Here is a 110037-nt window from a genome sequence, read left to right as displayed (position 1 = left end):
CTCGAGGCGGGCACGGCCGCGCTGTGGCAGTCGTTCAGCGATCAGGGCGTGTCGTGGGTGGCGCGCTGCCCCGGCGGCCTGCGCGTATCCCAGGACGAATGCCCCACCAACCTGAACGCGGTCGGCAAGAGCGTGGGTTACCTGCCGGTGGGCCAGCCGGGCGACATGCCGGGCCTGCGCCTGGTGCGCGACGGCAAGACCGTGCCGTTGGCGCTGTGGGCGTCCGGTACCGAAGTCGTGCTGCCGGCCAAGGGGCAGGGCGCCAGCGTGCGCCTGGTCTGCGCGCGCCTGATCGACACGGTCAGCGGCGAGGTGGCGGGCCAGTTGTTCGGCGCCACGAATCTGCCCGCGTCGCAGGCCGACGCCGCCACGATTGCGCGCTGGCTGGTCCTTCAGGACGAGGCCAAGGCGGCCTTCCGCTACATGGCCAACGCCTGGCAGGCGTTGCCGGCGGTCGATGGCGCCCATACGCTGGCGCGCCAGTCGCTGATGGCGGGGCAGCTCGGCGCGGCGTGCTGGCAGCTCGCCCATTCCCCGGCCGCGGAGGTCGTGCGCGGCCCGTTGTCGGGCATCGTCGGCGTCGGATCCGAGCGCAAGCTGTCGGGCAAGATGCTGCCGGTGGCGCTGCTCAAGATGTTCGCGCTGCTGGAGATGACGGGCGGGGCGTAACCGACCCGGCGCCCGCGCGCCATCGGGAAAAAAAAGCGGCGTGCCATGCACGCCGCTTTTTTTATCAGGACAGGAAGGCGTCAGCCCGCCACGATGGGCTTGCGCCCCGGCGCGCTGCGGGCGCCGCGGCCCTGGGCGTCATAGGTCGACGCGCTGCCGACGCCGACGTTGCGCAGGGCGTCCAGCGACTGCTGGGTATAGCGCAGGTGCACGTCGATGAGCGCGCCATTGCGCAGGTTGATTTCGCTGGCCGAGGCCGATTTGGTCAACAGGGCCTGCCACACGCCGGAAAGCTGCGGATACTGCACCGCCGCCTGTTCGGTGCCGGCATGGCCGGCGGGCAGGCCGATCTCGCTGAGCAGGTTGTCGCGCGTCTGGCTCAGGTCGACCAGTTGCTGGGCGACGCCGCGCTTGCGCTCCGTGATGAGGTTCAGCGCCTCGACGCTGCCCTGTCCGACCAGGACCTCGGTTTCTTCCTCGAGGATCGAGGAAAATTCGGTGATCAGGGCGTCTTCCTGCTTCATGCAGGATTGCAGGGCATCGACAAGGCTCATGACGGGCTGCTCAATACAGAAGGTGAAAGAATTACTTCAGCAGGTCGCGGGCGCTGGCGATCAGGCTGTCGGCGATGCGGCCGGTGTCGATCTTGAGCTGCCCGGACGCGATGGCGGCACGGATGGCCGCGACGCGTTCGACGTTGATGTCGTTCGAGCCGTCTTGCAGGGCCAGCATCTTGCGCGATGCCGAGCTCAGCGCCACTTGCGAGCTGCTCGAGCCCGTGGCGCTGCTGGCGCCATAGGCCTGGCTAACCGCGGTCTCGGCGCGGGCACCGACGGCGTCGGCCGACAGGGGCCGGTTAGTGGTCGAATTGATTTTCAAGGTTTTCTCCGCAGGGCGTCCTGGGTCGGTTTGCGACGGATCCGCCTACTTATGTCTCTGTAACGACAAGGGCCGAAGGAACTTTAGGGTATACGCACACCCGTCGCAAACGCGATTTGTAACATTATCTATAGCTGTACTTCCACCAGGGTGGCGTTGCGGACGATGCCGCTGACCACTTGACCGCCTGCGGTGCGCACCTGGACGACGGCGCCGGGCGCCGCATTGTCCAGGGCCTCGCCTTCGCTGCTGACCATGAAACCGTTGCCTCGCGCGTTGATGCGCACGTTGGTGCCGCGCATTACCGACTGGGCGTTGCGCAACGATGAACTGCGGATGGGCTGGCCGGCGTTGATCCGGAACGCGGCCGTCATCCCGGCGACCGCCTGCGGGTCGGTGATGGCGCCGGGGGGCAGGGTGATCAGGTCGCCTTCGCGCGCGTCCAGGTCCGCGGGCGTCAGGGCCTGGCCCTTGGCGATCAGCCGCGAGGCCACGTAGTAGTGGCCGGACACGCTGACCGTCGCCTGCACATAGGCGGTCCAGGGCTTGGGCGCGTTGCAGCGCACGCCCACGGTCATCCGGGAGCGCAGCCGCATGCCCGACGGAAGAAATGGGGACAAGGTCTCGCAGGGCGTCAGGCGGTCGGTGCGCGGCGGGTCGATGGCGATGGCCGCTTCGCCGGGCAGGGAGGCCAGCTGTTCCTGCAGATAGGTCTGCGCCGCAATGACGACTGCTTCGGGCGCCTGGGCGGCCGACGCGTCCTGCGCCTGGGCGGCGGCCGCCGTGGCCAGCAGCAGGGCGGCAAGGCAGGCGCGCGCGTGTAGGAGTCTTGCGGAGATTTTCATGATGGATGAATTGTAGAAGTGGGCGGCGTTCGGCAATACGTGAATTGGATGAGAAATGACGGGTTATTTGGCTGATTGTGTTCAGGGTCCGGCCCCTATCATGCCGTCATCCAATGGGATAACGGTGTGCTGGACAGGCCCCGTGCGGACCCAAAGCAACGTATTGAAGGCGTCACGATGCTCGACAGGCTCAACGAAGATTTCCGGTTCTACCAGACTGCACTGGGACTGCGCGCCCAGCGCCAGGAGGTGCTGTCCTCAAACATCGCCAACGCCGATACGCCGCATTACAAGGCGCGCGACATCGACTTCAAGGCGGCGATGCAGAACGCCCTTGAAGGGTCCAAGCGCCTGCCCGATACGTCGCTCACGCTGACGTCCGCGCGCCACATTCCGGCCAAGGCCGTGTCGCAGGGGCCGACGGACCTGCTGTACCGCCTACCGTACCAGCCCAGCATGGACGGCAACACGGTGGACATGGACATCGAGCGCGTGCAGTTCGCCGACAACACCCTGCATTACCAGAGCACGATGCAACTGATCTCCAGCCGCATCCGGGGCCTGCAGACGGCCATCCAGGATTGATCTTTAACAGGAGCGACAGGCAATGTCCTTGTTGAGCATTTTCGATATCGCCGGTTCGGCGCTGAGCGCGCAGTCGCAGCGCATGAACGTGGCGGCCAGCAACATGGCCAACGCCGACAGCGTGGTGGGGCCGGACGGCCAGCCGTATCGCGCCCGTCAGGTCATATTCCAGGTCAACCCCGCCGCGGGCCAGGCGCTCGGGCAGGAAATCGGCGGCGTGCGCGTGGCCGGCGTGGTCCAGGACCAGTCGCCGCTCAAGCAGGTCTACGACCCCAAGCATCCCATGGCCGACGCCCAGGGCTACGTCAGCATGCCCAACGTCGACCCCGTGGCCGAAACGGTCAACATGATCGCGGCATCGCGGTCCTACCAGGCCAACGTCGAGGTGTTGAACACCGCCAAGGCGTTGATGCAGAAAACCCTGACCATCGGTCAATCCTAATTTCCAGCCAGAGCGTATCCATGACCACCGTCGATCAATCCACGAGCACCACGGCCATGGGCCTGGCGCAAACCGGCGCCGCCAGCACCAGCACCGCGCAGGGCCTGCAGGACCAGTTCCTGAAGCTGCTGGTCACGCAGCTCCAGAACCAGGATCCGTTGAACCCGATGCAGAACGCGGAACTGACGTCGCAGCTGGCGCAGATCTCCACGGTGGAAGGCATCACCAATCTCAAGAACACCATGCTGGCCATCAGCGGGCAGATCGACGTATCCCAGTCGATGAATGCCGTGTCGATGATCGGCAAGGGCGTCCTGATCCCGGGCACCAAGGTCAAGGTCGGCGTCGACAGCGCCAATCCGGCGGACCGCGTGGTCACGCCATACGGCCTGGACCTGCAGGGCGACGCCACCAAGGTGCAGGTTCGCATCTCGGATTCGAATGGCGCCGTCGTGCGCACCATCGAGCTGGGCGAGCAGAAGACCGGCGTGTACACGCTGGAATGGGACGGCAAGAACGACGCCGGCGTGGCGCTGGAGGCGGGCGCGTACAACGTGTCCGTGCTGGCGACCGACGCCGAGGGCACGAAGGTCAATTCGGAAGTGTTGAGCTACGGCATGGTCAAGAGCGTGGCGTACTCCACCAACGGCCTGCGTCTGGACCTGGGCCTGGACGGCCAGACCAGCATGCTGGACGTGCGCAAGGTGGTCGGCGCCTGAATCAGGCGGATATGAATCGGTGCCGGCGCACGGGCGGCGGCTTTTCCACTAAAGAATTAGCGATTAGCGAGAGTAAACATGGGCTTCGGACAAGGATTGAGCGGCTTGAACGCCGCTGCGCAGAACCTGGACGTCATCGGCAACAACATTGCCAACTCCGGCACCGTCGGCTTCAAGTCGGCGACCGCTTCGTTCGCTGACGTCTACGCCAGCTCGCGCGTGGGCCTGGGCGTCAAGGTCTCGGCGATCAACCAGCGCTTCACGGTCGGCTCCGTGACGGGCGGCGGCGGCGAATACGACATCGCCATCGACGGCGCCAAGGGCATGTTCCGCGTGACGGACCAGGCCGGCGCGGTCATGTATACGCGCAACGGCGAGTTCCTCGTCGACAAGAACAACTTCATCGTCAACGCCCAAGGCTACCGCCTGACCGGCTACCCGCCCGGCGCCGTCGGCGCGAACCCGGTGGAACTGCAGCTGCCCACGGCCAACGTGGCGCCCCTGGCCACCACCAGCGCCACGACCGTGGCCAACCTGGACGCGAACGCCAAGGTCATCTACCTGACGGATACGGTGACCTCGCCTGCCGTCAACGGTTCCGTGACGATGACCGGCACGACGCCGCCGCTGCCCGCCGACACCTATGAGTTCACGCGCGACGCCGTGGGCAATATCGTGTGGGTCAACGCGCCGCCCGCCGGCGACTACGGCACGGCGCCCAATGTCATCTCGGTTGACGGAACTGGCGCCGTGACGGCGGGCGACCTTACCCAGGTTGCCGGCTACGTCGACTACACCGCCGCCGTCACCGAACTCGGCCGGCCCTTCGACCCCAAGCTCTCCGACACCTACACGAACGCCTCGCCCATGACGGTGTTCGACTCCCTGGGCAATTCGCACCAGGTCATGCAGTACTTCGTCAAGCGTCCGGCCGTCGGCGGCACCAGCGTTTACGACGTGTACTACACGATGGACGGCCAGGCCATGGCGCCCACGACCGAGGCGGGCGGCGTCTGGGGCAACCCCCAGCAGTTCACGTTCAACAACGCCGGCACGCTGACCAGCGCACCGGTGGTCAACCTGACCTTCGCCCAGCCCGGCGGCACCGCCACCCCGGCCGATCCGCTGAACGTCGCGATCAACTACACCGGCACGACCCAGTACGGCAGCAACTACAAGCTGGTTGCCAAGCCCGACGGCTACACCTCCGGCGAATTCAGCGGCATCAACATCAGCAGCGACGGCAGCCTGGTCGCCAGCTACACCAACGGTGAAACCCAGGTCGTCGGCACGCTCGTGCTGGCCGACTTCTCCAACCTGCAGGGCCTGCAGCCCGTGGGCAACAACGCCTGGAAGGAAACGGCGGCTTCCGGCCAGCCGATCCTGGGCCAGCCCGGCACCAACAGCATGTCGACGGTGGTCGGCCAGGCGACCGAAGCGTCCAACGTGGACATGAGCAAGGAGCTGGTCAACATGATCATCGCCCAGCGCACCTACCAGGCCAACTCGCAGACCATCAAGACCCAGGACGAAATCATGCAAGTCCTGATGAACCTGAAGTAATGCCCGCTGGGCTTGTGACGACACCGACGACACCGACGGAATAGGCAATGGATCGAATCATCTACACCGCCATGAATGGCGCAGCGCGGATCACGGAGCACCAGGCCGCGCTCTCCAACAATATGGCCAACGTGAACACGGCGGGCTTTCGCGAGCAGATCGCGTTGTACCGCTCGGTTCCCGTGACGGACGGGGTGAGCCTGCCTACGCGTGTGTCGACGGTGGCGTCCACGCCCGGCCACAGCTTTCAGATGGGCACCATGCAGACCACGGGCCGCGACCTGGACGTGGCGCTGGCCAGCGAAAATGGCTGGATCGCCGTGCAGACCCCGCAGGGCGAAGCCTACACGCGCGCCGGCAGCCTGCAGGTCGGCATCAACGGCCTCCTGCAGACCTCGCTGGGCCAGCCCGTCATGTCGGACCAGGGCGGCCCCATCGACGTGCCCGACCAGGCTTCGCTGACGATCACGTCGGATGGCACCATCACGGCCATCGGCGCGGGCGACCCGCCGAACAACATCCTGAACCTGGGCCGGCTCAAGCTCGTCAATCCCGACAACGCCCAGCTCGTGCACGGCGATGACGGCGTCTTCCGCATGGCGCCGGTCAACGGCCAGCCCGCGCCGCCGCTGCCGGCCGACCCCGGCCTGCGCCTGCTGTCGGGCGTGCTGGAAGGCAGCAACACCAATCCCATGGCGTCGATGGTGGGCATGATCGAAAACGCCCGCCGCTTCGAGCAACAGATGCAGGTGATCCAGCAGTCGGACCGCAACGCGGAACGCGCCAACGGCATCCTGTCGGTAAGCGCCTGATTTAAATAACATTTCGCTCGCGGCCGAGCCGCGGCACCGGAGTACTTCATCATGATGCGTTCGCTGTGGATCGCCAAGACGGGCCTGGAAGGTCAGCAGACCTCCATGGACGTGATTTCCAATAACCTGGCCAACGTCTCCACCAACGGCTTCAAGCGCGGCCGCGCGGTGTTCCAGGACCTGATGTACCAGACCCTGCGCCAGCCGGGCGCCCAGGTGGGCGACGCCACCCAGCTGCCGTCCGGCCTGCAACTGGGCACCGGCGCGCGCGTGGCCGCCACCGAGCGCATCCACACGACCGGCAACCTGAACAACACCGGCAGCGAAATGGACGTCGCCATCAACGGCCGCGGCTTCCTGCAGGTCGAACTGCCCGACGGCACGCAGGCCTACACGCGCGACGGCGCGCTGCAGCGCGACCAGAACGGCCAGCTCGTCACGGTCAGCGGCTACGTCATCCAGCCGCCGATCAACGTGCCGGACAACGCCCTGTCCATCACCATCGGCAGCGACGGCATGGTGTCGGTGACCCAGCCGGGCGCCGCCGGCGTGAACGTGCAGATCGGCCAGTTGCAGATCGCCACGTTCATCAACCCGACCGGCCTGCAGAGCGTCGGCGAAAACCTGTACCTGGAAACCGACTCGTCGGGTCCGGCCAACCTGCTGCAGCCGGGTGTGGACGGCGCGGGCTCGATCATGCAGAACTACGTCGAGACGTCCAACGTCAACGTGGCCGAAGAACTGGTCAACATGATCACCACGCAGCGCGCCTACGAAATGAACAGCAAGGCCGTCAAGACGTCGGATGAAATGCTGGCCCGCCTGACCCAACTGTGATGCTCATGTCTGTCCTGCGCCTGGTATTTGCGTCCGCGCTGGCCCTGCTGGCGGCTGGTTGCGCCATGATTCCGCCCGAGCCCATCGTGACCGGGCCGACGACGGCGGCGCCGCCGCCGCCGCCCATGCCGCTGGCGCAGCCCACGGGCTCCATCTACCAGCCCACGACTTACGGCAATTACCCCCTGTTCGAAGACCGCCGGCCGCGCAACGTCGGCGACATCGTCACCATCGTCCTGAACGAGCGCACCAATGCGTCCAAGAACGTGGCGACGAACACCAACCGCAGCGGCTCGGCCAGCCTGGGCATTGCCGCGGCGCCTTCGTTCATGGACAGCTGGGCCAACGCCAACCTGAACACCGAAGCCGCGGGCGCCAACGTGTTGCAGGGCAGGGGCGACAGCACGGCCAACAACGCCTTTACCGGCACCATCACCACCACGGTGGTCGGCGTGATGTCCAACGGCAACCTGCAGATCGCCGGCGAAAAGCAGATCGCCATCAACCGCGGCAGCGAATACGTGCGCTTTGCCGGGGTGGTGGACCCGCGCTCCATCACGGGCACGAATACTGTCTCGTCCACCCAGGTGGCCGACGCCCGCATCGAGTACCGCAGCAAGGGCGTCATGGACGAAGTCCAGACCATGGGCTGGCTGCAACGCTTCTTCCTGATCGCTTCGCCGTTCTAAATCATGAAACAACCGACTCCGATATCCGCATTGCTGTCCCTGTTGGCGCGGGTGTGCGTCGCCGTCGGGCTGGCCGCGGGCGCCGGCGCGGCGCACGCCGATCGGCTCAAGGATCTGGCCAGCATCCAGGGCGTCCGGGGCAACCAGCTCATCGGCTACGGTCTGGTCGTGGGCCTGGACGGCAGCGGCGACCAGGTGCGCCAGACACCCTTCACCCAGCAGAGTCTGACCAACATGCTGTCGCAGCTGGGCATCACCGTGCCCGCCGGCAGCAACATGCAGCTGAAGAACGTGGCGGCCGTCATGGTCACGACGACCCTGCCGGCGTTCGCGCGGCCGGGCCAGACGCTGGACGTGGTGGTGTCCTCCATGGGCAACGCCAAGAGCCTGCGCGGCGGCACGCTGCTGATGACGCCGCTCAAGGGCGCGGACAGCCAGGTCTACGCCATCGCGCAGGGCAATATCCTGGTGGGCGGCGCGGGCGCGTCGTCCGGCGGCTCCAGCGTGCAGATCAACCAGTTGAACGGCGGCCGCATCAGCGCGGGCGCCATCGTCGAACGCGGCGTGCCCACCACGTTCTCGCGCGACGGCTACATTCACGTCGAACTGAACAACACCGATTTCGGCACGGCGCAGAACGTGGCCACGGCCTTGAACCGCCGCTTCGGGCAGGGCACGGCCACGGCGTTGGATGGCCGCGTCATCCAGGTCCGCACGCCCATGGAGCAGGCTTCGCAGGCCCGCTTCCTGTCGCAGGTCGAGGACCTGCAGGTCACCCGCGCGCCCACCGTCGCCAAGGTCATCATCAATGCGCGCACGGGCTCGGTCGTCATGAACCGCACGGTCATGATCGAAGAGGCCGCGGTGGCGCACGGCAACCTGTCCGTCATCATCAACCGCCAGAACGAGGTCGTCCAACCGGACACGCCGTTCACGCAAGGGCAGACGGTGGTGGTGCCCAACACCCAGATCGAGGTGCGCCAGGACAACGGCTCGCTGCAGCGCGTCAGCACCAGCGCCAACCTGGCTGACGTGGTCAAGGGCCTGAACGCCCTGGGCGCCACGCCGCAGGACCTGCTGGCCATCCTGCAGGCGATGAAGAGCGCGGGCGCCCTGCGCGCCGAACTGGAAATCATCTGACGGCCATGGCATATACCCACGATGCGGCCAGCGGCAGCGCCCGGCAGGATTCGGTCTTCGACATGGGCCGCCTGTCGGACCTGAAGCGGGACGTCAAGCAGGACCCCGCCGGGACCGAGCAGCAGAAGCAGGTGGCCAAGCAGTTTGAGGCCCTGTTCCTGCAGATGATGCTCAAGCGCATGCGCGAGGCCACGCCCAAGGAAGGCCTGTTCGATTCCCAGCAGACCCAGATGCTGCAGTCCATGGCGGACGAGCAGCTTGCGCTGCACCTCGCCTCGCCGGGGATCGGGCTGTCGCAGGCAATCCTGGCGCAGATGCAGCAGGGCAAGCCCGGCGAGATGTCGGACGAGGCCATCAAGAGCATCGGCCAGGGCGGCGACCTGGATTTCCGCACGGGCGGTTCGCGCGAGGTGTCGGCGCTGCTGAACGTGATGCGCAACAACCGTCCCGCCGACCGTGCGTTGGCCGCGGCGGAAGGGGCGCCCGATCATGTGGTGGACTTCGTGTCCCGGATGTCGCGCGCGGCCAATCTGGCGTCGCAGCAAAGCGGCGTGCCGGCCCGTCTCATCATGGGCCAGGCGGCCCTGGAATCCGGCTGGGGCAAGCGCGAAATCAAGCACGAGGACGGCAGCACCAGCTTCAACCTCTTCGGGATCAAGGCCGGCGCAAGCTGGAAGGGCAAGGTCGTCAACGTGCTGACCACGGAATACGAGGATGGCGTCGCCAAGAAGGTGACCCACCCGTTCCGTGCGTACTCCTCCTACGAGGAATCGTTCGCCGATTACGCCCGCCTGATCGGCAACAGTCCGCGCTACGAAAGCGTGACGACGGCCCGCAACGAGATCGAGGCGGCCCGGCGGATCCAGGATGCCGGCTACGCGACGGACCCGCGCTACGCCCAGAAGCTGATCGGCATCATGGGGCAGCTCCGGGGCGCCGCATCCAGCGTGGAAAATTCACGGCGGATGCTGGAAGGACTCTAAATTTGGCTGAGCTCCTGCCGTAAATGGAGTATCCAGAGATAACAGCTGCGGTTACATACGGGGCATTGTCAGCATGAATTTGTACAAAACGGCGTTGGGCGGGTTGAACGTGGCGCAGGCGGGCCTGGCCACGACCGGTCATAACATCAACAATGCCACCACGGTCGGCTACAACCGCCAGCGCGTGATGACCTCCACCGCGGGCGCCCAGGCGACGACCAACGGCTACATTGGCCGCGGCGTCCAGGTCGATACCGTCGAACGCAGCTACGACAGCTTCCTGTACAAGCAGCTCGTCGGCGCGCAGGGCAGCGGCGCCCAGCTCCAGGCCCAGCTCGACCAGGTCTCGCAGATCAACAACCTGTTCTCGGACCGCACCGTGGGCATCGCCCCGGGCCTGACCAATTTCTTCACCAGCATGAACACGGTGGCCAGCAAGCCCGCGGATCCCGCGGCGCGCGCCGACCTGATCGGCCAGGCCAACAGCCTGACGACCCAGATCCGCTCGGCCTACCAGGAGATGCAGAACCAGCGCGAAGGCCTGAATTCCCAGATCTCCACGACGGTGGACCAGGTCAACAGCTACCTGACCCGCATCGACGACCTGAACCAGCAGATTTCGCTGGCGTCCGGCAAGGCCGGCGGCAGCCCCCCGAACGACCTGCTCGACCAGCGCGACCAGGCCGTCATGGAACTGAACCAGCTCATCGGCGTCACGACCTACGAGCAGGGCGACAAGATCAGCATTTCGCTTACCAAGGGCGGCCAGTCGCTGCTCTCGGGCAACTCCATCTATCCGCTGCAGGCCGTGCCGTCGTCGTCCGACGCGGGCCGCACCGTCCTGGCCTACACGCTGCCGGCGGGCACGGGCAAGACCGTCGCGGTCGAGATGAAGGACGCCGACGTTACCGGCGGCAAGCTGGGCGGCCTGCTGCAGTTCCGCGCGTCGTCCCTGGACGTCATGCAGAACCAGCTCGGCCAGATGGCCGTCGGCCTGGCGCTGTCGTTCAACGAACAGCACAACCAGGGCCTGGACCAGAGCGGCAATCCGGGCACGGATTTCTTCAGCATCGGCTCGCCCCAGGGCGTGCCGAACACGCAGAACAAGAGCAACGCGCAGATCTCCGGTGAATTCACCAACCTGGCGAACATCAACGCCAAGGACTACGAGATCTCGTTCGACGGCGCCAATTACCAGGTCGTGCGCTTGCCGGAAGGCGCGCAGGTCTACAACGGCCCGGCCACGGGCACGCCGCCCACCGCCACGCTGAACCTCGAAAACGAGATGGGCGTGACGCTGACGATCAACGCGCCGCCCCAGGCCGGCGACAAGTGGTCGCTGTCGCCCACGCGCGACGCCGCCCGCGACATCGAAGTCGTGATCACGGATCCGGACAAGGTCGCCGCGGCCGACGCGGAGGGCGGCGACGCCAACGGCAAGAACGCGCTGAAGCTGGCCCAACTGCAGAACACCAAGCTGCTGGGACACGGCACCATGAGCATCAACGACATGTTCGCGCAAGTCGTGAACACGGTCGGCGTGCAGACGCAGCAGATCAAGACCGCCGCCACCGCGCAGGTCAACCTGATCAAGCAGACCACGGCGGCGCAGCAGGCGGTGTCGGGCGTCAACCTGAACGAAGAGTACGTGAGCCTGTCGCTCTACCAGGAGCAATACCAGGCCAGCGCCCGCATCATCGATGTGGCGAGCACCATTTTTGACACGCTGTTGGGCCTGCGCGGCTGATCAGAACGTTGATTGTGAATACTAGAAAGCATTTCGGAGCTGCACCATGCGTCTGAGCACCACGATGATGTACACGAACGGCCTGAGCGGCGTGCTCGCCCAGGAATCCGACATGAATCGCCTGGTTGAGCAGGTCGGCAGCGGCCGCAAGTTCCTGAGCCCGGCGGACGATCCGCTGTCGGCGTCGCTGTCGATCGGCGTCGCGCAGACGCAGAGCATGAACTCGACGTATGGACTGAACCGCAACACGGCCAAGACCAACCTCGGGCAGGAAGCCAACGTCCTGGACTCGATCACGACCGCATTGCAGGATGTGCGTACGCGCGTCGTGCAGGCCGGCAACGGCACCTTCGCCGACAGCGACCGCCAGGCGTTGTCGACGGCGCTCAAGAGCGCCCGCGACGCGCTGCTTGGCCTGGCCAACAGCACGGACGGCAACGGCCAATACCTGTTCTCGGGTTACGAGGGCAGCGTCGTGCCGTACGCCCAGGACGCCACCGGCAAGATCGTCTATAGCGGCGCCACCGGCGAACGCACGGTGCAGGTCGACCAGTCGCGCCAGCTCTCCACCAGCGACCTGGGCAGCGACATCTTCAATCGCGCCAACCCGGGTTCGCAGGCGTATGTCGCCACCGCATCGCCGGCCAACGCCGGCACCGCCGAGTTCGGCACCGTGTCGGTCACGCCGAACAGCGCCAACATCGGCAAGAATTTCAGCCTGCAGTTCGAATCCGATCCCGCGACGGGCAACATGGGTTACCGCGTCATCACGACGGAACCGAATGCGACCCCGCCCGTCCCGCCGGTGATCAGCCCCGCGCCGCCGGCCGGTCCGACGGCGTACACGCCGGGCACCAGCATCGACTTCGGCGGCGTCGCCGTGGTGGTCAAGGGCACGCCGCAGAATGGCGACGTGATCGACGTCGAAAACATCCAGTCGGCCGACCTGGACATGTTCGCCACGCTGGACAGCCTGATCAAGGTGCTCGACTCGCCCATCGCGGGCGACGAGAAGGCGCTGGCTCGCCTGAACAATGAACTGGCCACCGCCAACAAGAAGCTGGCCTCGAACTACGACAACGTCCTGACGGTCGGCGCCTCGGTGGGCGCGCGCCTGAACGAACTGGAGGCGCTGGACGCCACGGGCACGCAGAAGGGCCTGTCGTACTCGAAGTCGCTGTCGGACCTGGAAGACCTGGACTACTACGCCGGCGCCAGCCAGCTCGCGCTGCGGCAGGTGGCCTTGCAGGCGGCCTCGGCCGCGTTCATGACGATCCAGGGGTCCAGCCTGTTCAGCCGCAAGTGATGCGATAAGTTTCGGCGCCGCGCCGGTTCATGGCGCTGCGCGTGGCGCACCTTTCGGACGCTGCCGGCCAAAGACCGGGGCGTCCGTGGTGCGTATTGGGTAGGTAGTGTCGTTTTTCGTTGCTCAACGCTCGGATATTTCATGCTTGGTAATTTGAAAGTTCGCACCTGTATCATCCTGGTGCTGTTGCTCTTCTCGGGCGCCATGTTCATTTCGAACGGCGTGGCGTGGATGGGATTGAATTCCAGCAATGACAAGCTGGGACAGATCAACGCCGCCTATTCCGACCAGGCGACGCAGCTCCAGCGCGCCTACAGCATCTTCCTGCGCGGCCGTCTGCTGCTTGCAACGTCGCTGATGGACATGCAGCAGGGCAAGACCGAGCAGTCCACCTCGCAGGCGCAACGCGCCGATGCGCTGATGGCCGAAGGCGTGAAGACGCTGAATGAATTCCGCAATGCCCCGCGCATGGCCGGCTCGGAAGACCTGGTGCAGAAGCTCGACGCGGCCTACAAGCAGTTCGACGACATCTACCAGCGCCAGTCCTCCGCCCTGAAGAATCTTGCCATCCAGCAATACCTGGACCTGAACGACGCCGGCAGCGCCGCGAACACCGCGTTCCGCGAAGCCGTCAACAACGTGCTGCAGTTCATCGACACCCGCACCAACGAATTGGCCGCGCAGGCGCAGGTCGATCACGACATCTCGCGCATCGTCACCATCGTGATGCTGGCCATCGCGCTGGTGCTGGCCGTCGGCTGCTGGATCTTCATCAACCGCACCGTGCTGCGTCCGCTGCACGAAGCCGGCGACCATTTCGAGAAGATCTCGGCGGGCGATTTCACCGGCCGCATCGAAGTCCGCAGCACCAACGAAATCGGCCACCTGTTCGGCGCCATCAAGCGCATGCAGGAAAGCCTGACCCGCACCGTGTCGACGGTGCGCCGCGGCGTGGACGAGATCAACCTGGGCGCGCGTGAAATCTCGGCCGGCAACACGGACCTGTCCAGCCGCACCGAGCAGCAGGCCGCCTCGCTGGAAGAGACCGCTGCCTCGATGGAAGAGCTGGCCTCGACCGTCAAGCAGAACGCCGACAACGCGCGCCAGGCCAATCAACTGGCCGCCAGCGCGTCGGACGTGGCCGAGCGCGGCGGTTCGGCGGTATCGGAAGTGGTCAGCACCATGCAGGCCATCTCGGCCAGCTCGCGCAAGATCTCGGAAATCGTGTCGGTCATCGACGGCATCGCGTTCCAGACCAACATCCTGGCGCTGAACGCGGCGGTGGAAGCGGCGCGTGCGGGCGAGCAGGGCAAGGGCTTTGCGGTGGTGGCGGGCGAAGTGCGCTCGCTGGCGCAGCGCAGCGCGCAAGCGGCCAAGGAAATCAAGGGCCTGATCGAGGATTCGGTGTCCAAGGTGGGCGCGGGTTCGCAGCAGGTCGAACGCGCGGGCTCCACCATGCAGGAAATCGTGGCGTCGGTGAAGCGCGTGACGGACATCATGGGCGAGATCTCGGCGGCGTCCGAGGAACAGTCCAGCGGCATCGACCAGGTGAACCGCGCGGTGTCGCAGATGGACGAAGTGACGCAGCAGAACGCGGCGCTGGTGGAAGAGGCCGCGGCCGCCGCCGGCTCGCTGCAGGAACAGGCGCAGCGCCTGGCCGAAGCCGTGTCGGTGTTCAAGATCAATGCGGGCGAAGTGATCGACGTGCCGGCGCGCCGGTTGGCGCAGCAGCACCGTCCGGCCGCCCGCGTGGCGGCGCCGCAGGCGGCGCCGGAGCAGGCGCCCGCCCAGCCGGCGGAGCAGCCCGAACCGGCGCCCAAGGCCGCGCCTCGTCTGACGCAGGTTGCCCGGCCCAAGCCGGCGGGCGCGACCGCCGCGCGCCCCGTGCGCCGGCCGGCCCCGCGCGCCACCGATGCGGCGGACGTTGCCGCGGCGGCCCCCAAGGCGCCCGCCGCGCGCCGTGCGCCGCCCTCGGATGACGATTGGGAGTCTTTCTGACGGATCGTTCCGCCAGTGCAGTGAACAGGAAGTAGAGAACATCCCCTTTACGGCCCGGCGGCGCGGGGAGCGCCGCCAGGACGACTACCGGAACTACGGAAATGTTTAGCAATCTGAAGGTGCGCACAGGCTTGATGCTTGCCCAATTGGCAGTTGCTCTGGCCGCGCTCGTTGCCATCGTCCTCGGTTGGAACAGCATGCAGTCCAACACGCGGGCGATCAACGCTTTGGATTCTCTGAGCGTCCAGCAGAGCAATCTGATCAAGGATTCCTATACGCAGATGCTGCGCGCGACCATTCGTGCCGACATCGCCGCCGCGCAGCGCGCCGCAGGCGATGCGAACGGCGCCGCCGAGAACTCGCGCATCGTCCAGCAGCTCATCGCCGACGCCAAGACGAAGATGGAGGCGTTCAAGGCCACGCCGAAGCAGACCGACCTGGGCAAGCGTTCGGAAGGCGAACTGCTGGCTGCGTTTAATGGCTTCGCCGATTCCCTGCAAAGCATGATGGCCGCGCTCGACAAGGGCGACTCGGCGACCTACCTGACGTTGAAGAACACCAAGACGGGCGCCGCAAGCGGGCTCTTTTCCAAGCAGCTTGGCGAATTCGCGGACAACATCAACAAGTACAGCCAGGAATTGGTGGCCTCGGCCCGCACCCAGGCCTCGGTGATGGCCTATGTCTACATCGCGTTGGCCGTGCTGATCCTGGCGGTCTCGCTGGGCGCTTTCCTCTTCATGAACCGCGTCGTGCTGCGTCCGCTGCGCGCCGTGGGCGAGAGCTTCGACAAGATCGCCGCCGGCGACCTGACCGTGCGCGTGGACGTCAATTCCACCAACGAAATCGGCGCGCTGATGGCCGCCGTCAAGCGCATGCAGGAAAGCCTGGCGCGCACCGTGAGCGCGGTGCGCCGGGGCGTGGACGAGATCAACGTCGGATCGCGTGAGATCTCGGCCGGCAACACTGACCTGTCCAGCCGCACCGAAGAGCAGGCTGCTTCGCTGGAAGAAACCGCCGCTTCGATGGAGCAACTGGCCTCGACCGTAAAGCAGAACGCCGACAACGCGCGCCAGGCCAATCAATTGGCCGCCAGCGCGTCGGACGTGGCCGAGCGCGGCGGTTCGGCGGTGTCGGAAGTGGTCACCACCATGGAAGGCATTTCGGCCAGCTCGCGCAAGATCTCGGAAATCGTGTCGGTCATCGACGGCATCGCGTTCCAGACCAACATCCTGGCGCTGAACGCCGCGGTGGAAGCGGCGCGCGCGGGCGAGCAGGGCAAGGGCTTTGCGGTGGTGGCGGGCGAAGTGCGCTCGCTGGCGCAGCGTAGCGCGCAAGCGGCCAAGGAGATCAAGGGCCTGATCGAGGATTCGGTGTCCAAGGTGGGCGCGGGTTCGCAACAGGTGGAACGCGCGGGCGCGACGATGCAGGAAATCGTGGCCTCGGTGAAGCGCGTGACGGACATCATGGGCGAGATCTCGGCGGCGTCCGAGGAGCAGTCCAGCGGCATCGACCAGGTGAACCGCGCGGTGTCGCAGATGGACGAAGTGACGCAGCAGAACGCGGCGCTGGTGGAAGAGGCCGCGGCCGCCGCCGGCTCGCTGCAGGAACAGGCGCAGCGCCTGGCCGAAGCCGTGTCGGTGTTCAAGATCAATGCGGGCGAAGTGATCGAAGTGCCGGCGCGCCAGTTGGCGCAGCAGCACCGTCCCGCCGCCCGCGTGGCCGCGCCGGCGCCCGAGGCCGAGGCCGAGCTGCAGCCCGCTGCGCCCGCCGCGAAGCCGGCGGCCGTGCGCCTGACGCACTCGGCCCGCGCCAAGCCGGAACCCGCCGCAGGCGCCACGGCTGCGCGTCCGCCGCGCCGGCCCGCGACGCGTCCGGGGCCCGCGGCCAAGCCCGATCCGAAGCCTGCTTCCGCACCGGCCTCCAGCCGGCGCCAGGCGCCTTCGGACGACGATTGGGAATCTTTCTGACGCCGGCATTGCCGGCATATAGGCAGGGGTATGCGAGGTTATCTACATCTTCTGGCGGCGGCCGCGTTTGCGGCCTTTCTCGCTGGCTGCGCGGCGACGGGTCACAACTTCGATCCGAGCAAGCTGTCGACCCTGACGCCGGGGCAGACCACGCTGGAAGAAGCGGCGCGCGCGCTGACCGCGCCGCCTGCCCAACAATTCAAACAGAGCGACGGCACCTTGCTGGCGCTCTGGTCCTTCAAGATAAGTTTTGTCAACGATGGCCTCTACAGCCGCAAGGATGCGCTGCTGCAGTTCGGCCCGGATGGCCGCCTGATGCGGCTCGTCGACAGCACCAACATTCTGCTGGAACCTTGGGAACGCCAGAAATTGCTGGGACCGGCCCCCGCGCCTGAGATGACTCAGGACTGGGCTCGGCCGGCGACAGAGCCCGAGGTGCAAACGATCTACATTCCGGGTCCGGGCGAACCGGCCGGTCTGGCGCCTCAGGGCAAATAGCCCTGCAGTTCGGCAGAAGACATCGGGCCTCAGGCCCGATGGTCGTCGCCCTGAGTGCATACCCTGTGTAACAGGGCATGTCCACAGGGTGGTTTTTCATTTGGTCAGAGCAGTTCCTGAGGGATGGGGAAATAAATGGAAGCGAGTCTCGAATCCGGTGCAAAGCCCGGCAAGGCCGGCAAGAAAAAAGCCGCGCGCGCACCCAAGGTCAAGCGCAAACTGAGGCTGCGCGACGCCCGCGTCGGCACGATGCTGCTGTGGGTGATGGCGTTCTTCGCACTGCTGATCGCGGCGGTGGGCGGCCTGGCGGCCTACTTCCTGCAAAGCAACTATCAATCGATCCGCGAGGTCAATTCGCTGACCGAGCGCGCCAAGCAGGTCGAGATCATCAACAGCGACATGCTGCGCGCCCGCGTGAGCTTGATGGTGGCGGCGCGCCACCTGCAGGAGTCCGGCTGGGGCAGCGGCGAGAATTCGGCGCGCGACGCGGCCGCGGCGCTCAAGGGCGCGACGGATCTGCTGACCGGCGTGCGCAGCCGCTTCTCCGATTTCCAGAAGAACATGCTCGAGGACGACACTGGCCGCCAGTTGTCGATGAACCTCGTGCGCCGCTACCGCTCGTACATCGATGACGGCGTGGACACGATGGTGGAAGCCCTGCGCAGCGAAGACTATTCGACGTTCTACATGGTGAACAACGAATACGGCACGCCGCGCAGCGCCGCCTTCATCGAGGCGATCGCCCAGTTCGACAAGTACATCAACGACCAGCAGCGCGCCACGATCGACCAGGCCGAAGCGAACTTCAACCTGGCCATGGTGGCGGTCGGCATTGCCGTCGGGCTGGCGCTGCTGCTGATGATTCTTGCCCGCATCCTGTTCGGCCGCCTGGTGGTGCGCCCCTTGGTCGAAGCCGGCCAGCATTTCGACAAGATCGCCGCGGGCGACCTGACGGGCCGCGTGGAAGTGCGGTCGCATAACGAAATCGGCCAGCTCTTTGCGGCGCTCAAGCGCATGCAGGAAAGCCTGACCCGCACCGTGTCGACGGTGCGTCGCGGCGTGGATGAAATCACGGTAGGCTCGCGCGAAATCTCCGCCGGCAACACCGACCTGTCCAGCCGCACCGAAGAGCAGGCCGCTTCGCTGGAAGAGACCGCTGCCTCCATGGAGGAACTGGCCTCGACCGTGAAGCAGAACGCGGACAATGCGCGCCAGGCCAATCAACTGGCCGCCAGCGCATCGGACGTGGCCGAGCGCGGCGGTTCGGCGGTGTCGGAAGTGGTGCACACCATGGAAGGCATTTCGGCCAGCTCGCGCAAGATCTCGGAAATCGTGTCGGTCATTGACGGCATCGCGTTCCAGACCAACATCCTGGCGCTGAACGCCGCGGTGGAAGCGGCGCGCGCGGGCGAGCAGGGCAAGGGCTTTGCGGTGGTGGCGGGCGAAGTGCGCTCGCTGGCGCAGCGCAGCGCGCAAGCGGCCAAGGAAATCAAGGGCCTGATCGAGGATTCGGTGTCCAAGGTGGGCGCGGGTTCGCAGCAGGTGGAACGCGCCGGCGCGACGATGCAGGAAATCGTGGCCTCGGTGAAGCGCGTGACGGACATCATGGGCGAGATCTCGGCGGCGTCCGAGGAACAATCCAGCGGCATCGACCAGGTCAACCGCGCGGTGTCGCAGATGGACGAAGTGACGCAGCAGAACGCGGCGCTGGTGGAAGAGGCCGCGGCCGCCGCCGGCTCGCTGCAGGAACAGGCGCAGCGCCTGGCCGAAGCGGTCGCGGTGTTCAAGATCAATGCCGGTGAAGTGATCGAAGTGCCGGCGCATCAGCTTGGCGGGTACTCCGCGCCGTCGCTGAACTGATCCCCGCGTCATCCCGGGCCGCGCCCGATCCCGCGTTTGCGGGGTCGGCGCGGCTTTTTGCGTCTGGCGCCCGGGTCCGGATTTTTATATGCCCATCAGTTATAAAAACCGCGGATTAAAACAGTGACAAAGTAATAAGCACGTTAAGTTTTCATTCAGATGACCGTAAACGTATGAGTGCCTGACCGTTCAGGCCAAGAACACAGTGTTCGATGGCAGCCCGGGATTCGGGAGCCAGACGAAGCGTGCAGCAGCGGATCGATGCGGGGCGTCGTGTCCGGACCCGGTTGAACGCCGTCAGAAGCTACTGTCGTATATGTTGTAACCGGAGACAAAGTCGTGCGCGTCAACTTACCCGTCACCAATGCAGAAACCAAGCTGCGCGAGGATCAGTACCTGATCTCGCGCACGGATACCAAGGGACGCATCGTCTACGCCAACCCCGCGTTCGTCGAAGTCAGCGGCTTCACGCGGGAGGAGCTCATCGGCAAGCCCCACAACGTCGTGCGCCATCCCGACATGCCGCCGGAAGCCTACGCGGACCTGTGGGAGACGCTCGAGGCCGGCGAGTCCTGGCTGGGCGTGGTCAAGAATCGCCGCAAGGACGGGGGGTACTACTGGGTGCTGGCCAACGCCACGCCCATCGTCGAGAACGGCGAGGTGGTGGCCTATTCCTCGGTCCGGGTGCGCCCTTCGGACGAACAGATCGAAATGGCCGAGGCGCTCTATGCCCGCATGCGCGAGGGCACGGCCACGGGCGTGCGCATCCTGCGCGGCCGGCCGGTGCGCGCCGGTTGGCGCCGCGGCCTGGATGTGCTGGCCTTTCCGTTCCGCAACAGCGTGCGCAGCCGTATGCTGCGCCATGCCACGCTGTCGTCGGCCATCGTCGCGGCCGCCGGCGCGTATGGACTGCACGCCAACTGGGCCAGCCTGAGCCCGTGGGGCGCGGCGCTGGGTTGCGGCGCCATGGCCCTGGGCATCGTGGCCATCTTCGCGATGGGCTGGAGCCTGTCGCGTTCGCTATTGGAGCCGATGCTCGATGCCGCCAACATGGCGCGTCAGGTGGCCGCCGGCAACCTTACGACGCAGATCGTGCCGGAATCGGACGATGAAGTGGGCAGCCTCAAGTTCTCGCTGGAAGTCATGCGCAAGAGCCTGATCGGCATTGCGCAGGACGTCTATCGCGGCATCGAGGGCACGACGCATGCCGCCGTGCACATCGCGCGCGGCAACCAGGAGCTGGCCGGGCGCACGGAAGGGCAGGCCGCCTCGCTGCAGCAGACCGCCGCCAGCATGCAGCAGCTGACGTCCACGGTGCGCCAGAACGCCGACAACGCGCGGCAGGCCAACGAGCTGGCGGCCAGCAGCATGGACGTGGCGCGGCGCGGCGGCGTGGCCGTCGGGCAGGTGGTGAACACCATGCATGGCATCTCGGACAGCTCGCGCAAGATCGCCGACATCGTCACCATCATCGAAGGCATTGCCTTCCAGACCAACATCCTGGCGCTCAATGCCGCGGTCGAGGCCGCGCGCGCGGGCGAGTCCGGCAAGGGCTTCGCGGTGGTCGCCGGCGAAGTGCGCAGCCTGGCGCAAAAGAGCGCCCAGGCCGCCAAGGAGGTCAAGGCGCTGATCGAGGATTCGGTCGACCGGGTCACGGAAGGCTCCGCGCAGGCCGAGCAGGCCGGCGCCACGATGCAGGAGATCGTGGCGGCGGTGCACCGCGTCACCGACATCATCGGCGAGATCTCGCGCGCCTCGCAGGAGCAGTCCACCGGTATCGAGCAGGTGGACACCGCCGTCTCGCAGATGGATGTGATGACCGTGCAGAACACGGCGCTGGTGCAGGAACTGGGCGGCGCGGTGACGCAACTGGGTAACCAGTCGGGCGCGCTGCGCGAGACCATCCGGGTGTTCCGGGTGGTGGGCCAGCACTAGCCGGCTGTCCCATGGATAGGCCGGCACGGCGAAACGTGCCGGTTGGGTTCAGGGGCCGGCAAGCTAGCCAGGCGCAAACGATGACGGCCGCGAAAAGCGGCCGTTGTTTCGTGTGCCGGCAGGCGTGCGCTGCATGGGGGGCTTGGGGCCTGCTACCTTCCCGCCAGCGCGTCCACGACGCGGCTCATGGCCGTCAGCCCCGATTCGAACAGCGATTCCAGGAACGGGCCGGCATGCGGCAGCACGATGGTCAGCACGGTCACGCCAATGATGAGGGTGACGGGAAAGCCCACCGAAAACACGGAAAGCTGCTGGGCGGCGCGGTTCAGGATGCCCATCGCCAGGTTGATGGTCAACAGGGCGCAGATCAGCGGCAGCGCCAGCAGCAGGCCGGAGACGAACACGGTCTTGCCCCATTCCACCACGGTGCCCCAGCCATTCTGGTGCAGCTGGATCATGGCGATGGGCAGCGTGTCGAAGGACCGCACCAGCGCCGCCAGCACCAGCAGGTGCCCGTCCAGCGCCAGAAAGGTCAGCATCGCGACGATGTTGAACAGGCGCGACAGCACGGCGGTGTTCGCGCCCGAGCTGGGATCGAAGAAGGATGCGAACGACAGGCCCATCTGCAGGCCGACGAATTCTCCCGCCGTCTGCACGGCGGCGAACACCAGCCGCATGGTAAAGCCCATGGCGATGCCGATCAGCACCTGCTGCATCACCATCCAGAGGCCGGCATAGGAGCCGGGCGCCACGGGCGGCATGGGGTCCAGCGCGGGGCTGATCGCCACGGCCAGGACGAAGGACAGTCCCACCTTTACCTTGACGGGAATCAGCGACTCGGAAAACAGCGGTGCGGTGCCCACGAGCGCCAGGATACGCACGAACGGCCAGAGGAACTGGCCGATCCAGCCGTTGAGCTGCTCAAGCGTGAAGGCGATCATGGCGGAACGGCCAGGGTCCGGCGGCGGGCGCCGCTCAGGACACCAGCATGGGGATCTGGCCGATGAGCTGCCGGATGTAGTCGACCATCACGCCGATCAGCCAGGGGCCAAGCAGCACCAGCACGCCGCACATCGCAAGCAGCTTCGGGATGAACGACAGCGTCATTTCATTGATCTGCGTGGCCGCCTGGAAAATGCTGATGACCAGGCCCACCACCAGCGTGACGAGCAGGAGGGGACCTGCCATCGCCAGGACGATCTTCATCGCCTGGTAGGTCATGGTCATGACGGTTTCGGCGGTCATGGCGATCTCCTTGCGGCGTTACTGGTAGAAGCTCTGGGCCAGCGAGCCCATGAGCAGGTTCCAGCCGTCGGCCAGCACGAACAGCATCAGCTTGAAGGGCAGCGCCACGGTGACGGGCGGCACCATCATCATGCCCAGCGCCATCAGCACGCTGGCGACCACCAGGTCGATGATGAGGAACGGAATGAAGATGGTGAAGCCGATCTGGAACGCGGTCTTCAGTTCGCTGGTGATGAAGGCGGGCACCAGGATGCGCATGGGCACCTGCGAGGGGTCTTCCAGCGCGGGCTGTTTGGCCAGATTGGCAAAAAGCGAAAGGTCGTTCTCGCGCGTCTGGTGCAGCATGAAGGTGCGCAACGGGGCCGCGGCGCGTTCGACCGCGGCTTCGAACTGGATCGACCCTTCCGACAGCGGCTTGTAGGCGTCGGTGTAGATCTTGTCGAACACCGGGGACATCGTATAGAAGGTCAGGAACAGCGACAGGCCGATCAGGACGTGGTTGGGCGGCGACATGGCCGTGCCCATGGCGCTGCGCAAGAGGCCCAGCACGATGATGATGCGCGTGAAGCCCGTCATCATCAGCAGCGCCGCCGGCAGGAACGACAGCGACGTCATCAGCAGCATGGTCTGCATGCTGAGCGAATACGTCTGCGAACCGTCCGCGCCCGGCGTGGCCGTCAGCGCGGGCAGGGTGGCTTGCGCCACCACCCCGGCCGGGAAGAAGGCCAGCCCCAGGACCGCGGCGGCGGCCAGCATGGGCAGCGCGCGATGGCCGGCGCGGGAGCAAGTCGTGCGGGTGGGCAAACTCATGGGTATCGCTTGAATCGCGCCGGGGCGTGTGGCCCTAGCGGCGCTTGAGGGCCTGGCCCAGCTTGGCCGCAAAGGCGGCCGCGGGCAGAGGCGAACCCTCCGGCAACTGGCCGGCGGGCAGGGTATGCAGGGTGGTGAGCTGGTTCGGGCCGACGCCCACCACCAGCCAGGTGTCTTCGATCTCGACGACGACGACGCTTTGGCGCGGACCGACCGGCAGGCTGGCGACGTGCCGCAGCAGGTTGCCCCCGCCGCGCTGCACCAGTCCGGCGCGTTTCGCCAGCCACGCCGCCACCAGGATGGCGGCCACCACCAGCACGAGGCCGATGATGACGCGCAGCAGGGCAGATTCGGTCATGGCGCCGGACGTCAACGACGGTTGTTCAAGCGGTTGATCCGCTCGGACGGGGTGATGATGTCGGTCAGGCGGATGCCGTACTTTTCTTCGACGACCACGACTTCTCCCTGGGCGATCAGGTAGCCGTTGACGAAGATGTCCATCGGCTCGCCGGCCAGGCCGTCGAGTTCGACCACGGAGCCCTGGCCCAACTGGAGCAGATTCTTGATGGTCAGGCGGGTGCGGCCCAGTTCGACCGTCAACTGGACGGGCACGTCCATGATCAGGTCGATATCGGTGCCCTGGCCGGGCGCGGTGCCGGCCAGCGGCTTGAACACGGATTGCGACGCCGATTGCGCGGCGGCCGATGCCGCGGCGGCCGGGGCCGGGGCCGGGGCAGCGGGCGCAGCGGGTGCGGCAGCCTGTTCGGCCATGGCGGCCGCCCAGTCGTCCTGCGGCTTCAGACCGTCGGCTTGCGTGGGCGGGTTGGCGCGGGATTGTTCGGCGAGCGCGTCGGCCCAGTCGTCGGCCGGGGACGAGCCAGTGCCGGGCTCGTTCTTGTCAGTCATGGTCAGAGGCCTCGTTGGGTTCTGTATCGTGGGTAAACAGGTTCTGTACGCGCAGGGCGTATTGGCCGTTGAAAACGCCGTAGCCGCATTCCATCAGCGGCACGCCGTCGACGTGGGCGATGACGGTTTCGGGCACGTCGACCGGAAGGACGTCGCCGACCTTCAGGCTCATCAGTTCGCGGATCGACGAGGGGATGCGGGCGAATTCCGCGACCACGTCGATGTCGGCGCTGCGCACCTGGCGCGAAAGCTGCTGCGACCAGCGCTGATCGACCTCTTCGAGCGTGGTCTCCTGCAGCGGGCGCGTCAGCAGATCGCGCACCGGCTCGATCATGGAGTAGGGCAGGCAGATGTTCAGGTCGCCGCCGGTCGCGCCGAATTCGATATGGAACGAGGAGACGACCACCACTTCGTTGTTGCCGGTGATGCTGGCGAACTTGGTGTGCATCTCCGAGCGGACGTATTCGAACTCGATCGGATAGACGGGGTCCCAGGACTTGCCGTAGCTTTCCAGGGTCAGGTTGAGCAGGCGCCGGATGATGCGCTGTTCGGTGGTGGTGAAGTCCCGGCCCTCGACGCGCGTGTGGTAGCGGCCATCGCCGCCGAACAGGCTGTCGATGACCAGGAACACCAGGTTCGGGTCATACGTGAAGAGCGCCGTGCCGCGCAGCGGCTTCATCTGAATCATGTTCAGATTGCTGGGAACCGGCAGGTTGCGCTCGAAGTCCGCGTACTTCTGGATCTTGATCGAGCCGACGGTGATGTCGGCGCTGCGGCGCATGAAGTTCAGCAACACGTTGCGCATGTTGCGCGCAAACCGTTCGTTGATGAGCTCCAGCGTCTGCATGCGGCGCCGGACGACGCGCTCGGGCGAGCTCAGGTCGTAGGCGCGCGCGCCGGCGTTCTGGCCCTCGGATTCCTTCTTGCTATCGCTCTCGCCGGTGACGCCGGCCAGCAGCGCATCGACTTCGTCCTGCGAAAGAAACGCCTCGTAGGCCATGCTTATTGCACCACGAACGCCGTGAACAGCACGTCGGTGACGTACTGGCCGTCAGGCAGGGGCGAGAAGGGGCGGTTCACGGCCTGCTTGATGGCCGCGACCATGTCGTTCTTGCCCTGTTGCGTCTGCACGGCGGTGGGCGACTGCGACGACAGCACCATCAGGATGCGGCTGCGCACTTCGGGCATGTACTTTTCCAGGCGCGTGCGGGTCTGTTCGTCGCTCACGCGCAGGGTCAGGCCGACGTGCATGATGCGCTCGGTCTCCGCGTTCTGCAGCGTGACCGTGAAGGCTTCGATCGGCACGAAGATCGGGGCGGGCACGGCGATGGGGGTGGCGGACGGCGCGACGAAGGTCGTCGGCGTGGCCTGGGGGCCTTGTCCGGCTTGGCCGGCCTGGCCCGGCTGCCCGGGTTGGCCGGCGGGCGCCTGGCCCACGCCGAGCTGCACCGGCGCGCCGCCTTGCGGCTGCTGCATGCGCTGGGTGATGAACCAGGTCGCGCCCGCGCTGGCCGCGGCAACGAGCAGCAGCACCAGGATCGCCAGCAGCGGGCGAAGGATGCGGCCGATGCCGCCGGAGGTCGTCGCGCCGCGCGCCGGCGCGGGAATGGGTTTGATTGTCGCCATCTGGATTTCGATGCGTGTTTGCCGCTGGTGAAAACGGATTCTTAGTGGATGAAAGCATTCTGCCCGAAATCCCGCCTCGGCTTGGAGGCGAAAAACAGGGCGAAAGCCGCGTATCTCAAGCTATTGCTGCACTGCCCGCAGCCGTTGCCGGCAGCGGGCCGCTGAATCACTACGCGAACGTGTCGACCAGCGCGTTGGCGTTGCGCGCCACCGTCACCGCAGGCTGCGCGGCATCGGCCGCGCCGTCCGCCACGGCGGCACCGCCGCCTTGCTGACGCTGCGATCCGTTGCCGTTCTGCTGCGCGAATTCCTGCTGCGCGGCCTGTTCGCCGACGCTCGTCTGGCCCAAGGAGATGCCGGCCTGCGCAAGCGCCTGCTGCAACTGCGGAATCGCGACTTCGATGGCCTGGCGCACCGAAGCATGCGCGGACACGAACGAGGCGCTGGCCACGCCATCGGCCAGGTTCAGGCTGACGCGCAGCGGGCCGAGGTCGGGCGGATCCAGCCGCAATTCGGCGGTCTGCATGCCTTGACGCGCGTTGGTGCTCATCATGACCATCTGTTGGCCCAGTTCGGTGCCCCAGTGGGTGGCGCCGACCGGAGTGGCCACCTGCAGCACGACCGGCACGACAGGCTGCGAGACCGCGGCCGGGTTGACGATGGGCGCGGCCTGGCGCTGCGTGGCGGCGGCCAGGGCGTGGGCAAGCGCATCCTGCGGGCTGGCGCCATGCTGGGGCGCCTGGAACTGCGGCGTGGAGGCGGCCAGCAGCGCCGGCTGATCTTCGTCGGCCACGTGGGCGGGCAAGGCGGTTGCCGTTTCGGCCGTGTCGGAACGCGCCTCGCGCGCCACGCGCGGCAGCGGCAGGTCCGGCGTGGCGGGCTTCGCGTCGAGCTTGGCCGTGGCCTTGGGATCGACGGGCGCCTGCGCGACCGGGGCGGAACCCGGCTTGACGGCGGCGGTGACGACCGGCAGCGCGGCTTCGGCATCGCGGGCGAGCTGCGCGGCGGCGGCCTGCGCCTGGCCGGCCGTCGCGGCGACGGGCGCCTGGGACGCTTGCGCGGTCTGCGGCACCAGGGTGTCGGCGGCGTTGAGCGCGGCCTTCAGCACGGCGGCGCCCTGGCTCATGGCGGTGGCCGCGGCCGCGGCGTTGCCGCGGGCGAGCTGCACCTGCTCGGCGGCCTGCGTGGCGATTTCCAATGCCTGCTGCGGCAGGTCTGCCGGCGCGATGGGTTGCTGCGCGGCGACGGCGAGGGCGCCGGCTTCAGCCTGCGCGGCCGTCTGCACCGCGGCGTCGATGGCGCCCGCTGCGGCGCTTTCCGCCGTGCTGGCCGGATCGCCGGCGTTCGGATCCTTGGATGGCGTCTTGCCGTCTGTCTTGGCGGGACGGGCGTCGGCGGCCTGGTTCGGCCGCTGCTGCGCGGGACGTTGCTGGGCCAGCACGTCCGAGAAGGAAGGGCCTTTCTTGTCCGGCGGCGCGGATTTGGCGCCAAGCGCATCGGCGACCGACGACGGCGCGGCCGGCGTGATCGAAGGCAAGGGCAGGGGAGCGGTCATCTTGGGCTTCCTGTGAGGTATTGCTTAATGCATGCCGCCGGCCTGGCGCTGGACCAGGCGGGCGGAGTATTCGTCGCTGGCGCGCTGTTCGCGGCGCGACTCCACGACGGCCTGGGCGCGCTGTTCGCGCTGCGCCAGGGCGTCATAGGAGTTGAGCTTGCGCTTTTCCTGCTGCCAGTAGAGCCGTCCCTTGGACAGGTTCTCGTCCGCCTGGCGCAGCACGCCTTGCTGCTGGCCGATCGCGTCGTCCAGGGTGCCGATGAAGCGCTGGTAGTTGTGGCAATCGCTCGCCGCCATGCCGCTGGTCATTGCCTGCTGCAGGCGCTCCAGATAGTCCTGGCGGTAGTCGTGGAGCATGACCAGCTGGCGCTCCGCATTGCTGCGTTCGGCGGTCAGCCGGCCCAGCAGGCGCGCGGCTTCGTCCGTGCTCTCCTTGGCCAGGTTGATCAGCATGTCCAGGGGCAATTGGCTAGGCATAGGTGTCCCGTATTTCGAAACTGGCTCGCAACTGGTTGACGGCGTCTTCATAGCCGACGTTCTCGCCGATATCCTGCTGCAGGAAGGCTTCCAGACGGGGATAGCGCGCGATGGCGTCATCCAGTTGCGGGTCGTTGCCGGCGGCGTACGCGCCCACGGCGATGAGGTCCCGGTTGCGCTGGTAGCGCGACAGGGTCTGCTTGAAGCGGCGCACGATCGAAAACTGCTGCGGCGTGATGAGCGAGGTCATCGCCCGCGAGATCGAGGCTTCGATGTCGATGGCGGGGTAATGGCCCGATTCGGCCAGGTGGCGCGACAACACCACGTGGCCGTCCAGGATCGCGCGCGCCGAATCGGCGATGGGGTCCTGCTGGTCGTCGCCTTCAGCCAGCACGGTGTAGAACGCCGTGATGGAGCCGGCCTTGCCGGACGGGCCGGGCGCGCCCATGCCCGCGCGTTCCACCAGGGTGGGCAGCTTGGCGAAGACCGACGGCGGATAGCCCTTGGTCGCGGGCGGTTCGCCGATGGCGAGCGCGATCTCCCGTTGCGCCATGGCGTAGCGGGTCAGCGAATCCATGATGAGCAGCACGTCCAGGCCCTGGTCGCGGAAGTGCTCGGCGAGGCGCGTGGCGTAGGCGGCGCCCTGCAGGCGCAGCAGCGCCGAGACGTCGGCGGGCGCGGCCACGACCACGGAGCGCGCAAGGCCCTCGGGGCCCAGGTTGTGCTCGATGAATTCCTTGACTTCGCGGCCCCGCTCGCCGATCAGGCCCACGACGATCACGTCGGCCTTGGTGTAGCGGGCCATCATCCCCAGCAGCACGGATTTACCGACGCCGGAACCTGCGAACAGGCCCATGCGCTGGCCGCGCCCGACCGTCAAGAGGCCGTTGATGGCGCGCACGCCGGTGTCCAGCACCGTGTCGATGGGCGCGCGCGACAGCGGGTTGATGGGTTGGGCGGACAGGGGCGCGAGTTCGGCGCCCGTCAGCGGGCCCAGTCCGTCCAGCGGGCGGCCGGCGCCGTCGAGCACGCGGCCCAGCAGCGCGTTGCCGACAGGCAGGTGGCGGCCCAGCTGGGGCTTGGCATTGCCGTTGAGTTCGGCCTTGCGCGGCAGCGGAATCTGGCGTTGCACGGGCGGTTCGCCCGGCACCACGCGCGCGCCCGGCGGCAGGCCGGAAATGTCGGCCTGCGGCATCAGGTACAGGGTGTGGCCGTCAAAGCCCACGACTTCGGCGTCGGCCCAGTGGTCATGGCCGCGCGCGATTTCGATGCGGGCGGCGGCGCCCACGGGCAGGCGCAGTCCGGTCGCGTGCAGCACCAGGCCGGTGGCCCGCGTGATCTTGCCGCTGACCAGCCAGGGATCGGTGGACGCAGCGCGGATCGAGCCGATCTGAAGCTGCGTCTGCCAGCGGTCCAGGACCGGCGCGGCAGCAACTGGGGCCGGGGCGCCCGCCAGGGGCGCGCCGGCCTGGCCAGGCTGCGCGGAGACCGGATTGGCGCTCACACCGGTTCCTCCCAGGATGCGTTGCGGCCCAGCGACGCGGCCACGCGGCGCCAGCGCGTCTGCAGGGTGGCGTCGATGTCGCCGAAGGGCGTCTCGGCGCGGCAGCCGCCGCGCGAGATGGATTCATCGGCCAGCACGCGCCAATGGCCTTCCTTGAGCTCGTCGGCCAGGTGCAGGCGGATCAGTTCGATGTCGTCGGGATTGGCCCACAGCCGCATCTGGCCGCCGGCGGTGGGATTGATGTGCAGCACGTCGCGCACGGCGCTCACGACCGTTTCGGGCTGTTCGGCCAGGGTGGTGCGCACCACCTGCTGCGCGATATCCAGCGCCAGCGTCAGCAGGCTCTGGCCCATCTTTTCTTCCAGCGCGCCGATCGACTCGGCGCAGGCCTGCACCAAGGCGTGCAGGCGCTGGGCTTCGGCGGCGGCCTGTTCGCGGCCCTGGGCCAGGCCTTCCGCATAGCCCGCCTCGCGGCCGGCGGCCAGGCCCGCCTCGTAGCCGGCCTGCTGGCCCGCTTCGTGGCCCGCGGCATGACCGCGCGCCAGGCCTTCTTCGTGTCCTTCCGCGATGGCCTGGGCGCGAAGCTGCGCCATCACCACGGCGGGATCGGGCCCCGGATCGGGTTCCGGTTCGGGCTCGACTTCGACGGGCGCCGGCTCGTCGAACGACAGCATCTGCCAGCGCCGCCAGGCGGCGCTGCGCGAGATGAGCGTCGTCGCGCCGTTGTCCGCTTCAGACATACGCGTCGTCTCCGGAATTGCCCAGCACGATCTGGCCGCTTTCGGCCAGGCGGCGGGCGATCTGGAGGATCTTCTTCTGTTCGGTCTCGACCTTCGACATGCGGATCGGGCCCTGGGCTTCCAGGTCCTCGCGCAGCATTTCGGCGGCGCGGCTGGACATGTTGCGCAGGAACTTGGCGCGCAGCTCTTCCGGCGCGCCCTTGAGCGCGACCATGAGCGTGTCGTTGTCGATTTCCTTGAGGATGAGCTGGATGGCGCGGTCCTCGACGTCGAGCAGGTTGTCGAAGACGAACATCTCGTCGATGATCTTCTGCGCCAGGTCGTTGTCGCGTTCGCGCAGGCTGGCGACCACGGTCTCTTCCTGCGTCGAATTCATCATGTTCAGGATCTCGGCCGCGGTGCGCACGCCGCCCATCTTGCTGCGCTTGGCGCCCTGGCCGGCCAGCACGGAATTGAGCACTTCGGTCAGTTCCGACAGCGCCGCGGGCTGCACGCCGCCGAAGGTGGCGATGCGCAGCATCACGTCGTTGCGCAGGCGGTCCGTCAGCAGGGCCAGCACGCCGGCCGCGCGGTCGCGCTCCAGGTGGACCAGGATGGTCGCGATGATCTGCGGGTGTTCGTCGCCGATCAGCTCGGCCACGGTGTTCGGGTCCAGCCAGTTCAGCGCGTCGATGCCGCTGCCGCCGTCGCCGGCTTCCAGGATGTCCTCGATCAGGCCGGCGGCGCGGTCGCTGCCCAGGGCCTTGGTCAGCACGCTGCGGATGTAGTCGTCCGAGCCCAGCGTCACGGCCATGAACTGGTCGGCTTCCTGGCGGAACTCTTCCAGCACGACGGCGACGTCGTTGCGCGTGACCTGCTTCAGGCTCGCCATCGCGGCGCCGACCTGCTGGACCTCACGGGCGCTGAGGTACTTGAAGACCTCGGCCGCGGCGTCTTCGCCCAGCGACATCATCAGGACGGCGCTGCGCGTCATGCCGTCCATGGGGAGGGAATCATTTTTCATCTTTGCTCATCCAGGTGCGCAGGACCATCGCGACGGCGCGCGGATCCTTGTTGGCCATGGTGCGGGCGCGCTCCAGGTTGTCCTGGTAGCGGTCCGTTTCCTTGGCGCGGGCCAGATCCTGGGCCTCGCGGGCGGCTTCGGCGCGCTCGGCTTCGGCCTGTTCAGGATCCACCGGCGGGTACAGGTATTCGGTCACCGTGCGGCGCAGCTTGCGATACAGCCACAGCGCCAGGACACCGCCGACCAGCCACGCCAGGATCGTCTTGAACAGCGAGATCATTTCCGGATCGCGCCACATCGGCAGCGGCGGAGGACCGTCGTTGAACTGGCTGTTGACCAGGTTGAGCGAGTCGCCGCGGGTCTCGGAATAGCCCATGGCTTCGCGCACCAGGTTGGTGAGCTTGCTCAGTTCCTCGGGCGGCAGGGCCTGCAGCTCGCCGTCCTTGTCGCGCACGTAATTCACCACGACGGCGACCGACATGCGCTTGAGGTTGCCCACCGGCTGCTTGATGTGGCTGATGGTGCGGTCGACTTCGTAGTTGGTGGTGGCGTCGCGGCGTTCGTTCAGGCTGCCCGTGGCGGCCTGGGTGCCGGTCTGCTGCTGTTGTTGCTGCTGCGCGTTGGCCGGCTGCTGCGGCTGGCCGGGGCGGGGTGGCTGTTGCTGCGGCGGATTGGCGATGGGCGCTTGCGCGTCGGCGGGCGCCTGGTTCGACAGCGCGCCGGGCACGCCCTGGGCGGGACCGACGCCGCGCTGGGTCGAATCGCTGGTCTGCTGGCTGCGCACGGCAGCCTGGCCAGGTTCCTGGTTGGGACGGTAGACCTCGGACGTCTCTTCGCGGCGGGCGAAGTCGACGTCGGCGGTGGCCTGGGCGTGGACGTTGCCGGGGCCGACCAGGGGATTGAGGATGGTGAGGATGCGTTCGACGGTGCGCTGTTCGATCTCGCGCACGAAGCGAAGCTGATCGGCGTCCATGCCGCGGCCTTCGCCCAGCGGGGCGGACAGCAGGCGGCCGTTCTGGTCGACGATGGACACGCTTTCGGCGGTCAGTTCGGGCACGCTGGAGGCGACCAGCCAGGAAATCGCGGAAACCTGCGCGTCGCTCAGGCTGCGGCCCGGATACAGGTTCAGCAGCACCGAGGCGGTGGGCGCCTGGCGCTCGCGCACGAACAGCGACTGGCGCGGCATGGCCAGGTGGACGCGCGCATGCTGCACCGTGTTCATGGCTTCGATCGACCGGGCCAGCTCACCCTCCAGACCGCGCTGGTAGTTGATCTGTTCGGCGAACTGGCTGGCGCCGAAGCGGGCGTTGTCCATCAGCTCGAAGCCGACGGAGCCGCCGCGCGGCAGGCCTTGCGAGGCGAGCTGCAACCGGGCGTCGTAGACGCGGTCGGCGGGCACGAGCAGCGCGGTGCCGGTTTCGTTGTAGCGGTAGGGCACGTTCATCGTGCCCAGGGCCGTCACGATGGCGCCGCCATCGCGGTCGTCCAGGTTGGAGAACAGGACCTTGTACTGGGGTTCGCTGCTCCACATGGCCACGGCGACGATCACCGCGACCAGGGCGGCGGCGGCGCCGATCAGGATGGGCTTGGGAAGCGCGCGGACCCGTTCCAGCACGGGGAACTTGGCCAGAAGCGACGAGCTCAGGGTAGCCTGCTGATTCATTGACGGCTCCCGCTGGCTTCGCGGAGCAAGGAAAATGACTTCATGTCTGGGTAGGGCCGATTACACATGCAACGTGCTTCTGGTCTGGGGAGAGCGTGGATTATTGCCCCTGAGACAGCAATCCCAATCGATGAAAACAGCCGTTTTTTGGCGTTACTTAAGCCCTATGTCGATGACGGGACGCAAAGCGGGGCCACATCCGCGGGAAGGGATGCGGCCATTCATCGAAATGTCGGGTTTTTTGGCGGTTCTTGTCCGCTATGGACTGGCGCGGCAGGGGTTACGCTGCGAAGGCAATTTGGCGTAATCCCTCACCAGCAAGGAAAAGGTAATGGCTGTATCAGGCTTGTCCGGCATCGAAGGCATGCTCCAGCAGATGCGCTCGGTCGTGAGCAAGGCGGAAACCGGCAATCTGGCCGCGGGCGAAGCCGTGGCCCAGCCCGATGGGTTCGCCGCGGAACTGCAGCGCTCCATCCGCCGCGTGACGGCCGCGCAGAACGCCGCCAGCAATCAGGCCAAGGCCTTCGAGCTGGGCGCTCCCGATATTTCGTTGAATGACGTCATGATCGACATGCAGAAGGCCAGCATCGGCTTCCAGACGGCGGTCCAGGTGCGCAACAAGCTGGTTGCGGCCTACAAGGAAGTGTCCTCGATGGCCGTCTGAGGCCGCGAAGCGGTTCGTGGGACATCCCGCGGGCAGGCGCCGCGCCTGCCCGGCAGTTCAATGGCGCCTTTTCGCAGGCGCTGTTTTCACTGGTGCCGCTGGTGGGTCCTGCTGGTTCGTCACGCTGGTCGGATCAGTTGCGCTGCGCGCTTTTTTCCAGGCGCCACACGACCTGCTGCAGCCAGTTTTCCTGGCGTGCATTCAGATTCATGAACAAGGCGCCCACATGGCTGACCGGCGGCTCGCCGGTGAGCGACACGTGCTTGGGCGCTTCGCCATCGACGCTTTCGGACGCGGCCATGGGCTGGCCGGACACCGGATAGACGTTGCGCACTTCCAGGTCGGCGCTCAGCTTGCCCAATTCGCCGAAGTCCAGTTCCACGTCTTCCATGATCGCGCCGCGCGCGGGCAGCTCGCCCACCGCCAGGCCCACGCGCAGCCCCACGCCATCCACGGAGATGTCGCGCACGGTGAATCCGACTGGCTTGTCCGCCGGCGCCGGCTGCCAGGTGGCCAGGCAGCGGTTGGCGCTTGAGATCATCGAGGCGCGGAACATCTTGCGCCGCTGGATGCGGGCAAGATGGTCGGGAAAGGGAGACATCAGGGCCGCGCTGCCGTCATCGAAATGGATGATCTCGGGGCGCTGCACGCGAAAGCGGATCTGCACGCCGCCGTAGGCGGTGGCATTGAAATGGAAGGTCGTGCCGCTGAGCAGTCCCATGCTGTCGGACTGTTCGAAGTCGGCGCCATCGTAGTCGCGCGGCCGCCAGAAGAACTGGCGCGTCTGCTTGTCGGCGCCCAGGATCAGCACGGCGATCTCGCGGTCGGCGGCGTCGCGCACCAGGATGTGGCTGTCGGGGTGCGTCAGCTCAAAGAGGGCTGAGCGCATGTCTTCCGGCCGGGTCAGCAGGAATTCCGGGTCGGCGGCATCCAACACGTTGTTAGTCCTTAGGGTGAGATTTCGGGCCGCGCGGCGTCGGGGATTTCGCGCGATTCCAGACGGTACAGCCACGCGAGCAATTCTGCCACCGCGACGTAGAGTTGGGGAGGAATATGCGCGTCCAGGTCCACCTGCATGAGCAGGCCCACCAGTTCGCGCGATTCGTGCACGTACAACCCGTTTTCCTCGGCCGCGCGCACGATCGTGTCCGCAAGCTGGCCGTAGCCCTTGGCGACGACGCGCGGCGCGCCGTCGCTTTCGTCATAGGAGATGGCGACCGCCGCGTTGCGGTTGGCGTTGGGGCCGGCGTCCGCGGGGAGGGGGGGAGTGCTCATCAGAAATCGGTCGGAATGACGGGACGCGGTTCCACCACGCTCACGGTCAGATTGCTCAGGGTCAGGCCGGCGGCCAGGAGGCGCGAGCGTAGCATGTCCGAGGCGTCATTGATCTCGCCCGCGCTGTGCGGGGCGATCAGCTGCAGCACGATCTGGTCGCCCGCCAGGTTCAGCCGGGCGTCCACCAGCCCCAGGCGCGGCAGGTCCAGCTTCACGCGGGTCGCCCAGGTGGGGACGGCCGATTCGCGGTCGGCGCCGTAGGGATCGCGTTCCACTTCCCATTCCATCGGCGTGCCGGGCCAGGCTTCGCCCTGCCAGGCGAGGGTCTGGTTGGCCAGGACATCGAGCTGCTGACGGACCAGCACGGTGAGGTCCTGGTGGATGCCGCTCACGGGCGCGCCGGGCGTGGACGATGTCGACGTGCCCACCGAGGCGGGCGCGTCGGCGCCCGCGCCGGACCGGCCGGCGTTCGCGGTGTCGCCGCGGCCGCGCGGCTGGGAACTGGCGTGCGCGGCGGATTCGCGCGTCAGGCGGGCCTGCGGCTCGTTCTGCAGCGAGACCGGATTCTTGCGGCCAAAGACCATGTCGGTCAGGTGCGATTCGTAGAACAGGCCGCTGGTCTGGAGAGCGGTGCGCAAGGCCTGTCCCAGCGCACGCGCGGACGGGCCGCCCGTGGCGAGCGAGGCGTGGGACGCGCCTTCGGGGCCTTTCGCGCCGCCCGCCTGCCCACCGGGGTGCGTGGCCGGCCGGGCCGTCGCGGCATCGGCGGCCGCGCCGGCGGCAGGCGCGGCGGCGGGCGTCGCCGCAGGCAGGGGCGCGGAAGCAGAGGGCGGGGCCGCCGGGGCGGGCGCGGGCTGGCCGGGTTGTCCGGGTTGTAGTCCGGCTTGTCCCGCCTGTGCGGGCTGGCCGGGCTGGGCAGGGGCCGGCTGGCCGTTACCGGCGCCGCCCGCCTGGCCGGGCTGCGTCCCGCCCTGCGCGTCGGCGCTCCAGAGCGGCGCGCGCCCTTGCACGGGCGGCGCGGCTTCGGGGAACTGGGCGAGCAGGGCCAGGATGGTGCGGGCGGTCGTGCCCAGCGTGGTCGGCGCCGAGGCGGTGGTGTCGCTGCTGGTGACCAGGCCGCGCGCGGCCAGCGCCAGCGCGGCGGCGGTTTTGGGGTCGACAACAGTATTCTGGCGGTCGCCTCGGGCGCCGCCAGTCTGTATGCCTTGCCGGGGGTCGCGGGCCGAGCCGTCCGAGGGCCCGGCTTTCTCCGGGCTGCCGGGCTGGCTGACCGCGTCGGGCCGCGCGCCCGATACCTGGTTGGCGCTCGCGGCGGACATCGTCGTGCCAAGCACGGCGTCCAGCCGCTGCACCAGGACGTTGCCAAGCGCGGCGGGGCCGATGCTCATTCTTCAGGAGCCTGGTTGCCGTAGGTGGACAGCAGCGTCTGCTGGCGCTTCATGCGTCCCAGCAGTTCGCCCAGCCGGGCCAGTTGCGGCAGCGCCAGGTCGCGCGTCATCGCGTCGTTTTCCAGGATGCGCACGAGCAGGTCGTACTTCATGCTGCGGCCGGCTTCGTCCAGCGGACTGGTCGACTCGGCATGGCGCAGGCGCTCGACCTGTTCGCAATACTGCTGGCCGTGCATGAGCGCGGTGTCCCAGTCGCCGGCCTGGGCGGCGGTCAACATCTCGCCCGTGGAAATGGCGATGTCCTGATAGTGTTCCAGGATGGCGGAGTACTGGGTGAGGGACGTCATAGAAATCTCGGGCGTTCGATGGCTGTCTGAATTCGTTGTGGGGGCCATCAAAGCTGTGCGCCCGGGGCAGGCCGATCGATGGATGTCTGCCAGGCTTCGGCCAGGTCCGCCAGCAGGCGGTCGGCGATGTCGAGCTGCTCGACGTCCGCTTTCAGGTTGGCCATGAGCAGGGTGCGGACGATGTAATCGTAGAGCCGGCTCAGGTTGGCGGCGATGTCGCCGCCTGCTTCCATGTTCAGGCCCATCTTCAGGCCTTCGTCGACGATCTTGATCGCCTTGGTGATGGCCGTGCCGCGTTCGGCCACACGGCCTTCCTGCAGATGCAGCCGCGCCTGGCCGATTGCCGCGCGCGCACCCTGGTAGAGCAGGGTGATCAGCCTTTCCGGCGTGGCGCTCATCACTTGCGTTTCCAGGCCGATATCGGCGTAGGAGCGGACGGAGTATGAGCCTGTGGGGCGGCGCGCGGCGTACGTCATTTAATGCATCTTCTCGGTTATCAACTCGTCGACTTGTTCATCGCGGCGAACTGCTGGGTCAGGTAGCTTGCCGTGACCGACTGCTGCGAAACGAACTTGTCCAACTGGACGAACTGGGCGCGCATGAGCTCGAGCGAGGCTTCGCCGGCGGCCTTGGCGCGGGTGTACTGGGCCTTCACGTTCTCGATCGACTTGGCAAGGCCGTCGGTCTTGGTCTTGATCGAGCCGGTGTCGCTCAGGATGTCTTTGGTGGCCTTTTCGAAGTTGGCGGCCAGCCCGTTTTCGCCGGTCAGCAGGCGCGAGACGTCCGCGCCGTTGGAGGCCAGCGCCTTGTCCAGCTTGGTCTGGTCCAGCGTCAACTGACGCGTCTGCGGGTTGGTCGTGATGCCCAGGTCGGCCAGCGAACGCAGCGAGCCTTCACCCGACAGGACTTGCAGCGCGCTGGCCATCGAGGACTGGATGGCGCGCGTCGTGCCGTCGCCGGTCAGCGGCTGGTTGGTGGCGGCCGTGGCGTCGAAGGCGGTCAGGTTCTTGATCGTCGTCTGCAGCGTGTTGTAGGCGGTCACGAAGCTCTGGATGGCCTTGCTGGCCACCGAGGGATCGCTTTCCAGCTTCAGCGTGATCGGCTTGCCGGCTTCCGTCGTGGTCGACAGGTTCAGCGTGACGCCGTCGATAGCGGTCGAAATATTGTTGGAGCCGCTCTTGACCGTGATGCCGTTGATGTCGATCTCGGCGTCGACGGCGGCGGTGGCCGTCATCTTGGTGCTGGTGTCGCCCGCATCGGTGTTGTAGTTCAGGACGTCCTTGAGGGACTGGTCGCCCGTCACGGTGATGGACTTCACCGAGGCCTGCACGCCGGTGTCCTTGGCGCTCAGCATCAGGTAGCTCTTGCCGTCGCCGTCGGTGATGACGGTGGCGCGCACGCCCAGCGTGTCGTCGGCGTTGACCGCCTTGACGATGCCGTTCAGCGAGGTGTCGTCCTTCAGGTCGACGGTCTTCTTGGTGCCATCGGCCAGTTCGATTTCAAACGAGCCGGTGGCGCCATTGGAGGCCTTGCGATCCGCCACGGCCCCCGATTGCAGGGTCTGGGAAGTGGCGACCCTCGTCACATTGATCGTGTACTGGCCGGCCACGGCGCCTTCGGCGGCCACGGTCGCGGTCAGGGCTTCACCGCCGGTCACGCTGCCTTTCACGGCGCCCAGCGTCTCGGCCTTGCCCAGCACGGCGGCGGCCTTCTGCACGGCTTCCACGGCGCTCTTCAGTTGGCCGTATGCCGTAACACGCGTTTCGTAGCTGGTCTGCCGTACCGTGTACAGCTCCAGCTTCTTTTCCTCGGCAGCTTCCAGCTTCGTGAGGATGTCCTCCAGGGGCAAGCCTGAAGTCGAACCGAGGTTAGTGATGGTGGCCATGTGAAATTCCTTCCTAGCGATGCAATTCTGACAAAAAAGGGGTTCCGGCTATCGGCCGGGCAAAGGCATAAGGCGGGCCTAATTCGAGGCTTCTTTCAACGCCGGCCCGCCAGACATGGCGGCGAACCGTGTTTCAGGTGCCGGATCATGCAGAGGTCTTAATGCCATTTCCCTGCATGTTCACGATCATTTTGGCGATTTTGAGCACCGCTTCGCTGGGGATGGTGCGAATGACGTCCCCGGACTCCGCGTCGATCACCGACACGACCACCTGATGCACATTGGGGTCGATTTCGAACTGAAGCTGCGTCGACCAGGCCTTCATCTGTTCGTTGATCTCGTCCAGCGCCTTGTCGAGCGGCAGCTTCTGCGCTTTCGACTGGTCCGACGTCGCGCTGTCGGAAGCGCCGCTATTGGTGCTGGCGGGGGCGGGGGTGGCGGTTGCTGCGGGGTCCGGCGTGGCGATCGCGGTCGAAACCGGTAACGACGCGAAGGCTGCGGGGGCTAACGGGGTTACGGCCATGATCACTCCAACGGCGGGGGCGTCTCGGAGGAACGCGCTGATTTCAGGAAATTCTCAGTTACCATAACGACACCCTCGCAGGGAACTTTAGCCCCGCGCAAACAGGTGGTTCACGTGCTAATGGTCTGGATCGGGCAATGAGTGTCAAGACGGCGTTGCGAGTTATCGAAATCATCGAAACCTACGCCCGCGAGAAACGCGCGCTGCCCCTGTCGGAACTGGCCCGCCTGCTGGACGTGCCCGTCTCCAGTTGCCTGGCGCTCATTCGCACGCTGACCGGCCTGGGCTATCTCTATGAGACGGGGCGGCGCCAGGGCTATTACCCCACCGGCCGCCTGCTTGCCATGGCCCAGCGCATCGCGCGGGCCGACCCGGTGCTGGACCGGGTCTATCCCAGCCTTACCGAATTAAGGGAAGCCACGCGCGAAACCATCGTGTTCGCCAAGCTGTCGCCGGACGGCCGCGTCGTGTACCTGGATGTGCTGGATTCGCCACATACGATCCGTTATGCCCCCGTTGCCGGCGAGTTCAAGGACGTACACGCCAATTCGCTGGGAAAGGCGCTGCTTTCGCTGCTGGACCCGTCCGCGCGGGACGCCATGCTCGCGGCCTTGCCCATGACGCGCTACAACGAGCGCACGCTCGTTACGCGCGACGCGTTGCTGGCCGATATCGAGGCGTCGCGGCAGCGAGGCTGGTTCATGAACAGCGGCGAGTCGATCGCGGACGTGGGCGCGATCGCCTGGCCGGTCACGCTGTCGGGCGAACACTACGCCATTTCGGTGGGCGGCCCCATCTACCGCATCGAGCCGGAGCAGGAGACCTATGCCCGCATCCTGCGGGCGGCCTGCACGGGGCTGGAACAGCAGGCCTGATCCGTCCCCGGGCGCGTCGGGCCGCAGCCCGCCGCCCGGTTACGGTTTCTCAGGCAGTGCCTATTTAGGCAGTGCCTATTTATGTAGTGTGTAGTGTCAGTAAGACTTGGGCAGGCCCAGCACCTTTTCCGCGATGAAGCACATGATGAGCTGCGGGCTCACCGGCGCGATGCGCGGGATGAAGCTCTCGCGCAGCAGCCGCTCCACGTGGTACTCCTTGGCGTACCCCATGCCGCCCAGCGTCATCACCGCGGTCTGGCAGGCGTTGTAGCCGGCCTCGGCCGCCAGGTACTTCGCGGCATTCGCGGCCGGGCCGCAGGGTTTGCCGGCGTCATACAGGCTGGCCGCCTTGAACACCATCAGGTCCGCGGCCTCCAGTTGCATCCAGGCCTGGGCCAGGGGATGCTGGATGCCCTGGTTCTGGCCGATGGGGCGCCCGAAGACCGTCCGCTCGCCGGCGTACTTGACGGCCCGGTCCAGCGCCGCGCGGCCGATGCCCACCGCCTCGGCTGCGATCAGGATGCGCTCGGGGTTCAGGCCGTGCAGGATGTACTCGAAACCGCGGCCTTCCTCGCCGATGCGGTCGGCTACCGGAATCCGCAGGCCGTCGATGAACAGCATGTTCGAGTCCACGGCCTTGCGGCCCATTTTCTCGATCTCGCGGACTTCGATCTTCTCGCGGTCCAGATCGGTATAGAACAGCGACAGGCCCTGCGTGGGCTTTTCCACGTCGGACAGCGGCGTGGTGCGGGCCAGCAGCAGCATCTTGCTGGCCACCTGCGCCGTGGAGATCCAGATCTTGCGGCCATGCACGATGTATTCGTCGCCCTGGCGCACGGCCCGGGTGCTCAGCTTGGTCGTGTCCAGCCCCGCGTCGGGCTCGGTGACCGCGAAGCAGGCCTTTTCGCGGCCGGCGATCAGCGGTTCCAGCCAGCGGCCGCGCTGTTCGTCGGTGCCGAACACCACCACCGGATTGAGCCCGAAGATGTTCATGTGGACGGCCGAGGCGCCGGCAAAGCCGGCTCCCGAGGCGGAGATGGTCTGCATCATCAGCGCGGCCTCGGTCATGCCCAGGCCGGCGCCGCCGTATTCCTGCGGCATCGCGATCCCCAGCCATCCGTCGCGCGCCAGGTCGGCGTGCAGGGCGTGCGGAAAGCCGCCGTCGCGATCGCGTTCCAGCCAGTATTCGTCGGGATAGCGCTCGCAGATGCGGGAGACGGCGTCGCGCAGCGCCAATTGCTCGGAGGTGAACTCAAAATCCATCGTTGTTTCCGTCCTGGGTAATGCCACGCGCGAGCATGGCGTCGATCTGTTCCGGCCCAAAGCCCGCCTCGGCCAGCACCTCGCGGCTGTGCTGGCCCAGCCGCGGGGCGGGGCGGCGTATGGAGGTCGGTGTGCCCGCGTAGCGCCCGAGCGGGGCGGTGGTGCGGATGCGGCCTTCCGAGGGGTGGTCCATTTCGTGGATGAAGCCCGTGGCGGCCAGATGTTCGTCCTGCAGCAGGCCGTCGATGGTGTAGAGCTGCGAGGCGGGAATGTCCGCCCGCGCCAGGGCGTCCAGCCAGTCCTGGCTGGGCCGCGTGGCGATCACCTCGGCCACGAAGGCGTAGACCTCGCTGATGTGCGCGGCGCGCGCGCCATGGGTGCAGAAGCGCGGGTCCCGCGACAGTTCGGGCCGGCCGATCAGGTCGAAGAAATTGCGCCAGTGCTTGTCGTTGTAGATCAGCAGGCAGATGTAGCCGTCGGCAGTGGCGTACGGCCGGCGGTGCGGCGCCAGCAGGCGCGCGTAGCCGGTGGGCCCCATCGGCGGCTCGAAGGTCGCGCCGCCCAGGTGATCGCCCAGGACCAGGTGCGCCATGCCCTCGAACATGGGAATCTCCACCTGCTGGCCTCGCCCCAGCGTCTGCGCGCTCAGCACGGCGGACACCAGCGCGATGCCCACGTGCAGGCCGACGGCCCGGTCGGCCAGGGTCAGGGGGGCATAGCGCGGCACGTCGCCGCTCTGCTGCGCCGACAGGGCGGCGATGCCGGTCTGGCCCTGGATCAGGTCGTCGTAGGCGGGGCGGCCGGCGTAGGGGCCGGCTTCGCCAAAGCCGTAGGCGCCCACGTAGACAATGCGCGGATTGCGCGCCGCCACCGCCTCGTACGACAGTCCCAGCCGCGCCATGGCCTGGGGGCGGATGTTGTAGAGCACGGCGTCGCAGCGTTCGGCCAGTTTCAGGCAGGCCTCCAGCCCCTCGGGCGTCTTCAGGTCCAGGACAATGGAGCGCTTGTTGCGGTTCAGGTGCAGGTAGAGGTGCCCCATGCCGGGGTTGCGCATGGGGCCGACGGCCCGCATGTTGTCCCCGGCCGGCGACTCCACCTTGATCACGTCCGCGCCCAGGTCCGCCAGGACCTGGGTGGCGTACGGCCCCATCACCACCGAACTCAGGTCCAGGATGCGCACGCCGGCAAGCGGCCCGGCGATGGGCGTGTCGGGCAGGGGCTGGTCGATCATTGCTGCTCGATCCCCGCGTCGCGAATCAGCTTGCCCCAGAGGTCGCGCTGTTCGCCCACGAACTGGCCAAAGGCCTCGGGCGTGCTGGAAAAGGCGTCGAAACCCAGCCCGGCCAGGCGCTTTTTCACGTCGGGATTGGCGACGATCTGGTTGATGGCCGCGTTCAGCTTGGCGACGATCTCCGGCGGCATGCCGGCCGGACCGAAGTAGCCGTTCCAGGAGTTCAGGTCGAAATCCGGCACGCCCGCTTCGGCCATCGACGGCAGGTCGGGAACGATGGTGCTGCGCTCGGCGGTGGACACGGCCAGCGCGCGTAGCTGACCCGATTGCACGAAGGGCAGACCCGAGGCCAGGTCGGTGAACATGAAGTCCACCTGGCCGCCCACCACGTCCGTCAGGCTCTGCGGCGTGCCTTTGTACGGCACGTGCAGGATGTCGATCTTGGCGCGGTTGGCCAGCGTGGCGCCCGCGACGATGCCGGTGCTGTTGCCGCTGGCGTAGGTGATGCGGCCCGGATTTTTCTTGGCGTCGGCCACCAGGTCGCCCACGGTCTTCCAGGGGCGCTTCGGGTTCACCACCAGGATGAAAGGCAGGTTGCCGCCGCGCGCGATCGGGGTGAAATCCTTGACCGGGTCGTAAGGCACGTTCTTCATCAGCCACGGGGCGGCCGAATGCGAGGTGTTCGTCGTGACGAACAGCGTGTAGCCGTCCGGCTTGGCCCGGGCCACGTAGTTGGCCGCGATGGTCGCGTTGGCGCCCGGCTTGTTCTCCACCACCACCTGCTGGCCCAGGATGGTCGACAGTTCGGAGCCGAAGATCCGCCCCACGGCGTCCGTTCCCGATCCGGCGGGGAAGGGCACGACCAGCGTGATGGGCTTGGTGGGGTAATCGGCGGCATGGGCGGGGCCAGCGGCCATCAAGGCCGCGCCCGTGACGAGTGCGGCGCCTAGCAGGCGTAGGGATTGCATGGGTGTGTCTCCTGGTTCTATGGAATGCGGCGCGGCTCTGCGGCCGCTGCCGGTAAAGCGCCGCGTCAGGCGGCGGAGGGGGGCGCCGGAAAGTCCCGGATCACGCGATCGGGGGATTCTTCGTACGGGGGCGTGTAGATCACCAGCAGCCGGGCCGGTTCATCGCTCGTCACCGTGAAAACATGGGGAATGTCGGGAGGGAAATAGCAGCAGTCGCCGGGGCCCATGTCGGCCCATTCGTCCTGCACCTGCGCGCGAGCGGTGCCCGAGATCAGGTAGCAGACCTGTTCGATGCCCGGGTGCGCGTGCGGCAGCGCGCCCTTGCCCTTGTCGATCACGCCCAGCAGCACCTCCACGCCGCGCGCGCCGACGGTGTCCGGCCCGATCAGCCGGCGGTTCAGGGTGCCGGTATGGTTAGCCGGGTGGTAGCCGGGCACGTCGCCTTCACGCACCAGCCAGCGGGGGGTATGTTGCTGCGTCATGTCTCTTCCTATTGTTTTTCATACATGAATTTATTTTCACGTATGAAAAAAACATGGGCAAGCCTTTTTTGGTCCGCGATAACGTGGCGCGCCCTAGGGGATTAGGGAAAACACCGGGCGCGGACTGCTAAAATCGCCGGCTGATTGTCTATCGGTCCATCGCGAATCCCCCATGTCTTCCGCCCCTACGCCTGACGCCGCCGCCTCCCTGTCCGACTGGCTGCAGTACCTGGAGTCCATTCACGCCACCGCGATCGACATGGGGCTGGACCGGGTGCGCGAGGTGGCGCAGCGTATGGAGCTGGCGCTGCCGGGCGTGAAATTCGTGGTTGGCGGCACCAACGGCAAGGGTTCCACCTGTGCCATGCTGGAAGCCATCCTCCTGGCCGCCGGCTACAAGGTCGGGCTGTACACCTCGCCCCATCTCATCGATTTCAACGAGCGCGCCCGCGTCAATGGCCAGATCGCCTCGGATGCAGACCTGATCGCCCAGTTCCAGGCGGTCGAGGCGGCGCGCGGCGACGTGTCGCTGACTTACTTTGAATTCACCACCCTGGCCATTCTGCGCCTCTTCTCGCAGTCGCGGCTCGATGCCGTGGTTCTGGAAGTCGGGCTGGGCGGCCGCCTCGACGCCGTGAACATCGTGGACGCGGACTGCGCCATCGTCACCAGCGTCGACCTCGATCACACCGACTGGCTGGGCGACACGCGCGAAAAGATCGGCTTCGAAAAAGCCCACATCTACCGCAGCGGCCGTCCCGCCATCTGCAGCGACCCCGTTCCCCCGCAATCGCTGCTGGACCACGTCGAGGCCATCGGCGCGGACCTGTGGCTCTTCGGCCGCGACTACAACTATTCGGGCGACCGCCAGCAGTGGGCGTACGGCGGGCGCGAGCAGCGCCGCAGCGCGATGGCCTATCCGGCCCTGCGCGGCGCCAACCAGCTCCTGAACGCCTCGGCCGCGCTGGCCGCGCTGGAATCCGTGCGCGACCGCCTCCCCGTGCAGCAACAGGCCGTGCGCCTGGGGCTGCTGCAGGCCTCGCTGCCTGGCCGCTTCCAGATCCTGCCGGGCCAGCCCACCGTGATTCTGGACGTGGCGCACAACCCGCACGCCGCGGCGGTGCTGGCCCAGAACCTGGACAACATGGGCTTTCATCCGTACACGCATGCAGTGTTCGGCATGCTGAACGACAAGGATCTCGCCGGCGTGGTCGCCAAGCTGGGTTCCCGCGTCGACTATTGGTATTGCGCGGGCCTGCCCGGACCGCGCGGCACCTCCGGCCAGGCGCTCGCGGACCAGGTGGCCGCGGCGCTTCCCGCGCTTCCTGCCGGCAGCGAAAGTCCTGGCATCCAGGCCTACGCCGATCCCGCCCAGGCCTTTGCCGCGGCGCGCGAACGGGCAGGGGAGAATGATAGAATCGCGGTGTTCGGATCGTTTCTCACCGTAGCCTCCGTTTTGCAGGCTCTGGGTCGCAAGGCATAGGCAAATCGGGCCATAGGCATCAGGGCGGCCCGCCGCCGCAATGCCGCAAGGCGCCGCAAGGATTCTCTTCCATGGGCTTTTTCAAACGCAAAGATCCTGCCGACCAGGCGCAGGCCTCCAAACGGGCTGCAGTGCCCAGCGAGGTCCAGGCCGCCGAGTTGCGCGGTCGTGCGCGGCGCAGGCTTGCGGGCGCCGTGGCGCTGGTGCTGGCCGCGGTCATCATCCTGCCCATGGTGCTCGATTCGCAGCCCGCGCCGGTGGATGACAACATTCCCATCAAGGTGCCGGATCGCAATACGCCGTTCCAGCCCCAGGTGTCCGAACCGCAGGCGGCAGCGCCCGCGGAGTCGCCCGCCGCTGCACCCACCGAACCCGCAGCCGTTCCCACGCCGCCTCCCGTGACATCCGTGCCCCCGGCCGTGGCCGCCGCGCCCGCCGCGCCGCAGGCCAGCCCGCCCGCGACGCCGCCGGCCACGCCCGCCAAGCCCGAGGCCAAACCCAAACCCGAACAGCCCAAACCGGCCACGCCGGCCAAGCCCGAAGTCCGTTCGGACGATGGCGCCCGCGCGCTGGCGCTGCTCGAAGGCCGCAACGCGCCGGCCTCCGCGCCCAAGCCGGCCGCGCCCAAGCCGGCCGCCGCCAAAGGCAATTTCGTGCTGCAGATCGCCGCCTACACCACGTCCGAGGACGCCCAGTCGCGCCGGGGCAAGCTGCACCAGGCCGGCGTCACGAACGCATTCGTCGAGCAGGCCACGATCAACGGCAAGCAGCAGTTCCGTCTGCGGGTGGGGCCATTCCCCTCGCGCGAGGCGGCCCAGGCGGCCCAGGCGCGGTTGCGCACGCTGGGCTATGACAATGGTTTCATCGCCGCCCAATAGTGACCGGCTTCGACTTCGTCGTGCTGGCCATCCTGGCGGTATCGGGTGTGCTGGGCCTGGTGCGCGGCCTGCTCAAAGAGGTGCTGTCGCTGGTCGCCTATCTGCTGGCCTTCGTGGCCGCGATCTGGTGGGGCCCCACGGTCTATACCTGGCTGGAGCCCTATATCGAAACGACGGTGCTGCGCATGGGCGTCTCGTACGCCGCGGTGTTCATCATCGTGTTGCTTGGCGTGGGGTTGGTCAATATGACGCTTGCCGCCCTGATCCGCAGCACCGGACTGAGCCCGGCCGATCACGGCCTCGGGGGAATGTTCGGGCTGGCCCGTGGTCTGTTGATCGTCCTGGCGCTGGTCGCCGCCGCAGGGTATACGCCGCTGCCGCAAGAGCCGTGGTGGCAGGACGCCATGTTTTCGCATTCGGCCATCGAGGCCATCAAACATATCAAGACGTGGCTGCCGCCATCCCTGGCGACGTGGCTGCCGTATTGATTAGCTTCAAATCAACCAGGAAATCTCACCATGTGTGGAATCGTAGGGGTCGTCGGGCGCGGGCCGGTCAACCAGCTGCTCTATGACAGCTTGCTGCTGTTGCAGCATCGCGGGCAGGACGCCGCGGGCATTGCGACGTCGCAAGGCAACCAGTTCAATATGTACAAGGCCCACGGCCTGGTGCGCGACGTGTTCCGCACGCGCAACATGCGCGCGCTGCCCGGCACGTCGGGCGTCGGCCAGGTCCGCTATCCGACCGCCGGCTCCAGCGCCAGCGAAGAAGAAGCCCAGCCCTTCTACGTCAACGCCCCGTTCGGCATCATGTTGTCCCACAACGGCAACCTGACCAACTGGCGTGAACTGCGCGAATCGCTCTACCGGGTCGACCGCCGCCACATCAACACGAATTCCGATTCCGAAGTCCTGCTCAATGTGCTGGCGCACGAGCTGCAATCGGCCGCCAGCGGCGTGTCGCTCGACGAGGAATCCATGTTCCGCGCCGTCGCCGCCCTGCACAAGCGCGTGCGCGGCGCTTACGCCGTCGTGGCCCAGATTTCCGGCTACGGCCTGCTCGCCTTCCGCGATCCCAACGGCATCCGTCCGCTGTGCATCGGCCGCCAGGAAACCGAAGAGGGCGTGGAGTGGATGGTTGCCTCGGAATCCGTTGCGCTTGAAGGCAGCGGCTTTACCTTCGTGCGCGACGTCGATCCGGGCGAAGCGGTGTTCATCGACCTGGACGGCCGCCTGGTCGCCCGCCAGTGCGCCGACAACCCGCAGCTCGTGCCGTGCATCTTCGAATACGTCTACTTCGCTCGTCCCGATTCCATGATCGACGGCGTGTCGGTGTACGACGCCCGCCTGCGCATGGGTGAATACCTGGCCGACAAGGTCGCGCGCAACATGCGGCTGGGCGACATCGACGTCGTCATGCCGATTCCCGATTCCTCGCGTCCCGCCGCGATGCAGCTTGCCGCGCGCCTGAACCTGGACTATCGCGAAGGGCTCATCAAGAACCGCTATGTGGGCCGCACGTTCATCATGCCGGGCCAGGCCGTGCGCCGCAAATCGGTGCGCCAGAAGCTCAATGCCATCGGCATGGAGTTCAAGGGCAAGAATGTGCTGCTGGTCGATGACTCCATCGTGCGCGGCACGACCAGCCGCGAGATCGTCGACATGGCGCGCGCCGCCGGCGCCAACAAGGTGTACTTTGCCTCGGCCGCGCCTCCGGTGCGCTTCCCCAACGTGTACGGCATCGACATGCCCACGCAGAGCGAACTGATCGCCACCGGCCGCACGGACGAGGAAATCGCCCGCGCCATCGGCGCCGACAGCCTGGTCTACCAGGACCTGCACGACATGCAGCAGGCGGTCCGCGACATCAACCCCAAGCTGACGCGCTTCGAGGCTTCCTGCTTCGACGGCCAGTACATCACGGGCGACATCACGCCCGATTACCTGGCCCGCCTGGGCCAGTCGCGCTCCGAGCCCGGCAAGGACGAAGACGCGGGCGGTCTGCGCTTCAACATGGGCCACACCTCCGACGACGCCTGATCGCCGCCGGCGTCCCGCCCAGACAAGAATGCCGTCCCTCGTGGACGGCATTCTTTTTGCAACTGGCGCCGCAAGGGCCTAGCCCGGCGCTTCCCACAGCGGCGTACGCGTGGCCTCCAGGTGCGTCAGGTACAGGCGCAGGTCGAACTCGTACTGGTGGTAGTGCGGCTCCATGCGCAGGCACATGTTGTAGAAGGCCTTGTTGTGGTCTTTTTCCTTCAGGTGCGCCAGTTCATGCACCGTGATCATCTTCAGGAATTCCGCGGGCACGTGCTTGAACAGCGTCGCCACCCGGATCTCGTGCTTGGCCTTCAGCTTGCCGCCCTGCACACGCGAAATATAGGTGTGCTGGCCCAGCGCGTGCTGGATCACGTGGATCTTGCTGTCGAAGGCCACCTTGTTGATCTGGTCGCCATTGCGCATGTGCGCGTTCTTCAGTTCCGTCACGTACTGGTAGAGCGCCTTGTCGGTGCGCACCCCATGCGCGCCGCCCGGGTATCGGGCGAGCAGGGCGGCGCCCAGCTTGTCCTGGTCGAGCAGCTTGCGCGCCTGCGCCAGCAGGGCTTCGGGATAGCCAGACAGGAATTTCAGGGTCTGCACGATACGGGCCGGGCGGACGAAACCGCGCTCAGGCGCGGCCGCGCCGGAACACGACGGGCAAGGCCATGAAGAACAGGATCACGAAGAGCGCCAGGCTCCACAAGGCATATTCGATGCCCAGCACCGGCACCTTGGCGTCCATGCAGGTGGCGTAGATGCCGAAGAGCGGCGGGATGGCGCTTTCCAGGCCGATGCCCGTCATGAAGCGGTCGGCAAAGGTCTGGTCGCAGGACAGCATGTTCGCGGCGACGCTGTACTGGTACCAGGCGGCCACGATGCCGGACAGCGACAGCGCCGCGGTCAGGACGCCGCAGACGCGCGTCAGCGCGCGCCCGCCGCCAAAGCCGCCGACCAGGGCGATGACGCCGATCACCAGGTAGATCAGGCGCTGCATCACGCACCAGGCGCAGGGCGGCATGTCAAAGACGTGCTGGGAGACAAGGGCGATGCCGACGGCGCCGAAGCAGAAGAGGGCGACGAGACGAAGCAGGCGTTCGGAACGAGAGGTCATTGTTGCGTTGGTAAGGGTTGGACGGGGCCGGCGCGGCGGCCAGCCATGCTTAGGCCTTCGGAACCGGAATAGGTTGCATCACCTGGGTCAGGACGCCCAGCAGGAGGTCCCGCGCGCCTTCCCAGAAAATCTGCACCCCCAGGCACAGCATGATGAAGGCCGACAGACGCATGAAGACCGCCGTGCCATTGTCGCCCAGGCGATGCAGCATCTGGGCCGCAAAGCGCAGGCAGATGTAGAGCGTCAGCGAGACGACGACGATGCCCGGAATGGAGCCTCCCAGCCGTACCAGGCTCAGCGCGTGGTTCTGATCGCGCAGCGAGACGCCCACCGTGATGGCCGCCGCGATGGAGCCCGGGCCGCAGCTGATCGGAAAGGTCAGGGGATAGAAGGCGCGGGCCTTGGCCATCTCGGGGGTGAACGACTCGGCCATGCGGGCCACGCGTTCCGTGTCGGCGTCCGGTGAATTCACCAGGCGCCACGCGCTGGCAATCACCAGCATGCCGCCGCCCACCCGCACGATCGACAGCGAGATGCCGAAGAAGCTCAGCAGCACGTTGCCGGCCACCATGGCCACGATCAGCATCAGGCACACATTGATGGCGACCCGCTTGGCCAGCACGACGCGCGTGGCGGACGAGGCGCCTTCGGTGAGCGACAGGAAGATGGGGGCGATCGCCGGCGGATTCAGGAACGGCAGCAGCGTGGCCAACGCGAAGAAAAAGCTGCCACCGAAAACGCGCAGATAGTCATTGAGCTGCATGGGAGCAAGCATCGCCTGGCCGAAAACCCGGATTGTATGCGTTCCGGGCCGGGTCTGGCGATGCCGGCTCAGGCGGCGCGCTGCTGGGCGTCGTCGCCCGACAGCGCGTCCAGGATGTCGCGTTCGAACTGCATCTGGCTGCGGGGGCGCGCCAGCGCCGAGCCGTCCACGATGAACACGTCCTCCACCCGGTCGCCCAGCGTCATGATCTTGGCCATGAGCAGGTTGACCGCGTGGCGGGCGAAGACGCGCGCCAGGGCGTGCAGCAGTCCCGGCCGGTCGGTCGCGGTGACGGACAGGCGCCACGAGGTGCTGCGTTCGTCGGGCTGCAGTTCGGCCTGCGGCATGACCGGAAACACGCGCGAGACACGCGACTGGCGGCCGCGCCCATACCAGCCGCCGCGGGCCGGCTGCGCCTGGGCGGCGGCCTGCGGGTCCTTCAGGCGTTCGGCCAGCTCGTGTTCGACCAGCGTGGCCTGGGCCCGCAGGTCGCTCGCGCCCTCCGGCAGCAGGACGATGAAGCTGTCCAGCGCCCAGCCATGGCGGGTCGTGTGGATGCGCGCGTCCTGGATGGACAGCGACTTGGCGTCGAAATAGCCGCAGATCGCGACGAAGAGATCGGGCGCGTCGCGGGTGTAGACCATGATCTGCAGCCCTTCGCCCTGTTCGGTGGGCCGGGCCTTGACGACAGCCCGCGCGGGCGCGACCTGGTGGTACAGGTGGCGCGTGTGCCAGGCGATGTCGGAGGCGTCGTGGCGCAGGAAATACGCCACGTCGAGCTGGTTCCAGAAGGCTTCGCGCGCGTCGTCGCGCAGGCCCGCCAGCCGCGTCAGCCGCGCCGCTTCTTCCTTGCGTTCGGCCAGGACGGTGTGGGCGTCGGCATGGGCGCCGCCCAGCGCCGCCAGCGTCAGTTTGTACAGGTCTTCCAGCAGCTTGCCCTTCCAGGCGTTCCAGACCTTGGGGCTGGTGCCACGGATGTCGGCGACCGTCAGCAGATACAGGGCAGTGAGATGGCGCTCGTCCTTGACGGTGGCGGCAAACTCCTTGATCACCTCGGGATCGGACAGGTCGCGCTTCTGCGCCACCGCCGACATCAACAGGTGCTGGCGCACCAGGAATTCCACCAACTTGGCGTCTTCCGGGTCCATGCCGTGGTCCTGCGCGAACTTGCGCACGTCGCGCGCGCCCAGTTCGGAATGGTCGCCGCCGCGGCCCTTGGCGATGTCGTGGAACAGCGCCGCCACGTACAGCAGCCAGTGCCGGTCCAGGCCCGCGATGAGCTGGCTGGCGAGCGGATATTCCTGCGCGTGCTCGGGCATGGTGAAGCGGCGCAAATTGCGCACGACCGCCAGCGTGTGCTGGTCCACCGTATAGGCGTGGAAGAGGTCATGCTGCATCTGGCCCACGATGCGGCGGAACACCGGCAGGTAGCGCGGCAGGATGTTCAGCATGGTCATGCGCCGCAGTTCGTGCACGATGCCGCGCGGCTGCTGCAGGATCTGCAGGAACAGCCTGCGGTTTACCGGATTGCGGCGGAACTGCGCGTCGATGCGGTGGCGCGAATGCCAGATGGCGCGCAGCGTGCGGGCCGACATTCCGGTCAGCTCGGGGTGCTGCTGCATCACCAGGAACGCGCGCAGCAGCAGGGTGGGATTGCGCTCGAAGCCGTCGTCGCGAATGATGTCCAGGCGGTCCCGCAGGTTGCGGAAATCATCGTCGATGTCGCGCGCGTCGCTGTCGGGGCGCGGAAACAGCCGCTCCTCGATGTTCTGCACCAGGATGCCGTTCAGCTGGGTCACGAGCCGCGCCGCCCAGTAGTAGCGCTGCATCAGCAATTCGCTGCCGCGCCGCGTAGCGGTCGCATGGATGCCATAGACTTCGGCCAGCGCGGGCTGCAGGTCGAACAGCACGCGGTCCTCGCGCCGGTTCGACAGCAGGTGCAGCTCGATGCGCAGGCGCTTGAAGGCCTGTTCGGCCTTGCGCAGGTCGCGCGCCTCGGACGAGGTCAACAGGCCCGCCTGCGCCACCGACCGCCAGTTGTTCCCGAAACCCGCCGCCCGCGCCATCCACAAGATGACCTGCAGGTCGCGCAGCCCGCCCGGCGATTCCTTGCAATTGGGCTCCAGCGCGTAGGGCGTGTCGTGGTAGCGCCCGTGGCGCTGCTGCATTTCGACGCGCTTGGCCAGAAAGAAGGCCTGAGGGTCCAGCCGCGACTTGGTCGCGGCATCGAACTTGCGCATCAGCACCCGGCTGCCGGCCAGCCAGCGCGATTCCAGCAGCGCGGTTTCCACCGTGATGTCGGCATCGGCCTCGCGCTCGCAGTCCTCGATGGTGCGCACGCTGTGGCCGGGTTCCAGCCCCAGGTCCCACAGCGAAGCCACCAGTTGCTCGATCGCGGTTTCGTCCTCGGCCGTGGGCGCGTGCGGCAGCAGGATGAGCAGATCGACGTCGGAATGGGGGTAGAGCTCGCCGCGGCCGTAGCCGCCGACGGCCGCCAGCGTGGCGCCAATCGGCAGCGGATAGTGCTTGACCAGGTCGCGCAGGGCGGCGTCGACGATCCGCCGCAGCTCGGTCAGCAGGATGTCCGGTCGTTCATGGTCCCGGAATTGCGCAACCGCAGCCCGCCGGGATTCCTGGATGCGTTCGCGCAGCTTGGTGAGGATTTCGGCGGTCATGGCTGGCAGCGGCGCTTCAGACGGCGGGAATGACGATGGGTTCGGTGATGAACGCCGGCGGCTGGGGCATGCCGGGCGACAGGGTCAGGACTTCGTAGCCGGTCTCGGTCACGCACACGGCGTGCTCCCATTGGGCAGACAGGCTGTGGTCGCGGGTGACGACGGTCCAGCCGTCGGCCAGTTGGCGGATCTCGCGGCGGCCGGCGTTGATCATGGGTTCGATGGTGAACAGCATGCCCGTTACCAGCGGCACGCCCGTGCCGGGCTTGCCATAATGCAGGACCTGCGGGTCTTCGTGGAAACGCTGGCCGATGCCGTGGCCGCAGAATTCGCGCACCACCGAAAAGCCGTTGGCCTCGGCGTGCTTCTGGATGGCATTGCCGATGTCGCCCAGGGTGGCGCCGTTCTTGACCTGCTGGATGCCTTTCCACATGCACTCGAACGTGATGTCGGAGAGGCGCCGGGACAGGATGGATTGTTCGCCCACCGCGTACATCCGGCTGGTGTCGCCAAACCAGCCATCCTTGATGATGGTGACGTCGATGTTCAATGAGTCCCCGTTTTTCAGCACCTTGTCGCCCGGGATGCCGTGGCAGACCTGATGGTTCACCGAGGTGCAGATGGCGCCGGGAAAGGGCGGATAGCCGGGCGGCGCGTAGCCGACCGTGGCGGACTTCACCTTCAGCTCGTCGGTCAGGTACTCGAGGCAGAGCCGGTCCAGTTCTCCGGTGGTGACGCCCGGCTTGACGTGCGGGGTGATGAAATCGAGAACTTTGGCGGCGTCCTGGCAGGCGGCGCGCATTTTGGCCAAGTCGGCCGGATTGGTGATTGTGCCCATGGAAAGCTTGCGATCTGTCGCTTGAATGTCAGCTTGAAAGAATAGTAGAATTATAGGCTTCCCTAAAAATTTGGGGAGCAATCGGGTTACCGGCAAGAGCAACAGAGCGGAATTTGGCGCTACGCCTCACGGCAAAGCGGCCAAACGGCAAAGCAGCCAAACGATGCGCTGGTGTAAAGCCAAACCCGGCGGGTGCAGGCCTTCGGGTCCAAAGCCACCCGGCAGGAGTCCTGGTTTTGCGCGGTTCTTACTTGAGATCAGCGGCAAGCCCTGAAGTTTCACCGCAAGCGAAGGTTGTGGAGCGAGTTCGGGCAGGTCGTTGGGGTCCAGGGCAGGGCGCGCATCATGCGGAATCCGGCTGGATGCGCTGGGGGCGCGGATGTCGATGCCGGCTGGGCACGGCGTTCTTGCAAGCCCGGAAGTGTTTTCGAGCGGCGATGCAGGTTCGGTATGGGCGCTGGATTAAGTTCTTGGAATCCATCCTGAAAGGGAAATTCCTGAAGAACTGCCACAGCGGCCTGATGCGCGGGCGGGCCTAGCGGCCAGGCAAGCGAAGAGCTGGATTTCGCCGCCAACAAAACAATTCCGGGTGCGCCTCGAAGAAACTTCCAGGAAATTCCTGGAGTGTCGGGCAGGCGCGATGCAAGTGTCTTGTGGGTGGCGGCCGTCTGGGTTTATCGCGGCAGCGTAGTAGTTAGCAGGCGCAGCAGGTCCAAGGCGAGCCGTTCCAGGCAGTACGCCTGGAGCGTCGTAGTTATTGCGGCAGTGATCGGCCGGCCCGGTTAAAATCTTTTCATCCCGCATTGGCGGGAAATCGCGCGCAACACCACCCAGGGTGTCAGCAAGATGCTGATGCAGGTGCGGCGCAAGAAACCAACCCTTGGAGAATTACATGTCTTTGATGCGCGAAATGCTGGAAGCGGGTGTCCACTTTGGTCACCAGACCCGTTACTGGAACCCCAAGATGGCTCAGTACATCTTCGGTCACCGCAACAAGATTCACATCATCAACCTGGAAAAGACGGTTGATAAGTACCAGGAAGCCACCAAGTTCGTGAAGCAGCTGGCTGCTCGCGGTGGCAACATCCTGTTCGTTGGCACCAAGCGCGCCGCTCGCGAGCTGGTCGCTTCCGAAGCCGCCCGTTGCGGCATGCCCTACGTCGACGCCCGCTGGCTCGGCGGCATGCTGACCAACTTCAAGACGGTCAAGACCTCGGTCAAGCGCCTGAAGGACATGGAAGCCGTTGTCGCCGAAGGCGGCGCCGAGCGCATGATCAAGAAGGAAGGCCTGCTGTTCCAACGCGAACTGGACAAGCTGAACAAGTCGATCGGCGGCATCAAGGACATGAACGGCCTGCCCGATGCCATGTTCGTGATCGACGTCGGCTACCACAAGATCGCCATCGCCGAAGCCAAGACCCTGGGCATCCCCGTGGTCGCCGTGGTTGATACCAACCACTCGCCCGAAGGCATCGACTACGTCATCCCCGGCAACGACGACTCGGCCAAGGCCATCGCGCTGTACGCCAAGGGCATCGCCGACGCCGTCCTGGAAGGTCGCGAGCAAAACCTGAACGGTCTGGTCGAAGAACTGGGCGAAGGTCAGGAAGAGTTCGTCGAAGTGCAAGACAACCAGGCCTAAGCCTGTTGTCATGTCCGGCGGGTAAGGTCTGGAAGCGGCGCCGAAACGGACCGCTTCCGCCCTCGCCGGCGCTGCGAAGCTGGGCTCCCATCTTCCAGGCCCGCCTAGCGCGGGCGTCCCATCGAATCAAATCACAGCCCCGGCCCGCCGGGGCGTGTCTTAGCAAAATTTGGAGCAAACATGGCTGAAATTACCGCTGCCCTGGTCAAGGAACTGCGCGAAAAGACTGACGCGCCCATGATGGAATGCAAGAAGGCCCTGACGGAAGCCGAAGGCGACCTGGCCCGCGCTGAAGAAATCCTGCGCGTCAAGCTGGGCAACAAGGCCAGCAAGGCCGCTGCCCGCGTCACCGCCGAAGGCCTGATCGGTCTGTTCATCTCCGCCGACGCCAAGAAGGGCGCCGTCATCGAAATCAACTGCGAAACCGACTTCGTCGCCAAGAACGACGACTTCGTCGGCTTCGTGAACAAGCTGGCCGAACTGGTCGCCACGCAGAATCCGGCCGACGTGGCCGCGCTGTCCGCGCTGCCGTACGGTGAAGGCACCGTCGAAACGACCCGCACCGCCCTGATCGGCAAGATCGGCGAAAACATCTCGATCCGCCGCTTCGAGCGCATCGAGACCGCCAACTCGCTGGCCAGCTACGTGCACGGCGGCAAGATCGGCGTGCTGGTTGAATACACCGGTTCGGACGACGTGGGCAAGGACCTGGCCATGCACATCGCCGCCACCAAGCCCAAGGCCCTGAACGCCGACGGCGTGGACGCCGCCGATATCGCCACGGAGCGTTCGGTCGCCGAGCAGAAGGCCGCCGAATCCGGCAAGCCCGCCGACATCGTCGCCAAGATGGTGGAAGGCTCGGTTGCCAAGTACCTGAAGGAAGTGACCCTGCTGTCGCAGCCGTTCGTCAAGAGCGACAAGCACACGGTCGAGCAGTACCTGAAGGAAAAGGGCGCCTCGATCAGCAAGTTCGTGCTGTTCGTCGTCGGCGAAGGTATCGAGAAGAAGACCAGCGACTTTGCCGCTGAGGTTGCTGCCGCCGCCGCCGGCGCCGCCTGACCTCTAGGTAGTGCTTAAAGGCCGGCGCTAGATTAAATTCTAGTCCGGCCTTTTCGCCGCATGGACCCCCGAGGGCGTTTGCCCGGGGGGCAGCCGACCCGCCTGGCGGGTGCGGCGCTGGGGGCAACCCCATTCTTGACTTACACTTTCGTCGGATTGTTCTTCGGGATATCACCTATGAGCAGCAGGGCATACAAACGGGTTCTTCTCAAACTTTCCGGCGAGGCGCTGATGGGCGAAGATGCATTCGGCATCAATCGCTCCACCATCGTCCGTATGACCGATGAGATCGCCGAGGTCGCCGCCGCGGGCGTCGAACTGGCCATCGTCATCGGCGGAGGCAACATCTTCCGTGGCGTCGCCCCGGGTGCGCAGGGCATGGACCGCGCGACCGCCGACTACATGGGCATGATGGCCACCATCATGAACGCGCTTGCGCTGCAGGACGCGCTCAAGCACAAGGGTATCGACACCCGGGTACAATCCGCGCTGAACATCGATCAGGTCGTCGAGCCCTACATCCGGCCGAAGGCGCTGCGTTACCTCGAAGAAGGCAAGGTCGTCATCTTCGCCGCGGGCACCGGCAACCCTTTCTTCACCACCGATACCGCCGCCGCGTTGCGCGGCGCCGAAATCGGCGCCGAGATCGTGCTGAAGGCCACCAAGGTGGATGGCATCTACAGCGCGGATCCCAACAAGGATCCCACTGCCACGCGCTATGCGCGGATCAGCTTCGACGAAGCGATCGTCCGCCGTCTGGAAGTCATGGACGCCACCGCCTTCGCGCTGTGCCGCGACCAGAAACTGCCGATCAAGGTGTTTTCGATCAACAAGTCCGGCGCGCTCAAGCGAGTCGTGAGCGGCGAGGACGAAGGCACGTTGGTACACGTTTAAAGAAAAGGAAATTCCATGAGCGCAGCAGAAATCCGCAAATCCGCCGAGGCCAGAATGGCCAAGTCGCTTGATACGCTCAAGACCAACCTGGCCAAGATCCGCACGGGCCGCGCCCACACCGGCATCCTGGACCACGTGCAGGTCGAATACTACGGCTCGCCCGTGCCGGTCGGCCAGGTCGCCAACGTGAACCTGGTCGATGCCCGCACCATCAGCCTGCAGCCGTACGAAAAGCACATGGCGGGCCCGATCGAAAAGGCGATCCGTGAATCGGACCTGGGGCTGAACCCCATCTCCATGGGCGACACGATCCGCGTTCCGATGCCGGCGCTGACCGAAGAACGCCGCCGCGACCTGACCAAGGTCGTGCGCAGCGAGGGCGAAGACGCCAAGATCGCGGTGCGCAACCTGCGCCGCGAGGCCAACGAATCGCTCAAGAAGCTCGTCAAGGACAAGGAAATCTCCGAGGACGACGAGCGCCGCGCCCAGGACGACGTCCAGAAGCTGACGGACCGTGCCGTGGCGGACATCGACAAGATGGTCGTCCAGAAAGAAGCGGAAATCATGACCGTATAATCCTGGCACGCCCCAGGGCTTCCGGCGATGCCGGCGGTCCTGGCGCCAGGATTTCCCTGCCCATGCGCCGTCCTGTCCATTGCCTCGCGGTACTTCCACGTAGCGATGGAAACGACGGCGCAGGTTTTTTCCCGTATTCGTGTCTTTCACCGGCCCACCGCGCACAGTCCCCACACTAATGGCAACCAGTTCGACTCAGGCGGTCCCCGATACTCGCGACATCCCCGAGCACGTCGCCATCATCATGGATGGCAACGGCCGCTGGGCGACGAGGCGGCTGCTGCCTCGCACCGCCGGGCATGCCAAGGGCGTGCAGGCGGTCCGGCGCGTGGTCGAGGCCTGCGGACGCGCCGGCGTGCGTTACCTGACGCTCTTTGCGTTCAGTTCCGAGAACTGGCGCCGTCCGGCTGAAGAGGTCTCCCTGCTGATGCGCCTGTTCGTGCAGGCCCTGGAGCGCGAGGTCGGCAAGCTGGAAGAGCAGGGCGTGCGCCTGCACGTCATCGGCGACCTGAGCGCCTTCGAGCCGCGCTTGCGCGAACTCATCGACGCCGCCCAGGAACGCACCGCGCACAACGATCGCCTCCACCTGACGGTGGCTGCCAACTACGGCGGCCGCTGGGACATCCTGCAGGCCACGCGCGCCATGCTGGCGGCCGAGCCCGAGCTGGCGGCGCAACCCGAGCGGGTGGACGAAGAGCGCCTTTCCAGGCATCTTTCCATGGCATGGGCTCCCGAGCCCGATCTGTTCATCCGCACGGGCGGCGAACAGCGCATTTCCAATTTCCTGATCTGGCAGATGGCCTACGCGGAGTTCTACTTCACGGACCGCTTCTGGCCGGACTTTGGCGCCAACGAGCTCATGGCCGCCTTCGATTGGTACCGCACGCGCGAGCGCCGCTTTGGCCGCACCAGCGCTCAAGTCAGCGAAAGCGCCGCGAAGTAGGCTGAGCGCGACGCGCGTCTTTCCAGGCTGCACAAGAGGAGACCGTCATATGTTGGGCCAGCGTATCGTTACCGCCGTCGTGTTGTTGGCCATTCTGGCCGCCGCCATGGCGAGCGCCAATCCCTGGTGGTTCGTCGCCCTGCTGGCCCTGGCGGCCGCTTGCGCCAACTGGGAGTGGCTGCGCCTGACGCTGCCGCAACCGCCATCCCCCCTGATTTCCATCGGCGTCGCCGTGCTGCTCCTGGCGGGCATGCTGGTGCTGACTTCCGCGTGGCTGGCGGGCGATCGCACGGGCGCCGGCGATCCTGGCTGGATACTGCGCTACCTCGTGCCGGCCGTGTCGGCCGTCTGGCTGTTTGCGGGCGTCGCCGCCGTGGTGCGCGGCCGTTCCGATGCGCCGCCGGCGAGCCTGGCGTGGTCGGTGTTTTCGGTCCCCGCGGCCCTGGCGGCCTGGGCCGTGCTGGCGCAGATGTACATCGCGCGCGGCGCGGTGTTCGTCGTGTCCTTGCTGGCCCTCGTCTGGGTGGCCGATATCGCCGCGTATTTTGCCGGCCGGGCCTTCGGCAAGCGTAAACTTGCTCCGCGGGTCAGCCCGGGCAAGACGGTTGAGGGCGCCATCGCCGGCGTTCTGGGCGCGGTGGTGTGGATCGGCTTGTCCAGTCTCTGGGACGGCACGTTCGGCCATGCGCTGGTGCAACGCTGGTCCTTCTGGCTGGCGTTGCCGATCGCCGCGGCGCTCGGCATGCTGTCCATCGTCGGAGACCTGTTCGAATCGCTGCTCAAGCGCCGCGCGGGCCGCAAGGATTCCAGCACGCTCCTGCCGGGCCATGGCGGCGTCTATGACCGCATCGACGCGATTCTTCCCGTCGCGCCGTTCGCGCTACTTTTGTCTGGAGTTTTGTTTTGACGGCTTTTCAACGTGTCGTCGTACTGGGATCGACCGGTTCGATTGGTGAAAGCACGCTGGACGTGATCGCCCGCCATCCTGAACGACTGGCGGTTTATGCGCTGTCCGCGCACAGCAGGATGCAGCGCCTGGCCGAACAGGCGCTGGCCAGCCGGGCCGCGGTCGTGGTGGTGCCGGACGCCGCCGCCCGGCAGAAATTCATCGAGGCCTGGCCGGGCTCGCAGGCCATGCCCGAGATCCGCGTGGGCGCGCAGGCGCTTGCGGACACCGCCGCCGACGCGCAGTGCGATGCCGTGATGGCCGCCATCGTCGGCGCCGCCGGACTCCCTGCCGCGCTGGCCGCCGCGCGCGCGGGCAAGCGCGTGCTCCTCGCCAACAAGGAAGCGCTGGTCGCGGCCGGCTCCCTGTTCATGCAGGCGATTCGTGACAACGGGGCCGAACTGCTGCCCATCGACAGCGAACACAATGCCATCTTCCAGTGCCTCCCGCATCAGGGGCGGGCCGCCGCGCCGCAGCATCCCGCCCGGGGCGTGCGCCGGCTGCTGCTGACGGCCTCGGGCGGTCCGTTCCGCGGCCGCGATCTCGAAGACCTGCACGACATCACCCCCGCGCAGGCCTGCGCCCACCCCAACTGGAGCATGGGCCGCAAGATTTCCGTCGATTCGGCCACCATGCTGAACAAGGGCCTGGAAGTCATCGAGGCGCACTGGCTCTTCGCCATGCCTGCCGATCGCATCGAGGTGGTGGTGCATCCGCAAAGCGTCGTGCACTCCATGGTCGAATACGACGATGGCTCGGTGCTCGCGCAACTGGGCCAGCCCGACATGCGCACGCCCATTGCCTACGGCCTGGGATTTCCCGATCGCATCGAAAGCGGCGTGGGGCCGCTTGACCTGACCCGGCATGGCCGGCTGGATTTCGAAAAACCCGATCTGTCCCGGTTTCCGTGCCTGGCGCATTCGTTTGCCGCGCTGCGCGCGGGGCAGGCCGCGTGCGTGGCGCTCAATGCCGCCAACGAGGTCGCCGTCGACGCATTCCTGGACGGCCGGCTGGCGTATACCTGGATTCCGCGGGTGATCGAAGCCGCCCTCGAGTGGCAAGCGCGTCAGGCATCTGTTACGCTCAGCAGTCTTGAAGACGTACTTGCTCTTGACGCCGAGGCGCGCACCTTCGCGGGCAACCTCGGACTGGCCTGATCGCGGGCCGCGCCTGCCTCTGATTTCCTAGATTCCGACCCCATGCTTTTCACCCTGCTGGCCTTTGCCGTAGCGCTTGGCTCACTGATCATTTTCCATGAGCTGGGGCACTATTGGGTTGCCCGCCTGTGCGGCGTGAAGGTGCTGCGGTTTTCGGTGGGGTTTGGCAAGGTCATCCTGCGCCGCACCGACCGCCACGGCACCGAGTGGGCGGTCTCCGCCTTGCCGCTGGGCGGCTACGTCAAGATGCTGGACGACGCGCCGCCGGGGGCCAGCCCGGCGCTGGCGGCTGGCGCCTTCAACACCAAGCCTGTGGGCCAGCGCATCGCCATCGTGGCTGCCGGCCCCATTTTCAACCTGATTCTTGCGGTCTTCCTGTATGCGGGCCTGAACATGGCCGGTACCGAAGAGCCGGTGGCCGTCATTGCGCCGCCGGCCGCCGATACGCCCGCTGCGCGCGCCGGCCTGCTGGCTGGCGACCGTATCCTCGCCATCGACGGTGAGGAAGTCGCCTCGTGGTCCGACGCGCGCTGGCGCCTGATGGACGTCATGTCCACGGGCGGCACCGCCCGCATCGAGGTCAGCACGCCCACCGGATCGGTCCAGCAGCGCGAACTCCAGCTTCCTCCCAATACGATGGATCCGGACGCCGGCGACCCGCTCGCCGCCGCCGGCATCCGGTTGGCCCAGCCCAAGCCGGCGGTGCGTGCCGTGATCGACGGCGGAGAAGGGCAGGCCGCGGGCCTGCGTGCCGGCGACCAGGTCGTGGCCGTGAACGGCCAGCCGGCCCCCGATACCGGCGCGCTGGTCAAGCAGATCCAGGAAAACGCCGGCAAGACGCTGGCGCTGACGGTCGCGCGTGATGGCGCCAATGTCACCCTGAACGTCACGCCCCGCCCGGAAGTCGTCAACGGCCAGGAAATCGGCCGGCTGGGCGTGCAGCTTGGCGGCAATGTGCCGATGGTGACGGTGCGCTATGGCGTGTTCGACAGCCTGTGGCGCGGCGCGGTGCGCACGTGGGACACCGCCTGGTTCTCGCTGCGCATGATGGGACGCATGGTGACGGGCGACGTCTCGTGGCGCAATGTCAGCGGTCCGGTCACCATTGCCGACTACGCCGGCCAGACCGCGCGCATCGGAATTGTTGCGTATATCGCCTATATCGCATTGATCAGCATCAGCCTTGGCGTTTTAAATTTGCTTCCCATTCCTATGCTGGATGGTGGCCATCTGCTGTACTATCTCGTCGAAATCGTGCGGGGTAGCCCGCCGCCAGCGAAGTGGATCGACATCGGACAACGCGCCGGCATAGGTATATTGGCAAGCCTCATGGGGCTTGCGCTGTTCAACGATTTCACGCGTTTGTTCACTTGAACGCGATTTAGCATAAAATCCCCCGCCATTTGCACGACCGAGGATACTCAAGGATGTCTTTTCGCCGGATGTTTCATCACAAAAAGGGTGTACTGCCGGGTCTCGTAGCCGCATTGCTGTTGCCGGCCCTGGCCCATGCCTTCGAACCCTTTGTCGTGCGGGATATCCGCGTAGAGGGTATCCAACGAACCGACGCCGGCACCGTCTTTGGTTATCTCCCCGTCAAGGTCGGTGAAAAATTCACCGAAGAAGAAGCCACCGAAGCCATTCGCCGTTTGTATGGCACGGGCTTTTTCACCGACGTTCAGATCCAGACCGACGATAATGTCGTCGTCGTGGTCGTGCAGGAACGTCCCACCATCGCATCCGTCAATTTCAACGGCATGCGCGAATTCGATTCCAAGGCCATTACCACGTCGCTCGCGCAGGTGGGTTTTGCCGAGGGCCGCATTTTCGACCGCTCCATGCTCGAGCGCGCCGAATACGAACTCAAGCAGCAGTATCTGTCCAAGGGCAAATACGGCGTCGAAGTGACCTCCACCGTGACACCGCTGCCGCGCAATCGCGTCGGCGTGAGTTTCGACGTGTTCGAGGGCTCGGTCGCCCGCATCCAGGAAATCCGTTTCGTCGGCAACAAGGCCTTTTCCGAAAGCGACCTGCTCGACGAATTCAAGCTCACGACGCCGGGCTGGCTTACCTGGTATACCGATACCGATAAATATTCGCGCGAAAAGCTCGAAGGCGACCTGGAGCGCCTGCGCTCGTTCTACCTGGACCAGGGTTACCTGGAATTCTCCGTGGAGCCGCCGCAGGTCACGATCTCCCCGGACCGCCAGGACATCCGCATCACGATCACCATCCACGAAGGCGAACCCTACAAGGTGCGCAGCGTGAAGCTGGCCGGCAATCTGCTGGGCCTGGACAAGGAAATCAACGATCTGGTGCAGATCAAGGCGGGCGAGACCTTCTCGGCCGCCAAGACCAACGATTCGGCCAAGGCGATCACCGACTACCTGGGTGAACTGGGCTATGCGTTCGCCAACGTCAACCCGAACCCGCAGCTCGACCGTGCCAAGCACGAAGCCGACCTGACCTTCTACGTCGATCCCAGCCGCCGCGTGTACGTGCGCCGCATCCAGATCGGCGGCAACACCCGCACCCGCGACGAAGTCGTGCGCCGCGAAATGCGCCAGCAGGAAGCCGCCTGGTACGACGCCGGTGACATCAAGACCTCGCGCGACCGCGTCGACCGCCTGGGTTACTTCAGCGACGTCAACGTCAAGACCGACCCGGTCCCGGGTTCGCCCGACCAGGTCGACGTCAACGTCGACGTGAAGGAAAAGCCCACCGGCATGATCAACCTGGGCGTGGGCTACGGCTCGTCCGAAAAGGCCATTCTGTCGGCCGGCATCAGCGAAGACAACGTCTTTGGCAGCGGCACGAACCTGACGCTGCAACTGAATACCAGCAAGACGAACCGCGCCGTGGTGCTGTCGCACACCGATCCGTACTGGACCAAGGATGGCATCAGCCGCACGACGTCCGCCTACTACCGCGTGACCGAGCCCTGGAACAACAACGACGGCGACTACCGCGTCAAGGCCATGGGCCTGGGCATGAACTTCGGTATCCCGATCTCGGAGTACGACCGCATCTTCCTGGGCGGCAACTTCGAACGCAACCAGATCGACCTGTACGACAACTCGCCGGCGGCCTACGAGAACTTCGTCGACCAATACGGCGATTCGACGAACGCGGTGATCTTCAGCGCCGGCTGGTCCAAGGACACGCGCGACAGCGCCCTGGCGCCGACCAAGGGTTCGTACACCCGCCTGAAGGCCGACCTGTCGACCATCGATCTGCAATACACGATGCTGACGGCGCAGCAGCAGTACTACGTGCCGCTGGGCGGCTCGTACACGCTGGCGCTGAACGGCATGGTGGACTGGGGCCAGAGCTACGGCAGCAAGGATTACCCGGTCATCAAGAACGTGTACGCCGGCGGTATCGGCACCGTCCGCGGCTACGAAGGCTCGTCGCTGGGTCCGCGCGACGTCAAGACGGGCGATTACCTGGGCGGCACGCGCCGCATCGTGGCCAACGCCCAGCTTTACCTGCCGTTCCCGGGCGCGTCCAAGGACCGCACGCTGCGCTGGTTCGTCTTCAGCGATGCCGGTCAGGTGTCGGCGGGCAGCGGCCTGAGCTGCACCCGCGGGCGCGACAACACCGAGGTCGAGGATCCGTGCGGCTGGCGTTTCTCGGCGGGTATCGGCCTGTCGTGGCAGTCGCCGATGGGTCCGCTGCAACTGTCGTATGCGCGGCCGCTCAACGCCAAGCAGGGCGACGACAAGCAAAGCTTCCAGTTCCAGATCGGAACCGGATTCTGAGCGAGGCGTTACTCTTGAAAACAAGGGCGCGGCCTCCCGGCCCGGCGTCCTTGCTGTTTAGTGGCACAATACACACTTTGGCTTTGCCTTACTGGAAGGTGAGATTTTCATGATGTCTGATTTCGCACTTAAATCATCGAAGACGCTGGGCGCCAAGCGCCGTGGCAAGCTGGGCGGCTCCATTGCCCTGGTGGGTGCGCTCATTCTCGGTTCGGCTGCCGCGATCCCCGCGCAAGCGCAAGGCACCAAGATCGGTTTCGTCAATACCGAACGCATCCTGCGCGAATCGGGTCCGGCCAAGACTGCGCAAAGCAAGATCGAAGCCGAATTCAAGAAGCGCGACGACGAACTCCAACGCCTGAACAACAGCCTGCGCTCGCAAGCCGAGAAATTCGACAAGGACGCACCCGTCCTGTCGGAATCCGACCGCGTCAAGCGCCAGCGCGAACTGGCCAACCTGGATACCGACCTGCAGCGCAAGCGCCGCGAGTTCCAGGAGGACTTCAACCGCCGCCGCAACGAAGAGTTCTCCACGATCGTGTCCAAGGCCAATGAAGCCATCAAGCGCATCGCCGAGCAAGAAAGCTACGACCTGATCATCCAGGACGCGGTGACGGTCAACCCGCGCATCGACATCACCGACAAGGTGATCCAGAGCCTGGGCAAGTAAGCGATACCCGTCTAGCCATGCCGGTTTTACTGGATCTTGCCCGCGCGCCAACGCTTGAAGCCCTGTTGAGCGCCGCCAATACCCAGGGTATGGACTGGCGCATCAGTGAGGTGTCCGGCGCAGACCCCATGCGGGTCTGCGGCATCGGAACCCTGGCTTCGGCCGGCCGCCAGGAACTCTCGTTCCTGTCCAATCCCCGCTATCAAAGCCAGCTTGGCGCAACCGGAGCCGGGGCGGTCATCGTCTCGCCCGAGGTCGCCGAGGCCCTCGAAGCCCAGGGCAGCGACCGGCCGTCTTTCGCGCTGGTCGTCTGCAAGCATCCCTATCTGCTCTACGCGCGCATTGCGCAGTGGTTCGACACTGCCCGCAGGCCCGCGATGCCCGCTGAAACCCATGCCTCCGCCGTGGTCGCGCCCGACGCGATCATCGAAGAGGGCGTGCGCATCGGCCCCAATTGCGTCGTCGAGTCCGGTGCGCGCATCGGCCGCGGCACGGTGCTGGGTCCCGGTTGCGTCATCGGCGCGGGGTCGTCCATCGGGCCTGACGGGCGCCTGCATGCCAACGTCACGCTCTATGAAGGCGTGAAGATCGGCGCGCGGGTCATTCTGCACAGCGGTGCGGTGCTGGGCGCCGACGGCTTCGGGTTCGCGCCCGATCCCTCGCTGGGCAACGGCGCCTGGGGCAAGATCCCGCAGTTCGGCGGCGTGTCGCTGGGCGACGACGTCGAGATCGGCGCCAACACCACCGTCGACCGCGGCGCGCTCGAAGACACCGTGCTGGCGGACGGCGTCAAGCTGGACAACCAGATCATGGTCGGCCACAACTGTCGCATCGGCGCGCATACCGCAATGGCGGCGTGCGTGGGCGTGGCGGGTTCAACCACCATCGGCGAACGCTGCACCATCGGCGGCGCCGCGATGCTCTCGGGCCACCTGGTCCTGGGCGATGACGTACACATTTCGGGCGGCACGGCAGTGACGTCCAATATTTCCAAGCCGGGCCGCTATACCGGGGTCTTCCCGTATGCGGAGCACGGCGACTGGCAGCGCAATGCCGCCGTGATACAACAGTTGGCGCAATTGCGCCGCCGCGTGCGCACGCTGGAAAAGGACTAGGGCGCTGTCGCCGCCCTGGCGCGCGCGCGCCGCCACATTATTTAATTTCGCAGGAACGCATAGAAAAATGGAACTCGACATCAAGGGGATCATGGAGAGGCTGCCGCATCGCTACCCGATGCTGCTGATTGACCGTGTTGTTGAAATGGTGCCTGGCAAGTCCATCGTCGCCATCAAGAACGTCTCGATCAACGAGCCGTTCTTCACCGGTCACTTTCCTCACCATCCGGTGATGCCGGGCGTGCTCATCGTTGAAGCCATGGCGCAGGCTTCGGCGCTGTTTTCCTTCACGGATGAAAACGGCGGGCTCAAGTGCGAAGGTTCCAAGACGGCCTATTATCTGGTCGGCATCGACGGCGCGCGCTTCCGCCGCCCCGTCGTCCCGGGCGATCAACTGCGCATCGAGGTCGAAGCCGAGCGCCTGAGCCGCAGCATCTGTAAGTATCAAGCACGCGCGACGGTCGACGGCCAGGAAGTGGCGTCGGCCAAGCTGATGTGCGCGATTCGCAGCCTGGAAGAGTAAATGGCAGGAAACATCCATCCCACCGCTGTCGTCGATCCGGCGGCAAAAATCGACCCGACCGCGGTCATCGGCCCGTTCGCAGTGGTGGGGCCCGATGTGACCATCGGTGCGGGTACCGAGATCGGTCCTTACTGCATGGTCGACGGCGTGACCACCATCGGTCGCGACAACCGCTTCTACCGGTATTGCTCCATCGGGGGCATGCCGCAGGACAAGAAGTACGCGGGCGAAGCCACCCGCCTGACGATCGGCGACCGCAACACGGTTCGCGAATTCGTCACGCTGAATACCGGCACGACGCAAGATGGCGGCGAGACCACGCTGGGCGACGACAACTGGATCATGGCCTATGTCCACGTCGCACACGATTGCCACATCGGCAGCCATACGATCCTGGCGAACTCGGTCCAACTGGGCGGCCACGTCCATGTGGGCGACTGGGCCATCATCGGCGGCCTGACCGGCGTGCATCAATTTTCCCGGGTCGGCGCGCACACCATGACGGGCGGCAACAGTTCGCTCATGCAGGACACGCCGCCGTTCGTGCTGGCCGCGGGCAACCCCTGCCGTCCAGTGGGGATCAACGTCGAAGGCCTGAAGCGCCGCGGCTTTACGCCGGCCGCCATCTCGGCCCTGCGCGAAGCCTACAAGATCATCTACCGCCGGGGCCTGCCCCTGGACGAGGCGCGCGCCGAATTGCGCGAACGGCAGCAGGCCGTCCCCGAAGCCGCCGAGCATCTGCAGACCCTGCTGGATTTCCTGGACGTCGCGTCCCGCGGCATCATCCGCCCATGAGCCCGCGGATCGGCATGGTGGCCGGCGAGCCTTCGGGCGACCTGCTGGCCGGGCGCATCATTGCCGGTCTGCAAGCGCGCGACGGCAGCGTCCATTGCGAGGGCATCGGCGGGCCCCAGATGCAGGCCCACGACTTCGAAGCCTGGCATCCGATGCATGCGCTGACGGTGTTCGGGTACGTGGACGCGCTCAAGCGCCTGCCCAGCCTGTTGGCCACGTATCGCGACGTCAAGCGTCGCTGGCTCGCCCAGCCCCCCTCCGTATTCGTCGGCATCGACGCGCCCGACTTCAACCTGCGGCTGGAACACCAGCTGCGGCAGGCCGGCACGCCGACGGTGCATTTCGTCGGCCCCTCGATCTGGGCCTGGCGCTACGAGCGCATCCACAAAATCCGCGAATCGGTCTCGCACATGCTGGTGCTGTTTCCGTTCGAGGAAGAGATTTACCGCAAGGAAGGCATCCCTGTCACCTACGTGGGCCATCCGCTGGCCGGCGCGGTGCCGATGCAGCCCGACCGTGCCGCGGCCCGGGAACGCCTGGGCATCGACCAGGGCGCGCGCGTGCTGGCGATCCTGCCCGGCAGCCGCTCGTCGGAGATCCGCCTCCTGGCGCCGCGTTTCCTGCAGGCCGCGCAGCAATTGCTGAAGAAAGATCCCGCGCTGCAATGCATCGTCCCCATGGTCAACGACCAGCGGCGGGCGGAATTCCTGGAGATCCTGGCTCAGTACCCGGTGCCCGGGCTGCGCTGCGTCACTGCCCACGATCTGCACGGCGAAGGCGGCGACCGCAAGGCGCCGGTGGCCTGGTCCGTGATGGAGGCCGCCACGGCGGTGCTCGTGGCCAGCGGCACCGCCACGCTGGAGACGGCGCTGTTCAAGCGTCCCATGGTGATTTCGTACGTGCTGTCGCCCTGGATGCGGCGCATCATGTCCTGGAAATCGGGTCAGCAGCGCCCCTATCTGCCGTGGGTGGGGCTGCCCAATGTGCTGCTGCGCGACTTCGTCGTGCCGGAGCTTTTGCAGGACGATGCCACGCCCGATAAACTGGCCGAAGCGACCTGGCAGGCATTGACCGACGACGCGCTGATCGCGCGCGTGGAGTCCCGGTTCACCGCCATGCATCAGGACCTGTTGCGAGACACGCCGGCGCTGGCCGCGCAGGCGATCCTGGAGGTGGCCGATGGAGCAGCCTGATCTGTTCGTGGCGCCCGAGCAGCCCGCCTTGCTGACGGCGGGCGTGGACGAGGCGGGCCGCGGTCCGCTCGCCGGCCAGGTTTATGCGGCGGCCGTCATTCTGGATCCGTCGCGGCACATCGATGGGCTCGCGGACTCCAAGGCGCTGACCGCGCTGCGGCGCGAGGCGCTCGCCGAGCAGATCAGGGAGCGGGCGCTGGCCTGGTGCATCGCCAGCGCCACCGTCGCGGAGATCGACAGCCTGAACATCCTGCGCGCCACGCTGCTGGCGATGCAGCGCGCCGTGCAGGGCCTGGCCACCGCGCCGCAATTGGCCCTGGTGGACGGCAACCAGGCGCCCAAGCTGCGCTGCACTGTGCAGACGGTCATCAAGGGCGATGCGCTCGTGCCGGCGATCTCGGCCGCGTCCATCCTCGCCAAGACGGCGCGCGACGCGGACCTGCTGCGCCTGCATGCGCTGTATCCCCAGTATGCGTTCGATCAGCACAAGGGCTACGGCACGCCGCTGCACCTGCAACGGCTGCGCGAACACGGCCCTTGCGCCGAACACCGGCGCAGCTTTGCGCCCATCAAGGCATTCGGCCTGGTCTCATGAAGCACATCAGTTCCCGCGACAACCCCGCGGTCAAGGCGCTGGCCAAGCTGGCCGGCACGGCGGGCAAGCGCGGCGCCCCGGTGCTGCTGGACGGCGTGCACCTGTGCCAGGCATGGCTGCAGCACCATGGCGAGCCCGATCAGGCGATCTTCGATGTCGAACGCCTGTCCCACCCCGACATCGCGGCCCTCGCCGCGGGCGTTTCCGACCGCATCAGCCTGGCGCTGGATGCCCGGCTGATGCACGCGCTTGCCGCGGTGGAAAGCGGGCAGGGCGTCGCCTTCGTGGTGACGCCGCCTGTGCCGGCGCCGCCAGACCAGGTCGACGAAACCTGCGTGCTTTTTGACCGCATCCAGGACCCCGGCAATGTGGGCACGCTCTTGCGCACGTGCGCCGCGGCGGGGGTGAAACGGGTGTTCCTGGCGACTGGTACCGCCGCCGCCTGGTCCCCGAAGGTGCTGCGCAGCGGCCAGGGCGCCCATTTCGCCCTTGCCATCCACGAGCATGTGGACCTGGAGGCCTTGCTGCCCCGGTTGCGCGTTCCTCTGGTTGCCACCGCCCTGGACGGGGCGCGTGACCTCTACGAGGGCAGGCTTCCCGAGCGGTGCGCATGGGTGTTCGGCCACGAAGGCCAGGGGGTGGCCCCGGCGCTGCTCGCGGCCGCGACCCTGAAGGTCCGCATCCCGCATGACGCCGGCGCGGTGGAGTCGCTGAACGTCGGCGCGGCGGCGGCGATCTGCCTGTTCGAGCAGCGCAGGCAGGCCAGCGCCCCGCGCGCCGGTTGATCTGGTTCAGGATTCCCCGCTTTTCCGCCTATTGAGGGCCGCAGACCCGCCTTATACTGCCGCGTCCGCGCAGGACGCCGCCGTGGAGGCGGGCGTCACGCGCATTTCGACCTGGGAGGCGACGCGTGAAGAATTGGATCAAACTGAGTATTGCCGCGCTGGGCGCCGCGACGCTGCTGGCAGGCTGCGCGGGCCCGCGTTATGCCGATGTGTCGGCGCGGATTTCCGCGCTGCAGCCGGGCGAAGGGCGCATCTACTTCTACCAGCCCAAGACCGCCAACGGCGGCAAGACCCAGCACCCCGCGATCCTGGTGGACGGCACGCGGGTCGGCAAATCCAAGATGGGCCACTTCTTCTTCGTGGACCGGTCGGCCGGCACCCTTGAGGTCACAACCGCGACGGACCGCAAGGAGCAAAAGGCGCCGATCACCGTTCCGCTCGCGGCGGGCCAGACGCAGTACGTCAGGGTGGACATCGAGGGCGGCAAACAGGTTCTGCAGTTGGAAGGGTCGGCCGAGGCTGCCCAGCAGGCCCTGGCGGACCTGCGGTACTGGGGCGCCGGACGGCGGGAGCGCGAGCCGCTGCGCTATTGATGCGCCGTCACGTTTTGTAGATTTCTGACGCACCCATATACTTACGCACCTTATTTCCAGCCGAGGTATCCATGGCGTCATCGTTGGTGCAGAAAATGGCGGGTGCGGTCCGTGTGGGAAAACTCGCGGCCATGACCGGTGCGGGCGCGCTGCTCTTGGGAGCGTGCATGTCCGTGCCGACGCAACGCGTCGCGTTGGTCCCCGTTGCGGCGGCAGACCCGGTAAGCGTGATCCAGTTGTCGCGCATGGTCAGCGCCCAATTGTCCAATGACAGCCTTGTCACCCTGTCCGCGGGGTCGCAATGGCAACGGGTTGGCGCCTTGCCCCAGGGCGACGCCTATCGCTCGCTCAGCGGGCTGTTCACCATCCAGACGCGGCGCCAGTCCGAAGCCTATGTCGTGGCGTCGTCCGGAAAGCTCGTCGGCTTTTACTTGCCGGGCGAATCGGCTTACTTGCCCTTGAATCGCCCCGTCACGCTGCCTGTGGAGATGCGTCAATGAAGGCTTGGCTGATGAAACTGGCGGCGGTTGCCGCGACCGCCGTTGCGCTGGCAGGCTGCGCCGGCCCGCAGTATCAATCGCTGCAGGGCCGCATTCCGCCGATTGCGCAAGGCAACGGACGCATTTACTTCTACCAGCAGCAAACCACGCCGGTGGCGGCCGCCCAGCAGAAACTGCGCGTCAACCAGGATGTGGTGGGCCGCAACAAGCCGGGCAGCTTCTTCTTCGTGGATCGGCCGGCCGGCAGCTATGTCGTGACCAACCTGTACTGGACGGGCGAGGGCGTGAGCTTCAGGCTCGACGCGGGCCAGACGCGCTATGTGCGCGTCACGGCCGAGTCGCTGGGCAGCACGGGCGCGGTCGGCAACCTGTCGATGGAATTGGTCGATCCGCCCGAGCGCGCCGAAGCCGAGATGCTGCGCTTGCGCTATTGGGGCGCGGCATCGCCCGAACGGGTTCCCGGCCTGTAACGGGTTCCGCCTGGGGCGCGGATCTGCGCAAACGCGCGGATGCTGTGCCCCTGATTTCCTGCATGCCAGGCCAGGGCGCGCCCTGGTCGTTTTCAGCCCCGATCCAGCCCGACTTCCTGCAGCACCGTGGTTGCGATCTCCTCGATCGACTTGGTGGTGCTGGACAGCCACGAAATGCCTTCCCGGCGCATCATGCGCTCGGCTTCGGCCACTTCGTAGCGGCATTGCTCCAGTTGCGCGTAGCGGCTGTTGGGGCGGCGCTCGTTGCGCACTTCGGCCAGGCGTTCGGGCTGGATGGACAGGCCGAACAGCTTGCCGCGGTGCGGCGCGATGGTGGAGGGCAGGGTGCCGCGCTCGAAATCGTCGGGCGTCAGCGGGAAGTTGGCCGCCTTGATGGCGTATTGCATGGCCAGGTACAGGCTGGTGGGCGTCTTGCCGCAACGGGAGACGCCAACGAGGATCACGTCGGCCTGGTCGAGCTGGTTCACGAACTGGCCGTCGTCGTGCGCCAGGCTGAAGTTGATGGCGTCGATCCGGTTCCGGTATTTTTCGGAGTTGGCCTGCATGTGCGAGCGGCCGATGGAATGGCTGGATTTCAAGCCCAGCGCCTGCTCGATATGGCTGACGAAGGTGCCGAAAAGATCCAGGAATACGCCGTTCGCCTGGCGAACGCGGGCCAGGATTTCAGGATTGACCAGGGTGCTGAAGACAATGGGAGGAACCCCCGCGTCCAGGGCGCTGCGGTCGATCCGCATGGCGACTTCCGCGGCCTTTTCGAGGGTGTCCACGAAAGGCAGGCGGATAGGCTTGAAATTGACCTCCTCGAACTGCGAAAGTACTGACTGGCTGAACGTTTCCGCGGTGATGCCGGTACTGTCGGAAACGATGTATACCGTGCGTACGATAGGGGTAGATGTCATGTGTAAAAAATTCCAACCAGGCGGATGGCCGGACGTACTCCACCGAGTACAATCAGGCCCCTATAAGTCACCCCAAGGGCGGTCCAAGGCCAGTTTGGTCAGCGTCTGAAAGCGTGCCTGCGCAGGCCCGGAAACAGTCTTCCTGCGGCAGCCAAGACAGCGCTTTTCATGCATTGACCAAACTCGCTTTCATTCCATTGTAAAAGGTGACTTCAATGTCGTATGTTGTTTTGTTCGAGCAGCTCCGCATGACGGACGTGGACTCGGTAGGAGGCAAGAACGCATCACTTGGCGAAATGATCAGCCAGCTGTCCGGCGCGGGCGTCCGCGTGCCGGGCGGCTTCGCCACGACCGCAGATGCCTTCCGCGATTTCCTGAAGGCCTCGGGCCTGGACAAGCGGATCGCTGAACGCCTCACCACGCTGAACCCCGAAGACGTGCGCGAACTGGCTGCCGCCGGCTCGCAGATCCGCCAATGGATCGTCGAAGCGCCGTTCTCGCCGGAATTCGAAAAGCAGATCCGCGACGCCTTCGCCAAGCTCGATGCCGACGGCAAGGGCTCGTTCGCCGTGCGCTCGTCCGCCACCGCCGAAGACCTGCCCGACGCCTCGTTCGCCGGCCAGCAGGAAACCTTCCTGAACGTCGTGGGCATCGACGACGTGCTGGACAAGATCCGCCACGTGTTCGCGTCGCTGTACAACGACCGCGCCATCTCCTATCGCGTGCACAAGGGCTACGCCCACGCCGATGTCGCCCTGTCGGCGGGCATCCAGCGCATGGTGCGTTCCGACAAGGGCAGCGCCGGCGTCATGTTCACCATCGACACCGAATCGGGCTTCCAGGACGTGGTCTTCATCACGTCGTCCTATGGCCTGGGCGAAACCGTCGTGCAGGGCGCCGTCAACCCCGACGAGTTCTACGTCTTCAAGCCCACGCTGGCCCAGGGCCACTATCCCATCGTCGGCCGCCGCATCGGCTCCAAGCTGATCAAGATGGAATTCGATCCCGAGCGTCCCGAAGGCCGTGCCGTGCGCACGGTGGACGTGCCGGTGTCCGAGCGCAACCGCTACTCGCTGACCGACGACGAAGTCAACGAACTGGCCCGCTACGCCGTCATCATCGAAAAGCACTACGGCCGCCCGATGGACATCGAGTGGGGCCGCGACGGCGTCGACGGCAAGATCTACATCCTGCAGGCGCGTCCCGAAACGGTGAAGTCGCAGCAGGGCGCCAACGACGTGCAGCAGCGCTATCGCCTGAAGGCCACCGGCCAGGTCCTGATCACCGGCCGCGCGATCGGCCAGAAGATCGGTTCGGGTCCCGTGCGCGTGGTGGGCGACATCTCCGACATGGACAAGGTCCAGCCGGGCGACGTGCTGGTCACCGACATGACGGACCCCAACTGGGAGCCCGTGATGAAGCGCGCGTCGGCCATCGTGACGAACCGCGGCGGCCGCACCTGCCACGCGGCGATCATCGCGCGCGAACTGGGCATTCCGGCTGTCGTGGGTTGCGGCAACGCGACCGACCTGCTGAAGGAAGGCCAGGCTGTCACCGTGTCGTGCGCCGAGGGCGACGAAGGCCGCATCTATGACGGCCTGATCGAAACCGAAGTCGAGGAAGTGCGCCGCGGCGAAATGCCCGCCATCGATCTGAAGATCATGATGAACGTGGGCAACCCGCAACTGGCGTTCGACTTTGCCCAGATCCCCAACGGCGGCGTCGGCCTGGCGCGCCTGGAATTCATCATCAACAACAACATCGGCATCCACCCGAAGGCGGTCCTGGACTACCCGAACGTGGACGGCGAGCTGAAGAAGGCCGTGGAATCGGCCGCCCGCGGCCACGCCAGCCCGCGCGCCTTCTTCGTCGAGAAGATGGCCGAAGGCGTCGCCACCATCGCGGCCGCGTTCTATCCGAAGCCGGTCATCGTGCGCATGTCGGACTTCAAGTCCAACGAATACCGCAAGCTGGTCGGCGGCTCGCGCTACGAGCCCGAGGAAGAGAACCCCATGCTGGGCTTCCGCGGCGCGTCGCGCTACATCGCCGAGGACTTCGCCGAGTGCTTCCGCATGGAATGCGAAGCCCTCAAGAAGGTGCGCGATGAAATGGGCCTGACCAACGTCGAGATCATGGTGCCGTTCGTCCGCACGCTGGGCCAGGCCGAAAAGGTCGTGAACCTGCTTGCCAAGCACGGCCTGGCGCGCGGCGAAAACGGCCTGAAGCTGATCATGATGTGCGAAGTCCCGTCCAACGCCATCCTGGCCGACGAGTTCCTGCAGTACTTCGACGGCTTCTCGATCGGTTCCAACGACATGACCCAGCTCACCCTGGGCCTGGACCGCGATTCGGGCATGGAACTGCTGGCCGCCGACTTCGACGAGCGCGACGAGGCCGTCAAGTTCATGCTGCGCCGTGCGATCAAGGCCTGCCTGGCCGCCAAGAAGTACGTGGGGATCTGCGGCCAGGGCCCCAGCGACCACCCGGACTTCGCGCAATGGCTCAAGGATGAAGGCATCCTGTCGATGTCGCTGAATCCGGATACCGTTGTCGACACCTGGCAGCGCCTGGCCAAGCACTGATCGGCCGCCTGAAATAGAAAGCCCCGCATCCTATTGGGATGCGGGGCTTTTTTTCGGCTGTGCGGGGCGGCGGGATGCCGCGGCGGCCCGGCCTGGTCCGCACGCATGTCAGGCGGCGAGCGCCTCGCGGGCGATGAGTTCGCGCTTGCGGTCGATGCCCCATCGATACCCGGCCAGACCGCCATCGGTGCGGACCACCCGGTGGCAGGGGATCGCCAGGGCGATGTGGTTGGTCGCGCAGGCGCGGGCCACGGCGCGCACGGCGCCGGGCGCGCCGATCCGTTCGGCCACCTGCGCGTAGGTCGCGGTGGCGCCCAGCGGGATCTCGCGCAGGGCCTCCCAGACCTTGCGCTGGAACGCCGTGCCGCGCACGTCCAGCGGCAGGTCCAGTCCGCGCGAGGGGTCTTCGACGAAGCCCACTACGTCGGCGACCCAGCGTTCGAAACGGGGATCGGCGCCGATGAGGCGGGCGGCCTTGAAGCGGTCCTGCAGGTTTCTCACCAGCCGGTCCGGGTCCTCGTCCAGCGCGATCTCGCAGATGCCGGTGGTGCTGGCCGCGACCAGCAGGGCGCCGAGCGAACACTGCGCAACCGCGAACCGGATGTCCACGCCTTCGCCATTTTTGCGAAAGGCGGTGGGCGTCATGCCCAGGATGGCGGGGGCGGCCTCATAGAAGCGCCCGCTGGAATTGAAGCCGGCGTCATACATGGCGTCGGTGACGCTGGCGCTGTCTTCCAGGCGCTGGCGCGCGCGGCTGGCGCGCAGGGCGTTCGCGTAGGCCTTGGGGGTGATGCCGGTGGCGGCCTTGAAGACGCGGTGGAAATGAAAGCGGCTCATGCCGGCCTGTTCGGCCAGCGTCGACAGATCGGGCGGCTGCTCGGCTTCCAGGGCGCGGCAGGCGCGTTCCACGGCGGCAGCGTGCTGTTTGTTCAAGGGGGCGGCGGCGGGGCTCATCGGGGACTCCTGGCATTGCGCGTGATTGGGTACGCTTGGCGCTATCGTCTCAAGGGTGGCCGGCCGCCGCACTCCGCTTGTTGCGACCGTCCCGGCGGCGCTGCCCCGATGTTCCCCGGGGGGGGCGTCCTGCGCGGGATGTCGGGGCGTCAGGCGCCGGGCGCGTAGGTCTCCAGGAAGCGCCGCAGCAGGTCGCCGGCCACGGGCGTGGCGCGCACGTTGGCGGTCAGCCCGGGCACGTCGAGGTTCTCGGCGGCGTAGCGGCGGCCATAGCGTTCGAGGTGCGCCCGGATGAAATCCGGTCCGAACTCGGGATGGAACTGGGTCGAGAAGACGTTGCGGCCGATGCGGATCATCTGGTGCTCGTCCAGGTCGGATCGCGCCAGCACGGCCGCGCCTTGCGGCGGCTGCAGCACGGTCTGGGCATGCAGCATCTGGGCGGGGAAGGTGGCAGGGACGCCGGCCATGAGCGGATCGCCCGCCGCGGTGGGCATCAGTTCGACAGTCTGGGTGCCGACTTCGCGCCCGGCCGGGTTGTAGCCGACCTTGCCGCCCAGCGCGTGCGCCAGCAACTGGTGGCCATAGCAGACCCCGAATATGGGCAGGTCCGCGGCCACCGCCTCGCGCAGCCAGGCTGCCGTGTCTTCGCTCCAGGGCTCCTTGTCGGAAACCATGGCCGGCGATCCGGTGATCAGCGCGGCGCGGTAGCAGGCGGGCGCCTGCGGGCGCTGGCCCGCGTAGACGGCGACGATGTCGACGGCGCTGGCCTCCAGGCCGGCGGCCTGCATGATTTGTTCGGCATAGCCGCCGAACTGGCTTTTTAGCGTGTCGTCCGGATCGCCGGTGTGCAGGATCAGGACGGGAAGAGCAGAAGGCGTTGCGGCGGTCATAAAAGCGTGTTCGTGGATGTGGGCGGCGCGCCGGGTCCCGGGACCTGGCGCGCCAGCGCACATCATAATCCAGCGCCATGGTTTCCGAGGGCGCGCGGCGTCCTCCCGCTCCGTCCCGGAAATACGTACAATCCGCTCAGATAATCATCCTTACAGGCGATCTTGAGACTATGTGGATCTGGCTGGGATTGGCCGCGCTCGCCCTCATCGGGGAACTGGCGACGGGAACCTTCTACTTGCTGCTGGTCGCGCTGGGATTGGCGGCGGGCGGCATTGCCGCCTGGCTGAACGCGGGCCTGCAATGGGAGCTGGTGGCCTGCGGCGTGGTGCTGCTGCTGGGGCTGCTGGTGTTGCGCAAGACCCGCGTGCTGAAAAAGCGCGAAGTCGATTCCGCCCGCAATGCCGACGTCAACCTGGATATCGGCCAGACCGTCATGGTCGAGGCCTGGTCCGACAACCGCACCACGCGCATCTGGTACCGGGGTGCGCACTGGCAGGCCGAGCTGGCCGAGGGGCACGCGCCCCAGGGTGGCGAACACATCATCACAGAATTGCGCGGTTCGACCCTGGTGCTCACTCCCAAGAGCGCCGGGTCGGCATAGCAGACCGGCCCGCGCGCGCCGCGGGCCACCGCTGAACCCTGGCCCGCGCGGCAGGACAGGCCAGCGCATTTACCCGAAAAGAGGCTTTCCATCATGATCGATACTTCCACTATCGTGCTGCTCGTCATCGTCGCGCTGGCGATCCTGATCGTCATCAAGGCGATCGCCATCGTGCCGCAGCAGCATGCCTGGGTGGTCGAGCGCCTGGGCAAGTTCGACCGAGTCCTGTCGCCAGGCGCCGGCTTCGTGATTCCGTTCATCGAGCGCGTGGCCTACAAGCATTCGCTCAAGGAAATCCCGCTGGACGTGCCCAGCCAGGTCTGCATCACGCGCGACAACACGCAGCTCCAGGTCGACGGCGTGCTGTACTTCCAGGTCACCGATCCGATGCGCGCGTCGTACGGGTCGTCCAACTACATCTCGGCCATCACCCAGCTTGCCCAGACCACCCTGCGCTCGGTCATCGGCAAGATGGAACTGGACCGCACGTTCGAAGAGCGCGATTCCATCAACAGCAACATCGTTTCGTCGCTGGACGAGGCGGCGCTGAACTGGGGCGTGAAGGTGCTGCGCTATGAAATCAAGGACCTGACGCCGCCCAACGAGATCCTGCGGTCGATGCAGGCGCAGATCACCGCCGAACGCGAGAAGCGCGCGCTGATCGCCGCGTCCGAAGGGCGCCGCCAGGAACAGATCAATATCGCCACCGGCGAGCGCGAGGCCGCCATCGCGCGCTCCGAGGGCGAGAAGCAGGCGCAGATCAACCAGGCGCAGGGCGAGGCCGCGGCGGTGCTGGCGATTGCCGAAGCCACCGCCAAGGCCATCACGCAGGTGGCCGACGCGGTCCGCCAGCCGGGCGGCATGGAGGCCGTCAACCTGAAGGTCGCCGAGCGTTACGTCGAGGCCTTCGGCAACGTGGCCAAGGAAGGCAATACGCTGATCCTGCCCGCCAATCTGTCCGACGTGGGGGGCATGATCGCCTCCGCCATGACCATCGTGAAGTCCACGCGCAACAGCTGATACTGCGCCCCGCGGCGCCCGCCCCATGATCGCTCCCGTTAATTTGCTTCTGATAGCAGCGCTGGCGGGGGTACTTTCCCTTTGCGTCCTGGGGTCCCTGGCGCGCAGCGGCATGGCGGGCATCCGCGAGACCATACGCGCCAACCTGCTGACGCTGGTGGCGTTTTCCGGTTTTGCGCTGCAGAACACCCAGGCCCCGCTGTGGGCGTCGATCCTGGTGCCCAACGCGGCCATCGCGCTGGCGCTGTGCGCGTACTACGCGGGCGTGCGCCGGCTGCTGGGGCTGGCCGTGCCGCGGCACCTCATGACGCTGGGCTGCCTTGCGGCGCTGTCGGTGGTGGCGGTCTACACCTATGTGGATTGGCAGGTCGGTCCGCGCATCGTGGCCATGTCGCTGCTGCAGATGGGGTTCATGCTGGCCGTGGCCGTCGTCATCCAGCGCAACATGCCCACGCACCGGTCGCGCTACAGCTACCGGTTCGTGTGGGTGGTGACGCTGATCTCCGCCGTGCTCTGCGCGATTCGCGCCCTGGTGTACCTGAGCGGGTTCGACACGGTTTCAGCCTTCCTGGAGCCCACCGTGTGGGGCGTGGCCTTCCTGACGCTGGGTGTGCTCATCATGCCTTGCCTGACGCTGGGCACCATCATGATCATCCATGACCGCATGCTGGCTGACCGGGAACAGGAGGCCAACACCGATTTCCTGACCGGCCTGATGTCGCGCAAGGCATGGTGGCTGCAGGCCGAGCGCTATTGCGCGCAGGCGCTGCGCATGCGCCGTCCGCTGACCCTGCTGCTGCTGGACATCGACCATTTCAAGCGCATCAACGATACGCATGGCCATGCGGCTGGCGACGCGGTGCTGCGCCATTTCGGGCTGCTGGCGACCGCCACGCTGCGCACTGGCGATCATGTGGGCAGGGTGGGCGGCGAGGAGTTCGCCGTGCTGTTTGCCGACATGCGCAGCGATGCGGTGCTGGAAGTGGCGGAGCGCCTGCTCGATTCGGTGCGGCGCACACCCTGCGCCCATGGTGGCAGCACGATTTCGTACACCTTCAGCGCCGGGGTCGAGGACTGGATACCCGGCGAGAATCTGCAGGTGCTTTTCGAGCGCGCCGACCGCAAGCTCTACGCCGCCAAGTCGGCGGGGCGCAACCGCGTCGTTGGGGCCGGGCAGGAGGCCGAGCGGCCGCTGCTGCCGGCGGCGGCCTGAATCAGTCGTCCTTGCCCCGGCGCGGCGCGCGGGTGTCGTGCTTCATGATGCGTTCCTTTTCGCGCGCCCAGTCCTTCTCGCGCGCCGTGTCGCGCTTGTCGAACAGCTTCTTGCCGCGGCCCAGTGCGAAGTCAAGCTTGATGCGCCCGTTCTTGTAATGCAGGTTCAGCGGCACCAGCGTGTAGCCGCGCTGCTCGACCTTGCCGATGAGCTTGCTGATTTCCTCGGCCTTGAGCAGCAGCTTGCGGGTGCGCATGGCATCGGGATGGATATGCGTGGACGCCGTGGGAAGCGGGCTGACGTGCATGCCAAGCAGGTACAGCTCGCCATCGCGCACGATGACGTAGCTTTCCTTGAGCTGCACGCGGCCATCGCGGATCGCCTTCACTTCCCAGCCTTGCAGGACGAGGCCGGCCTCGTATCGGTCTTCGATGAAATAGTCGTGCGTGGCCTTGCGATTGTCGATAATGCTCATAAAGCCTTCTTGCAGGGGTCGTTCTGGGGCGGCGTTAGGCCCACAACGCACTGTGCCGGTAAAATCTTGCCATTCTAGCCATTTGCGATAGTCGATGCACAAAGTACAACGATCCGTCCTGGTGCCTTACAGCGCCGCCCAGATGTTCGACCTGGTTGCCGACGTGGAGAAGTACCCCGAGTTCATGCCGTGGTGTGGCGGCGCCGAGGTGCAGACCCGCGACGAACACGGCATGCAGGCCTCCGTCCTGATTTCCTTCGCAGGGATGAAGCAGCGCTTCACCACCCGCAATACCCACGTCTATCCCGAGCGGATCGACCTGGAGCTGGTGGATGGTCCTTTCTCCAGCCTGGTCGGGCATTGGGTGTTCCAGCCGCTGGCCGAAGACGCCTGCAAGGTCCTCTTCACCATGGAGTACGCGTTCTCGAACCGTCCGCTCGAGATGGTGGTGGGCCCGGTCTTCAACCGCATCGCCACCAGCTTCATCGATTCGTTCACCAAGCGCGCGCAGGCCAAGTATGGCGAATGAGCCGTCCGCGGCGGGGCAGATCGGCGTCATCGTCTGCTACGCCTTGCCCGGCCACGCGTGGCAGCGCGACGTGCGCCTGCCCGAGGGCGCGACCGTCCAGGACGCGCTGGCGGCCAGCGGGTTTGCGCAGGCGTTTCCGGTCGTCAAGCCTTGGGAGCGGGGCGTGGGCATCTTCGGCCGCGCCACCGAACCGGCGGCGCGTCTGGCCGATGGCGATCGCGTGGAAATCTACCGCGGGCTGACCTTCGACCCCAAGGAGTCCCGCCGCCGACGCGCCGAGCACCGCCGGGCCAAGACGGCCAAGAACGGGCGGGTGCGCCCGGCCGGGCTGTTGTAGGCGTTGCATCCTGAGCGCCCATCCTGATCGCCCATCGCCCCGGCCCCTCGGATAGCCCCTTCACATTGTCATAAATACGACAAAGCGCCCAACCGCTTCGGGCGTAACATAAAGCCAGTTTCCCGCTTACGTTTACGTCAACGTCATGTCAAAATCGACCGGCTGGCGTTCACGAGACGGCAGCAACGCCACCCGACAATACTGACTACAACAGGAGACAGGCCGTGGACTTGGAACTGACCGACGAGCAGCGCGCGTTCGCGCAGGCCGCGCGTGATTACGCCGAGGGCGAACTGGCCCCCCACGCCGCGCGCTGGGACGCCGAGGGCATTTTTCCGCGCGAGGCCTTCGCCCGGGCGGGCGAGATGGGCTTTTGCGCCATCTACGCCAGCGAGGACATCGGCGGCCTGGGCCTGCCGCGCCTGGACGCCACGCTGGTGTTCGAGGAAATGGCAGCGGTGGACCCGTCCACCACGGCGTTCCTGACCATCCACAACATGGCGACCTGGATGGTCGGCAAGTGGGGCCAGCCGGCGCTGCGCGAAGCCTGGGGACCCTTGCTGGCCAGCGGCGAAAAGCTGGCTTCCTACTGCCTGACCGAACCCGGCGCGGGCTCCGACGCGGCATCGTTGTCCACGCGTGCGCAACGCGACGGTGACGACTACGTCATCAATGGCGCGAAGGCCTTCATTTCCGGCGGCGGCGACACCGACCTGCTGGTGGTGATGGCGCGCACCGGAGGCGAAGGCGCCGGCGGCATCAGCGCGTTCGCCATTCCAGCGGACAGCGAGGGCATCGGCTACGGCCGCAAGGAAGAGAAGATGGGCTGGAACAGCCAGTCCACGCGTCCGATCACCTTCGAGAATGTGCGCGTGCCGGCCGCCAACATGTTGGGCCAGGAGGGCGAGGGCTTCAAGATCGCCATGAAGGGCCTGGACGGCGGCCGCATCAATATCGGCACCTGCTCGGTCGGCGCCGCGCAAGGCGCGCTGGACGCCGCCCGCCGCTACATGGACGAGCGCCGCCAGTTCAATCGCCGGTTGGCGGAGTTCCAGGCCCTGCAATTCAAGCTGGCGGACATGGCCACGCATCTCGTGGCCTCGCGCCAGATGGTGCGGCTGGCCGCCTGCAAGCTGGACGCCGGCGCGCCCGACGCGTCCACGTATTGCGCGATGGCCAAGCGTTTCGCCACCGACATGGGCTTTCAGATCTGCCTGGACGCGCAACAGATCCATGGCGGCTATGGTTACCTTAAAGACTATCCCTTGGAGCGTCTGGTGCGCGATACTCGCGTTCATCAGATTCTGGAGGGCACCAACGAGATCATGCGCGTGATCATTGCCCGCCAATTGTTGGAAAAAGGAGCCGACATAAGATGAATGCACCGGTGTTGTTCGAAGAAAGATCCGCCGCCAATGGAATGCGTTTCGGCATTGCGACGCTGAACGCGCCGCAGACGCTCAACGGCCTGTCGCTGGAGATGGTCGATCTCCTGGCGGACCGTCTGGACGCATGGGCTCGCGATCCCGGTGTTGCGCTCGTCGTGCTGCAAGGGGCGGGCGACAAGGCGTTCTGCGCGGGCGGCGATCTGCACGGCCTGTACCGCAGCATGACCGAGAACGCGGGCAAGCCGAGCTGGAGCAACACCTACGCGCGCCGCTTCTTCGAGCATGAATACCGGCTGGATTACCGCATCCACACCTATCCCAAGCCCGTGCTGTGCTGGGGCCACGGCATCGTCATGGGCGGCGGCATCGGCCTGATGATGGGCGCCAGCCATCGCGTCGTCAGCGAGACCTCGCGCCTGGCCATGCCCGAGGTGTCGATCGGGCTCTTCCCGGACGTGGGCGGAAGCTGGCTGCTCAATCGCATGCCGGGCCGCAGCGGCGTGTTCCTGGCGCTCACCGGCGCGCAATTGAACACGTCCGATGCGTTCTTCGCCGGCCTTGCCGATTTCCGCCTGAACAGCGCGGACTGGCCGGCGTTGCTGTCCTCGCTGCAAGAGCAGCCGTGGGCCGGACAGGCCAGCGGCGCGGCCGAAGACGCCATCCCGCCGCGGTCCATCAACGACGGGTTGCTGCGCCGCGCGCTGGCCGCGCTGGAGCCGCCCACGCCGCTCGAAGCCGGGCCGCTGCGCCAGCACTCGTTCGTGATCAACAATCTGTGCAACGGCAACCGCCTGGACGACATCTACGAGGAGCTGTCGTTCCTCAAGGACCACGAAGACCCGTGGCTGTCGCGCGCGGCCAAGACCATGCTCGCGGGCTCGCCGGGATCGGTGCGGCTGGCCTTTGCGCTGCAGCAGCGCACGCGGCTGCGTTCGCTGGACGATGTGTTCCGCGTCGAGTACATCGCCGCGCTGGCCTGCACCGCGCATGGCGATTTTGCCGAGGGCATCCGCGCGCTGCTGGTCGACAAGGACAAGAACCCGCGCTGGAATCCGGCCGTGATCGACATGGCTACCGACGCCTGGGTGCAGAAATTCTTTGAGGAACCCTGGCCCCAGGGCGAGCCGCATCCGCTTGCCGACCTGGGACAGGAAGGGCGCTGATCCCTCGGCCGGTCCCTCGGCCGGCCCCGGCGCCACGCAGATCACGATGAATCCATACCTACAGCAATAGCAACAGGAGACAAGACATCATGAGCAGCATCGCGTTTATCGGTTTGGGCAACATGGGCGCGCCCATGGCATTGAATCTGGTCAAGGCCGGCCACAGCCTGAAGGTCTTCGACCTGGTTCCGGCGGCCATCAAGCTGCTGACCGACGCCGGCGCCACCGCGGCGGCCTCGGCGTCCGAGGCGGTGGAAGGCGCCGAGGTCGTGATCTCGATGCTGCCGGCCAGCAAGCACGTCGAGGGCCTGTACCTGGACCAGGATCTGCTGGGCAAGATCGCGTCCAGCGCGCTGGTGATCGAATGCAGCACCATCGCGCCGGACTCGGCGCGCAAGGTGGCCCAGGCCGCCGAGGTGCGCGGCATCGCCATGATCGACGCCCCGGTCTCGGGCGGCACGGGCGGCGCGGCCGCGGGTACGCTGACCTTCATCGTGGGGGGTGCCGCAGCGTCGTTGGAGCGCGCCCGTCCCGTGCTGGAGAAGATGGGCAAGAACATCTTCCACGCGGGCCCGGCGGGCGCCGGCCAGGTGGCCAAGATCTGCAACAACATGCTGCTCGGCATCCTGATGGCCGGCACGTCCGAGGCGCTGGCGCTGGGCGTGGCCAACGGACTGGATCCCAAGGTGCTGTCGGACATCATCGCCAAGAGCTCGGGCCGCAACTGGGCGACCGAGCTCTACAACCCCTGGCCGGGTGTCATGGAACACGCGCCGGCCTCCAAGGGCTACGCGGGCGGTTTCGGCGTGGACCTGATGCTCAAGGACCTGGGCCTGGCCGCCGAGGCCGCGCTGTCGGCGCGCGCGTCGATCCCGCTGGGCGAACTGGCGCGCAACCTGTATTCGCTGCACAGCGCGGGCGGTTCCGGCAAGCTGGATTTTTCCAGCATCGTCAACCTGGTCAAGCGCGAGCAGGACTGACGTGCCCGACCTGCAGACATCCGTGGATCCGGCCGCGCGGGTCCAGGCCAGTTTCGGCCAGCAAAGCATCATGGCGCTGCTGGGCGCCCGGCTGGACGCGGTCGAGCCGGGCAGGGTGGACATCGTCCTGCCTTACCGGGCCGACCTCTGCCAGCAGAACGGCTTTTTGCACGCGGGCATTTCCACCACCATTGCCGACAGCGCCGGCGGCTATGCCGCGTTCACGCTGTTCGGGCCGGGCGAGGACGTGCTGACCTCGGAGTTCAAGATGAACTTCCTGGCCCCCGCCAAGGGCGACCGGTTCCTTGCCACGGGGCGCGTGGTCAAGCCCGGCAAGCGTCTTTCGGTCTGCCAGGTGGAGATGCATGCCTACGACGGTGAACAAGCCACGCTGTGCGTGATAGGCTTGCTCACCGCGGTGCGCGTGACGCCGCGATGAACTTCGCGCGCGGCGCGTCCGGGTCCTGTGCCCGGCGCGCCGTGCGCCTGTCGCGCGTCGCATGGGTTTTCCGGCAATGCCAGCAAAAGAACATCATCGGATTTTTCGCAGCAACTGGCTGCGCGCTGCGGTCCTGGGCGCGAACGACGGCATCGTTTCGACGGCCAGCCTCATCACCGGCGTCGCGGCGGCCCAGGCTACGCACGGGGCCATTCTCACCTCGGGACTGGCCGGCCTGGTGGCCGGCGCACTGTCGATGGCGGCGGGCGAATATGTCTCGGTGCGCAGCCAGGCCGATACCGAGGCCGCCGACCTGCGGCTGGAGCAGCGTTCGCTGCGTCGCAATTCCGGCGAAGAACTCGCCGAACTGGTCGATATCTATGTGTCGCGGGGACTGACGCGCGAACTGGCCGAGCAGGTGGCGCGCCAGCTCACCAGCCATGACGCGCTGGACGCGCATGCCCGCGACGAGCTGGGCATTTCCCTGCACAACCGCGCGCAGCCGGTTCAGGCGGCACTGGCCTCCGCGGCGTCGTTCGCGGCGGGCGCCGCCGTGCCGCTGGCCGTGGCGGTCGTCTCGCCCGGACCGCATCTCATCGGCTGGGTCATCGGCGCGTCCGTCTGTTGCCTGGCATCGCTGGGCGCCATGGCCGCGAAGGCCGGGGGCGCGCCCATCGCGCCGGCCGCGCTGCGCGTCACCGTGCTGGGCGCCGCGGCGATGGCCGTGACGGCGGGCGTGGGGGCGCTGTTCGGGGTGGCGGTCTGACACCGCACGGCCTGCACGCGGTCTGATGCCGGGCGTGCAGGCCCAGCCGGGTCAGGGCTGGATCGAGTACGGCAGCGGCGCCGTGGCGATGCGCGGGCCGTCCACGCTGGCCAGGCGCAGGTCGCCGTCGGGCAGCGCGGCCAGGGTGGTTTCGAACAGCACCGACACCACGCCCTGGTCGCTCGCGGCCTGTACGACGCGGCCGATGGCCTCGCCGGGCTGCGCCGCGTCGAACACATCCACGCCCGTCAGCGCCGGTCCCTGCAGGGTGGCGTCGGCGACCGTGCCGAAGGCCATGCGCCGCTTGACCGTGCCGCGGTAGTGGCTGCGCGCGACGACTTCCTGCCCCGGATAACAGCCCTTGGTGAAGCTGACGCCCTGGATCAGGTCCAGGTTGACCGTTTGGGGAATGAAGACATCCTGCGTGGCGGCCGCGATCCAGGGTATGCCGGCGGCCAGTTCGGCCGCCTGCCAGGACGCGGCGGACGCCAGCCCCAGGGCCGGGACCAGCGCGGCGGACTGTTCCAGCTGCGCGTCGGAGGCGATCCACCACCAGCGCAGGCGGTCGTCGGCCGACGGCGCGACGATCCAGGTGCCGGACGGCAGATCCGCGCGCTGCCAGGTGGCGCGGGGCAGGGCGCCTGCCACGGCTTCCAGCGCGGCGGCCTGTTCCGGCGTGGCCTGCACGCCGGCTACCTGCAGCGGCGCGGGCGCCAGCTTGACCTTGGCGCGCAGCACGAACATGGACAGGCGCTTGAGCAGGGCCTGGGACAGGTCCTGGCGGACCATGCCGTAGAACTGCGGGGCGTCGTCCGCGGCGTCCGTGCCGCGCCACATCACCATCGTGGCAAGCAGGCGGCCCTTGGCGGTGCAGTAGCCGGCCAGGCGGGCGGCGTCCGCGGGCAGGCCCGTGACGTCCTGCGTGAACTGGCCGTGCAGGAAGGAGAGCGCATCGGCGCCCGCGGCGCTGAAGACCGCCAGGTCCGGCAGCGGCGCGCATTGCGCGCAACCTTCGGCGCGGACAGGAATCGAAGAATAAAAGGCGTGCATGTCGGCGGGGGTTATCGCGTCATCAAAGTGCTGATGATAGCCGCGTTCTCCGGCTGGCCCGGCCATGCCCCCGACGCGTAAAGGGGCGGGTCGCGCGATCCGGCCCCCGTTGTGGCCCGGCTTGGCCCCGCGATCCATTAAACTTCCGACACTTATGAAGATGCGACTCCGAAATTTCGTCCTGTGGTTCCTGCTTCTCGTCGTCCTGGCCGTGGGCGGCGCGGTGGGCGCCGCCTATACCTGGATGCACCGTCCGCTCACGCTGGCGTCCGACAAGATCGACTTCGTGGTGGACCCCGGCAGCAGTCCTCGCACCGTCGCGCGCGCGCTCAATGCGGCCGGCGTGCCGGTGTGGGAGCCCGGCTTCGTGTGGATGGCCCGGCTGTCCGAACGCGACAAGCTGATCAAGGCGGGCGGCTACCAGGCCATCAATGGCGACACGCCCTGGCTGCTGCTCGAGCGCCTGGCGCGCGGCGACATGACCCAGCGGCAGATCACGTTCCTGGAAGGCTGGACCTACCGCCAGATCCGCCAGGCGCTGCGCGAGAATCCCGACGTCAAGCAGACGCTGGACGGGGTCAGCGATGAAGAACTGCTGGCGCGCCTGGGATCGGACATCAAGCATCCGGAAGGCCTGTTCTTCCCGGATACCTACGTGTTCACGCCCGGCAGCACCGATTTCGACCTGCTGCGCCGCGCCTACCAGGAAGGCCAGCGCATCCTGAACGACACCTGGGATAAGCGCCAGGACGGCGTGGCCGTGTCCACGCCCTACGAGGCGCTGGTGCTGGCGTCCATTATCGAAAAGGAAACCGGCCACGGTCCGGAGCGCCGCCGCGTGTCGGGCGTGTTCACCAACCGGCTCAAGATCGGCATGCTGCTGCAAACCGATCCCACCGTGATCTACGGCATGGGCGAGGCCTACCAGGGCCGCATCCGCAAGCGCGACCTGCAGACCGACACGCCCTGGAATACGTACACGCGTCCCGGTCTGCCGCCCACGCCCATCGCGGCGCCGGGCCGGGCGGCCTTGCTGGCGGCCGTGCAGCCCGAACAGCACAAATTCCTGTATTTCGTCTCCCGGGGCAACGGCACCAGCGAATTCTCGGCCAACCTGTCCGAGCACAACCGCAACGTTGCCCGCTACATCCTCGGCCAGCGCTCGACGCCCACGCCGGCGTCGACCCCCGCTCCGGCCCCCGCGCCCGCCGGGGCACCGGCCGAGGCGGCAGATCCCGCCCCTGAATCAGCACAAGGACAAGATCAATGACCTCACGCGGACGCTTCATCACGCTGGAGGGCGTGGACGGCGCGGGCAAGAGCACGCACACCGCCTGGATCGCCGATTTCCTGCGCGGACAGGGACTGGAGGTGGTGTCCACCCGCGAGCCCGGCGGCACGCCGCTGGGCGAAAAGCTGCGCACGCTGGTCCTGAACGATCCGATGGGGCTGGACACCGAGACCTTGCTGATGTTTGCCGCCCGCTGCGAGCACGCCCGCCAGGTGATCGAGCCGGCGCTGGCGCGTGGCGCCTGGGTCGTCTGCGACCGCTACACCGATGCGAGCTACGCCTACCAGGGCGGCGGCCGCGGCCTCGGGGCCGAGCGCGTGGCGGTCCTGGAAAACTGGATGCAGGCGGGCCGCCCGGACCGCACCTGGCTTTTTGATGTGCCCCTGGAAGTCGCCCGGGCGCGGCTGGCCGATGCCCGCGAGCCCGACCGCTTCGAGCGCGAGGGCGCGGCGTTCTTCGAGCGCACCCGCGAGGCCTATCATGCCCGCGCAAAGGCCGACCCGGACCGCATCCGCGTGGTGGACTCCACCCGCTCCATCGCCCAGATCCGCACCGACCTCGAAGCCGGCCTGCGCGAGCTGCTGGCCGTCGCGGCATGAGCGCGCCCCAGTTCCTGCCCTGGCAACTGGACACGGCACGCGCGTGGCTGGGCAACCGCGACCGCTTCGCCCATGCCTGGCTGGTGCATGGGCTGGCCGGCATCGGCAAGCTGGATTTCGCCGTCGCCGCGGCGGCGAGCCTGCTGTGCGAGGCGCCTGAAAACGGGCTCGCCTGCGGCCACTGCGCGGCGTGCGCCTGGTTCGCCAGCGGCAACCATCCCGATCTGCGGCGCATCCGCCCCGAGGCGGTGGCCGTGGAAGAGGGCGCGGACGCGGCTGAACAGCAGGAAGACGCCGAGCCGGCGACGGGCGCCGCCAAGCGCGCGCCCTCCAAGGAAATCCGCATCGACCAGATCCGCTCGCTGGAGTCCTGGTTCAACACCGCGACGCACCGGGGCGGCTGGCGCGTGGCGCTGCTGTATCCGGCCCATGCCTTGAACGTCGTGTCGTCCAACGCCTTGCTCAAGGTGCTGGAGGAGCCGCCGCCCCATACCGTGTTCCTGCTGGTGGCCGATGCGCCGGACCGGCTGCTGCCCACGCTGGTGTCGCGCTGCCGCCGCCTGCCGCTGCCCGCCCCGGACGCCGACACGGCGCTGCAGTGGCTGCGGGACCAGAACGTGGAGCCGGCGCGCGAATGGCTGGCAGCCGCGGGCGGCGCGCCGCTGGCGGCGCTGCGCCTGGCGCAGTCCGGGGAATCCCCCTGTCCGGCCTGGCTGGTCCAACTGGTCAACCCGCTGGCCAAGGGGCAGGCCCCCGATGTGGGCACGCTGGCCGAAGCCCTGGAAAAAGTGGCCGCGCCCGAATGGATCGATGCCCTGCAACGGCTGTACACCGACCTGATGCTGGCCAGCGCTGGCGCCCCGGTGCGCTACTTTCCGTCGCTGTCGGCGGGCGTGGCGCAGGTGGCGTCCCGCATGCACCCCGCCCGCGTGGCGGAGGCGGCGCGCTGGCTGACCCGCCAGCGCGCGCTGGCCACCCACCCCTTGAACGCCAAGCTCTTCGCCCACGCCACCCTGCAGCGCGTGGTGCTATCCTGCCAGGCGTAAGCCCTTGATCCGGCGGCGCTTTGCCCGGCATCGGGGCGGAGCGCCACGGCTCCCCACACCAGACTCACCATGTACGTCGATTCACACTGTCACCTGAACTTTCCCGAGCTGGCGAACGATCTGCCGGCCATTCTCGACCGCATGACCGCCAACCAGGTCACCCACGCGCTGGTCGTCAGCGTCAACATGCCGGAATGGCCCGGCCTGATGGCGCTGGTGGAACCGCAGCCGCGGCTCTGGGCCTCGGTCGGTGTGCATCCCGACTACGAAGACACGCCGGACCCGACGCCCGAAGAACTGGTGCGCCTGGCCGAACACCCGAAGGTCGTGGCCATCGGCGAGACGGGGCTCGACTACTATCGGCTGTCCGAGCCGCTGGACTGGCAGCGCGAGCGTTTCCGCCGCCACATCCGCGCCGCGCGCGATGCCGGCCTGCCGCTCATCCTGCACACGCGGTCGTCCGCCGAGGACACCGTGCGCATGTTGCGCGAAGAGAAAGCGGCCGAGGTGGGCGGCGTGATGCACTGTTTCACCGAAACCTGGGAAATCGCCCAGGCCGCGCTGGAGCAGAACTTCTACATCTCGCTGTCCGGCATCGTGACCTTCAAGAACGCGCAGGTCGTGCACGAAGTGGCGGCCAAGGTGCCGCTGGACCGGCTGCTGATCGAAACCGATTCGCCCTACCTTGCGCCCGTGCCGTACCGGGGCAAGCTGAACGATCCGTCCAAGGTGATCCACGTGGCCGAGAAGATCGCGGACCTGCGCGGCATCACGGCGGCCGAGGTGGCGCAGGCGTCCACCGACAATTTCTTCCGGCTGTTCAGCAAGATCCAGAAATAGCCCGACCCGATTCATTGAACCTGCATCCCTAGGACTGCCATGGCCATCCGCTTCGCCTCCGCCCAGAAAGCCTTTTTGTCATGCGGCCGCGCCGGCCTGCTTGCCCTGGCCTTGGGCCTGGCCGCACCGGCCGCCCAGGCCGCCAATGCCGGCGACTGGTGGGTCTACGTCGCCAACGATTACCCCGACGACATCCGGGCGCTGCTTGCGCAGGGCTCGGACCCCAACGTGCGCTACAAGAACGGCCAACCGGCCATCATGCGGGCCGTCGTGGACAACGCCTGGAAAGTCTTCGACGTGCTCGCCGCCGACAAGCGCACGGACGTCAATGCCGAAAACCCGGCGGGCGAGACGCCGCTGATGTACCTGGCCATCGCCGGCCAGACCGAACGCGCCAAAAAGCTGATCGCGCGCGGCGCCCAGGTCAACCGGCTGGGGTGGACCCCGCTGCATTACGCCGCGTCCAAGGGGCAGATGGAGATGGCCCGACTGCTGCTGGCGAACAAGGCCATGGTCAACGCGCCCGCGCCCAACGGCGAGACGCCCCTGATGATGGCGGCGCTGTCCGGCCGCAAGCCCATGGTCGAACTGCTGCTGCGGGCCGGGGCCGACGTCACCACGCAGGACACCAAAGGCCAGGACGCCGCCGCGTGGGCGGCGACGGGCAAGTCGGAAGCGCTTGCGGCCGAGCTGACGGCGATGATCCAGCAGCAGGAAGACGCCAAGCGCAAGCGCCGCGCCGCGGCGCAGGGCGCTCCGCAGGAGGCGGGCGCCACGCAATCGGCCGGTGTGCCGGCCCCGGACCAGGCGCCGCCGCCCGCATCCGCAACGGCGGCCGAGACGGCGCCGGGCAAGGACGGCGTGAAGGGCGTTTCCGGGGTGGGGCTGTCGGACTACGACAAGCCGGCCGCGCCCTGAACCTCGCCGGCACGTCCCGCTGGCACCTCGACAGCCCGCCTCGGCGGGCTTTTTTGCGTCCGGATTTCGGGGTTTTCCCTTGCGATTCTCAGCGGGTGGGAAAAAATCAAAGCTCGTCAACCATAAATTGATAATCTCGCCGCCATATTGCTGGGAGTCGAGTTGTCATGTCGGAAACGTCCGTAGGGGCGGGCGCGGATCGCGTCCTGTATGTGCTGGCCACGTTGGCGCGTCACGACGGCCCGCTCAGCATTGCCGCGCTGGCCGAAGAGACCGGCCTTGCCCAAAGCACGCTGTACCGGCAGATCGCGCTGCTCAAGCGCTGGGGATTCGTGGCCGAACACGAGGGCGAGTACGGCCCCGGCCCGCTCTGTGTGCAGTTGGCGTGGGGCTTTGACCAATCGTCGTACCTGATCCACGAAGCGCAGCCCGATATGGCGGCGCTGGCCGCGTCGTCCGGCGAAACCATCGGCCTGCTGGTCGCGGTCAAGGATCAGGCGGTGTGCCTGGACATGGTGGAAAGCCAACATCCGCTGCGCTGCTCGTTTACCAAAGGCCGCGGGCTGCCGCTGGCGCGCGGCGCCTCGGCCAAGTCGCTGCTGGCGTTCATGCCCCAAGCCCGGCTGCAGGGGGCGCTGGCCTACCTGGCCAACGAGGCCGGCGTGGATGTCGGGCGTCTGGCGAGCGAACTGGAGGCCATCCGCGACCAGGGCTACGCCGTGACCGACAGCGAGGTCGACGCCGGCGTCTGGGGGGTGAGTGTACCGATCTTCCAGCGGGCCAACCAGGCCGTGGCGTCGATCACGCTCATGGCGCCATCCACCCGCGCCGCGCAACGCCCGAACGCCCTGATCGACATGACCGTCGCGGCCGCCCGCCGCATTTCGGCCCGATTGAAGGCGACCTGATGAAGGCCCCCTGATGAAGGCCCCCATGGCCGCAAGCTTGGCCTAACCGAATTACATGCTGCACCCCTTAGTCCGTTCCTGGTTTCAACGATCGCCGTACCCACCGCCGTATCCACACGCATAGGACCCACCATGACCACTCGCCGCACCCTGCTTTCCGCCGCCCTGACCCTGACCCTCGCCTGGGCCGCTGGTTCCGCGCACGCCCAGGAAACGATCCGCGCCGTCACCGACGCCACCTTCCCCCCGATGGAGTTCGTCAAGGACGGCAAGCGCACCGGCTTCGACATCGAGCTGGTCGAAGCGCTGGCCGGCGCGATGGGCAAGAAGATCGAATGGATCGACATCGACTTCAAGGGCCTGATTCCGGCCCTGCAGGCCGGCCGCGCCGATATCGCCGTGTCCGCCATCTACATCACGCCCGAGCGCAGCAAGGTCGTCGACTTCACCGACCCGTACTACGCGGGCGGCCTGGTGGTGCTTACCAAGGCCGACGGCCCCATCAAGAGCATCAAGGACCTGGACGGCCGCAAGGTGTCGGTGCAGGTCGGCACGAAGTCCGTCAACTACCTGAAGGAGCACTTCCCCAAGGTGCAGCGCGTGGAAGTCGAAAAGAACCAGGAAATGTTCAACCTGGTGCAGATCGGCCGCGCCGACGCCGCGGTGACGGGCAAGCCCGCCGCCAAGCTGTTCGCGCAGAGCACCAACGGCCTGACCGTGCTGGGCGAGCAGGTGACCACCGAGGACTACGGCATCGCCGTGCCCAAGAACAAGCCTGAACTCACGCGCGAGCTGAACGCCGCGCTGCAGAAGCTGAAGGCCGATGGCACCTATCAAACCATCGTGAACAAGTGGTTCGAGGCGCCCGCGAAATGAACCTGGATTTTTCTCCCGTCTTCGCCGACTTCGACGCGCTGCTGCGGGGCGCGGCGGTCACCATCGAGGTGACTGCCGGCGCCTTGCTGCTGGGCTGCGTGATGGGGCTGCTGGTGGGCGTGGGGCGGCTCAACCCGCAACGCCGCGTCGTCTATCACCTGTGCAGCACCTACCTGCTGTTCTTTCGCGGCACGCCGCTGCTGGTGCAGCTTTTCATCTGGTTCTTCGGACTGCCCCAGTTCGGCGTGACGCTGCCGGCCTTCGCCTGCGGCGTGCTGGGCCTGGGCATGTATTCCGGCGCCTACGTGTCGGAAATCGTGCGGGGCGCGATCCAGTCGGTGGATCGCGGCCAGACGGAAGCGGCGCGCTCGCTCGGCATGTCGTCGGGCCAGGCCATGCGCATCATCATCCTGCCGCAGGCCGTGGTGCGCATGATCCCGCCGCTGGGCAACGAGTTCATCGCGCTGATCAAGAATTCCGCGCTGGTGTCGCTGTTGACCATTCACGATCTGATGCACGAAGGGCAGAAGATCATCAGCGTGTCATATCGCTCGCTGGAAACCTACCTGGTGGTGGCTTTGATCTATCTGGTTCTGACCACGGTGGCCATGGTGATTTTGCGCAAGGTCGAGCATCGCCTGCGCGCCGGAGGAATGGTGCAATGAGCCTCGTCATCGAAGGGCAGGAAATGATCCGCATCCGCGGCCTGCACAAGTCCTACGGCGACCACGCCGTCCTGCGCGGCATCGATTTCGATGTGCTGCAGTCGCAGGTGGTGGTGGTGATCGGCCCCAGCGGGTCGGGCAAGAGCACGCTGCTGCGTTGCTGCAATGGCCTGGAAGTGGCCCAGCGCGGCACCGTGGAAATCTGCGGCCAGACGCTGCAGGACAACGGCGCGATGTTGCCGGAAGCCGAACTGAACCAGTTGCGCACGCAGGTGGGCATGGTGTTCCAGGGCTTCAACCTGTTCCCGCACCTGTCGGTGCTGGATAACGTGACCGTCGGGCCGCGCAAGCTGCTCGGCCTGGGGCGCGAGCAAGCCAACGCGCTGGCCGCCGACCTGCTCGACAAGGTCGGCCTGTCGCAGAAGGTGTCGGCCATGCCGGCCAGCCTGTCGGGCGGGCAGAAGCAGCGCGTGGCCATTGCGCGCGCGCTGGCCATGCAGCCGCAGGTCATGCTGTTTGACGAGCCGACCTCGGCGCTGGACCCGGAGCTGGTGGGCGAAGTGCTGCAGGTCATGAAGCTGCTCGCCCGCGAAGGCATGACCATGATGGTCGTCACCCACGAAATGGGCTTTGCCCGCGACGTGGCCGACGTCGTGGCCGTGATGGACGGCGGCGTCATCCTGGAGTCCGGTTCGCCGGACGTGATCTTCAGCGCGCCGCGCGAAGCGCGCACCCGCGAGTTCCTGCAGGCGGTCCTGAGCGCGGGTCCGGGGGCGGCGGCATGAGCGCGTCGACACTCGATATGAGCCTGTGGAAAGCGCGCGACGACAGCGCCGAGCAGGGCGACACCCGCCGTCTGGCGCACATCGTCCAAGCCGAAGCAGGGCAGGCCGACATGGGCGAGGCCGTGCTGCTGGGCTTTGCGTGCGACGCCGGCGTGGCCCGCAACCAGGGCCGGGTCGGCGCGGCCGCAGGTCCGGCGGGTATCCGCAAGTACCTGGCGGGGCTGCCCGCGCACGGCCTGACGCGCCTGCTGGATGCGGGCGACATCGACTGCCACGGCGACAAGCTGGAAGCGGCCCAGGAGCGCCTGGGCCTGCGAATTGCCGAACTGATGGGGCAAGGCGCGCGACCGGTCGTGCTGGGCGGCGGCCATGAGATCGCGTGGGGCAGTTTCCAGGGCCTGGCCCGTTGGCTGGATGCGCGCGGCGATGCCGGCGCCGTGCTGGTCCTGAACCTGGACGCGCACTTCGATCTGCGCACGGGACGTCCGGGCAGCTCCGGCACGCCGTTCGACCAGATCGCGCGGGACAGCGAGGCGCGCGGGCGCGACGTGCAGTACGCCTGCCTGGGCGTCTCGCGCCTGGCCAATACGCCGGCGCTTTACGCCCGCGCGGCCGAGATCGGGGCCGTATGGATCGAAGACCGGGAGATGCAGGAGCGTCACCTGGCCTCGCGGCTCGCCGATGTGGACGTGCTGCTGGCCAAGGCGCAACACGTGTACCTGACGATCGACCTGGATGTGCTGCCCGCCGGCGTGATGCCGGGCGTTTCCGCGCCCGCGCCGTATGGCGTGCCGATGTCCGTGGTCGAGGAGATCGTGTTGCGCGTCAAGGCCAGCGGCAAGCTCCGCCTGGCCGACATGGCGGAGTTCAACCCCAAGTTCGACATTGACGGCCATGGCGCGCGCGCGGCAGCGCGTCTGGCGTGGCAACTGATGGCGGCGTGATTCAACTCGGCGTCTGACACCCTGGCCGCATTGGGGCAGGCGGGTGTCAGACACCGGTGCGCCGCTTGGGCTCGGGGCCTGATGTTGCGCGCAACCGCGCGGGCAGGGGATTCTGGGGCGGTTCTCTTCACGAGGCCGCCCCTTTTGCCGTCTGGCGCCGGCGCGCGCAGGCTGGACGGGGGCGCCATCGCGGCTTAGGATAGGTGCAGCTTCCGGGCCCGCCTGCGACCCGTTCGGTATCCGCAACAGCTATACGTCCCTATTAAAAATATTTAAACTTTAAATGGGGACGCTATGGGTTTCGTGGATAAAATGGCGCAACTTTGTCAGGAGAGCATGCTCATGTCTCACACTCCCACCCATGCCTTGCCGTCTTATCTGAATGCCGACGACCTCGGCCCCTGGGGTAATTACCTGCAACAAGTCGACCGGGTCACGCCGTACCTCGGTTCCCTGAGCCGGTGGGTCGAGACGCTGAAGCGTCCGAAGCGCTCGCTGATCGTCGACGTGCCGATCGAACTGGACAACGGCACCATCGCCCACTTCGAGGGATATCGCGTGCAGCACAACGTGTCGCGCGGCCCGGGCAAGGGCGGCGTGCGCTTCCACCAGGACGTCACGCTCTCCGAAGTGATGGCGCTGGCTGCCTGGATGTCGGTCAAGAACGCCGCGGTCAACCTGCCGTACGGCGGCGCCAAGGGCGGCATCCGCGTCGATCCGCGCAAGCTCTCCCAGTCGGAACTCGAACGCATGACGCGCCGCTACACCAGCGAGATCGGCGTCATCATCGGACCCTCCAAGGACATCCCCGCGCCTGACGTGAACACCAACGCCCAGACCATGGCCTGGATGATGGACACGTACTCCATGAACGAAGGCGCCACCGCCACCGGCGTGGTCACCGGCAAGCCGATCGCGCTGGGCGGCAGCCTGGGCCGCGTCGAAGCCACCGGCCGCGGCGTGTTCGTCGTGGCGTGCGAAGCCGCCCGCGACCAGAACATCGACGTCGCCGGCGCGCGCGTCGTCGTGCAGGGCTTCGGCAACGTGGGCGGCACCGCCGCCCGCCTGTTCCATGAAGCCGGCGCCAAGGTCATCGCCGCGCAGGATCACACCGGCACCGTGCACAATCCGGCCGGCCTGGACGTGCACAAGCTGCTGTCGCACGTGTCGCAGACCGGCGGCGTGGGCGGTTTCTCGGGCGGCCAGGCGCTGGACAAGAACGAGTTCTGGACGCTGGAAACCGAATTCCTGATCCCGGCGGCCCTGGAAAGCCAGATCACGGTCGACAACGCTGCCAAGGTCCGCGCCAAGATCGTGGTCGAAGGCGCCAACGGCCCGACCACCCCCGAAGCGGACGACATCCTGGCCGAGAACGGCGTCTATGTCGTGCCGGACGTGCTGGCCAACGCCGGCGGCGTGACGGTCAGCTACTTTGAATGGGTGCAGGATTTCTCCAGCTTCTTCTGGAGCGAAGAGGAAATCAACCAGCGCCTCGAACGCCTCATGCGCGAAGCTTACGCGTCGGTGGCGCAGGTGTCGCGCGAGCACAAGGTGACGCTGCGCACTGCCGCGTTCATCGTGGCTTGCACGCGCATCCTGCAGGCGCGCCAGGTGCGCGGGTTGTATCCGTAAGGACTGAATCGGTATTGCGCCCACGGGGGGCAATGCCGAGGAGGCGGAGAGAGACAAAAAAGGAATCGCTCGCAAGAGCGATTCCTTTTTTGCGCCGTCGCACTTACCCCATGCCTCAGGACGCCGGCACCAGCTCCGGCTTCAAAATCCCCCGCAGGTCCTGATACGAAATCGCCAGTTCAGGCTCGCCGTGCGAATACGGCGCAATGGAATACGCGTCGTACTTGACCACGATGCCGTCGCGCGTGAGCGCGAAGTTGTCGCTTTCCTGGAAGGGCCACATCTTGTTGTAGGCCGCCGGGTCGCGCTTGGCGTCGGGGTTCGCCGCCAGCCATTTCGCGTGGGCGCGCTGCAGGGCGGCTACATATTCGGCGCGGCGGCCCGGGATCAGGGCTTCGTCCAGGCTCATCACGCGGCCGCGGCTGCGTTCCCAGTTCAGGTACTGCGTGGCCGGGATGCCATGGGCGGCGCCGGTCAGGAACTGTTCGGTGTGCAGTTCGATGGAGACGATGTCGCCTACCGTGTCCTTCACGCTGGCCTTGAAGTAGGTCGCGTCGCGGGGGCGCGCGGTGGACCAGAAGTACTGCGTGTATTCCGACAACGTGTCGTAGGGGCCGCGGCGGTTCGCGTCGGTGCCGGTCATGTAGGCCAGCACGTGGTCCACCAGGGCGGTCAGCTTCGGGATGCCGGGAAACGCCACGCTGTCGATTTCGATGCGCGGGCAGTCGCCTTCGCAGCCGGGCTTGCTGGCGGCCCACTTGATGCGCTCGATGGACAGGTCGCCCAGTTTTTCCTGGGTGGCCTGGGAATGGGCGCCGGGCGACGCCAGGGTGATGTCCGCGGGCGGCGTGGTGCCGCAGCCGGCCAGGGCCAGCAGGGCCGCGCCCAATATCAGACCGCTTATCGCGCCTTGCGGCGTGAATGTGCGACGCATTCGAATACCTCCGTAAACCGGGGCGCCGTCAGGGCACCACACCCGTCCAATCTGCGGTGGAGAACTTTTCGTCCGCCTGCGCCTGTGCGCGCGCCAGCGTGTCGCTGCCCACCTGTCCCGGAGTCAGACGATGCAGGCCCGCGAAAGTTTCCACCATGCGGTCGATGATGACCTCGCGCGCCAGTCCGGTCTGGGTGCGCAGGGGATCGACGCGCTTTTTGGCGCTGGTCGTGCCCTTGTCGGACAGCTTTTCGCGTCCGATGCGCAAGACCTCGACCATCTTGTCGGCGTCGATGTCGTAGGACATGGTGACATGGTGGAGCACGGCGCCCGCGCGGCGGGCCTGGGCGGCGCCGCCGATCTTGCCGATGTCCGAGGCGATGTCGTTGAGCGGCTGGTACCAGGCCTTGATGCCCAGCCCCTGCAACGCGGTCAGCACCCACGCGTCCAGGAAGGCATACGACTCCTGGAAGCTCATGCCGTGGACCAGCGCCTGGGGCGCGCTGAGCGAATAGGTGATGGAGTTGCCGGGCTCGATGAACATCGCGCCGCCGCCGCTCACGCGGCGCACGACCTCGATGCCGTGGCGCGCCGCGCCATCGGGGTCGACTTCGTTTTTCAGGGATTGGAACCGGCCGATCACGACGGCGGGCGCGGACCACTCCCAGATGCGCAGCGTGGGCGGCCGCTGGCCGGCGCCGACTTCGTCGGTGATGACCGCGTCCAGCGCCATGTGCAGCGCGGGCGGCTGCGGGCCTTCATGGATCAGTTGCCAGTCGTAGTCGTTCCAGTCGGTGCGGCTCATGCAAGCGCCCTCCGCAGCACCACGGCGATGGCCTCGGCCGAGAAGCCGAACATTTCTGCGTTGGACGGCAGGGCCGATTGCACGGCCACCGCCAGTTCCAGTTCGCCGGCGTCGGCGGGCATGCCGTTCAGGCCGCGGTTGATCGCTTCCAGGGCTTCGGGCGGTTCAAGGAAGAAGTCGCCGCTGATACGCACGTCGGCCAGACGGCCGTCGCGCACTTCCAGGTCGGCGACGACCAGTTTGCCGCCGGGGACTTTGTATTCGCCATGCAAAGGCATAGGGCGCTCCATTCAAATCAGAATCAGACGTTACAGGCTGAGCTTCATGCCGTCGTGGCTGGCGGTGAAGCCCAGGCTTTCATAGAACCGGCGCGCATCGGGACGCGCGCGGTCGGTGGTGAGCTGGACCAGGCCGCAGCCCTGGCGGCGGCATTGGTCGATGGCCCACTCGAACATGGCGCGGCCCAGGCCCGCGCCGCGGTAGGACGACGCGATGCGCACGCTTTCGATCTGGCCGCGCCACAGGCCCAGCCGCGACAGGCCGGGTATGAACGATAACTGCAAACAGCCCACCAGTTCAGCATCCTGCTCCACGACCGCCAGGAACTGGTTGGGATCCTGCTGGATCGCCTCGAATGCGGCACTGTAGCGCGGGTTCAGCGGGACGGACGTGTCCTCGCGGGCGGCGCCTAGCGCGTCGTCGGCCAGCATCGCCACGATGGCGGGCAGATCCGCCGCGCACGCGCGGCGAAAGGTCCGGTGCGGTTCGGTCATGGCGGCTTCCTTTCAGCGGGCCACTTGCTGGGCGGTCTGGCCGAACAGGATGCGGCGCGATTCCTCGTCGCTGACGGACGGGGTGGTGTTGATCGTCTCGGCCAGCGCGTAGGCGCGCTGCGTGGCCGGACGCGCGCGGATGGCGTCGAACCAGCGTTTCAGGTGCGGAAAGTCGTTCAGGTCCTGGCCCTGCCTGGCGTGCGGCACGATCCACGGATAGGCCGCCATGTCCGCGATGGAATAATCGCCCGCGACGAATTCACGGTCGGCCAGACGCTTGTTCAGCACGCCGTAGAGCCGGTTGGTTTCCTTGACGTAGCGGTCGATGGCGTAGGGGATGCGCTCTTGCGCGTAGGCCGAAAAGTGATGGTTCTGGCCGGCCATGGGGCCCAGACCGCCCATCTGCCAGAACAGCCATTGCGAGACCTCGGCGCGGCCGCGCACGTCGGCGGGCAGGAACTTGCCGGTCTTCTCGGCCAGATACAGCAGGATCGCGCCCGATTCGAACAGCGAAATCGGCTCGCCGCCGTCTGCGGGCGCCTGGTCCACGATGGCGGGAATGCGGTTGTTGGGGGCGATGGCCAGGAACTCGGGCTTGAACTGCTCGCCGCGGCCGATGTTCACCGGGTGGATCTGGTAGGGCAGGCCGGCTTCTTCGAGGAACAGCGTGATCTTGTGTCCGTTGGGGGTCGTCCAGTAGTAGAGATCGATCATGAGGGGTCCTGTTCGTCATGGCGCCACGGACCGGAGCCCGTGGACGGAAGGGCCATGATAGCGGCGCGGACCGGACGCGCGCCTGAATAACCGGAAATCGGGTGCGGGTTTGCCCGCGGGCGCCAGCGCCGCTGCGCCCATCGCGCCCGTCCGGGTCCTTACACCGCGCCAGGCCGCGGGCTGCGCGGCAGGCGCCAGTTCCAGTTCAGGCTGACGGCCGCGGCGGCCAGGAAGATCAGCGCCACGCCCGCCACCTGCAACGCGTCCATCCGGTGGCCGTAGACCATGAAGTCCAGCAGGATGGCGACCGCGGGATAGATGAAGCTGAGCGCGGCGGTGGACGTGGTGGGCAGCTTCTGGATGGCCGAGTACATCAGGATGTACATGAGGCAGGTGTGGATCAGCCCCAGCGCCACCAGGCAGCCCCATTGCGCGGGCTGGGCAGGCAAAGCGTTGAAGTCGGCCATGGGCAGCAGCATCACGGCGCCCAGCGTGACCTGCACCAGCGCCAGCACTTGGGGCGCAATGCCCTTCAGGCGCTTTACGATGATGGCGGTCACGGCGTAGAGCGCGGCCGCTCCCAGTCCCAGCATGAGCCCGGACAGATAGGCGCCGCCGCCCGCCGCGCCGGGACTGCCCAGGCGCAGCACCAGCAGCAATCCGGCGAACGCCACGAGGGACCACGCGACCTTCCCGCGCGAGGGACGTTCGCCCAGGAACAGCACGCCCAAGCCGATCAGGAAGAACGGCTGCACGTTGTAGACCGCGGTGGCCAGCGAGATGGAGGCCAGGCGATAGGCCGAAAACAGCAGCACCCAGTTCAGGACCAGGGCCGCGCCCGCGACCAGCGCCAGGGCCAGGGTTTTCGGGGTGAACAGGCCGGGCTTGAGCAGGCCGCGCGCCCAGCAGTACAGCAGCAGCGACAGCGCGCCGAACACACAGCGGAAGAAGACGACGTTCCAGGCGCTTTGTCCGGACTCCAGGACGAAAACGCCCAGGGTGCCCGACAGGGTCATGGCTGCCGCCATCTGCGCCAGGCCGGCGCGTTCGGTCGAGGGGATCATGATGGTTCTCCGAAGGCCGTGCGGCCGTCAATGCGATGGAGAAATTATCCCAGGCGGTTCTTTCTGCTTATATGATGTTGTCGTGGCACTTTCGTTATTCAGCCTTCTTTTGGGTGGAATTTATGAACAACGACCTAAAGAATGAAAGTCCGGTATTGGACGGCATCGACCGCCGCCTGGTGGAGATGCTGTCGGCCAACGCCCGCACCACCACGGCCGACCTGGCGCGGCAGGTCGGCATGTCCGCGCCGAGCGTCTCGGATCGCATGCGGCGGCTGGAAGAGTCGGGGGTAATCCGCGCCTACACGCTGGACGTGGATCCGGTCGCGCTGGGGTATGCGCTGGAGGCCATCGTGCGCATCCGGCCCTTGCCCGGGCAGTTGCGCCACGTGGAGGGCCTGATCCAGGAGATCCCGGAATTCGTGGAATGCGACAAGGTGACGGGCGACGATTGCTTCATCGCCCGCATGGTGCTCAGGTCGATTTCGCACCTGGACGGCATTCTCGAACGCGTCACCGAGTACGCCGAGACCAATACTGCCATCGTCAAGGCGCACACCGTGCGCCGGCGGCTGCCGCCGCTGCGTTAGACGGGCGCGGACAGCGCCTTGGCAATGTCGTCGCGCAGGCTGGCGGGCGTGTCGGTGGGCGCGTAGCGCTTGATGACGCGCCCGTCGCGGCCGACCAGGAACTTGGTGAAGTTCCATTTGATGCCTTCAGTGCCGAAGACGCCGGGCTTTTCGCCCTTGAGCCATTGGTAGAGCGGGTGGGCATCGGGGCCGTTGACGTTGATCTTGGCGAACATCGGGAACGTGACGTCGTACTGGGTGCTGCAGAAGTTGCGGATCTCGGCCTCGTCGCCGGGTTCCTGGTGGCCGAACTGGTCGCACGGAAAGCCCAGCACGGTCAGCCCGTCGTCGTGGAATTCGCGGTACAGCGCCTCCAGGCCCGCGTACTGCGGCGTGAATCCGCATTTGGACGCGACGTTCACCACCAGCAGCACGCGGCCGCGGTAGGTGCCTAGGGACTGTTCCGTGCCGTCGATGGCGCGGGGCGAGAAATCATGGATCGTGCTCATGCGGGCTCCTGGAGTCGGGCGCGCGGGCGCGGGGCGCGCCGGCGTGGGGCAGACTTGCGAGTGTAGCGCCGGGGCAGGGCGTGGGGGCTTTCGCGCGGATCCGCCACGCCGGTCCTATGATGCGTTATCGCCGATCCCGCCCGAATTGAAAGGAGCCAACGATGGAAGGAATGACCGAGCGCCTGGAGGCGATGCTGGGCAAGGGCACGGACAACATGCTATTGCGCTTTTCGCTGGGCAAGGCCTACGCGGAGCAGGGCGCGTTTGGAAAGGCCGAGGTCCATCTGCGCGCGGCGCTGGCGTTCGACCCCACGTACTCCGTGGCCTGGAAGTGGCTGGGCAAGGCGTGTTTGGGGCTGGGCGACAAGTCGGGCGCGCGCGCCGCCTGGGAATCCGGGCTGCAGGCGGCCCAGGCCCGGGGCGACCAGCAGGTGGTCAAGGAGTTGCAGGTGTTCATCAAGCGCCTGGACAAGGAGGCGGCCGCCGGCGCGTGATCGGCCGCGTGATCGGCCGCGCGCCGGGCGCGTCCCGCGGGAGCGGGGGCGCGGCATGCTAGGGCTTTTCAGGGCCGCGGCGCGGTGGGACCGGCAGGTCGCGCGGCGGCCGGGCCGCGATGCGGAACACGTCGATGGCTTGCCTCAACTGCGCGCCTTGCGCGCGCTGGGCTTGCCCGGCCGGGCCGGCGCTGCGGCCCGACGGGCTGGCATCGCCGTCCGCGGCGTCGCGGGCGCCGCTAAAGGTGTGGTCGATGCCGGCATGCACGTCCAGGGCCATGCTGACGAGGCTTTTGCGCATGATTTCCAGCGAGAACGCCAATTCGCCGATGTCATCCTGGGCCGCGCCGCCCGGCAATGCCGTGCTGAGATTGCCAGCCGCGATCTGGCGCGTGAAGTCGGCGGCGTGGGCCAGTTGATGGGTGATGGATCGCGCCAGATGCCAGCCCGATGCAAGGATCACGGCGACGCCCGCCGCGATCAGCGCCGTGGCGATGGCCAGCGATTGCGCGGTCAGGGTGTCGCGCATGCCGTACACCGCCGCGCCGGCGGTGCCAAGGAGCAGCGACGCGGCCAACGCCGCCCAGGCCAGCAGGCGGGCCCGCACGCCCTCCGGCCGCCAGCGAGCCAGCGCGGCGCGCACGCCCGTGGGCTGGACCTGTCCGCCTCGCAGCCGGACGCTGCGGGCCGCGCCCTGGCGCAACCGCGCATAGGCCTGTTCGGCGGCCTGCACCTGCGCCCGCGACGGCTTGACGCGCACCGACGCATAGCAGACCGTCACGCCCCGTTCCGTGATGGGCGTGACGTTGGCCAGTACCCAATAGAATCCCCCGTCCTTGCGCCGGTTCTTGACCATGCCCGTCCACGGCTCGCCGCGCCCGAGCGTGCGCCAAAGGTCCTCGAAGGCCGCCTGCGGCATGTCGGGATGGCGCACGATGTTGTGCGCCGCGCCGACCAGCTCCTCGCGCGAGAACCCGCTGACCTCGATGAACGCCGGGTTTGCGTAGATGATCCGGCCTTGGGAATCGGTGCGGGAGATCAGGAAATGATCGTCGCGCAGGAGATATTCCGTGTCGTGTACCGGCTGGTTGTTGCGCATGCGTCGTTCGTCCTGTGATGGCCGTGGGCATCATCAGGGACCGGCGCGGGGGCGGCGTTGACGTAGGTCAAGCCGCCGGGACGTCGCGCGCCGTCCCGCGCCTTATGCGGCAGGCAGGTTGCCGAAGGCTTCCAGCGCGCGCAGGCGGCTCTGCGCCAGGTCGACGATCGGTTCCGGATAGCCGGCGGCCGCGCGTTCCATCGGATTGGGATCGTGGATCGACTTGTCGTCCAGGTGGGCCAGCTCCGGCAGCCACTCGCGCAGGAAGACGCCGCGCGGATCGAACCTGCGCGATTGCGTCAGGGGATTGAAGACGCGGAAGTAGGGCACGGCGTCGGCGCCCGTGGAGGCGCTCCATTGCCAGCCGCCGTTGTTGGCCGCCAGTTCGCCGTCCACCAGATGCGCCATGAACCAGGCCTCGCCGAGGCGCCAGTCGATGAGCAGGTTCTTGGACAGGAACATGGCCGTCACCATGCGCAGCCGGTTGTGCATCCAGCCCAGCGCCAGCAACTGGCGCATGGCCGCGTCCACGATCGGGATGCCGGTCTTGCCCTGCTGCCAGGCGGCCAGGTCATCGGGCGCGTCGCGCCAGGGCACGGCGGCCGTTTCCGGCTTCATGGGCTGGTGCATGGACAAGGACGGATAGGCGGCCAGCAGGTGCTGGTAGAACTCGCGCCACAGCAGCTCGTTGATCCAGGTGGCGGCGCCCGCCTTGCCGCTGTCGATTTCGCCCTGGTTGGCGGCCAGCGCGGCGCGCAGCGCCTGGCCGGGCGACAGCACGCCGGCGGCCAGGTAGGGCGACAGGCAGCTCGTCGCGGGCAGCGACGGAAAATCCCGTTCGTCCTTGTAGGCGTAGATCGCGTCGTCGGTGAACGCGGCAAGCCGGTCGCCGGCGGCGGATTCGCCGGCGGGCCAGAGTGCGCGCACGGCATCGCCGGGGGGCTCGAAACCGTCAAACGCGTCCGGCAGCGGATCGGCCTTCCAGCGGGGCGGCGTCTGGGCGCGCGGGGCCGGAATGGGGCGTATCGGCGCGCTGCGCAGGCGTTCGCGGCAGGCGCGCGCATACGGGGTGTAGACCCGATAGCAGTCGCCCTTGCCGGTGAGGACAGTGCCGGGGCGCAGCAGCGTTGCGCCGTGGTGCAAGGTCCATTCGACGCCGATCTCTTCCAGCGCGGCGCCGACCGCCTCGTCGCGGCGGCGTTCGTTGATCGCCCATTCGGCGTTGGCGTGGACCTGCTCGATGGCGTGTTCCTGGCAGAACCGGGCTATGGCCCGGGGCGCGGCGCGCCAATCGTCCACGGTCAGCAGTCGCAGGGGGATGCCGGCCTGCGCCAAATCTTTGGAGAGCTCGCGCAGGTTGCGCAGCCAGAAGTCCACCTTCGCCGGCGCGTCGCCATGCTGGCGCCATTGGCCCGGCGCGGCCAGGAAAAGCGCGGTGACCGTGCCGGCCTCGGCGGCCGCGGCCAGCGCGGCGTTGTCGTGCATGCGCAGGTCGGTGCGCAGCCATAGCAGCGTATTCATGGGGTTTCCAGGGGCAGGGGGCTCGCCAGGCGGGCCGCAGAGGCTGCGATTCTATCCGAGCCGCGGGGCGGGCCGGCTGGCCGGCGTCTGGAAGACGATGTAAAAACTACGAGGAGATGTGACGGGTGCTGCAGTGCACCGCGCGGGGCCGCGTCATGGACGGGGGGAGAGGCGAGCGGGCGCTCGGGCGCCGGCGGGCCGGGACGCTGCCGTCAAACCATGAAACACGCTGGCGCGCGGCGCGTATTGACGCGGGGGGGACCCCGCCATGTAATGGCAGAAAACGACTAAAGCAGACAAACGCTATGGGAAATCTGATGGACCTCCGCCCGTCCTTTCTGAAGGGACGCACCCCCGCCGGCACGACGTCCCGGGATGTCTTGCAGAAACTCTGGCGTTCGGTCGACTTGCCGGACGAATCGCTGGAGCACGTGGTTCTGACGGGCGCCGACCCCGTCCTTCCTTCCTCTTTTGCCGTGGGCACGGCGGCGCAGGCCAGCATGGCGGCCGCCGCGCTGGCCGCCGCAGAGGTCCGCCACCTGCGTGGCGGGGCCCGGCAGCAGGTCAGCGTGGACATGCTGCACGCCGCGCAGGAATGCCGCAGCCACTTCACGATCAACGGCGTCACCCCCGATATCTGGGATCCCATCACCGGCGTCTATCGCTGCGGCGATGGGGGCTGGGTGCGGATCCATGCCAATTTCGCGCATCACCGCGACGGGGCGCTGGCGCTGCTGGGCTGCCCGACCGGCGACGGGGCCACGCGCGAGGCCGTGGAGCGCGCGCTGAGCCGCTGGAAGGCGCTGGACTTCGAACAGGTGGCCGCTGATGCCGGCATGGTGGTGTCGGCGATGCGCTCTTTCGAGGAATGGGACCGCCATCCCCAAGGCCAGGCCGTGGCCGCGCAGCCGCTGCTGACCATCGAACGCATCGGCGAGGCTGATCCTCGCCCTTTGCCCAAATACGCGCACGACGCCCGTCCGCTCACGGACATCCGCGTGCTGGACCTGACGCGCATCATCGCCGGCCCCGTCTGCGGCCGCGCGCTGGCGGCCTACGGCGCCGACGTCATGCTGGTCAACAGCCCGCAGCTTCCCAATATCGATAACATCATCGACACCAGCCGCGGCAAATTGTCGGTGCTGGCCGACCTGGACACGGCCGACGGCCGCATCGCGCTTGGCAACCTGCTGCGCAGCGCGCACGTTTTCGTGCAAGGTTACCGCCCCGGCGGCATGTCCGCGCTGGGCTTCGGACCGCAGGATGCGGCGCGCATCCGCCCCGGCATTGTGTACGTGTCGCTGACCGCCTACGGCACGACCGGACCCTGGGCCAACCGCCGGGGCTTCGACTCGCTGGTGCAGACGGCCACGGGGTTTAACCACGCGGAAGCGCAGGCGGCGGGCCAGGAAGCCCCCAAGCCAATGCCGATGCAGATCCTGGACCACGCCTCGGGCTATCTCATGGCGTTCGGTGCGCAGGTGGCGCTGGCGCGGCAGGCGACCGAGGGCGGGAGCTGGCATGTGCGTGTGTCGCTCGCCCAGACTGCGCACTGGCTGCGGGGTATGGGGCGCGTGGAGGGCGGGCTGGGCTGTGCGATGCCTGGCTTTGACGGCCTGATGGAAACCGTGCCGTCGGGATTTGGCGAACTGGTCGCCATGCGGCACGCCGCGCGCTTTTCGGAAACGCCGGCGCAATGGACGCGCCCGTCCAGTCCTCCGGGCACGCATCCGACGGTCTGGCCGTTCAATTGACGGCCGGGCGGGGCGGCCCGCGATGGGCCGCCTAGTGCTTCACTGTCCAGCCTTCCAGTCGCGCAATGCCCGCATGGTGTTGGCGACGTGCTGCTCGGGGCTCATGTCCGTGTATTCATACAGGATCTTGCCCTCGGGCGAGATCACATAAGACACGCGCTGCGCATACTCCGGACGCCTGTCGTGCACGGCGTCGTACGCCTTCATGATCTTGCCGTCGCTGTCCGCGGCGACGGCAAATTTGTTGCGGCACTCGCTGACGGAAAACTTCTTGAGCGTGGCGATATCGTCGGTCGAGACGCCGAGGACGGTGGCGCCCAGCGTTTTGTATTCGTCCGTGGCCTCGGCGAAGTTGTGCGCTTCGATGGTGCAGCCTTGCGTGAAGGCCGCCGGAAAGAAATACAGCACCACCGGCCCCTGCTTGAGCGCTTCTTTCAGCTTGAACGTGAATTCGTTGCCGCCCAGCGAGGCGGGCGCGTTGAAGTCCGGCGCGGGGGCGCCAACGGTCAGCGCAGCTTGCGCCGACGTGCCGGCCAACAGGCCGCATACCAGGAACCAGGGGGCAAGGCGCTTCATCGGACTCTCCTAAATTCGGGCGCCGCGCACGGGGCGCGGCAAGTTGCCTACTGTAGCGGCGGGGCGGTCGATGGTCCAGTTCAGTCGCGGTCGGGCCCGCCGCGGCCGTTGCCCTTGGGTGGGTCGCGTTGCTGCTGTTGTTGCTGGCGGGCCTGCTGCGCCTGTTGGTCGCGTTGCTGCTGTTGTTGCTGACGGGCCTGCTGCGCCTGCCGGTCGCGCTGCTGCTGCTGCTGCTGCTGCTGCTGCTGCTGCTGCTGCTGCTGCTGCTGCTGCTGCTGCTGCTGCCGCTGGCGGGCCTGCTGCTCATGCGCCTGGCGATCGCGGTCCATCTGTTGCCGCCGGTCGTCACGGTCCCGCTGCTGGCGCGCCTGTTGTTCCTGCTGGCGCCGGTCGCGCAGTTCTTGCTGGGTCTGCTGGTCGCGTTGCAGTTGCTGCCGCGCCTGCTGGTCGCGCACCTGTTGCTGGCGTATCTGCTGCTGCGCCTGGGCGTCGTTCTGCTGGCGCTCTCGCGCCTGCTGGCCGCGCGCCTGTTGCTCCCGGGCCTGCTGCTGGCGCTGCTGGTCGGCTTTCAGCTGGTCGCGCGCTTGCTGGTCGCGCACTTGTTGCTGGCGGTCCTGCTGCTGGCGGTCCGGCTGCGGCCGGTCCTGGCGCGCCGAGGGATCGCGGGGGCGCGGGTCTGGCTGCGAGCCGGGGCCCGCCTGCGCGGACATGTTGCCGCCAGGCCGGTTGTCCCGTCCGTTGCCGGGCCCGTTGTCCCGTCCGTTGTCCCGTCCGTTTTCCCGCCCATCGCGGCCGCCGTCCGGCCGGCCTCGCTTGCCGTCGTCGGCATGATCCAGATATGCCTGTGGCGGGCGGCCCTTGTTGTGCTCGTAGAACTGTCCGCGATCGCGCCCCGCGTCGCGCACATACCGGCGCTGCACGTCGGTCGGCGGGGAATGGCGGTCGTGGCGCGCGGCCAGCTCGCGCGGGTCCGCCTGGCGGCGGATGCCGTGAGGTCCGCCGTGGTAGCTGACGCGCCGGTTGTCCACGTCGTTGATGACGATGTTCCGGTTGTAGACGTTGGTCACGCGGGTGACGTTCACATTGGTGATGGAGCGGTTGTAGTAGAAGCGGTCGCGCTTCCAGTAGCCACCGACATAGCCCAGTCCCGTGTAGCCGAAACCGTAGTTGATGCCGCCATAAAAACCGACGTGCGGGCCCCAGTAGCCCGGATTCCAGAGATAGAGGCCGTTGGAAAATCCCCAGTATCCGGGCGTCCAGAGCGCACCGGGATACGGCGCCGGGACCCAGGCGCCGGGCACCCAGAAAAAGCCGACGCGGTTGCGGCTCCAGTAGCCCGGCACCCACAGGTAGCCATTGGCCGGGGCCGGCGGCTGCACGTAGACCGGCAGGGGCGGCGGCGGTTCCGGACTGCGATCGACCAGCGCCAGATTCGCATTGGCCGGGTCGGCGTCGTCGTAGACAGGCTCATAGGCGGAAGGGGCCGCCACCTGCTGCGTGGAGTA

115 protein-coding genes (2 of these 115 only partly in view) are annotated in these 110037 nt (G+C 66.9%); 67 read left to right on the top strand and 48 right to left on the bottom strand.

What is annotated here, in order from left to right; translation table 11 throughout:
• Nucleotides 1-669: the 3' portion of a flagellar biosynthesis protein FlhF gene (gene flhF, locus BXA00_RS26555; RefSeq protein ID WP_076521352.1), read on the top strand. Its footprint begins 2508 nt before the window's first position; the window shows 669 of its 3177 coding nt (coding positions 2509-3177); its start codon lies off the left edge, out of view; its stop codon occupies nt 667-669.
• 80 nt (nt 670-749) lie between these two features.
• On the opposite strand, the gene BXA00_RS26550 is transcribed toward flhF, so the two are convergent.
• The 3 genes from BXA00_RS26550 to flgA form a co-directional block, all read right to left on the bottom strand.
• Nucleotides 750-1223, bottom strand: a complete 474-nt coding sequence (locus tag BXA00_RS26550; protein WP_076521351.1) for a flagella synthesis protein FlgN — start codon at nt 1221-1223, stop codon at nt 750-752.
• A 31-nt stretch (nt 1224-1254) separates the two neighbouring features.
• Complete coding sequence (gene flgM / locus BXA00_RS26545; protein WP_076521350.1) at nt 1255-1548, bottom strand: flagellar biosynthesis anti-sigma factor FlgM; 294 nt, start codon at nt 1546-1548, stop codon at nt 1255-1257.
• Nucleotides 1549-1676: 128 nt separating this feature from the next.
• A complete protein-coding gene (gene flgA / locus BXA00_RS26540) occupies nt 1677-2393 on the bottom strand; it encodes a flagellar basal body P-ring formation chaperone FlgA (RefSeq protein ID WP_076522137.1) in 717 nt (238 codons plus the stop codon).
• A gap of 177 nt (nt 2394-2570) precedes the next feature.
• Here flgA and flgB point away from each other — a divergent pair, with 177 nt between their 5' ends.
• The 16 genes from flgB to BXA00_RS26460 all read left to right on the top strand — a co-directional run bounded on the left by flgB (nt 2571) and on the right by BXA00_RS26460 (nt 21474).
• A complete protein-coding gene (gene flgB / locus BXA00_RS26535) occupies nt 2571-2978 on the top strand; it encodes a flagellar basal body rod protein FlgB (protein ID WP_076521349.1) in 408 nt (135 codons plus the stop codon).
• 22 nt (nt 2979-3000) lie between these two features.
• Nucleotides 3001-3420, top strand: coding sequence for a flagellar basal body rod protein FlgC (gene flgC, locus BXA00_RS26530; RefSeq protein WP_076521348.1), 420 nt, complete (start codon nt 3001-3003; stop codon nt 3418-3420).
• Between the two features lie 20 nt (nt 3421-3440).
• On the top strand, nt 3441-4139 hold the full coding sequence (locus tag BXA00_RS26525; RefSeq protein WP_076521347.1) for a flagellar hook capping FlgD N-terminal domain-containing protein: 699 nt from the start codon (nt 3441-3443) through the stop codon (nt 4137-4139).
• A 78-nt stretch (nt 4140-4217) separates the two neighbouring features.
• Nucleotides 4218-5702, top strand: a complete 1485-nt coding sequence (locus BXA00_RS26520) for a flagellar hook-basal body complex protein (protein ID WP_076521346.1) — start codon at nt 4218-4220, stop codon at nt 5700-5702.
• 47 nt (nt 5703-5749) lie between these two features.
• On the top strand, nt 5750-6514 hold the full coding sequence (locus tag BXA00_RS26515; protein ID WP_076521345.1) for a flagellar basal body rod protein FlgF: 765 nt from the start codon (nt 5750-5752) through the stop codon (nt 6512-6514).
• A gap of 51 nt (nt 6515-6565) precedes the next feature.
• Nucleotides 6566-7351, top strand: a complete 786-nt coding sequence (gene flgG, locus BXA00_RS26510) for a flagellar basal-body rod protein FlgG (RefSeq protein ID WP_076521344.1) — start codon at nt 6566-6568, stop codon at nt 7349-7351.
• Nucleotides 7351-8040 carry a flagellar basal body L-ring protein FlgH gene (locus BXA00_RS26505; RefSeq protein ID WP_076521343.1) on the top strand — a complete coding sequence of 230 codons (690 nt, stop codon included), beginning with the start codon at nt 7351-7353 and terminating at the stop codon, nt 8038-8040. The genes flgG and BXA00_RS26505 overlap by 1 nt, the downstream gene beginning before the upstream one ends.
• A 3-nt stretch (nt 8041-8043) precedes the next feature.
• Nucleotides 8044-9180: a flagellar basal body P-ring protein FlgI gene (locus tag BXA00_RS26500; protein WP_076521342.1), complete on the top strand. Its 1137-nt coding sequence runs from the start codon at nt 8044-8046 to the stop codon at nt 9178-9180.
• Between the two features lie 5 nt (nt 9181-9185).
• The gene (gene flgJ, locus BXA00_RS26495) at nt 9186-10163 is read left to right on the top strand and encodes a flagellar assembly peptidoglycan hydrolase FlgJ (RefSeq protein WP_076521341.1); all 978 of its coding nucleotides are present in this window, start codon (nt 9186-9188) and stop codon (nt 10161-10163) included.
• Between the two features lie 73 nt (nt 10164-10236).
• Nucleotides 10237-11910, top strand: a complete 1674-nt coding sequence (gene flgK / locus BXA00_RS26490) for a flagellar hook-associated protein FlgK (protein WP_076521340.1) — start codon at nt 10237-10239, stop codon at nt 11908-11910.
• A gap of 46 nt (nt 11911-11956) precedes the next feature.
• A complete protein-coding gene (flgL, locus tag BXA00_RS26485) occupies nt 11957-13216 on the top strand; it encodes a flagellar hook-associated protein FlgL (protein ID WP_076521339.1) in 1260 nt (419 codons plus the stop codon).
• 141 nt (nt 13217-13357) lie between these two features.
• Nucleotides 13358-15214, top strand: a complete 1857-nt coding sequence (locus tag BXA00_RS26480; RefSeq protein WP_076521338.1) for a methyl-accepting chemotaxis protein — start codon at nt 13358-13360, stop codon at nt 15212-15214.
• Nucleotides 15215-15315: 101 nt separating this feature from the next.
• Nucleotides 15316-17181: a methyl-accepting chemotaxis protein gene (locus BXA00_RS26475; protein ID WP_076521337.1), complete on the top strand. Its 1866-nt coding sequence runs from the start codon at nt 15316-15318 to the stop codon at nt 17179-17181.
• 30 nt (nt 17182-17211) lie between these two features.
• Complete coding sequence (locus tag BXA00_RS26470; RefSeq protein ID WP_076521336.1) at nt 17212-17679, top strand: hypothetical protein; 468 nt, start codon at nt 17212-17214, stop codon at nt 17677-17679.
• Between the two features lie 135 nt (nt 17680-17814).
• The gene (locus BXA00_RS26465) at nt 17815-19539 is read left to right on the top strand and encodes a methyl-accepting chemotaxis protein (protein WP_076521335.1); all 1725 of its coding nucleotides are present in this window, start codon (nt 17815-17817) and stop codon (nt 19537-19539) included.
• Between the two features lie 339 nt (nt 19540-19878).
• Nucleotides 19879-21474 (top strand): PAS domain-containing methyl-accepting chemotaxis protein, encoded by a 1596-nt coding sequence (locus BXA00_RS26460; RefSeq protein ID WP_076521334.1) that lies wholly within the window; start codon nt 19879-19881, stop codon nt 21472-21474.
• A 152-nt stretch (nt 21475-21626) separates the two neighbouring features.
• Here the strand turns inward: BXA00_RS26460 and fliR are convergent, their stop codons facing one another.
• The 13 genes from fliR to fliF all read right to left on the bottom strand — a co-directional run bounded on the left by fliR (nt 21627) and on the right by fliF (nt 33003).
• Nucleotides 21627-22415, bottom strand: coding sequence for a flagellar biosynthetic protein FliR (fliR, locus tag BXA00_RS26455; protein WP_076521333.1), 789 nt, complete (start codon nt 22413-22415; stop codon nt 21627-21629).
• Nucleotides 22416-22449: 34 nt separating this feature from the next.
• Nucleotides 22450-22719 carry a flagellar biosynthesis protein FliQ gene (fliQ, locus tag BXA00_RS26450; RefSeq protein ID WP_008163193.1) on the bottom strand — a complete coding sequence of 90 codons (270 nt, stop codon included), beginning with the start codon at nt 22717-22719 and terminating at the stop codon, nt 22450-22452.
• 18 nt (nt 22720-22737) lie between these two features.
• On the bottom strand, nt 22738-23529 hold the full coding sequence (gene fliP, locus BXA00_RS26445; protein ID WP_092582284.1) for a flagellar type III secretion system pore protein FliP: 792 nt from the start codon (nt 23527-23529) through the stop codon (nt 22738-22740).
• A gap of 34 nt (nt 23530-23563) precedes the next feature.
• On the bottom strand, nt 23564-23887 hold the full coding sequence (fliO, locus tag BXA00_RS26440; protein WP_076522135.1) for a flagellar biosynthetic protein FliO: 324 nt from the start codon (nt 23885-23887) through the stop codon (nt 23564-23566).
• Between the two features lie 11 nt (nt 23888-23898).
• Complete coding sequence (fliN, locus tag BXA00_RS26435) at nt 23899-24435, bottom strand: flagellar motor switch protein FliN (RefSeq protein ID WP_076521332.1); 537 nt, start codon at nt 24433-24435, stop codon at nt 23899-23901.
• Entirely contained in the window at nt 24428-25435 is a 1008-nt protein-coding gene (gene fliM / locus BXA00_RS26430; protein ID WP_076521331.1) for a flagellar motor switch protein FliM, read from the bottom strand. The genes fliN and fliM overlap by 8 nt, the downstream gene beginning before the upstream one ends.
• A 2-nt stretch (nt 25436-25437) precedes the next feature.
• The gene (gene fliL / locus BXA00_RS26425) at nt 25438-26061 is read right to left on the bottom strand and encodes a flagellar basal body-associated protein FliL (protein WP_076521330.1); all 624 of its coding nucleotides are present in this window, start codon (nt 26059-26061) and stop codon (nt 25438-25440) included.
• Nucleotides 26062-26230: 169 nt separating this feature from the next.
• Nucleotides 26231-27616 carry a flagellar hook-length control protein FliK gene (locus BXA00_RS26420; RefSeq protein WP_076521329.1) on the bottom strand — a complete coding sequence of 462 codons (1386 nt, stop codon included), beginning with the start codon at nt 27614-27616 and terminating at the stop codon, nt 26231-26233.
• 24 nt (nt 27617-27640) lie between these two features.
• On the bottom strand, nt 27641-28093 hold the full coding sequence (gene fliJ / locus BXA00_RS26415; protein ID WP_076521328.1) for a flagellar export protein FliJ: 453 nt from the start codon (nt 28091-28093) through the stop codon (nt 27641-27643).
• Nucleotides 28086-29549 carry a flagellar protein export ATPase FliI gene (fliI, locus tag BXA00_RS26410; protein WP_076522134.1) on the bottom strand — a complete coding sequence of 488 codons (1464 nt, stop codon included), beginning with the start codon at nt 29547-29549 and terminating at the stop codon, nt 28086-28088. Before fliI ends, fliJ begins: the two co-directional genes overlap by 8 nt.
• A 44-nt stretch (nt 29550-29593) precedes the next feature.
• A complete protein-coding gene (fliH, locus tag BXA00_RS26405; protein ID WP_076521327.1) occupies nt 29594-30337 on the bottom strand; it encodes a flagellar assembly protein FliH in 744 nt (247 codons plus the stop codon).
• On the bottom strand, nt 30330-31340 hold the full coding sequence (fliG, locus tag BXA00_RS26400) for a flagellar motor switch protein FliG (protein ID WP_076521326.1): 1011 nt from the start codon (nt 31338-31340) through the stop codon (nt 30330-30332). The genes fliH and fliG overlap by 8 nt, the downstream gene beginning before the upstream one ends.
• Nucleotides 31330-33003, bottom strand: coding sequence for a flagellar basal-body MS-ring/collar protein FliF (gene fliF, locus BXA00_RS26395; RefSeq protein ID WP_076521325.1), 1674 nt, complete (start codon nt 33001-33003; stop codon nt 31330-31332). Before fliF ends, fliG begins: the two co-directional genes overlap by 11 nt.
• Nucleotides 33004-33334: 331 nt before the next feature.
• Here fliF and fliE point away from each other — a divergent pair, with 331 nt between their 5' ends.
• On the top strand, nt 33335-33667 hold the full coding sequence (fliE, locus tag BXA00_RS26390; RefSeq protein WP_076521324.1) for a flagellar hook-basal body complex protein FliE: 333 nt from the start codon (nt 33335-33337) through the stop codon (nt 33665-33667).
• A 133-nt stretch (nt 33668-33800) separates the two neighbouring features.
• Here the strand turns inward: fliE and BXA00_RS26385 are convergent, their stop codons facing one another.
• The 7 genes from BXA00_RS26385 to BXA00_RS26355 all read right to left on the bottom strand — a co-directional run bounded on the left by BXA00_RS26385 (nt 33801) and on the right by BXA00_RS26355 (nt 39085).
• Nucleotides 33801-34604 (bottom strand): flagellar brake protein, encoded by an 804-nt coding sequence (locus BXA00_RS26385; protein ID WP_369825586.1) that lies wholly within the window; start codon nt 34602-34604, stop codon nt 33801-33803.
• Nucleotides 34605-34615: 11 nt separating this feature from the next.
• Nucleotides 34616-34942 (bottom strand): EscU/YscU/HrcU family type III secretion system export apparatus switch protein, encoded by a 327-nt coding sequence (locus BXA00_RS26380; RefSeq protein WP_076521322.1) that lies wholly within the window; start codon nt 34940-34942, stop codon nt 34616-34618.
• Nucleotides 34942-36330: a flagellar hook-length control protein FliK gene (locus BXA00_RS26375; protein ID WP_076521321.1), complete on the bottom strand. Its 1389-nt coding sequence runs from the start codon at nt 36328-36330 to the stop codon at nt 34942-34944. The genes BXA00_RS26380 and BXA00_RS26375 overlap by 1 nt, the downstream gene beginning before the upstream one ends.
• Nucleotides 36327-36677 (bottom strand): flagellar protein FliT, encoded by a 351-nt coding sequence (locus BXA00_RS26370; RefSeq protein ID WP_076521320.1) that lies wholly within the window; start codon nt 36675-36677, stop codon nt 36327-36329. The genes BXA00_RS26375 and BXA00_RS26370 overlap by 4 nt, the downstream gene beginning before the upstream one ends.
• 47 nt (nt 36678-36724) lie before the next feature.
• Complete coding sequence (gene fliS, locus BXA00_RS26365) at nt 36725-37153, bottom strand: flagellar export chaperone FliS (protein ID WP_076521319.1); 429 nt, start codon at nt 37151-37153, stop codon at nt 36725-36727.
• A gap of 20 nt (nt 37154-37173) precedes the next feature.
• Nucleotides 37174-38562 carry a flagellar filament capping protein FliD gene (gene fliD / locus BXA00_RS26360; protein ID WP_076521318.1) on the bottom strand — a complete coding sequence of 463 codons (1389 nt, stop codon included), beginning with the start codon at nt 38560-38562 and terminating at the stop codon, nt 37174-37176.
• Nucleotides 38563-38707: 145 nt separating this feature from the next.
• On the bottom strand, nt 38708-39085 hold the full coding sequence (locus BXA00_RS26355) for a flagellar protein FlaG (protein ID WP_076521317.1): 378 nt from the start codon (nt 39083-39085) through the stop codon (nt 38708-38710).
• Between the two features lie 137 nt (nt 39086-39222).
• Here BXA00_RS26355 and BXA00_RS26350 point away from each other — a divergent pair, with 137 nt between their 5' ends.
• On the top strand, nt 39223-39960 hold the full coding sequence (locus BXA00_RS26350; protein WP_076521316.1) for an IclR family transcriptional regulator: 738 nt from the start codon (nt 39223-39225) through the stop codon (nt 39958-39960).
• A 96-nt stretch (nt 39961-40056) separates the two neighbouring features.
• On the opposite strand, the gene BXA00_RS26345 is transcribed toward BXA00_RS26350, so the two are convergent.
• The 4 genes from BXA00_RS26345 to BXA00_RS26330 form a co-directional block, all read right to left on the bottom strand.
• Nucleotides 40057-41223 (bottom strand): acyl-CoA dehydrogenase family protein, encoded by a 1167-nt coding sequence (locus tag BXA00_RS26345; RefSeq protein WP_076521315.1) that lies wholly within the window; start codon nt 41221-41223, stop codon nt 40057-40059.
• Nucleotides 41213-42454: a CaiB/BaiF CoA-transferase family protein gene (locus tag BXA00_RS26340; protein WP_076521314.1), complete on the bottom strand. Its 1242-nt coding sequence runs from the start codon at nt 42452-42454 to the stop codon at nt 41213-41215. The genes BXA00_RS26345 and BXA00_RS26340 overlap by 11 nt, the downstream gene beginning before the upstream one ends.
• A complete protein-coding gene (locus BXA00_RS26335; protein WP_172805891.1) occupies nt 42451-43422 on the bottom strand; it encodes a tripartite tricarboxylate transporter substrate binding protein in 972 nt (323 codons plus the stop codon). The genes BXA00_RS26340 and BXA00_RS26335 overlap by 4 nt, the downstream gene beginning before the upstream one ends.
• Nucleotides 43423-43487: 65 nt before the next feature.
• Nucleotides 43488-43904, bottom strand: coding sequence for a cupin domain-containing protein (locus tag BXA00_RS26330; RefSeq protein ID WP_076521313.1), 417 nt, complete (start codon nt 43902-43904; stop codon nt 43488-43490).
• Between the two features lie 172 nt (nt 43905-44076).
• Here BXA00_RS26330 and folC point away from each other — a divergent pair, with 172 nt between their 5' ends.
• The 4 genes from folC (at nt 44077) to purF (ending at nt 48304) form a co-directional block, all read left to right on the top strand.
• Nucleotides 44077-45387, top strand: coding sequence for a bifunctional tetrahydrofolate synthase/dihydrofolate synthase (gene folC / locus BXA00_RS26325; protein ID WP_076521312.1), 1311 nt, complete (start codon nt 44077-44079; stop codon nt 45385-45387).
• A gap of 71 nt (nt 45388-45458) precedes the next feature.
• Nucleotides 45459-46265 carry an SPOR domain-containing protein gene (locus BXA00_RS26320; protein ID WP_076521311.1) on the top strand — a complete coding sequence of 269 codons (807 nt, stop codon included), beginning with the start codon at nt 45459-45461 and terminating at the stop codon, nt 46263-46265.
• Nucleotides 46265-46753 (top strand): CvpA family protein, encoded by a 489-nt coding sequence (locus BXA00_RS26315; RefSeq protein ID WP_076521310.1) that lies wholly within the window; start codon nt 46265-46267, stop codon nt 46751-46753. Before BXA00_RS26320 ends, BXA00_RS26315 begins: the two co-directional genes overlap by 1 nt.
• A gap of 30 nt (nt 46754-46783) precedes the next feature.
• A complete protein-coding gene (purF, locus tag BXA00_RS26310) occupies nt 46784-48304 on the top strand; it encodes an amidophosphoribosyltransferase (RefSeq protein WP_076521309.1) in 1521 nt (506 codons plus the stop codon).
• Nucleotides 48305-48382: 78 nt separating this feature from the next.
• Here purF and BXA00_RS26305 read toward each other — a convergent pair whose 3' ends face one another.
• The 5 genes from BXA00_RS26305 to map form a co-directional block, all read right to left on the bottom strand.
• Nucleotides 48383-48904 (bottom strand): M48 family metallopeptidase, encoded by a 522-nt coding sequence (locus BXA00_RS26305; RefSeq protein WP_076521308.1) that lies wholly within the window; start codon nt 48902-48904, stop codon nt 48383-48385.
• Between the two features lie 28 nt (nt 48905-48932).
• Nucleotides 48933-49415 carry a disulfide bond formation protein B gene (locus BXA00_RS26300; protein WP_076521307.1) on the bottom strand — a complete coding sequence of 161 codons (483 nt, stop codon included), beginning with the start codon at nt 49413-49415 and terminating at the stop codon, nt 48933-48935.
• 49 nt (nt 49416-49464) lie between these two features.
• Entirely contained in the window at nt 49465-50178 is a 714-nt protein-coding gene (locus tag BXA00_RS26295) for a MarC family protein (protein WP_076521306.1), read from the bottom strand.
• Nucleotides 50179-50246: 68 nt separating this feature from the next.
• Nucleotides 50247-52853: a [protein-PII] uridylyltransferase gene (locus BXA00_RS26290; RefSeq protein ID WP_076521305.1), complete on the bottom strand. Its 2607-nt coding sequence runs from the start codon at nt 52851-52853 to the stop codon at nt 50247-50249.
• Nucleotides 52854-52869: 16 nt separating this feature from the next.
• Nucleotides 52870-53691, bottom strand: coding sequence for a type I methionyl aminopeptidase (gene map / locus BXA00_RS26285; RefSeq protein ID WP_076521304.1), 822 nt, complete (start codon nt 53689-53691; stop codon nt 52870-52872).
• Nucleotides 53692-54583: 892 nt separating this feature from the next.
• Between map and rpsB the strand changes: the two genes are divergently transcribed.
• The 19 genes from rpsB (at nt 54584) to BXA00_RS26190 (ending at nt 71908) form a co-directional block, all read left to right on the top strand.
• On the top strand, nt 54584-55333 hold the full coding sequence (gene rpsB, locus BXA00_RS26280; RefSeq protein WP_076521303.1) for a 30S ribosomal protein S2: 750 nt from the start codon (nt 54584-54586) through the stop codon (nt 55331-55333).
• 180 nt (nt 55334-55513) lie between these two features.
• Nucleotides 55514-56392, top strand: a complete 879-nt coding sequence (tsf, locus tag BXA00_RS26275) for a translation elongation factor Ts (RefSeq protein ID WP_076521302.1) — start codon at nt 55514-55516, stop codon at nt 56390-56392.
• Nucleotides 56393-56569: 177 nt separating this feature from the next.
• A complete protein-coding gene (gene pyrH / locus BXA00_RS26270) occupies nt 56570-57286 on the top strand; it encodes a UMP kinase (RefSeq protein ID WP_076521301.1) in 717 nt (238 codons plus the stop codon).
• Between the two features lie 15 nt (nt 57287-57301).
• Nucleotides 57302-57862, top strand: a complete 561-nt coding sequence (gene frr / locus BXA00_RS26265) for a ribosome recycling factor (RefSeq protein ID WP_008167711.1) — start codon at nt 57302-57304, stop codon at nt 57860-57862.
• A gap of 178 nt (nt 57863-58040) precedes the next feature.
• Nucleotides 58041-58805: a polyprenyl diphosphate synthase gene (uppS, locus tag BXA00_RS26260; RefSeq protein ID WP_076521300.1), complete on the top strand. Its 765-nt coding sequence runs from the start codon at nt 58041-58043 to the stop codon at nt 58803-58805.
• A 49-nt stretch (nt 58806-58854) separates the two neighbouring features.
• Nucleotides 58855-59712 carry a phosphatidate cytidylyltransferase gene (locus BXA00_RS26255; RefSeq protein WP_076521299.1) on the top strand — a complete coding sequence of 286 codons (858 nt, stop codon included), beginning with the start codon at nt 58855-58857 and terminating at the stop codon, nt 59710-59712.
• Nucleotides 59709-60908, top strand: a complete 1200-nt coding sequence (locus BXA00_RS26250; RefSeq protein WP_076521298.1) for a 1-deoxy-D-xylulose-5-phosphate reductoisomerase — start codon at nt 59709-59711, stop codon at nt 60906-60908. The genes BXA00_RS26255 and BXA00_RS26250 overlap by 4 nt, the downstream gene beginning before the upstream one ends.
• A gap of 42 nt (nt 60909-60950) precedes the next feature.
• On the top strand, nt 60951-62282 hold the full coding sequence (gene rseP / locus BXA00_RS26245; RefSeq protein ID WP_076521297.1) for an RIP metalloprotease RseP: 1332 nt from the start codon (nt 60951-60953) through the stop codon (nt 62280-62282).
• Nucleotides 62283-62335: 53 nt separating this feature from the next.
• Entirely contained in the window at nt 62336-64669 is a 2334-nt protein-coding gene (gene bamA, locus BXA00_RS26240) for an outer membrane protein assembly factor BamA (RefSeq protein ID WP_076521296.1), read from the top strand.
• Between the two features lie 109 nt (nt 64670-64778).
• Nucleotides 64779-65339, top strand: a complete 561-nt coding sequence (locus BXA00_RS26235; protein WP_076521295.1) for an OmpH family outer membrane protein — start codon at nt 64779-64781, stop codon at nt 65337-65339.
• A 17-nt stretch (nt 65340-65356) separates the two neighbouring features.
• Nucleotides 65357-66454: a UDP-3-O-(3-hydroxymyristoyl)glucosamine N-acyltransferase gene (lpxD, locus tag BXA00_RS26230; RefSeq protein WP_076521294.1), complete on the top strand. Its 1098-nt coding sequence runs from the start codon at nt 65357-65359 to the stop codon at nt 66452-66454.
• Between the two features lie 67 nt (nt 66455-66521).
• Complete coding sequence (gene fabZ, locus BXA00_RS26225) at nt 66522-66977, top strand: 3-hydroxyacyl-ACP dehydratase FabZ (protein ID WP_076521293.1); 456 nt, start codon at nt 66522-66524, stop codon at nt 66975-66977.
• Entirely contained in the window at nt 66978-67772 is a 795-nt protein-coding gene (lpxA, locus tag BXA00_RS26220; protein ID WP_076521292.1) for an acyl-ACP--UDP-N-acetylglucosamine O-acyltransferase, read from the top strand.
• Nucleotides 67769-68965 carry a lipid-A-disaccharide synthase gene (gene lpxB, locus BXA00_RS26215; protein WP_076521291.1) on the top strand — a complete coding sequence of 399 codons (1197 nt, stop codon included), beginning with the start codon at nt 67769-67771 and terminating at the stop codon, nt 68963-68965. Before lpxA ends, lpxB begins: the two co-directional genes overlap by 4 nt.
• Nucleotides 68952-69560, top strand: a complete 609-nt coding sequence (rnhB, locus tag BXA00_RS26210) for a ribonuclease HII (RefSeq protein ID WP_076521290.1) — start codon at nt 68952-68954, stop codon at nt 69558-69560. The genes lpxB and rnhB overlap by 14 nt, the downstream gene beginning before the upstream one ends.
• Complete coding sequence (locus BXA00_RS26205; protein WP_076521289.1) at nt 69557-70345, top strand: RNA methyltransferase; 789 nt, start codon at nt 69557-69559, stop codon at nt 70343-70345. Before rnhB ends, BXA00_RS26205 begins: the two co-directional genes overlap by 4 nt.
• 125 nt (nt 70346-70470) lie before the next feature.
• A complete protein-coding gene (locus tag BXA00_RS26200) occupies nt 70471-70938 on the top strand; it encodes a DUF2846 domain-containing protein (RefSeq protein ID WP_076521288.1) in 468 nt (155 codons plus the stop codon).
• Between the two features lie 71 nt (nt 70939-71009).
• Nucleotides 71010-71438, top strand: coding sequence for a hypothetical protein (locus BXA00_RS26195; RefSeq protein ID WP_076521287.1), 429 nt, complete (start codon nt 71010-71012; stop codon nt 71436-71438).
• Nucleotides 71435-71908, top strand: a complete 474-nt coding sequence (locus BXA00_RS26190) for a DUF2846 domain-containing protein (RefSeq protein ID WP_076521286.1) — start codon at nt 71435-71437, stop codon at nt 71906-71908. Before BXA00_RS26195 ends, BXA00_RS26190 begins: the two co-directional genes overlap by 4 nt.
• Before the next feature lie 92 nt (nt 71909-72000).
• Here BXA00_RS26190 and BXA00_RS26185 read toward each other — a convergent pair whose 3' ends face one another.
• A complete protein-coding gene (locus BXA00_RS26185; protein WP_076521285.1) occupies nt 72001-72828 on the bottom strand; it encodes a pyruvate, water dikinase regulatory protein in 828 nt (275 codons plus the stop codon).
• 215 nt (nt 72829-73043) lie between these two features.
• Here BXA00_RS26185 and ppsA point away from each other — a divergent pair, with 215 nt between their 5' ends.
• Nucleotides 73044-75410 (top strand): phosphoenolpyruvate synthase, encoded by a 2367-nt coding sequence (gene ppsA, locus BXA00_RS26180; RefSeq protein WP_076521284.1) that lies wholly within the window; start codon nt 73044-73046, stop codon nt 75408-75410.
• Between the two features lie 108 nt (nt 75411-75518).
• Here ppsA and BXA00_RS26175 read toward each other — a convergent pair whose 3' ends face one another.
• A complete protein-coding gene (locus BXA00_RS26175; protein WP_076521283.1) occupies nt 75519-76364 on the bottom strand; it encodes a bifunctional transcriptional activator/DNA repair enzyme AdaA in 846 nt (281 codons plus the stop codon).
• Between the two features lie 149 nt (nt 76365-76513).
• Nucleotides 76514-77254, bottom strand: coding sequence for a glutamine amidotransferase (locus tag BXA00_RS26170; RefSeq protein WP_076521282.1), 741 nt, complete (start codon nt 77252-77254; stop codon nt 76514-76516).
• Between the two features lie 170 nt (nt 77255-77424).
• On the opposite strand from BXA00_RS26170, the gene BXA00_RS26165 reads away from it, so the two are divergent.
• The 3 genes from BXA00_RS26165 to BXA00_RS26155 all read left to right on the top strand — a co-directional run bounded on the left by BXA00_RS26165 (nt 77425) and on the right by BXA00_RS26155 (nt 80089).
• The gene (locus BXA00_RS26165) at nt 77425-77856 is read left to right on the top strand and encodes an NfeD family protein (RefSeq protein WP_076521281.1); all 432 of its coding nucleotides are present in this window, start codon (nt 77425-77427) and stop codon (nt 77854-77856) included.
• 93 nt (nt 77857-77949) lie between these two features.
• A complete protein-coding gene (locus tag BXA00_RS26160) occupies nt 77950-78876 on the top strand; it encodes an SPFH domain-containing protein (RefSeq protein WP_076521280.1) in 927 nt (308 codons plus the stop codon).
• A 25-nt stretch (nt 78877-78901) separates the two neighbouring features.
• Nucleotides 78902-80089, top strand: a complete 1188-nt coding sequence (locus tag BXA00_RS26155; protein ID WP_076521279.1) for a GGDEF domain-containing protein — start codon at nt 78902-78904, stop codon at nt 80087-80089.
• 1 nt (nt 80090) lies between these two features.
• On the opposite strand, the gene smpB is transcribed toward BXA00_RS26155, so the two are convergent.
• Entirely contained in the window at nt 80091-80564 is a 474-nt protein-coding gene (smpB, locus tag BXA00_RS26150) for an SsrA-binding protein SmpB (protein WP_076521278.1), read from the bottom strand.
• 94 nt (nt 80565-80658) lie between these two features.
• Between smpB and BXA00_RS26145 the strand changes: the two genes are divergently transcribed.
• The 7 genes from BXA00_RS26145 to BXA00_RS26115 all read left to right on the top strand — a co-directional run bounded on the left by BXA00_RS26145 (nt 80659) and on the right by BXA00_RS26115 (nt 86166).
• Entirely contained in the window at nt 80659-81093 is a 435-nt protein-coding gene (locus BXA00_RS26145; protein WP_076521277.1) for a type II toxin-antitoxin system RatA family toxin, read from the top strand.
• A complete protein-coding gene (locus BXA00_RS26140) occupies nt 81083-81430 on the top strand; it encodes an RnfH family protein (RefSeq protein ID WP_076521276.1) in 348 nt (115 codons plus the stop codon). Before BXA00_RS26145 ends, BXA00_RS26140 begins: the two co-directional genes overlap by 11 nt.
• A gap of 224 nt (nt 81431-81654) precedes the next feature.
• Entirely contained in the window at nt 81655-82809 is a 1155-nt protein-coding gene (locus BXA00_RS26135) for an acyl-CoA dehydrogenase family protein (protein ID WP_076521275.1), read from the top strand.
• Entirely contained in the window at nt 82806-83981 is a 1176-nt protein-coding gene (locus BXA00_RS26130) for an enoyl-CoA hydratase/isomerase family protein (protein WP_076521274.1), read from the top strand. The genes BXA00_RS26135 and BXA00_RS26130 overlap by 4 nt, the downstream gene beginning before the upstream one ends.
• Nucleotides 83982-84070: 89 nt before the next feature.
• Nucleotides 84071-84961 carry a 3-hydroxyisobutyrate dehydrogenase gene (gene mmsB, locus BXA00_RS26125; protein WP_076521273.1) on the top strand — a complete coding sequence of 297 codons (891 nt, stop codon included), beginning with the start codon at nt 84071-84073 and terminating at the stop codon, nt 84959-84961.
• A 1-nt stretch (nt 84962) separates the two neighbouring features.
• Nucleotides 84963-85400 carry a PaaI family thioesterase gene (locus BXA00_RS26120; RefSeq protein WP_076521272.1) on the top strand — a complete coding sequence of 146 codons (438 nt, stop codon included), beginning with the start codon at nt 84963-84965 and terminating at the stop codon, nt 85398-85400.
• 76 nt (nt 85401-85476) lie between these two features.
• Nucleotides 85477-86166 carry a VIT family protein gene (locus BXA00_RS26115; protein WP_076522132.1) on the top strand — a complete coding sequence of 230 codons (690 nt, stop codon included), beginning with the start codon at nt 85477-85479 and terminating at the stop codon, nt 86164-86166.
• Between the two features lie 51 nt (nt 86167-86217).
• On the opposite strand, the gene BXA00_RS26110 is transcribed toward BXA00_RS26115, so the two are convergent.
• Nucleotides 86218-87216 (bottom strand): folate-binding protein YgfZ, encoded by a 999-nt coding sequence (locus BXA00_RS26110; protein ID WP_076521271.1) that lies wholly within the window; start codon nt 87214-87216, stop codon nt 86218-86220.
• Between the two features lie 160 nt (nt 87217-87376).
• Between BXA00_RS26110 and mltG the strand changes: the two genes are divergently transcribed.
• The 11 genes from mltG (at nt 87377) to BXA00_RS26055 (ending at nt 97720) form a co-directional block, all read left to right on the top strand.
• Complete coding sequence (gene mltG, locus BXA00_RS26105) at nt 87377-88486, top strand: endolytic transglycosylase MltG (protein ID WP_369825585.1); 1110 nt, start codon at nt 87377-87379, stop codon at nt 88484-88486.
• Nucleotides 88483-89106 (top strand): dTMP kinase, encoded by a 624-nt coding sequence (gene tmk, locus BXA00_RS26100; protein ID WP_076521269.1) that lies wholly within the window; start codon nt 88483-88485, stop codon nt 89104-89106. The genes mltG and tmk overlap by 4 nt, the downstream gene beginning before the upstream one ends.
• Entirely contained in the window at nt 89103-90152 is a 1050-nt protein-coding gene (gene holB / locus BXA00_RS26095) for a DNA polymerase III subunit delta' (protein ID WP_076521268.1), read from the top strand. Before tmk ends, holB begins: the two co-directional genes overlap by 4 nt.
• A gap of 69 nt (nt 90153-90221) precedes the next feature.
• A complete protein-coding gene (locus BXA00_RS26090) occupies nt 90222-90992 on the top strand; it encodes a TatD family hydrolase (protein ID WP_076521267.1) in 771 nt (256 codons plus the stop codon).
• 39 nt (nt 90993-91031) lie between these two features.
• On the top strand, nt 91032-91910 hold the full coding sequence (locus tag BXA00_RS26085; protein ID WP_076521266.1) for an ankyrin repeat domain-containing protein: 879 nt from the start codon (nt 91032-91034) through the stop codon (nt 91908-91910).
• Between the two features lie 167 nt (nt 91911-92077).
• Complete coding sequence (locus BXA00_RS26080; protein ID WP_076521265.1) at nt 92078-92818, top strand: IclR family transcriptional regulator; 741 nt, start codon at nt 92078-92080, stop codon at nt 92816-92818.
• Nucleotides 92819-92950: 132 nt separating this feature from the next.
• Entirely contained in the window at nt 92951-93694 is a 744-nt protein-coding gene (locus BXA00_RS26075) for a glutamine ABC transporter substrate-binding protein (RefSeq protein WP_076521264.1), read from the top strand.
• Complete coding sequence (locus tag BXA00_RS26070; protein WP_076521263.1) at nt 93691-94359, top strand: amino acid ABC transporter permease; 669 nt, start codon at nt 93691-93693, stop codon at nt 94357-94359. The genes BXA00_RS26075 and BXA00_RS26070 overlap by 4 nt, the downstream gene beginning before the upstream one ends.
• Nucleotides 94356-95144: an amino acid ABC transporter ATP-binding protein gene (locus tag BXA00_RS26065; protein WP_076521262.1), complete on the top strand. Its 789-nt coding sequence runs from the start codon at nt 94356-94358 to the stop codon at nt 95142-95144. The genes BXA00_RS26070 and BXA00_RS26065 overlap by 4 nt, the downstream gene beginning before the upstream one ends.
• Nucleotides 95141-96088, top strand: coding sequence for a formimidoylglutamase (gene hutG, locus BXA00_RS26060; protein WP_076521261.1), 948 nt, complete (start codon nt 95141-95143; stop codon nt 96086-96088). The genes BXA00_RS26065 and hutG overlap by 4 nt, the downstream gene beginning before the upstream one ends.
• 342 nt (nt 96089-96430) lie before the next feature.
• Nucleotides 96431-97720 (top strand): Glu/Leu/Phe/Val dehydrogenase, encoded by a 1290-nt coding sequence (locus BXA00_RS26055; RefSeq protein ID WP_076522131.1) that lies wholly within the window; start codon nt 96431-96433, stop codon nt 97718-97720.
• 115 nt (nt 97721-97835) lie between these two features.
• Here BXA00_RS26055 and BXA00_RS26050 read toward each other — a convergent pair whose 3' ends face one another.
• The 6 genes from BXA00_RS26050 to BXA00_RS26025 form a co-directional block, all read right to left on the bottom strand.
• Nucleotides 97836-98654 (bottom strand): RsiV family protein, encoded by an 819-nt coding sequence (locus BXA00_RS26050; RefSeq protein ID WP_076521260.1) that lies wholly within the window; start codon nt 98652-98654, stop codon nt 97836-97838.
• Between the two features lie 28 nt (nt 98655-98682).
• On the bottom strand, nt 98683-99459 hold the full coding sequence (locus tag BXA00_RS26045; protein WP_076521259.1) for a biotin/lipoate A/B protein ligase family protein: 777 nt from the start codon (nt 99457-99459) through the stop codon (nt 98683-98685).
• Nucleotides 99456-99731, bottom strand: coding sequence for a lipoate protein ligase C-terminal domain-containing protein (locus BXA00_RS28985; RefSeq protein ID WP_076522130.1), 276 nt, complete (start codon nt 99729-99731; stop codon nt 99456-99458). The genes BXA00_RS26045 and BXA00_RS28985 overlap by 4 nt, the downstream gene beginning before the upstream one ends.
• Nucleotides 99732-99767: 36 nt before the next feature.
• Complete coding sequence (locus tag BXA00_RS26035; RefSeq protein ID WP_076521258.1) at nt 99768-100232, bottom strand: GNAT family N-acetyltransferase; 465 nt, start codon at nt 100230-100232, stop codon at nt 99768-99770.
• 12 nt (nt 100233-100244) lie between these two features.
• Nucleotides 100245-100946 (bottom strand): glutathione binding-like protein, encoded by a 702-nt coding sequence (locus tag BXA00_RS26030; RefSeq protein ID WP_076521257.1) that lies wholly within the window; start codon nt 100944-100946, stop codon nt 100245-100247.
• Between the two features lie 158 nt (nt 100947-101104).
• A complete protein-coding gene (locus BXA00_RS26025) occupies nt 101105-102010 on the bottom strand; it encodes a DMT family transporter (protein ID WP_076521256.1) in 906 nt (301 codons plus the stop codon).
• 122 nt (nt 102011-102132) lie between these two features.
• Here BXA00_RS26025 and BXA00_RS26020 point away from each other — a divergent pair, with 122 nt between their 5' ends.
• Nucleotides 102133-102600 carry an Lrp/AsnC family transcriptional regulator gene (locus BXA00_RS26020; protein WP_076522129.1) on the top strand — a complete coding sequence of 156 codons (468 nt, stop codon included), beginning with the start codon at nt 102133-102135 and terminating at the stop codon, nt 102598-102600.
• Here the strand turns inward: BXA00_RS26020 and BXA00_RS26015 are convergent.
• Complete coding sequence (locus tag BXA00_RS26015) at nt 102597-103088, bottom strand: glutathione peroxidase (RefSeq protein WP_076521255.1); 492 nt, start codon at nt 103086-103088, stop codon at nt 102597-102599. The two genes, BXA00_RS26020 and BXA00_RS26015, sit on opposite strands and share 4 nt — an antisense overlap.
• 161 nt (nt 103089-103249) lie before the next feature.
• Between BXA00_RS26015 and BXA00_RS26010 the strand changes: the two genes are divergently transcribed.
• Nucleotides 103250-103582: a tetratricopeptide repeat protein gene (locus tag BXA00_RS26010; protein WP_076521254.1), complete on the top strand. Its 333-nt coding sequence runs from the start codon at nt 103250-103252 to the stop codon at nt 103580-103582.
• Between the two features lie 58 nt (nt 103583-103640).
• Here the strand turns inward: BXA00_RS26010 and BXA00_RS26005 are convergent, their stop codons facing one another.
• The gene (locus BXA00_RS26005) at nt 103641-104681 is read right to left on the bottom strand and encodes a PAS domain-containing protein (protein ID WP_076521253.1); all 1041 of its coding nucleotides are present in this window, start codon (nt 104679-104681) and stop codon (nt 103641-103643) included.
• 102 nt (nt 104682-104783) lie between these two features.
• Nucleotides 104784-106202: a deoxyribodipyrimidine photo-lyase gene (gene phrB, locus BXA00_RS26000; protein WP_076521252.1), complete on the bottom strand. Its 1419-nt coding sequence runs from the start codon at nt 106200-106202 to the stop codon at nt 104784-104786.
• A gap of 305 nt (nt 106203-106507) precedes the next feature.
• Between phrB and BXA00_RS25995 the strand changes: the two genes are divergently transcribed.
• On the top strand, nt 106508-107956 hold the full coding sequence (locus BXA00_RS25995) for a CoA transferase (RefSeq protein ID WP_156902872.1): 1449 nt from the start codon (nt 106508-106510) through the stop codon (nt 107954-107956).
• 39 nt (nt 107957-107995) lie between these two features.
• Here BXA00_RS25995 and BXA00_RS25990 read toward each other — a convergent pair whose 3' ends face one another.
• Entirely contained in the window at nt 107996-108532 is a 537-nt protein-coding gene (locus BXA00_RS25990) for a peroxiredoxin (RefSeq protein WP_076521251.1), read from the bottom strand.
• An 80-nt stretch (nt 108533-108612) separates the two neighbouring features.
• Nucleotides 108613-110037: the 3' portion of a BcpO-related WXXGXW repeat protein gene (locus BXA00_RS25985; RefSeq protein ID WP_076521250.1), read on the bottom strand. It continues 90 nt past the right edge of the window; only the last 1425 of its 1515 coding nucleotides appear in the window; the start codon falls outside the window, past its right edge; the stop codon is at nt 108613-108615.

Source organism: Achromobacter sp. MFA1 R4 (assembly GCF_900156745.1).
In the GTDB taxonomy this organism is placed as follows: Bacteria; Pseudomonadota; Gammaproteobacteria; order Burkholderiales; family Burkholderiaceae_B; genus Achromobacter.
This window is presented reverse-complemented; position numbering and strand designations above follow the sequence as displayed.

What these genes read in the sequence shown, in the direction of transcription:
- lpxB (WP_076521291.1), top strand. Translation starts at nt 67,769, where the DNA reads ATGAGCCCGCGGATCGGCATGGTGGCCGGCGAGCCTTCGGGCGACCTG.
- fliG (WP_076521326.1), bottom strand. Translation starts at nt 31,340, where the DNA reads ATGAAAAATGATTCCCTCCCCATGGACGGCATGACGCGCAGCGCCGTC.
- BXA00_RS26335 (WP_172805891.1), bottom strand. Translation starts at nt 43,422, where the DNA reads ATGCAATCCCTACGCCTGCTAGGCGCCGCACTCGTCACGGGCGCGGCC.
- BXA00_RS26550 (WP_076521351.1), bottom strand. Translation starts at nt 1,223, where the DNA reads ATGAGCCTTGTCGATGCCCTGCAATCCTGCATGAAGCAGGAAGACGCC.
- BXA00_RS26320 (WP_076521311.1), top strand. Translation starts at nt 45,459, where the DNA reads ATGGGCTTTTTCAAACGCAAAGATCCTGCCGACCAGGCGCAGGCCTCC.
- BXA00_RS26175 (WP_076521283.1), bottom strand. Translation starts at nt 76,364, where the DNA reads ATGAGCCCCGCCGCCGCCCCCTTGAACAAACAGCACGCTGCCGCCGTG.
- rnhB (WP_076521290.1), top strand. Translation starts at nt 68,952, where the DNA reads ATGGAGCAGCCTGATCTGTTCGTGGCGCCCGAGCAGCCCGCCTTGCTG.
- lpxD (WP_076521294.1), top strand. Translation starts at nt 65,357, where the DNA reads ATGCCGGTTTTACTGGATCTTGCCCGCGCGCCAACGCTTGAAGCCCTG.
- fliS (WP_076521319.1), bottom strand. Translation starts at nt 37,153, where the DNA reads ATGACGTACGCCGCGCGCCGCCCCACAGGCTCATACTCCGTCCGCTCC.
- BXA00_RS26130 (WP_076521274.1), top strand. Translation starts at nt 82,806, where the DNA reads ATGAATGCACCGGTGTTGTTCGAAGAAAGATCCGCCGCCAATGGAATG.
- BXA00_RS26290 (WP_076521305.1), bottom strand. Translation starts at nt 52,853, where the DNA reads ATGACCGCCGAAATCCTCACCAAGCTGCGCGAACGCATCCAGGAATCC.
- frr (WP_008167711.1), top strand. Translation starts at nt 57,302, where the DNA reads ATGAGCGCAGCAGAAATCCGCAAATCCGCCGAGGCCAGAATGGCCAAG.
- BXA00_RS26050 (WP_076521260.1), bottom strand. Translation starts at nt 98,654, where the DNA reads ATGCGTCGCACATTCACGCCGCAAGGCGCGATAAGCGGTCTGATATTG.
- fliE (WP_076521324.1), top strand. Translation starts at nt 33,335, where the DNA reads ATGGCTGTATCAGGCTTGTCCGGCATCGAAGGCATGCTCCAGCAGATG.
- BXA00_RS25995 (WP_156902872.1), top strand. Translation starts at nt 106,508, where the DNA reads ATGGGAAATCTGATGGACCTCCGCCCGTCCTTTCTGAAGGGACGCACC.
- BXA00_RS26295 (WP_076521306.1), bottom strand. Translation starts at nt 50,178, where the DNA reads ATGCAGCTCAATGACTATCTGCGCGTTTTCGGTGGCAGCTTTTTCTTC.
- map (WP_076521304.1), bottom strand. Translation starts at nt 53,691, where the DNA reads ATGGGCACAATCACCAATCCGGCCGACTTGGCCAAAATGCGCGCCGCC.
- BXA00_RS26300 (WP_076521307.1), bottom strand. Translation starts at nt 49,415, where the DNA reads ATGACCTCTCGTTCCGAACGCCTGCTTCGTCTCGTCGCCCTCTTCTGC.
- BXA00_RS26185 (WP_076521285.1), bottom strand. Translation starts at nt 72,828, where the DNA reads ATGACATCTACCCCTATCGTACGCACGGTATACATCGTTTCCGACAGT.
- flgG (WP_076521344.1), top strand. Translation starts at nt 6,566, where the DNA reads ATGATGCGTTCGCTGTGGATCGCCAAGACGGGCCTGGAAGGTCAGCAG.
- fliR (WP_076521333.1), bottom strand. Translation starts at nt 22,415, where the DNA reads ATGATCGCCTTCACGCTTGAGCAGCTCAACGGCTGGATCGGCCAGTTC.
- flgA (WP_076522137.1), bottom strand. Translation starts at nt 2,393, where the DNA reads ATGAAAATCTCCGCAAGACTCCTACACGCGCGCGCCTGCCTTGCCGCC.
- BXA00_RS26140 (WP_076521276.1), top strand. Translation starts at nt 81,083, where the DNA reads ATGGCGAATGAGCCGTCCGCGGCGGGGCAGATCGGCGTCATCGTCTGC.
- fliN (WP_076521332.1), bottom strand. Translation starts at nt 24,435, where the DNA reads ATGACTGACAAGAACGAGCCCGGCACTGGCTCGTCCCCGGCCGACGAC.
- smpB (WP_076521278.1), bottom strand. Translation starts at nt 80,564, where the DNA reads ATGAGCATTATCGACAATCGCAAGGCCACGCACGACTATTTCATCGAA.
- BXA00_RS26005 (WP_076521253.1), bottom strand. Translation starts at nt 104,681, where the DNA reads ATGCGCAACAACCAGCCGGTACACGACACGGAATATCTCCTGCGCGAC.
- BXA00_RS26045 (WP_076521259.1), bottom strand. Translation starts at nt 99,459, where the DNA reads ATGAGCCGCACCGACTGGAACGACTACGACTGGCAACTGATCCATGAA.
- BXA00_RS26380 (WP_076521322.1), bottom strand. Translation starts at nt 34,942, where the DNA reads ATGAGCACTCCCCCCCTCCCCGCGGACGCCGGCCCCAACGCCAACCGC.
- BXA00_RS26420 (WP_076521329.1), bottom strand. Translation starts at nt 27,616, where the DNA reads ATGACCGCTCCCCTGCCCTTGCCTTCGATCACGCCGGCCGCGCCGTCG.
- BXA00_RS26520 (WP_076521346.1), top strand. Translation starts at nt 4,218, where the DNA reads ATGGGCTTCGGACAAGGATTGAGCGGCTTGAACGCCGCTGCGCAGAAC.
- BXA00_RS26370 (WP_076521320.1), bottom strand. Translation starts at nt 36,677, where the DNA reads ATGACGTCCCTCACCCAGTACTCCGCCATCCTGGAACACTATCAGGAC.
- flgK (WP_076521340.1), top strand. Translation starts at nt 10,237, where the DNA reads ATGAATTTGTACAAAACGGCGTTGGGCGGGTTGAACGTGGCGCAGGCG.
- BXA00_RS26025 (WP_076521256.1), bottom strand. Translation starts at nt 102,010, where the DNA reads ATGATCCCCTCGACCGAACGCGCCGGCCTGGCGCAGATGGCGGCAGCC.
- fliF (WP_076521325.1), bottom strand. Translation starts at nt 33,003, where the DNA reads ATGAATCAGCAGGCTACCCTGAGCTCGTCGCTTCTGGCCAAGTTCCCC.
- BXA00_RS26480 (WP_076521338.1), top strand. Translation starts at nt 13,358, where the DNA reads ATGCTTGGTAATTTGAAAGTTCGCACCTGTATCATCCTGGTGCTGTTG.
- fliM (WP_076521331.1), bottom strand. Translation starts at nt 25,435, where the DNA reads ATGGCCTACGAGGCGTTTCTTTCGCAGGACGAAGTCGATGCGCTGCTG.
- BXA00_RS26340 (WP_076521314.1), bottom strand. Translation starts at nt 42,454, where the DNA reads ATGATCGACCAGCCCCTGCCCGACACGCCCATCGCCGGGCCGCTTGCC.
- BXA00_RS26090 (WP_076521267.1), top strand. Translation starts at nt 90,222, where the DNA reads ATGTACGTCGATTCACACTGTCACCTGAACTTTCCCGAGCTGGCGAAC.
- BXA00_RS26110 (WP_076521271.1), bottom strand. Translation starts at nt 87,216, where the DNA reads ATGCACGCCTTTTATTCTTCGATTCCTGTCCGCGCCGAAGGTTGCGCG.
- BXA00_RS26085 (WP_076521266.1), top strand. Translation starts at nt 91,032, where the DNA reads ATGGCCATCCGCTTCGCCTCCGCCCAGAAAGCCTTTTTGTCATGCGGC.
- fabZ (WP_076521293.1), top strand. Translation starts at nt 66,522, where the DNA reads ATGGAACTCGACATCAAGGGGATCATGGAGAGGCTGCCGCATCGCTAC.
- BXA00_RS26010 (WP_076521254.1), top strand. Translation starts at nt 103,250, where the DNA reads ATGGAAGGAATGACCGAGCGCCTGGAGGCGATGCTGGGCAAGGGCACG.
- BXA00_RS26500 (WP_076521342.1), top strand. Translation starts at nt 8,044, where the DNA reads ATGAAACAACCGACTCCGATATCCGCATTGCTGTCCCTGTTGGCGCGG.
- BXA00_RS26030 (WP_076521257.1), bottom strand. Translation starts at nt 100,946, where the DNA reads ATGATCGATCTCTACTACTGGACGACCCCCAACGGACACAAGATCACG.
- purF (WP_076521309.1), top strand. Translation starts at nt 46,784, where the DNA reads ATGTGTGGAATCGTAGGGGTCGTCGGGCGCGGGCCGGTCAACCAGCTG.
- fliH (WP_076521327.1), bottom strand. Translation starts at nt 30,337, where the DNA reads ATGTCTGAAGCGGACAACGGCGCGACGACGCTCATCTCGCGCAGCGCC.
- rpsB (WP_076521303.1), top strand. Translation starts at nt 54,584, where the DNA reads ATGTCTTTGATGCGCGAAATGCTGGAAGCGGGTGTCCACTTTGGTCAC.
- uppS (WP_076521300.1), top strand. Translation starts at nt 58,041, where the DNA reads ATGGCAACCAGTTCGACTCAGGCGGTCCCCGATACTCGCGACATCCCC.
- fliL (WP_076521330.1), bottom strand. Translation starts at nt 26,061, where the DNA reads ATGGCGACAATCAAACCCATTCCCGCGCCGGCGCGCGGCGCGACGACC.
- BXA00_RS26080 (WP_076521265.1), top strand. Translation starts at nt 92,078, where the DNA reads ATGTCGGAAACGTCCGTAGGGGCGGGCGCGGATCGCGTCCTGTATGTG.
- BXA00_RS26075 (WP_076521264.1), top strand. Translation starts at nt 92,951, where the DNA reads ATGACCACTCGCCGCACCCTGCTTTCCGCCGCCCTGACCCTGACCCTC.
- flgC (WP_076521348.1), top strand. Translation starts at nt 3,001, where the DNA reads ATGTCCTTGTTGAGCATTTTCGATATCGCCGGTTCGGCGCTGAGCGCG.
- rseP (WP_076521297.1), top strand. Translation starts at nt 60,951, where the DNA reads ATGCTTTTCACCCTGCTGGCCTTTGCCGTAGCGCTTGGCTCACTGATC.
- BXA00_RS26505 (WP_076521343.1), top strand. Translation starts at nt 7,351, where the DNA reads ATGCTCATGTCTGTCCTGCGCCTGGTATTTGCGTCCGCGCTGGCCCTG.
- ppsA (WP_076521284.1), top strand. Translation starts at nt 73,044, where the DNA reads ATGTCGTATGTTGTTTTGTTCGAGCAGCTCCGCATGACGGACGTGGAC.
- holB (WP_076521268.1), top strand. Translation starts at nt 89,103, where the DNA reads ATGAGCGCGCCCCAGTTCCTGCCCTGGCAACTGGACACGGCACGCGCG.
- fliP (WP_092582284.1), bottom strand. Translation starts at nt 23,529, where the DNA reads ATGAGTTTGCCCACCCGCACGACTTGCTCCCGCGCCGGCCATCGCGCG.
- BXA00_RS26035 (WP_076521258.1), bottom strand. Translation starts at nt 100,232, where the DNA reads ATGACCGAACCGCACCGGACCTTTCGCCGCGCGTGCGCGGCGGATCTG.
- BXA00_RS26195 (WP_076521287.1), top strand. Translation starts at nt 71,010, where the DNA reads ATGGCGTCATCGTTGGTGCAGAAAATGGCGGGTGCGGTCCGTGTGGGA.
- lpxA (WP_076521292.1), top strand. Translation starts at nt 66,978, where the DNA reads ATGGCAGGAAACATCCATCCCACCGCTGTCGTCGATCCGGCGGCAAAA.
- fliD (WP_076521318.1), bottom strand. Translation starts at nt 38,562, where the DNA reads ATGGCCACCATCACTAACCTCGGTTCGACTTCAGGCTTGCCCCTGGAG.
- BXA00_RS26350 (WP_076521316.1), top strand. Translation starts at nt 39,223, where the DNA reads ATGAGTGTCAAGACGGCGTTGCGAGTTATCGAAATCATCGAAACCTAC.
- mltG (WP_369825585.1), top strand. Translation starts at nt 87,377, where the DNA reads ATGCGACTCCGAAATTTCGTCCTGTGGTTCCTGCTTCTCGTCGTCCTG.
- folC (WP_076521312.1), top strand. Translation starts at nt 44,077, where the DNA reads ATGTCTTCCGCCCCTACGCCTGACGCCGCCGCCTCCCTGTCCGACTGG.
- BXA00_RS26345 (WP_076521315.1), bottom strand. Translation starts at nt 41,223, where the DNA reads ATGGATTTTGAGTTCACCTCCGAGCAATTGGCGCTGCGCGACGCCGTC.
- BXA00_RS26355 (WP_076521317.1), bottom strand. Translation starts at nt 39,085, where the DNA reads ATGGCCGTAACCCCGTTAGCCCCCGCAGCCTTCGCGTCGTTACCGGTT.
- BXA00_RS26475 (WP_076521337.1), top strand. Translation starts at nt 15,316, where the DNA reads ATGTTTAGCAATCTGAAGGTGCGCACAGGCTTGATGCTTGCCCAATTG.
- BXA00_RS26235 (WP_076521295.1), top strand. Translation starts at nt 64,779, where the DNA reads ATGATGTCTGATTTCGCACTTAAATCATCGAAGACGCTGGGCGCCAAG.
- BXA00_RS26470 (WP_076521336.1), top strand. Translation starts at nt 17,212, where the DNA reads ATGCGAGGTTATCTACATCTTCTGGCGGCGGCCGCGTTTGCGGCCTTT.
- BXA00_RS26330 (WP_076521313.1), bottom strand. Translation starts at nt 43,904, where the DNA reads ATGACGCAGCAACATACCCCCCGCTGGCTGGTGCGTGAAGGCGACGTG.
- BXA00_RS26375 (WP_076521321.1), bottom strand. Translation starts at nt 36,330, where the DNA reads ATGAGCATCGGCCCCGCCGCGCTTGGCAACGTCCTGGTGCAGCGGCTG.
- BXA00_RS26190 (WP_076521286.1), top strand. Translation starts at nt 71,435, where the DNA reads ATGAAGGCTTGGCTGATGAAACTGGCGGCGGTTGCCGCGACCGCCGTT.
- BXA00_RS26465 (WP_076521335.1), top strand. Translation starts at nt 17,815, where the DNA reads ATGGAAGCGAGTCTCGAATCCGGTGCAAAGCCCGGCAAGGCCGGCAAG.
- BXA00_RS26525 (WP_076521347.1), top strand. Translation starts at nt 3,441, where the DNA reads ATGACCACCGTCGATCAATCCACGAGCACCACGGCCATGGGCCTGGCG.
- BXA00_RS26020 (WP_076522129.1), top strand. Translation starts at nt 102,133, where the DNA reads ATGAACAACGACCTAAAGAATGAAAGTCCGGTATTGGACGGCATCGAC.
- BXA00_RS26115 (WP_076522132.1), top strand. Translation starts at nt 85,477, where the DNA reads ATGCCAGCAAAAGAACATCATCGGATTTTTCGCAGCAACTGGCTGCGC.
- fliQ (WP_008163193.1), bottom strand. Translation starts at nt 22,719, where the DNA reads ATGACCGCCGAAACCGTCATGACCATGACCTACCAGGCGATGAAGATC.
- BXA00_RS26055 (WP_076522131.1), top strand. Translation starts at nt 96,431, where the DNA reads ATGTCTCACACTCCCACCCATGCCTTGCCGTCTTATCTGAATGCCGAC.
- tmk (WP_076521269.1), top strand. Translation starts at nt 88,483, where the DNA reads ATGACCTCACGCGGACGCTTCATCACGCTGGAGGGCGTGGACGGCGCG.
- BXA00_RS26065 (WP_076521262.1), top strand. Translation starts at nt 94,356, where the DNA reads ATGAGCCTCGTCATCGAAGGGCAGGAAATGATCCGCATCCGCGGCCTG.
- BXA00_RS26205 (WP_076521289.1), top strand. Translation starts at nt 69,557, where the DNA reads ATGAAGCACATCAGTTCCCGCGACAACCCCGCGGTCAAGGCGCTGGCC.
- BXA00_RS26160 (WP_076521280.1), top strand. Translation starts at nt 77,950, where the DNA reads ATGATCGATACTTCCACTATCGTGCTGCTCGTCATCGTCGCGCTGGCG.
- BXA00_RS26255 (WP_076521299.1), top strand. Translation starts at nt 58,855, where the DNA reads ATGTTGGGCCAGCGTATCGTTACCGCCGTCGTGTTGTTGGCCATTCTG.
- BXA00_RS26170 (WP_076521282.1), bottom strand. Translation starts at nt 77,254, where the DNA reads ATGACCGCCGCAACGCCTTCTGCTCTTCCCGTCCTGATCCTGCACACC.
- tsf (WP_076521302.1), top strand. Translation starts at nt 55,514, where the DNA reads ATGGCTGAAATTACCGCTGCCCTGGTCAAGGAACTGCGCGAAAAGACT.
- flgJ (WP_076521341.1), top strand. Translation starts at nt 9,186, where the DNA reads ATGGCATATACCCACGATGCGGCCAGCGGCAGCGCCCGGCAGGATTCG.
- mmsB (WP_076521273.1), top strand. Translation starts at nt 84,071, where the DNA reads ATGAGCAGCATCGCGTTTATCGGTTTGGGCAACATGGGCGCGCCCATG.
- BXA00_RS26070 (WP_076521263.1), top strand. Translation starts at nt 93,691, where the DNA reads ATGAACCTGGATTTTTCTCCCGTCTTCGCCGACTTCGACGCGCTGCTG.
- fliJ (WP_076521328.1), bottom strand. Translation starts at nt 28,093, where the DNA reads ATGCCTAGCCAATTGCCCCTGGACATGCTGATCAACCTGGCCAAGGAG.
- flgL (WP_076521339.1), top strand. Translation starts at nt 11,957, where the DNA reads ATGCGTCTGAGCACCACGATGATGTACACGAACGGCCTGAGCGGCGTG.
- BXA00_RS26165 (WP_076521281.1), top strand. Translation starts at nt 77,425, where the DNA reads ATGTGGATCTGGCTGGGATTGGCCGCGCTCGCCCTCATCGGGGAACTG.
- hutG (WP_076521261.1), top strand. Translation starts at nt 95,141, where the DNA reads ATGAGCGCGTCGACACTCGATATGAGCCTGTGGAAAGCGCGCGACGAC.
- BXA00_RS26145 (WP_076521277.1), top strand. Translation starts at nt 80,659, where the DNA reads ATGCACAAAGTACAACGATCCGTCCTGGTGCCTTACAGCGCCGCCCAG.
- phrB (WP_076521252.1), bottom strand. Translation starts at nt 106,202, where the DNA reads ATGAATACGCTGCTATGGCTGCGCACCGACCTGCGCATGCACGACAAC.
- pyrH (WP_076521301.1), top strand. Translation starts at nt 56,570, where the DNA reads ATGAGCAGCAGGGCATACAAACGGGTTCTTCTCAAACTTTCCGGCGAG.
- bamA (WP_076521296.1), top strand. Translation starts at nt 62,336, where the DNA reads ATGTCTTTTCGCCGGATGTTTCATCACAAAAAGGGTGTACTGCCGGGT.
- BXA00_RS26155 (WP_076521279.1), top strand. Translation starts at nt 78,902, where the DNA reads ATGATCGCTCCCGTTAATTTGCTTCTGATAGCAGCGCTGGCGGGGGTA.
- BXA00_RS25990 (WP_076521251.1), bottom strand. Translation starts at nt 108,532, where the DNA reads ATGAAGCGCCTTGCCCCCTGGTTCCTGGTATGCGGCCTGTTGGCCGGC.
- BXA00_RS26515 (WP_076521345.1), top strand. Translation starts at nt 5,750, where the DNA reads ATGGATCGAATCATCTACACCGCCATGAATGGCGCAGCGCGGATCACG.
- BXA00_RS26015 (WP_076521255.1), bottom strand. Translation starts at nt 103,088, where the DNA reads ATGAGCACGATCCATGATTTCTCGCCCCGCGCCATCGACGGCACGGAA.
- fliO (WP_076522135.1), bottom strand. Translation starts at nt 23,887, where the DNA reads ATGACCGAATCTGCCCTGCTGCGCGTCATCATCGGCCTCGTGCTGGTG.
- flgB (WP_076521349.1), top strand. Translation starts at nt 2,571, where the DNA reads ATGCTCGACAGGCTCAACGAAGATTTCCGGTTCTACCAGACTGCACTG.